The sequence below is a fragment of the Microbulbifer mixtoriginis (SeqCode) genome, from assembly GCF_052467515.1.
Map to the genome: position 1 here is coordinate 4,473,871 of NZ_CP174314.1, position 115,343 is coordinate 4,589,213.

Annotated in this window: 103 protein-coding genes (1 of these 103 running past the window's edge); 52 read left to right on the forward strand and 51 right to left on the reverse strand. The window is 51.0% G+C overall.

All coding sequences use genetic code 11. The features are described 5' to 3' along the window. The 3 genes in view from ACJJIT_RS19290 to ACJJIT_RS19300 are tightly spaced (each overlapping or abutting the next) and all read right to left on the reverse strand, a layout consistent with a single transcriptional unit that may run on beyond the window. Positions 1 to 94, reverse strand: the start of a protein-coding gene (locus ACJJIT_RS19290) for a phosphopantetheine-binding protein (RefSeq protein ID WP_444883316.1). Its footprint begins 164 nt before the window's first position; 94 of the gene's 258 nt are visible here — the first part of the coding sequence; it begins with the start codon at positions 92 to 94; its stop codon lies beyond the left edge, outside the window. Continuing rightward, on the reverse strand, positions 91 to 876 hold the full coding sequence (locus tag ACJJIT_RS19295) for a lysophospholipid acyltransferase family protein (RefSeq protein WP_444887663.1): 786 nt from the start codon (positions 874 to 876) through the stop codon (positions 91 to 93). Before ACJJIT_RS19295 ends, ACJJIT_RS19290 begins: the two co-directional genes overlap by 4 nt. Then, on the reverse strand, positions 866 to 1,636 hold the full coding sequence (locus ACJJIT_RS19300; RefSeq protein ID WP_444899386.1) for a beta-ketoacyl synthase chain length factor: 771 nt from the start codon (positions 1,634 to 1,636) through the stop codon (positions 866 to 868). Before ACJJIT_RS19300 ends, ACJJIT_RS19295 begins: the two co-directional genes overlap by 11 nt. 482 nt (positions 1,637 to 2,118) lie before the next feature. Between ACJJIT_RS19300 and ACJJIT_RS19305 the strand changes: the two genes are divergently transcribed. Beyond that, a complete protein-coding gene (locus ACJJIT_RS19305; protein WP_444887661.1) occupies positions 2,119 to 2,826 on the forward strand; it encodes a 4'-phosphopantetheinyl transferase family protein in 708 nt (235 codons plus the stop codon). Between the two features lie 68 nt (positions 2,827 to 2,894). Here ACJJIT_RS19305 and ACJJIT_RS19310 read toward each other — a convergent pair whose 3' ends face one another. The 9 genes from ACJJIT_RS19310 to ACJJIT_RS19350 form a co-directional block, all read right to left on the reverse strand. Further along, positions 2,895 to 4,514 (reverse strand): M28 family metallopeptidase, encoded by a 1,620-nt coding sequence (locus tag ACJJIT_RS19310; RefSeq protein WP_444899387.1) that lies wholly within the window; start codon positions 4,512 to 4,514, stop codon positions 2,895 to 2,897. Positions 4,515 to 4,663: 149 nt separating this feature from the next. Next, the gene (locus ACJJIT_RS19315) at positions 4,664 to 5,407 is read right to left on the reverse strand and encodes a hypothetical protein (protein WP_444899388.1); all 744 of its coding nucleotides are present in this window, start codon (positions 5,405 to 5,407) and stop codon (positions 4,664 to 4,666) included. Between the two features lie 10 nt (positions 5,408 to 5,417). After that, complete coding sequence (locus ACJJIT_RS19320; protein WP_444899389.1) at positions 5,418 to 5,828, reverse strand: ACT domain-containing protein; 411 nt, start codon at positions 5,826 to 5,828, stop codon at positions 5,418 to 5,420. 183 nt (positions 5,829 to 6,011) lie between these two features. Next, positions 6,012 to 6,737, reverse strand: coding sequence for a hypothetical protein (locus tag ACJJIT_RS19325; protein ID WP_444899390.1), 726 nt, complete (start codon positions 6,735 to 6,737; stop codon positions 6,012 to 6,014). 76 nt (positions 6,738 to 6,813) lie between these two features. After that, the gene (locus tag ACJJIT_RS19330; protein WP_252084027.1) at positions 6,814 to 7,299 is read right to left on the reverse strand and encodes a hypothetical protein; all 486 of its coding nucleotides are present in this window, start codon (positions 7,297 to 7,299) and stop codon (positions 6,814 to 6,816) included. Between the two features lie 276 nt (positions 7,300 to 7,575). After that, positions 7,576 to 8,040: an ecotin family protein gene (locus ACJJIT_RS19335; protein ID WP_444887656.1), complete on the reverse strand. Its 465-nt coding sequence runs from the start codon at positions 8,038 to 8,040 to the stop codon at positions 7,576 to 7,578. A gap of 45 nt (positions 8,041 to 8,085) precedes the next feature. Continuing rightward, the gene (locus ACJJIT_RS19340; RefSeq protein WP_444899391.1) at positions 8,086 to 9,279 is read right to left on the reverse strand and encodes a c-type cytochrome; all 1,194 of its coding nucleotides are present in this window, start codon (positions 9,277 to 9,279) and stop codon (positions 8,086 to 8,088) included. Positions 9,280 to 9,391: 112 nt separating this feature from the next. Further along, a complete protein-coding gene (locus ACJJIT_RS19345; RefSeq protein WP_252084024.1) occupies positions 9,392 to 10,078 on the reverse strand; it encodes a thiol:disulfide interchange protein DsbA/DsbL in 687 nt (228 codons plus the stop codon). A gap of 229 nt (positions 10,079 to 10,307) precedes the next feature. Beyond that, a complete protein-coding gene (locus ACJJIT_RS19350; protein WP_444883307.1) occupies positions 10,308 to 10,967 on the reverse strand; it encodes a c-type cytochrome in 660 nt (219 codons plus the stop codon). A gap of 124 nt (positions 10,968 to 11,091) precedes the next feature. Here ACJJIT_RS19350 and yihA point away from each other — a divergent pair, with 124 nt between their 5' ends. Further along, the gene (gene yihA, locus ACJJIT_RS19355; RefSeq protein ID WP_444899392.1) at positions 11,092 to 11,760 is read left to right on the forward strand and encodes a ribosome biogenesis GTP-binding protein YihA/YsxC; all 669 of its coding nucleotides are present in this window, start codon (positions 11,092 to 11,094) and stop codon (positions 11,758 to 11,760) included. Between the two features lie 341 nt (positions 11,761 to 12,101). Here yihA and ACJJIT_RS19360 read toward each other — a convergent pair whose 3' ends face one another. The 4 genes from ACJJIT_RS19360 to polA form a co-directional block, all read right to left on the reverse strand. After that, positions 12,102 to 12,560 (reverse strand): hypothetical protein, encoded by a 459-nt coding sequence (locus tag ACJJIT_RS19360; RefSeq protein ID WP_444899393.1) that lies wholly within the window; start codon positions 12,558 to 12,560, stop codon positions 12,102 to 12,104. Between the two features lie 693 nt (positions 12,561 to 13,253). Then, positions 13,254 to 14,222: a ribose-phosphate diphosphokinase gene (locus ACJJIT_RS19365; RefSeq protein ID WP_444899394.1), complete on the reverse strand. Its 969-nt coding sequence runs from the start codon at positions 14,220 to 14,222 to the stop codon at positions 13,254 to 13,256. Further along, positions 14,219 to 14,863 carry a dienelactone hydrolase family protein gene (locus ACJJIT_RS19370; protein WP_444883305.1) on the reverse strand — a complete coding sequence of 215 codons (645 nt, stop codon included), beginning with the start codon at positions 14,861 to 14,863 and terminating at the stop codon, positions 14,219 to 14,221. Before ACJJIT_RS19370 ends, ACJJIT_RS19365 begins: the two co-directional genes overlap by 4 nt. 461 nt (positions 14,864 to 15,324) lie before the next feature. Continuing rightward, the gene (gene polA / locus ACJJIT_RS19375; protein WP_444899395.1) at positions 15,325 to 18,063 is read right to left on the reverse strand and encodes a DNA polymerase I; all 2,739 of its coding nucleotides are present in this window, start codon (positions 18,061 to 18,063) and stop codon (positions 15,325 to 15,327) included. A gap of 339 nt (positions 18,064 to 18,402) precedes the next feature. Here polA and ACJJIT_RS19380 point away from each other — a divergent pair, with 339 nt between their 5' ends. Then, positions 18,403 to 18,699: a hypothetical protein gene (locus ACJJIT_RS19380; RefSeq protein ID WP_444891684.1), complete on the forward strand. Its 297-nt coding sequence runs from the start codon at positions 18,403 to 18,405 to the stop codon at positions 18,697 to 18,699. Between the two features lie 83 nt (positions 18,700 to 18,782). On the opposite strand, the gene ACJJIT_RS19385 is transcribed toward ACJJIT_RS19380, so the two are convergent. Then, positions 18,783 to 19,673, reverse strand: coding sequence for a metal ABC transporter substrate-binding protein (locus ACJJIT_RS19385; RefSeq protein ID WP_444899396.1), 891 nt, complete (start codon positions 19,671 to 19,673; stop codon positions 18,783 to 18,785). A gap of 144 nt (positions 19,674 to 19,817) precedes the next feature. Between ACJJIT_RS19385 and znuC the strand changes: the two genes are divergently transcribed. From znuC to ACJJIT_RS19400, 3 genes are all read left to right on the forward strand, one after another. Then, the gene (gene znuC, locus ACJJIT_RS19390; RefSeq protein WP_444891713.1) at positions 19,818 to 20,603 is read left to right on the forward strand and encodes a zinc ABC transporter ATP-binding protein ZnuC; all 786 of its coding nucleotides are present in this window, start codon (positions 19,818 to 19,820) and stop codon (positions 20,601 to 20,603) included. Continuing rightward, positions 20,604 to 21,413 (forward strand): zinc ABC transporter permease subunit ZnuB, encoded by an 810-nt coding sequence (gene znuB / locus ACJJIT_RS19395; RefSeq protein ID WP_444899397.1) that lies wholly within the window; start codon positions 20,604 to 20,606, stop codon positions 21,411 to 21,413. A gap of 231 nt (positions 21,414 to 21,644) precedes the next feature. Continuing rightward, a complete protein-coding gene (locus tag ACJJIT_RS19400) occupies positions 21,645 to 24,278 on the forward strand; it encodes a TonB-dependent receptor (RefSeq protein WP_444899398.1) in 2,634 nt (877 codons plus the stop codon). Between the two features lie 411 nt (positions 24,279 to 24,689). On the opposite strand, the gene ACJJIT_RS19405 is transcribed toward ACJJIT_RS19400, so the two are convergent. The 8 genes from ACJJIT_RS19405 to ACJJIT_RS19440 all read right to left on the reverse strand — a co-directional run bounded on the left by ACJJIT_RS19405 (position 24,690) and on the right by ACJJIT_RS19440 (position 31,280). Next, on the reverse strand, positions 24,690 to 24,899 hold the full coding sequence (locus tag ACJJIT_RS19405) for a hypothetical protein (protein WP_444899399.1): 210 nt from the start codon (positions 24,897 to 24,899) through the stop codon (positions 24,690 to 24,692). Between the two features lie 98 nt (positions 24,900 to 24,997). Beyond that, positions 24,998 to 26,194: a dipeptidase gene (locus ACJJIT_RS19410; protein ID WP_444899400.1), complete on the reverse strand. Its 1,197-nt coding sequence runs from the start codon at positions 26,192 to 26,194 to the stop codon at positions 24,998 to 25,000. 110 nt (positions 26,195 to 26,304) lie between these two features. Further along, entirely contained in the window at positions 26,305 to 27,084 is a 780-nt protein-coding gene (locus ACJJIT_RS19415; RefSeq protein ID WP_444899401.1) for a lysostaphin resistance A-like protein, read from the reverse strand. Positions 27,085 to 27,151: 67 nt separating this feature from the next. Beyond that, positions 27,152 to 27,835, reverse strand: coding sequence for an SCO family protein (locus tag ACJJIT_RS19420; protein ID WP_444899402.1), 684 nt, complete (start codon positions 27,833 to 27,835; stop codon positions 27,152 to 27,154). A 3-nt stretch (positions 27,836 to 27,838) separates the two neighbouring features. Further along, positions 27,839 to 28,732 (reverse strand): heme o synthase, encoded by an 894-nt coding sequence (cyoE, locus tag ACJJIT_RS19425; protein WP_444899403.1) that lies wholly within the window; start codon positions 28,730 to 28,732, stop codon positions 27,839 to 27,841. Positions 28,733 to 28,775: 43 nt separating this feature from the next. Next, positions 28,776 to 29,882, reverse strand: coding sequence for a COX15/CtaA family protein (locus tag ACJJIT_RS19430; RefSeq protein ID WP_444899404.1), 1,107 nt, complete (start codon positions 29,880 to 29,882; stop codon positions 28,776 to 28,778). Positions 29,883 to 29,893: 11 nt separating this feature from the next. Next, positions 29,894 to 30,535 (reverse strand): hypothetical protein, encoded by a 642-nt coding sequence (locus ACJJIT_RS19435; protein WP_444899405.1) that lies wholly within the window; start codon positions 30,533 to 30,535, stop codon positions 29,894 to 29,896. A gap of 10 nt (positions 30,536 to 30,545) precedes the next feature. Beyond that, positions 30,546 to 31,280 carry an SURF1 family protein gene (locus tag ACJJIT_RS19440; RefSeq protein ID WP_444899406.1) on the reverse strand — a complete coding sequence of 245 codons (735 nt, stop codon included), beginning with the start codon at positions 31,278 to 31,280 and terminating at the stop codon, positions 30,546 to 30,548. Positions 31,281 to 31,313: 33 nt separating this feature from the next. On the opposite strand from ACJJIT_RS19440, the gene ACJJIT_RS19445 reads away from it, so the two are divergent. Next, entirely contained in the window at positions 31,314 to 31,538 is a 225-nt protein-coding gene (locus tag ACJJIT_RS19445; RefSeq protein WP_252086046.1) for a DUF2909 domain-containing protein, read from the forward strand. A 53-nt stretch (positions 31,539 to 31,591) separates the two neighbouring features. On the opposite strand, the gene ACJJIT_RS19450 is transcribed toward ACJJIT_RS19445, so the two are convergent. The 4 genes from ACJJIT_RS19450 to coxB are packed head-to-tail and all read right to left on the reverse strand — an operon-like array spanning position 31,592 to position 35,790. Further along, positions 31,592 to 32,482 carry a cytochrome c oxidase subunit 3 gene (locus ACJJIT_RS19450; RefSeq protein ID WP_252084005.1) on the reverse strand — a complete coding sequence of 297 codons (891 nt, stop codon included), beginning with the start codon at positions 32,480 to 32,482 and terminating at the stop codon, positions 31,592 to 31,594. Between the two features lie 5 nt (positions 32,483 to 32,487). Next, positions 32,488 to 33,057 carry a cytochrome c oxidase assembly protein gene (locus ACJJIT_RS19455; RefSeq protein WP_444883291.1) on the reverse strand — a complete coding sequence of 190 codons (570 nt, stop codon included), beginning with the start codon at positions 33,055 to 33,057 and terminating at the stop codon, positions 32,488 to 32,490. An 18-nt stretch (positions 33,058 to 33,075) separates the two neighbouring features. Beyond that, a complete protein-coding gene (ctaD, locus tag ACJJIT_RS19460; RefSeq protein ID WP_444883290.1) occupies positions 33,076 to 34,626 on the reverse strand; it encodes a cytochrome c oxidase subunit I in 1,551 nt (516 codons plus the stop codon). Between the two features lie 18 nt (positions 34,627 to 34,644). Next, a complete protein-coding gene (coxB, locus tag ACJJIT_RS19465) occupies positions 34,645 to 35,790 on the reverse strand; it encodes a cytochrome c oxidase subunit II (protein WP_252084002.1) in 1,146 nt (381 codons plus the stop codon). Between the two features lie 739 nt (positions 35,791 to 36,529). Between coxB and ACJJIT_RS19470 the strand changes: the two genes are divergently transcribed. Continuing rightward, entirely contained in the window at positions 36,530 to 37,870 is a 1,341-nt protein-coding gene (locus tag ACJJIT_RS19470; RefSeq protein WP_444883288.1) for an MATE family efflux transporter, read from the forward strand. 278 nt (positions 37,871 to 38,148) lie between these two features. Here the strand turns inward: ACJJIT_RS19470 and ACJJIT_RS19475 are convergent, their stop codons facing one another. Genes ACJJIT_RS19475 through ACJJIT_RS19485 form a run of 3 tightly spaced genes read right to left on the reverse strand, consistent with a single transcriptional unit; the run spans position 38,149 to position 41,338 of the window. Further along, positions 38,149 to 38,979: a hypothetical protein gene (locus tag ACJJIT_RS19475; protein ID WP_444899407.1), complete on the reverse strand. Its 831-nt coding sequence runs from the start codon at positions 38,977 to 38,979 to the stop codon at positions 38,149 to 38,151. Further along, the gene (locus ACJJIT_RS19480) at positions 38,979 to 39,254 is read right to left on the reverse strand and encodes a YheV family putative zinc ribbon protein (RefSeq protein ID WP_444883286.1); all 276 of its coding nucleotides are present in this window, start codon (positions 39,252 to 39,254) and stop codon (positions 38,979 to 38,981) included. Before ACJJIT_RS19480 ends, ACJJIT_RS19475 begins: the two co-directional genes overlap by 1 nt. A 35-nt stretch (positions 39,255 to 39,289) precedes the next feature. After that, entirely contained in the window at positions 39,290 to 41,338 is a 2,049-nt protein-coding gene (locus ACJJIT_RS19485) for a M3 family metallopeptidase (RefSeq protein ID WP_444899408.1), read from the reverse strand. Between the two features lie 65 nt (positions 41,339 to 41,403). Here ACJJIT_RS19485 and ACJJIT_RS19490 point away from each other — a divergent pair, with 65 nt between their 5' ends. From ACJJIT_RS19490 to ACJJIT_RS19500, 3 genes are all read left to right on the forward strand, one after another. Beyond that, positions 41,404 to 41,958, forward strand: a complete 555-nt coding sequence (locus ACJJIT_RS19490) for a gamma carbonic anhydrase family protein (protein WP_444887638.1) — start codon at positions 41,404 to 41,406, stop codon at positions 41,956 to 41,958. Between the two features lie 25 nt (positions 41,959 to 41,983). Next, entirely contained in the window at positions 41,984 to 42,898 is a 915-nt protein-coding gene (locus tag ACJJIT_RS19495; RefSeq protein WP_444883283.1) for a LysR family transcriptional regulator, read from the forward strand. Positions 42,899 to 42,984: 86 nt separating this feature from the next. Further along, positions 42,985 to 43,503, forward strand: a complete 519-nt coding sequence (locus ACJJIT_RS19500) for a hypothetical protein (RefSeq protein WP_252083995.1) — start codon at positions 42,985 to 42,987, stop codon at positions 43,501 to 43,503. Positions 43,504 to 43,556: 53 nt separating this feature from the next. Here the strand turns inward: ACJJIT_RS19500 and ACJJIT_RS19505 are convergent, their stop codons facing one another. The 9 genes from ACJJIT_RS19505 to ACJJIT_RS19545 form a co-directional block, all read right to left on the reverse strand. Continuing rightward, a complete protein-coding gene (locus ACJJIT_RS19505) occupies positions 43,557 to 43,967 on the reverse strand; it encodes a hypothetical protein (RefSeq protein WP_252083994.1) in 411 nt (136 codons plus the stop codon). A 38-nt stretch (positions 43,968 to 44,005) separates the two neighbouring features. After that, positions 44,006 to 44,827, reverse strand: a complete 822-nt coding sequence (aroE, locus tag ACJJIT_RS19510) for a shikimate dehydrogenase (RefSeq protein WP_444899409.1) — start codon at positions 44,825 to 44,827, stop codon at positions 44,006 to 44,008. After that, positions 44,824 to 45,276 (reverse strand): hypothetical protein, encoded by a 453-nt coding sequence (locus ACJJIT_RS19515; protein ID WP_444888969.1) that lies wholly within the window; start codon positions 45,274 to 45,276, stop codon positions 44,824 to 44,826. The genes aroE and ACJJIT_RS19515 overlap by 4 nt, the downstream gene beginning before the upstream one ends. 29 nt (positions 45,277 to 45,305) lie before the next feature. Continuing rightward, a complete protein-coding gene (gene hemF, locus ACJJIT_RS19520; protein ID WP_444899410.1) occupies positions 45,306 to 46,211 on the reverse strand; it encodes an oxygen-dependent coproporphyrinogen oxidase in 906 nt (301 codons plus the stop codon). Positions 46,212 to 46,239: 28 nt separating this feature from the next. Then, entirely contained in the window at positions 46,240 to 46,806 is a 567-nt protein-coding gene (locus tag ACJJIT_RS19525; protein WP_444899411.1) for an L-threonylcarbamoyladenylate synthase, read from the reverse strand. Between the two features lie 278 nt (positions 46,807 to 47,084). After that, a complete protein-coding gene (locus ACJJIT_RS19530; protein WP_444899412.1) occupies positions 47,085 to 48,308 on the reverse strand; it encodes a transglutaminase domain-containing protein in 1,224 nt (407 codons plus the stop codon). A gap of 87 nt (positions 48,309 to 48,395) precedes the next feature. Further along, positions 48,396 to 49,838 (reverse strand): catalase, encoded by a 1,443-nt coding sequence (locus ACJJIT_RS19535; RefSeq protein ID WP_444899413.1) that lies wholly within the window; start codon positions 49,836 to 49,838, stop codon positions 48,396 to 48,398. An 89-nt stretch (positions 49,839 to 49,927) separates the two neighbouring features. Beyond that, the gene (gene dprA / locus ACJJIT_RS19540; protein ID WP_444899414.1) at positions 49,928 to 51,073 is read right to left on the reverse strand and encodes a DNA-processing protein DprA; all 1,146 of its coding nucleotides are present in this window, start codon (positions 51,071 to 51,073) and stop codon (positions 49,928 to 49,930) included. Between the two features lie 95 nt (positions 51,074 to 51,168). Continuing rightward, positions 51,169 to 52,239: a LysM peptidoglycan-binding domain-containing protein gene (locus ACJJIT_RS19545; RefSeq protein ID WP_444899415.1), complete on the reverse strand. Its 1,071-nt coding sequence runs from the start codon at positions 52,237 to 52,239 to the stop codon at positions 51,169 to 51,171. 183 nt (positions 52,240 to 52,422) lie between these two features. On the opposite strand from ACJJIT_RS19545, the gene def reads away from it, so the two are divergent. From def to ACJJIT_RS19590, 9 genes are all read left to right on the forward strand, one after another. Continuing rightward, positions 52,423 to 52,929, forward strand: coding sequence for a peptide deformylase (def, locus tag ACJJIT_RS19550; protein WP_444887632.1), 507 nt, complete (start codon positions 52,423 to 52,425; stop codon positions 52,927 to 52,929). A gap of 64 nt (positions 52,930 to 52,993) precedes the next feature. Next, the gene (gene fmt, locus ACJJIT_RS19555; protein ID WP_444899416.1) at positions 52,994 to 53,947 is read left to right on the forward strand and encodes a methionyl-tRNA formyltransferase; all 954 of its coding nucleotides are present in this window, start codon (positions 52,994 to 52,996) and stop codon (positions 53,945 to 53,947) included. Continuing rightward, positions 53,944 to 55,251 (forward strand): 16S rRNA (cytosine(967)-C(5))-methyltransferase RsmB, encoded by a 1,308-nt coding sequence (gene rsmB, locus ACJJIT_RS19560; protein ID WP_444899417.1) that lies wholly within the window; start codon positions 53,944 to 53,946, stop codon positions 55,249 to 55,251. Before fmt ends, rsmB begins: the two co-directional genes overlap by 4 nt. A gap of 30 nt (positions 55,252 to 55,281) precedes the next feature. Beyond that, the gene (gene trkA / locus ACJJIT_RS19565; protein WP_252083983.1) at positions 55,282 to 56,667 is read left to right on the forward strand and encodes a Trk system potassium transporter TrkA; all 1,386 of its coding nucleotides are present in this window, start codon (positions 55,282 to 55,284) and stop codon (positions 56,665 to 56,667) included. An 89-nt stretch (positions 56,668 to 56,756) separates the two neighbouring features. Next, positions 56,757 to 58,208, forward strand: coding sequence for a TrkH family potassium uptake protein (locus ACJJIT_RS19570; protein WP_252083982.1), 1,452 nt, complete (start codon positions 56,757 to 56,759; stop codon positions 58,206 to 58,208). Between the two features lie 102 nt (positions 58,209 to 58,310). After that, on the forward strand, positions 58,311 to 59,345 hold the full coding sequence (locus tag ACJJIT_RS19575; protein WP_444899418.1) for an efflux RND transporter periplasmic adaptor subunit: 1,035 nt from the start codon (positions 58,311 to 58,313) through the stop codon (positions 59,343 to 59,345). A 47-nt stretch (positions 59,346 to 59,392) separates the two neighbouring features. Further along, positions 59,393 to 60,088 (forward strand): ABC transporter ATP-binding protein, encoded by a 696-nt coding sequence (locus ACJJIT_RS19580; protein WP_444883271.1) that lies wholly within the window; start codon positions 59,393 to 59,395, stop codon positions 60,086 to 60,088. Next, entirely contained in the window at positions 60,085 to 61,245 is a 1,161-nt protein-coding gene (locus ACJJIT_RS19585) for an ABC transporter permease (RefSeq protein ID WP_444888978.1), read from the forward strand. The genes ACJJIT_RS19580 and ACJJIT_RS19585 overlap by 4 nt, the downstream gene beginning before the upstream one ends. Before the next feature lie 66 nt (positions 61,246 to 61,311). Next, positions 61,312 to 62,499, forward strand: coding sequence for an ABC transporter permease (locus ACJJIT_RS19590; protein WP_444899419.1), 1,188 nt, complete (start codon positions 61,312 to 61,314; stop codon positions 62,497 to 62,499). Positions 62,500 to 62,541: 42 nt separating this feature from the next. Here the strand turns inward: ACJJIT_RS19590 and ACJJIT_RS19595 are convergent, their stop codons facing one another. After that, positions 62,542 to 63,429: a lysophospholipid acyltransferase family protein gene (locus tag ACJJIT_RS19595; protein ID WP_444899420.1), complete on the reverse strand. Its 888-nt coding sequence runs from the start codon at positions 63,427 to 63,429 to the stop codon at positions 62,542 to 62,544. A 157-nt stretch (positions 63,430 to 63,586) separates the two neighbouring features. On the opposite strand from ACJJIT_RS19595, the gene glyQ reads away from it, so the two are divergent. The 4 genes from glyQ (at position 63,587) to ACJJIT_RS19615 (ending at position 70,565) form a co-directional block, all read left to right on the forward strand. Beyond that, the gene (glyQ, locus tag ACJJIT_RS19600; RefSeq protein WP_444883267.1) at positions 63,587 to 64,543 is read left to right on the forward strand and encodes a glycine--tRNA ligase subunit alpha; all 957 of its coding nucleotides are present in this window, start codon (positions 63,587 to 63,589) and stop codon (positions 64,541 to 64,543) included. Further along, positions 64,543 to 66,624 (forward strand): glycine--tRNA ligase subunit beta, encoded by a 2,082-nt coding sequence (gene glyS, locus ACJJIT_RS19605; protein ID WP_444899421.1) that lies wholly within the window; start codon positions 64,543 to 64,545, stop codon positions 66,622 to 66,624. Before glyQ ends, glyS begins: the two co-directional genes overlap by 1 nt. A 54-nt stretch (positions 66,625 to 66,678) precedes the next feature. Beyond that, positions 66,679 to 67,230 carry a D-glycero-beta-D-manno-heptose 1,7-bisphosphate 7-phosphatase gene (gene gmhB, locus ACJJIT_RS19610; RefSeq protein ID WP_444899422.1) on the forward strand — a complete coding sequence of 184 codons (552 nt, stop codon included), beginning with the start codon at positions 66,679 to 66,681 and terminating at the stop codon, positions 67,228 to 67,230. A gap of 353 nt (positions 67,231 to 67,583) precedes the next feature. Further along, a complete protein-coding gene (locus tag ACJJIT_RS19615; protein WP_444899423.1) occupies positions 67,584 to 70,565 on the forward strand; it encodes a S8 family serine peptidase in 2,982 nt (993 codons plus the stop codon). 79 nt (positions 70,566 to 70,644) lie between these two features. Here the strand turns inward: ACJJIT_RS19615 and ACJJIT_RS19620 are convergent, their stop codons facing one another. Then, positions 70,645 to 71,919 (reverse strand): serine hydrolase domain-containing protein, encoded by a 1,275-nt coding sequence (locus tag ACJJIT_RS19620; protein ID WP_444899424.1) that lies wholly within the window; start codon positions 71,917 to 71,919, stop codon positions 70,645 to 70,647. Positions 71,920 to 72,249: 330 nt separating this feature from the next. Beyond that, on the reverse strand, positions 72,250 to 73,236 hold the full coding sequence (locus ACJJIT_RS19625; RefSeq protein WP_444899425.1) for a GlxA family transcriptional regulator: 987 nt from the start codon (positions 73,234 to 73,236) through the stop codon (positions 72,250 to 72,252). A gap of 379 nt (positions 73,237 to 73,615) precedes the next feature. On the opposite strand from ACJJIT_RS19625, the gene ACJJIT_RS19630 reads away from it, so the two are divergent. Further along, positions 73,616 to 74,803, forward strand: coding sequence for a class I SAM-dependent rRNA methyltransferase (locus tag ACJJIT_RS19630; protein WP_444899426.1), 1,188 nt, complete (start codon positions 73,616 to 73,618; stop codon positions 74,801 to 74,803). 76 nt (positions 74,804 to 74,879) lie between these two features. Here ACJJIT_RS19630 and ACJJIT_RS19635 read toward each other — a convergent pair whose 3' ends face one another. Beyond that, positions 74,880 to 77,048 (reverse strand): TonB-dependent receptor family protein, encoded by a 2,169-nt coding sequence (locus ACJJIT_RS19635; protein ID WP_444899427.1) that lies wholly within the window; start codon positions 77,046 to 77,048, stop codon positions 74,880 to 74,882. Between the two features lie 229 nt (positions 77,049 to 77,277). On the opposite strand from ACJJIT_RS19635, the gene ACJJIT_RS19640 reads away from it, so the two are divergent. Together ACJJIT_RS19640 and ACJJIT_RS19645 are read left to right on the forward strand one after the other, a co-directional pair. Then, positions 77,278 to 77,721 (forward strand): GNAT family N-acetyltransferase, encoded by a 444-nt coding sequence (locus ACJJIT_RS19640; protein WP_444899428.1) that lies wholly within the window; start codon positions 77,278 to 77,280, stop codon positions 77,719 to 77,721. Positions 77,722 to 77,858: 137 nt separating this feature from the next. Continuing rightward, complete coding sequence (locus ACJJIT_RS19645) at positions 77,859 to 78,539, forward strand: phosphoadenosine phosphosulfate reductase domain-containing protein (RefSeq protein WP_444899429.1); 681 nt, start codon at positions 77,859 to 77,861, stop codon at positions 78,537 to 78,539. Between the two features lie 260 nt (positions 78,540 to 78,799). On the opposite strand, the gene ACJJIT_RS19650 is transcribed toward ACJJIT_RS19645, so the two are convergent. Next, positions 78,800 to 79,306 carry an SRPBCC family protein gene (locus ACJJIT_RS19650; protein WP_252083966.1) on the reverse strand — a complete coding sequence of 169 codons (507 nt, stop codon included), beginning with the start codon at positions 79,304 to 79,306 and terminating at the stop codon, positions 78,800 to 78,802. A gap of 96 nt (positions 79,307 to 79,402) precedes the next feature. On the opposite strand from ACJJIT_RS19650, the gene ACJJIT_RS19655 reads away from it, so the two are divergent. Next, positions 79,403 to 80,299, forward strand: a complete 897-nt coding sequence (locus tag ACJJIT_RS19655; protein WP_444899430.1) for a LysR family transcriptional regulator — start codon at positions 79,403 to 79,405, stop codon at positions 80,297 to 80,299. An 82-nt stretch (positions 80,300 to 80,381) separates the two neighbouring features. Here the strand turns inward: ACJJIT_RS19655 and gyrB are convergent, their stop codons facing one another. From gyrB to dnaA, 4 genes are all read right to left on the reverse strand, one after another. Then, entirely contained in the window at positions 80,382 to 82,802 is a 2,421-nt protein-coding gene (gene gyrB, locus ACJJIT_RS19660) for a DNA topoisomerase (ATP-hydrolyzing) subunit B (RefSeq protein WP_444899431.1), read from the reverse strand. A gap of 21 nt (positions 82,803 to 82,823) precedes the next feature. Further along, positions 82,824 to 83,927 carry a DNA replication/repair protein RecF gene (gene recF, locus ACJJIT_RS19665; protein WP_444899432.1) on the reverse strand — a complete coding sequence of 368 codons (1,104 nt, stop codon included), beginning with the start codon at positions 83,925 to 83,927 and terminating at the stop codon, positions 82,824 to 82,826. A 125-nt stretch (positions 83,928 to 84,052) separates the two neighbouring features. Continuing rightward, the gene (gene dnaN / locus ACJJIT_RS19670; RefSeq protein ID WP_252083962.1) at positions 84,053 to 85,159 is read right to left on the reverse strand and encodes a DNA polymerase III subunit beta; all 1,107 of its coding nucleotides are present in this window, start codon (positions 85,157 to 85,159) and stop codon (positions 84,053 to 84,055) included. Positions 85,160 to 85,191: 32 nt separating this feature from the next. Then, a complete protein-coding gene (dnaA, locus tag ACJJIT_RS19675; protein ID WP_444899433.1) occupies positions 85,192 to 86,898 on the reverse strand; it encodes a chromosomal replication initiator protein DnaA in 1,707 nt (568 codons plus the stop codon). 507 nt (positions 86,899 to 87,405) lie between these two features. Between dnaA and rpmH the strand changes: the two genes are divergently transcribed. The 23 genes from rpmH to ACJJIT_RS19790 all read left to right on the forward strand — a co-directional run bounded on the left by rpmH (position 87,406) and on the right by ACJJIT_RS19790 (position 110,231). Continuing rightward, complete coding sequence (gene rpmH, locus ACJJIT_RS19680) at positions 87,406 to 87,540, forward strand: 50S ribosomal protein L34 (protein WP_020413885.1); 135 nt, start codon at positions 87,406 to 87,408, stop codon at positions 87,538 to 87,540. Positions 87,541 to 87,567: 27 nt separating this feature from the next. Then, complete coding sequence (gene rnpA / locus ACJJIT_RS19685) at positions 87,568 to 87,954, forward strand: ribonuclease P protein component (RefSeq protein WP_444899434.1); 387 nt, start codon at positions 87,568 to 87,570, stop codon at positions 87,952 to 87,954. Continuing rightward, positions 87,951 to 88,184 carry a membrane protein insertion efficiency factor YidD gene (gene yidD / locus ACJJIT_RS19690; RefSeq protein ID WP_083922742.1) on the forward strand — a complete coding sequence of 78 codons (234 nt, stop codon included), beginning with the start codon at positions 87,951 to 87,953 and terminating at the stop codon, positions 88,182 to 88,184. Before rnpA ends, yidD begins: the two co-directional genes overlap by 4 nt. A gap of 8 nt (positions 88,185 to 88,192) precedes the next feature. After that, positions 88,193 to 89,860 (forward strand): membrane protein insertase YidC, encoded by a 1,668-nt coding sequence (gene yidC / locus ACJJIT_RS19695; protein WP_444899435.1) that lies wholly within the window; start codon positions 88,193 to 88,195, stop codon positions 89,858 to 89,860. Between the two features lie 75 nt (positions 89,861 to 89,935). Continuing rightward, on the forward strand, positions 89,936 to 91,312 hold the full coding sequence (mnmE, locus tag ACJJIT_RS19700) for a tRNA uridine-5-carboxymethylaminomethyl(34) synthesis GTPase MnmE (protein WP_252083958.1): 1,377 nt from the start codon (positions 89,936 to 89,938) through the stop codon (positions 91,310 to 91,312). An 892-nt stretch (positions 91,313 to 92,204) separates the two neighbouring features. Further along, positions 92,205 to 94,094: a tRNA uridine-5-carboxymethylaminomethyl(34) synthesis enzyme MnmG gene (mnmG, locus tag ACJJIT_RS19705; protein ID WP_444899436.1), complete on the forward strand. Its 1,890-nt coding sequence runs from the start codon at positions 92,205 to 92,207 to the stop codon at positions 94,092 to 94,094. A gap of 85 nt (positions 94,095 to 94,179) precedes the next feature. Then, positions 94,180 to 94,809 carry a 16S rRNA (guanine(527)-N(7))-methyltransferase RsmG gene (gene rsmG / locus ACJJIT_RS19710; RefSeq protein WP_444899437.1) on the forward strand — a complete coding sequence of 210 codons (630 nt, stop codon included), beginning with the start codon at positions 94,180 to 94,182 and terminating at the stop codon, positions 94,807 to 94,809. A gap of 126 nt (positions 94,810 to 94,935) precedes the next feature. Further along, positions 94,936 to 95,745: a ParA family protein gene (locus ACJJIT_RS19715; RefSeq protein ID WP_444887615.1), complete on the forward strand. Its 810-nt coding sequence runs from the start codon at positions 94,936 to 94,938 to the stop codon at positions 95,743 to 95,745. Positions 95,746 to 95,757: 12 nt separating this feature from the next. Further along, entirely contained in the window at positions 95,758 to 96,654 is an 897-nt protein-coding gene (locus ACJJIT_RS19720; protein ID WP_444899438.1) for a ParB/RepB/Spo0J family partition protein, read from the forward strand. 201 nt (positions 96,655 to 96,855) lie between these two features. After that, on the forward strand, positions 96,856 to 97,218 hold the full coding sequence (locus tag ACJJIT_RS19725) for an ATP synthase subunit I (protein WP_252083953.1): 363 nt from the start codon (positions 96,856 to 96,858) through the stop codon (positions 97,216 to 97,218). Positions 97,219 to 97,268: 50 nt separating this feature from the next. Then, positions 97,269 to 98,195 (forward strand): F0F1 ATP synthase subunit A, encoded by a 927-nt coding sequence (gene atpB, locus ACJJIT_RS19730; protein WP_444899439.1) that lies wholly within the window; start codon positions 97,269 to 97,271, stop codon positions 98,193 to 98,195. A gap of 59 nt (positions 98,196 to 98,254) precedes the next feature. After that, positions 98,255 to 98,500, forward strand: coding sequence for a F0F1 ATP synthase subunit C (atpE, locus tag ACJJIT_RS19735; protein WP_020413895.1), 246 nt, complete (start codon positions 98,255 to 98,257; stop codon positions 98,498 to 98,500). A gap of 52 nt (positions 98,501 to 98,552) precedes the next feature. Then, positions 98,553 to 99,023 carry a F0F1 ATP synthase subunit B gene (locus ACJJIT_RS19740; RefSeq protein WP_252083951.1) on the forward strand — a complete coding sequence of 157 codons (471 nt, stop codon included), beginning with the start codon at positions 98,553 to 98,555 and terminating at the stop codon, positions 99,021 to 99,023. A 12-nt stretch (positions 99,024 to 99,035) separates the two neighbouring features. Beyond that, entirely contained in the window at positions 99,036 to 99,572 is a 537-nt protein-coding gene (locus ACJJIT_RS19745; RefSeq protein ID WP_444899440.1) for a F0F1 ATP synthase subunit delta, read from the forward strand. A gap of 49 nt (positions 99,573 to 99,621) precedes the next feature. Beyond that, a complete protein-coding gene (gene atpA / locus ACJJIT_RS19750; protein WP_152455988.1) occupies positions 99,622 to 101,166 on the forward strand; it encodes a F0F1 ATP synthase subunit alpha in 1,545 nt (514 codons plus the stop codon). 77 nt (positions 101,167 to 101,243) lie between these two features. After that, complete coding sequence (gene atpG, locus ACJJIT_RS19755; protein WP_252083949.1) at positions 101,244 to 102,104, forward strand: F0F1 ATP synthase subunit gamma; 861 nt, start codon at positions 101,244 to 101,246, stop codon at positions 102,102 to 102,104. Between the two features lie 59 nt (positions 102,105 to 102,163). Further along, positions 102,164 to 103,567: a F0F1 ATP synthase subunit beta gene (gene atpD, locus ACJJIT_RS19760; protein WP_252083948.1), complete on the forward strand. Its 1,404-nt coding sequence runs from the start codon at positions 102,164 to 102,166 to the stop codon at positions 103,565 to 103,567. Positions 103,568 to 103,585: 18 nt separating this feature from the next. After that, positions 103,586 to 104,005 (forward strand): F0F1 ATP synthase subunit epsilon, encoded by a 420-nt coding sequence (locus tag ACJJIT_RS19765; protein WP_020413901.1) that lies wholly within the window; start codon positions 103,586 to 103,588, stop codon positions 104,003 to 104,005. A gap of 167 nt (positions 104,006 to 104,172) precedes the next feature. After that, positions 104,173 to 106,302 carry a hypothetical protein gene (locus tag ACJJIT_RS19770; protein WP_444899441.1) on the forward strand — a complete coding sequence of 710 codons (2,130 nt, stop codon included), beginning with the start codon at positions 104,173 to 104,175 and terminating at the stop codon, positions 106,300 to 106,302. Positions 106,303 to 106,903: 601 nt separating this feature from the next. Next, positions 106,904 to 107,893, forward strand: a complete 990-nt coding sequence (locus ACJJIT_RS19775; RefSeq protein WP_444899442.1) for a hypothetical protein — start codon at positions 106,904 to 106,906, stop codon at positions 107,891 to 107,893. 20 nt (positions 107,894 to 107,913) lie between these two features. Continuing rightward, entirely contained in the window at positions 107,914 to 108,348 is a 435-nt protein-coding gene (locus tag ACJJIT_RS19780; protein WP_444899443.1) for a VOC family protein, read from the forward strand. Positions 108,349 to 108,499: 151 nt separating this feature from the next. Beyond that, a complete protein-coding gene (locus ACJJIT_RS19785; RefSeq protein ID WP_444899444.1) occupies positions 108,500 to 109,132 on the forward strand; it encodes a glutathione S-transferase family protein in 633 nt (210 codons plus the stop codon). Between the two features lie 319 nt (positions 109,133 to 109,451). Further along, a complete protein-coding gene (locus ACJJIT_RS19790; RefSeq protein WP_444899445.1) occupies positions 109,452 to 110,231 on the forward strand; it encodes a formate/nitrite transporter family protein in 780 nt (259 codons plus the stop codon). Between the two features lie 79 nt (positions 110,232 to 110,310). Here ACJJIT_RS19790 and ACJJIT_RS19795 read toward each other — a convergent pair whose 3' ends face one another. Then, positions 110,311 to 113,652, reverse strand: a complete 3,342-nt coding sequence (locus tag ACJJIT_RS19795) for an amidohydrolase family protein (protein ID WP_444899446.1) — start codon at positions 113,650 to 113,652, stop codon at positions 110,311 to 110,313. A gap of 214 nt (positions 113,653 to 113,866) precedes the next feature. On the opposite strand from ACJJIT_RS19795, the gene glmU reads away from it, so the two are divergent. Beyond that, complete coding sequence (gene glmU, locus ACJJIT_RS19800) at positions 113,867 to 115,228, forward strand: bifunctional UDP-N-acetylglucosamine diphosphorylase/glucosamine-1-phosphate N-acetyltransferase GlmU (RefSeq protein WP_444888889.1); 1,362 nt, start codon at positions 113,867 to 113,869, stop codon at positions 115,226 to 115,228. Positions 115,229 to 115,343: the final 115 nt, after the last annotated feature.

Sequence of the window (115,343 nt, forward strand, 5' to 3'; positions counted from 1 at the left end):
AAGGCTCATCTGCGATGATTTCCTCTGGTGTAATATCCTCTAGGTTTAGAACCTCAATAATCAGTGTCTTTAGCTCTTCAACCAAATCATTCACGCAGCACACTCCTCAGTATAAAATGCTTTTAATTCTTGGGTAACTTGCCTGGCTACCAATGGGCTTTCGCTTTTTTCTTTCATCTTGAGAATCTCCCAAGATTCAGAGACATCAAATTCAAAATGTGGCCGTGATAACGGAATGCTGTACCACGGGATATTTTTCATCAGCATTGGCGGGTTGCAGTGAATGGTAACCAGAGTCGGACTAATACCAGAACGAAGTGCCATATAGGCAGCCCCCCGCTGGAACTTGAATGGTTTCCCTGGCACAGAGCGGGTTCCTTCCGGAAATAAAACCACTGACTCCCCTTTTTTCAAAGATTTTGAGGCAAGCTCAATTATTTTTTCCGGGTCATCATTGGGAATATAACCCGCAGTCATTACAGCTCCACGCATAAAGGGATTTCGAAATAGACTCGCCTTTACAATACAGTTTGCATTAGGTATTCGAGATATAAGAAAAACGACATCAATAAGAGTGGGATGATTAGCCAGTATTAATTGGCCGGGCTCTTGCAGTTTAATCTCACCCTTGAAATCATAAGTATATATCCCTGTTTTGTGCATAAACCCAATAAACAAACGGAAGGCATAATGTATGATTAACCTCGCCTTACGCATACGTACATTTGCATTAGGGTATAAAATTCTGAGAGGTGGAAATAAAATAAATCGAAGGATCAGACCACCAAAACCAAATAGACTAAACGCAACGGCAGTGGCTATCAGCCTAAACCAATACCGATCATACCTCTTGCCAGACTCCAAATTAGTTTGCATTGATTAGTAACTCCCACCCTTTGGCAACAGGTACTTTTCCTGAATTTTTAATAAGTGCGCTTATCAGAGGTAGCTGATAATCTGCCTCTTCAAATGCCGTTTTTAGTCTGACGCTCGAAGAATTTACCAAAGTCACTCCAGTACCCTTACTTCCCTCAACTGGTAAGGTTAAGAGTAAAGCTGTAGCACAAACACCTGAGGGACTTTGGCTGCTAGGGTGATACATTTCTGGCAGGGGTTCCTCACAAAATATCAGCAGTATTTCTTTTGCACCTTCCCGCAAAATACCGTTAGCTTCCATTAAACCTGCCAGTAATGGATAGTCACCACCCGCTAAAGCAAGAGCTGGAGATCGTACTTTATTCGCTATAGACAATTGGCCGGCGATCGCATTGTGTACTGATAAACCAAACGCCGTAGGGGATAAATCTTCTTCCGCAGCAACCCCCTGTAGAAGAGAGTAAGTTCTCATCGCCTCTCCGTGCACAGAGCAACACAGCAGGGGGATATCTCTCTGCTGCAGAAGTGGGTAAGCACTATTAAATACGGCTTTAGACAATGGGCTCAGGCGGCGCCTGAGCATCGCCGGAAGAAAGGAGACATCAGCCAGGGTATCTTCCTGCAGTTCTAACTCGCCACTGTGCCATCGATGCCAGTCCGCAGGTTCCGAAACCCCCGCATACCAAGCTCGCCAATCGGAAATTAAAAATTCAATAGACAAACTACTCTTATGGAGCTTGACTCCAACCCTCAATATCAAGCCTTAGTATCCAGCCAGCTCTACCATTGTTTTTAGGTGGCTTTTTGAGCTTTTCGTGACCGGCAACAGGGCGGGAATGGTACACAAAATGATCAATTCCCGCTAGCAAAAGAACCTTCAATTGGGACTGGTGAGTTTCTTTATTACACCTAAATACACGAGAACTATTCCTTTGGACAGTTCTCGTATACTAGCACCCTTAATTTCACTGGCATAAGGTCAACTTAAGCCTTCGTGGGCCTCTAAAAATGATAAAGCTCTCACCAAGAATAAAATTCCCTTAAGGTGACAACTTAAAGGAAAAAGCTCTAAACTTAAGAATGATCCTTAATTGCCCAATCCGGCATTTATGGTCTATTTCTGAGGCATTTCTGAAGATGCATGTACCCCATCTTTTCCTCAACCATTTACCATGAGAGCCGTTCTGCTATTCAGCTTTGTTAGTGATTACAATCTAAGTCTGAATCGATAGATAAGACTTTATGCTTTATTTTACTTGCTCTTCATTCAAAAATTGGCCTGAGGATTGGCAGGCAAACTCATCTTTCTTATTGAGTGACACGGAACATTTACGTTTAAAAAACATTCGCAACCCGAATCGGAAAATGCAATTTTTAGCCGGGCGCCTACTCGCGAAAACCCTTATTGCTGAACGGTTCGGATGCCACCCTTCTGATCTGGAAGTTGACCCTAAGAACCCTACAGTTGCCAATTTCTCAGGAACCCCTATTGTCAACCTCTCAATCAGCCATACGGCAGACTACCTTGCAGTCTCCATTGGAAAAATTCCGGTTGGTATTGACTGTGAAAGAGACCATCCCAAAAGAGATTGGCTGGCAATAGCCCAGAATTACTTTAGCTCCTATGAGGTGTCCTGGTTACAAAGCTTACCGATAGCCCTCTTAAAGCAAGAGTTTATAAAATCTTGGACCATAAAGGAGGCGCTTGCCAAGTGCAGTGGTGATCCACTCGGTAAGCTGCTTAAAGTCTCTTCACTGGTCGGCCAAGTAGAAAATTGGCCTGAACCCTATTCTGAATACCGATGTTGGAGTGGGCAGCCTGAAGAAGATATCTACCTTTCACTTGTAGTTAGGCCTAGGCCCAATTTTACTTCTAAAGAGGTAATAGGTACTTACCGCAATAGTTTTAAAGGCCCTGCAACTCGAGAAATTCGACTGAAAGCTTCATGACCTGGAGATTCCCTGCTCAAATTAGCCAGGTATCAAGGGAATCTCCAATAACCACTAGTGCACGCTAACTACTGGCTAAACAGGTCCCCAAAGAAATCTCCCTCATACCATGAAGGCTTATCCGCAGCATCCGCCACTTCCCTGGCAATTAGATAATTAACTTCGGTAAATTGCTTAGCAGCTGCATAGCTCACCCCAGCATCAGGCGCATCTCCGGGTTTGTGATAGCTCTCTTTCAGGAATGCCACTTGTTTAGCGGTACCATCAATATTCGGGTCCTGAGCTTCGCGCCCAGTAATTAGGTAAATAGAGGGCACACCGCGGCGAACGAAATTATAGTGATCACTACGAACAAAGATCACTTCTTCAGGCATGGGATCAGGGCTCAATTTTAAACCGCTGAGTTTTGCCGCATGTTCCGCAATCTGGCCAAGGGACGAATGCTCGGCACCAAAGGCAATAATATCGCGGAATGGGTAGAGCAGCATGGGCATATCCAGATTGATATTGGCCACGATGGACTGCAGAGGTACGGTAGGGTATTCGGCAAAGTAGTCCGAGCCGAGTAATCCTTTCTCTTCCCCGGTCACCGCAACAAACAATAGAGAGCGTCGCGGTGCTTGGCCAGACTCCGCAAACAACCGTGCGGTTTCCAGCATTACTGCGATACCTGCAGCGTTATCTTGAGCGCCATAATAAATCTGGCCATCTTCTTTTTTACCGATATGGTCCAGGTGTGCAGAGAAGACCACATATTCATTTTTAAGCACCGGGTCGCTACCCGGTAATACGGCCACAACATTGGGGCTACGCACTTCCTGATGCTTAGAGCTTGTACTCAGGGCAGCACGGTAAGGGAGCGAAAATCCACGGGGATTTTGACCTTTTTCCATAATGCTGAAGATAGCTGCGAGGCTCTGTTGGGCATCGTCGAAGAGTTTGCTCGCCGCATCGATATCGAGCAATACACCAGGATACAAACCGGGGATAGCGCTGCCCGGCTCGCCTTTTCGGTTTACCCAGTCGAAAGTCTCATCGTGACGATGCTCCGCATAGCGCACAAAGGGGCGGCGCTTCTCACGTTCGGGGGTATAAATGGTGATATAACCCACCGCACCATGACGAGCAGCGGTCTCACCCTTGTTGCGACTTGATGCATAGTGAGCCCCCACTTCACTGGGCAGACTCTTCGGGCGACCACTCAATATCACTGCAATCTTACCCTTCACATCCAATCCGGCATAATCATCTAGGCCATAGTCCGGCGCTTCAATTCCGTAGCCAACAAACACCAGCTCGGCCTCCAAGCGTGCCTGCTCACTGGACGCAGAAGGCGAGGTGATAAAGTCCTCCCCGAAGGCAAAGCCGACCTCACCTTTGCCCCCCTTTAAAACAAAAGTCGGCTCAGTGCCATTCCAGCTGGCACTACGGAAAGGTACATCCTGAAAATACCCCTGCTCACCAGCCGGAGCGAGCCCCATGGATTGGAACTGCGCGGCCACATATTGCGCCGCCTTGAGGTAGCCTTCGCTGCCTGTGTCTCTTCCCGCCAGCTCTGCAGAAGCCAGGTAATTCACATCCCGACTGATATTGTCGATATTCGCGCTTGGGGCTGTGCTGGTGGAAACTGGCATACAGGCCACCAGCAGCAACGACAGCAGGCCGCTGAGCAGAACTTTTCTTTTCATCGGATTACTACTTCTCGAATAAATCTTTGCGGTCTGCCAGACAGAACCAACACCGCACCAAAAAGGAGCGCAATCTTACCACGTTCAGACTTAGCGCAGAGCACCAAGATGTGAGTGATCACTTACTTGAAAGGATTAATATATAGAATTCAGGCGGCCTTGTAGAGCCCAGGAAAGGCTCGGCTTATTGCTGCGGTCACTTCCTCATGGGCCCGATCCGCACAAAACTCTCCATGGGCTGCCAGAAAGTGTAGGAAGGGCAGCTGTAGGAGGCGCTCAAAATCCTCCTGCAGCCAACAGCGTTGGTCCCGGCCTTCAGGAGTCATCCGTGTTCGCCAGGCAGGCGGTACCTGCATCCCCGAGCGTATACCGGACAGTCGCAGCAGATTTCGGCCAAACCAGCTACAACCGCTCCACTTCCCCCAATACTGCAGAGCATCACAGCCCAGCAACAGGCCGTCATTGAAGGGCAACCACCAGAATGCCTCTGGGTAACGGCTGTAACGCAGTTCCACGAAGCGACTGCCGGGTATTGGACAAATTCCACCATCCCTCACCAATCTATCGGCACTGGGTGGATAAAAGTTCGAACCGGTCTGCCGCCAAAAAGTCAGATCAAAATGGTCACGGTAATAAAGATCATCCTGGCCGTGATGGTAGCCAAGACGCACTGCATGAGCTATTCGGCCGAGATCCTGCAACTTCTCTTCTTGCGCTGGGCGCAGGCGTATCGGGTTCACCAGTATCAGCTCTTCCTGCCAACGCACAATGGCCATGTTGCGGTTAATGGTAACCGCCGGAGCCAGTTTTACGGTCCCAGGGACGAAGAACAGGTCTGGTAGTAGTTGGCGAATCTCGCCGTGGGGCTGGGGTTCAGGGTAATTAATACGCACTGGCAAGCGCTCAGGTGTAATACACCCGATTACTGAGCCCGCGTAAAAGCTGTAAGGCTCGCTGCGCGCTCTCTTCAGGGACAAAGACATGATCGTGACGCAGGGCATTTACCATATTCGCCACTATGCCCGCATCAGCCAGCTCCCTGGCGACTGTAGCGGTAAGGCCCACCGCACTGAGACCGGAAAAGACCTGCAGGGTAATTTGTCTGAAGGGCCCGCTGGAAGCAATCCCATACTGCTGTGCCAAGTATCTGGGTAAGATCGCGCTCATCCCCTCGCCTTCGCGGAAGATACACAGGCTTTGAGTCAAGACTTCTTCGAGCCGAGCATCCGACACCTGGCAAAACACGTAGGTTTCCTCATGTAACTTTGGGCACATATTTCTCAGGATATTTGCGAGGGAAACTTCTGCAGTCATATCCGGTTTGCCGTTGAAAAAACCTGCTGTGAAAATACTCAGCGAATGGTTACCAGTCAGAAACCACCTAGTGTAATTATCCAGAGGGATTTCCCACAGGTAAAACTACATGGCCATAAGACCTGCTTGATCATCACGTTCTATTAATGGATGACAACACCACTGTCTCAGAGGTTTTTTATTTTAATTTCGCTGACGGGTTTTCACCCTCTTTTTATTGGTTTTTTTCAGCTCCTCTCCTTCTAGCTCTGGCTCGCCCGGATCTGGTGCAGTATTCACCTCTAAATCGGGGGAATCTTTCTTTTCCCAGCGTTGCAACATTCTATCAATCGCTTTTTCCAGACGCACACGAGGGAACTCGGGACAGGGAGCACCCTTGCCAGGATCATGCCAGGCAGATAGTGGTGCAACAAAAACAATCAGAGATTTATGCAGGCGATCCCGACCGATACTCACTTCCGTCCAGGTAGTCTGCCAGGCAAATTTACCTCGCACTGAATAATCGCTCTCATAGGATTTCAAGGTGAGAAAATAGGGATATATTTTTCCTCTGCGGCAAATGATTCTACGACCGGTTTTTATATTGGCCATTTGGGTGAAAGGATCAAAATACCAGTGGATATCGTAACCAAAAGCAAATTGCATTTTTCCGTCATGTGGGAGAAAAGCGTAGGAGCGGCCAGTACCACCGGGTTTGAGACTCCATACATGGCGGGCCTCCCCATCTCTGGAGATTAGCCAGGCACCCACCCACTGGCTGGCATTCAGCTTGGATTGAGCGTGCCAGCCTGCATTGCGCTGCTGTGTCTGTTCACTCTGTTTTTCTTTTTTTTTCTGCTCCTCCTTGGCAAAAGCTGAAAATGCTGTGAGCAAAAATACCAGAGTCAAAACCAAGGACTTTTGCATCACAGCTCTACTCCAATGTTCGGCGCTCCCCTCCCTGAGTGGAAAATTCCTGTTTTTGTTTCTTACTCGGACCCAAAAATCAGCTGGCAATGTTGGGGCAGTTACTACCCGCTTTAGGCGTACTCCAGTCACTCAATCGGCGCTGGAAACTCAGTAACCCACCGCCAGCCTGCAGCCAGTGCCGCCCGTCTATTACGGCAAATAACAGAGTGGAGCGGCTCCAACCACGAAACGCCACCGAGACCACACCGCCCTTACAGCTAACGGAAGCACCGGTGCGGACCCGCACACGATCACCATCCAGTTGCCAGTTAATGGCAAAGCCATGGGTCAATCTGCCACCGGAGTTAAAGCCATAGGCATAACCGGAGCCATCGGCATTGAGTTGCCAAACCAGTTGGTCGTCACCTTCACTCACTACCAACCAGTTGCCCGCCCACCTTTGTTGAGCTGATTCCGCCGTTGCCATCGAGGGCAATAACAGGAACAGCATTAAGGCAATGGCACAACTCTGTCGTATGGAGACAAACACAAAATTCGAAGGGGGATTACGCAAATACTTCATGCGCTGCTCTACCGTAAGTGCTCCACGGTAAGAACCGCGGAAAGGGGTTGCTGTAAACGGCGGCTGGCGTCACCGCCAATTTTCCTGGCCGGTTACGGCCACAGGCCAAAAAAACCGGCGTGAAAAATAGCACAGGCGCTATTTTTCACATCCCTTGCTTAGTAAGGCTAGACGCTAAATCCCACAGTGGCATTAGAAGCATTAAAAATATTTATTGAGGCGCCACTATGGGGGAGTGGAATTAGAAAGGCTGTTAGATAGGGCTACGAGCAATCATTATTTTGAGTGAGCATCAGACAGGTTTTTATCCGCACGCCACACACGGTATTTCAATTGGACGCCCTCCGGCAAATACACCACCAGGGGCTGGCTACTTGAATAAGGCAGTATCAGGCCGTTACCGCGCACGCGGATAAAACGGCGCGATTCGGAGTCGGACCCGCAAACTTTACTGGTACCTTTGGAGGGCTTTGGTTCTGCCAGCACATAATAGGGGTAACCCCAACCCGGTAGAACCTGGCGCTGTAAGGGCGCGCTATAACTGCGCAGGTTGCAATCGGCCAATGCATTCTTGCCTGGCACTAACTCAACCATAAAGCGGCTCTCATCGACCACCTTGGGCAACTCAATAACATGGCGCCGCTTACCCTCAACTTCTGCAGGAAAGGCATCTAGCGGTTCAGCCGCCTGAAGCGGCACCACACAACAGAGAATAAGAGCGGAGAATAAGGATCTTGCCACGGCGACTTCCTCACGGCTGATCAGCTGATTTGGCGCACAAACCCTTTAAAGTCTAGACCGCTTTCTCCAGCGCAGTCCCCACCAAAGTGACACCCCCAGTGCCAGTGCCAATGCAAAGAGCAATGCCGCCCATAAATAGCTGATGTGTCCCCCCGGCATTGGTTCCAAGCGTGCTCTGGCTCTTCCCAGCAAGGTGCCTAAATTTTGAATTGAAGCGATCACATCAGTATTGGGCGCGCTTGAGAGCACTTCTCGGCGCAATGTTTGCCATTGGGCTTGTAACTTGCTGTACAAAACCCGGTCGCTCATTTCAATGGATTGCTGTAACGGCTTATAGCCCTCTCGATAGGCGAGCATCAATTTGTGATAAGCACCGGCATTGTCACCGCCTCGATAAGCGGTTTCCGCCAGGCTTAGTAACCCCTCTGCGCGAGTAAGGGGGTGTTCGAGGGAGCGGATCAGGTGCGGGTGGCCCCGCCACCACAATAAGGCACTCCTGGCATCAGTGGGCAACTCAATCGGTCGGGTTACCGCCATACCCGGCAGACTGATCAGTGCTGGATAGCGCTCGGCAAGATCGGCGGAGGGTGGCAGCTGATTTTTTACGGCAAAAGCGGCCACCGTCACCGCGAGAGCCCAGCGCTGGCGACTATTTAAGTCGCCATCAACCCGCTCGCTATGCACGCTATCCACGTTAGGGTCGAGAGTATTGTAGAGGTCATAAAGACTGAAACTCGCCATCCGCCTAGCATCGCGTAGATCGGGCAGGGCTCCATCACCCTGGCCCCATCTACCGTGGCAGCTGGCGCAGCGCTGTTGGAAAAGGGGAGCAGCCAAGCTGGCTGAAGGCAGTGAGTGGGCTGGTGAACGCTGCATTTGATAGAGAGCCGCCAATCGGTCGGCTATCTCATTGGCGCGCCTTCGCACTTTTTCAGCATCCTCGCGTCGGCTCAAAGCCGCCTGTAACCCTGCCATGCTGTTTTCCAGGGCTGAACGGCCCGGTTTATCTGGCAACTTCCGCACCAGATCCAGCGCCTCGGCAGCATGGTCTTGCTGGAGTTGATAGAGACCTGTATCGATAATTTGGCCTTTATCGATGGCATCCCCGTAACCCACAGCGATATAGGAAAGCAGGTTGCTCGCGCGCGCGGCAAGCTTGTCATTTTCCGCGACCTGCTGCGCCCAAAGAGATTGAACTGAGAGGGCCAGCAAGAGTAGTAAAGTCCATGAATTTCGCAAAAATGACTTCCTGTTACTGGCAGATAACGAAAGGGGTGGTAGTCGTTAATTGTGGCAAACGCCTAGATACAAAAAACCCCGCACTGGGCGGGGTTTGTTTTCAGATGGGCTATTAGCCTCGATCGGCGCGCTCCTTGGCGATCAAGTAATCCGCTACTTGCAGCATCAATTCCTGACCATTGCTTTTGCCCTTGTAACCCGGCAGAGAGGAGCTGATACGGTACTTACCAGCCACAACCACTTCAGGTGTACCAGTCATTTTATAGGCGCGCTGATTGGCAACACCCTGCTTGACCTTGCTGTTAATGGCGAAGGAGTTCATCAGCTTGGCCGCTTTAGCACCATCGGCGCCATGCTTGTTAAATAAGGCTTCAATAGCAGCCAGGTCGGGCTTAAAGTTGCGACCTTCACGAATCGCCAGCATTTGGCGCTGGTTGTAGATGGTGTTGAACAGCGGAGTGTGCATTTTTTCCAGAACACCCATGGCATCAGCCACGTAGAACAAGCGGGCGTGAACATCCATCACTGGCTGCCAGATAGCCGGCAGCTTCACCAAGGAGACATCACTGGGCATTTTTTCTTTCCAGCGCTCCAGGGTCGGTTCGAAATGAAAGCAGTGGGCGCAGCCATACCAGAACATCTCGGTCACTTCGATTTTATTGGCGTTTTTTTGCGCTACCGCCTGTGGCAGCACTTGATAGTGTTGGCCCGCCTTGAATTCACCGCCTTCTTGGGCGCAGGCGACTAGGCTGAACAACACAGCCAAAACCATCGTTATAGGGGCGAGAACTGCTCTCATAAGTCTTCTCCAGCTTGTACATTCGTGGTTCGAGCGCCTGATTTGGCGGCGTACTGTCGGGCCACTGAGGACACAATAGACAGCGCAGATTATTTAAGTTCCCAGCGCCAGGCGCAAGGAAAGGTCGCAAAAGTGGCAATACTTTACCCAATTCCCGCCCACTTGAGCGAGCGTCGGGCACAAAAAAGGCCGGTGTGTGACCGGCCTCTCGTTACTGTGGCTAACCCTTTTAGTCGGTCAGACCAGCGATATAGTTGGCAACCGCCTTGATCTCTGCATCGGAGAGCTGCTTGGCAACGGTGCGCATGGTGCGGATCTCACCATCATTGGCACGAGTACCCGCACGGAAGGCTTTCAGCTGCGCTTCAATATACTCCGGATACTGACCGGACAGGCGCGGATAACCCGCCGGGGCATTGCCCTGACCGGTGGGAGAGTGACAGCCCATGCAAGCCGGTACGCCAGTTTCTTTATTGCCTGCGCGGAACAGCTTGCGGCCAAGGATGAGGCTATCGACACTGTCGCCGCTATTAAGCATCACCGGGAAGGCTGTGGAGCCAGTCAGCTGCATTGGCTGGGAGGCGAAGTAGGCGGCGATATCCTGCAGGTCTTGGTCGTTAAAGTTATCCAGCTGACCGATCATCTGCGGTATGTCGCGAGTTTTGCTCTGGATGTCTTGGAGCTGCTTATAGAGGTACTTTTCACCGAGGCCAGCGATTTTGGGGAAAGCCGGTGACAGGCTGTTGCCATCAGCACCGTGACAGGCGGCGCACTGGGCGGCCTTAGCCTTGCCCGCAGCAGCATCGCCAGAAGCCATTGCAAAAGGTACGGCCCCCAAGCCGAAAACCAAACCGAGTGCCAGAGCAGTGTTCTTGATAATGCTGTTCATACGTCGTCCCGTTGCGCGCTGAAATATGGCGTTTCGTGTCGCCCCCGATAGTCCTGCGACGCGAAAACCGCGGCATTATATACTTGCGCGCCAAGCGAGTGTACTGAATCAGCAGACTTAAACGATGCCAATTAACAAATTTGAAGCCCAACCACAGAAACTGAACTATCGTTCCATACGATTTCTCACCAGCGCCCCCACTCTGGCACAGTGTCCTGAAGACATTGGCGCCGAGGTGGCCTTTGCCGGCCGCTCCAATGCGGGCAAGTCCAGCGCCATCAATGCCCTGACCAGCAACAACAAGCTGGCGCGCACCTCTAAAACCCCCGGGCGCACCCAGCTGATCAACTTTTTCAGCCTGTCAGAAGACCAGCGCCTAGTAGATTTGCCAGGCTATGGCTACGCCAAGGTAGCCCGTGCTATGAAAGACGAGTGGCAGCGCCATCTGGCCGAGTACCTGGAGCAGCGCACCTGCCTGCGCGGCCTGGTGTTATTAATGGACATACGCCAGCCTCTCAAGGAGTTCGATCTGCATATGCTCACCTGGGCGGTAGAGGCCGGACTGCCCGTGCATATCCTGCTTACCAAGGCCGATAAAATGAAAAATGGCCCGGCCAACAACGCCCTATTCGCCGTGGAGAAATCCCTCAAGGAGCAGGGGTTGAGTCGCGGCGTAACCCTACAGACCTTTTCTTCACTGAAAAAAACCGGCCTCGACAAGCTGGAGCGCAAGCTAAACACCTGGCTGGCGCCCCAGACCGATGCTGAAATGCCAACCGAGACTGAAAGCTAAAGCAAACTCTGGGGGAGACGGGATCCAGTTACGCCTTGGCACGCGTTTCTGCTCAGTGAACATCTAGGCCAAAGCCACCGGTCTGCAAGCCAAAGCGATGTTCAAGGAGGTCGGGGGCTCCGAGATCACCCTGTCAGTTCCCGCCCGGCGAAATGTTCTCTCCCCCGGGCAACAGCGAACGCAGTAGTAACTCGCGCAGACGACGTCGCGCTTGGGGGGTCGCACAGTGCAGCGCCTCTGCGCAAAGGGCACGCTGTGCTAACAGATCCACCAGGGTATCCTCGCAAATAGCAACGGTGAGCAGATGCGAGGATTTTTCGACCTCTGCTGCCGCCTCCCCTTTAGTGCAACTGCAGGTTCGCCCCGCCATGGGATACGAGCTTTCCCCCGGCAAGTAAGGGTGCCGGCTCGTCGTCCCCATCCGTATAGAGTGCGCTGATGCAGTCAGCGGCAAGCCGCTGTTTATCGCGATCTCCCAGTTGGCGGGCGAGAACAGAACTGGCTCCAACAAGGAGGTAGTGGTGGTGTTTTTCATCTCCCTGCTTCCGGTAAGCCGCCATTAATTGAGCGGCACATTCACTAAAACGTGTTGCAGATATGGCATAGCTGGGCCACTCGCTTGTGAGCAGCATTCCCGCCACATCAAACGCGCAACCCAGATAGGGAATCGCCTCACTATGATTTCCCTCTTCGCACAGCATCCTGCCGCGCTCCATCCAATCCAACCACGCCTGTTCCGCACGATCGTTATTCTCAATCAGCCACTGGCGGTGATTAGCACATAGGTAACGTAAATTCACGGTAACCCCCCTGTTAGGTTCAAATTAAAGATAATGAGAAACATTATCATTTGCAAGTGCATTTAACTGAAAGAGACAAATGAAAAGACTTTTGGGGAGGTATTGAGAACAAGGCATAAAAAAAGCCGGCAGATGGGGGCTGCCGGCTAGGGGTCAGTGCCCTTGGGGTGGGGCACTTGCCAGACGCACCCAGGGGGACGGGTACGTCTGAGGGTTCCTCTACATATGCAAACACCTTACATATTGAAAGGTTAGGCTGGCTCAGATTCGTTTCCCAGCCAGTAAACACCACGATCAGAGGTGCGCGAATACTATTCCCTTTAATCACTAATTTCCGGAAATAGGTTCCAAAGACACCAATAAATCAGCGGCTAATAAGAAAGGTCCAGAGAGGCGGAAAACAAATCCTCCTGCGCGCAGACAAAAAAAACCCCGGGTTTGGGGAATTCCGGGGTTAAAAAGCTGAACGCTTTGGGGTTAGGGAGCAACAATGATCTGTTTTATTCGATAGGACATTTGCCCCGTTTGTTCCCATTGCTTAAGTAAATAAATGTAAATGCGGCTCAGGGGCGGAAAAAATAACGCGTGATAGGGATGGAACGGATTTCAGAAGAATATTTATGCGCCAACATTGCGTAAGACAGATGTGAAGCAGAGAGTTACTTTGTCGATAAGACTAATTTGCTGAAAAAATTAAAGTGTAAGCTCACTCACCGGACCACAATCATGCAGGCGCCGAATCGCTTCCGCCATCAATGGGGCGCAGTCGAGTAGATGGAAACTCTGTGGCAAATTTAACTGGGGTAAAGAGTTGGTCACTGCCACCGCCTCCAGGGGTAGTTGTGACAAGTTTGAGAAAGCATCGCCACTAAATTGGCCGTGGCTGGCCAGTGCCAGGATACGCTGCGCCCCGCCTCCATGGGCAGCTTCCACCGCCCGGCAGAGTGTTGCACCACTGGCGATAAGATCATCCACAACCAACACGACCGCCCCCTGTACTTCACCCACCAAGGTGCCCCCGCTGATTTTTTCTCCACTGCGATACTTCTCGACGAAAGCGCAACCTACTGGGCGCCCCAGACGCTCACTCAACGCCTCGCGTAAGGCCTCCGCACGCTTTATACCGCCCTCATCTGGCGATAATACCGACAGTGGTCGCGGTTCCGCCAACAGCTGACTCAGCGCAAATTCCAGTAACAGAGATTCCGACAGTAAATGTAAGGTGCGGCAGCGAAAAGCATTCTCGAACGCAGCCAGGTTATGGGCATCGAGAGTCACGACCACCTGAGTCCCCACGGCCTCAAACAAGCTGGCCAGATAGCGAGTCGGCAGTGGATCGTGTAATTTGGTGCGCCGGTCTTTGCGTCCGTAGCAAAGGTAGGGCATTACTGCGGTAATACGTGCCGCCCCTGCATCGCGCAGGGCGCCAATGAAGAACAAACAACGCAGCAGTTTTTCATCGACACTACTGCAATGGTCCTTGTATAGGGATTGCACCAGGAAGACATCCGCCCCCTCGACATCATCCAATGGACGCACTTTATGCTCACCATCGGCAAAGCATCGCTCTTCGTGGCGAGCTAGTGGTTCACCCAAGGCTGCAGCCACACGACCAGCAAAATCGGCGCCGGCATCCAGGCTAAATAGTTTCAGTCTACTCATAGTAAACTCGCACGAAACCAGCGCTCGGTCATGCGCACTACTTCATCCATGGCACCGGGTTCCTCAAATAAATGACCGGCGTGGGGTATCAAGTGCAAGCGGGGCTCATTGACCATATGATTTAGGGCCTCTTTATTTAATTCCAGCACCTGCTTGTCATCACCGCCTACCAACAACAGCGTGGGCGCCTTAACCAGGGGTAGATCGGAACCGGCCAGGTCCGGTCTGCCGCCCCGTGAAACCACCGCACCCACCAGGGACGGACGCTCGGCGGCGGCAATCAACGCTGCCGCAGCCCCAGTGCTGGCGCCGAATAGTCCGATGTGCAGAGTCCGTGTAGTTTCCCCATGTGCGGCCCAATCGATCACTTCCACCAGGCGCCGGGCACTCAGGTCGATATCAAAGCGGTATTCGCTGGTAGCCTCATCTGCACGGGTTTCCTCTTTGCTGAGCAGATCAAATAAAAGTGTGGCAAATCCATCATCGTTCAGACGTCGCGCCACGGCGATATTGCGCGGACTGTTGCGGTTACTACCGCTGCCATGGGCAAAGATCACCAGCGCACGCGCTTCCTGGGGCAGCGTGAGAGAAGCCTGTAGAGTTTTGTGCTCGGCAGCCAACGCTATAGTTTTGTTCTGCATTGATGGCCCTCTCGGTAACCAGGGGACAGGGGCAGTTAATAATCCTAGCCGCCCAGACGTTGTGGCAAACGAATGAAATCTTTGTAGTGCTCAGACTAGACCAGATGAACGCCAGCGGGCCTACGGGAATTACTTGTGTCGCTTAATCCATGAAAAAGCGAGAGCTGTAGAAGGGTTTAATTTGAAGGCAAAAAAAATGCCCCGGACTTGGGGGAGTTCCGGGGCAAACATCTGACTTCCTTGGGGGATGATGACGCATTCCAACGATCTTGCCTTTTTAGAGGGGATGTCGCCGGAACAGTTCCACGATTTCGCGCAAAGAATGCAAAAACGCCGACTAAAACACACTTATTGGCACTTTTTTCATCAAAAAGACGCCTATTAAGCCATCTTGTACCGGCGTATCTCATTGAACTGGCTCTTTTACTTAATGGATGAACCAGTCGCTTAAATTGAGAAACTCAATGCGCTTCATCCCAGCTCTTGCCGCGCCCCAGATCCACAATCAGAGGCACATGCAATTGGGCAGCGCCCTGCATAATCTCCTGTACACCACTGGCCACTGTCTCAACCTCATTCTTAGGCACTTCGAGTACCAGTTCATCGTGTACCTGCATAATCAGTTTTGTCGACAGCTGCTGCTCTTTCAGCCAGGCATCCACGGCTATCATGGCGCGCTTGATAATATCTGCGGCGGTGCCCTGCATTGGCGCGTTGATCGCGGTACGCTCGGCCGCCTGGCGTTGCATGCCGTTGCGCGAGTTGATCTCCGGCAGATACAAGCGGCGACCAAACAGGGTCTCTACGTAGCCCTTTTCCGCCGCCTGCTTGCGGGTATCCTCCATATAGCGCAACACACCGGGATAGCGTTCGAAATAGCGGTCGATATAAGTCTGCGCATCGGCGCGTGGGATATCCAATTGCTTGGCCAAGCCAAATGCTGACATACCGTAGATCAGGCCAAAGTTGATGGCTTTGGCACGGCGGCGCTGTTCATCACTGACAGCATCCAGCGCCACTTCAAAGACCTCTGCAGCAGTGGCGCGGTGAATGTCGGCTCCGTGGGCGAAGGCATCCACTAAACCCTTGTCCCCAGACAGGTGCGCCATGATGCGCAGCTCAATTTGTGAATAGTCCGCTGCAATAATTTCACTACCGCCATTAATGCGCGGGTCCGCAGTAAAGGCACGGCGGATACGACGCCCTTCCTCAGTGCGGATGGGAATGTTCTGTAAGTTGGGGTCACTGGAGGACAGCCGACCGGTAGCCGCCACCGCCTGGTGGTAAGAGGTATGCACCCGCCCGCTGCTGGGGTCGATCATTTTCGGCAGCTTGTCGGTATAGGTATTCTTCAATTTGGCCAGACCGCGATACTGCATGATCAGCGCTGGCAGCTCGTGATTGTGGGCCAGTTCCTGCAGTACCGCTTCCGCAGTGGATGGCGCCCCCTTGGGGGTTTTCTTGATCACCGGGATCTGCAATTTCTCAAACAGAATGACTCCCAGCTGCTTGGTGGAACCCAGGTTGAATTCCTCACCGGCCACTTCGTAAGCCTTTTGCTCCAACGCGCGCATCTTCTGCTCGAGTTCGGCACTCTGCTCGGCGAGCATTTTCGCATCGATATAGGCGCCGTTGCGCTCCATACGTGCGAGCACCGGTAGCAGTGGCATCTCGATTTCATCGAGTATCTTTTGCAGCGTCGGCTCCCTCTGTAGGCGTGCGCTCAACTCATTGTGCAGACGCAAAGTGATATCCGCATCTTCAGCAGCATAAGGACCGGCTTTATCCAGCTCGATCTGGTTGAAAGTAAGCTGTTTGGCGCCTTTACCGGCGATATCCTCAAAATGTACCGTGTGCTCGCCCAGGTATTTTAGTGCCAGGCTGTCCATATCGTGGCGGCTGCCGGTGCTGTCCAGTACATAGGACTCCAACATCGTATCCCGTGCGATACCACGCAGCTCGATGCCGTAGTTGGCCAGGATATGACTGTCGTATTTGAGGTTTTGCCCCACCTTTTTCTGTTTTTCGTCTTCCAACAGAGGTTTCAGCTTGGCGAGAATCTCATCGAAGGGCAGTTGCTCAGGTGCGCCCATATAGTCGTGGGCCAGAGGCACATAAGCGGCTCGATAGGGCTCGACTGCGAAAGAGACCCCCACCAGTTTTGCCTGCATATAGTTAAGGCTGGTGGTCTCGGTATCGAAAGCAAAGATCTCAGATGCCTTGAGCTGTTCAAGCCAGGCGTCGAATTCAGTCATCTCGGTAACGATGACATAATCCCGCTCAACCGCCTCAGCCATGGCCTCTTCAGACTCTTCACTGGTCAGCTCTTCCAGCCAGCCGCGAAATTCATTCTCAGTGAACAGCTCTATCAAGACATCGGTATTGGGATCCGCATTATGCAGATCCTGTGGGTGATAAGGCATCTCCACATCGGTCTTGATGGTGGCCAGTTTGTAGGAGAGTTCTGCCGCCTCGCGGTGTTCGGCCATTTTCTTACCGAGGGTCTTGGCGCCGCGGAATCCCAGCGGTGCAATGGCGTCCAGGTCTGCGTAGATATTTTCGAGGCTGCCGAGATTTTGCAGCAACGCCAGCGCCGTCTTTTCCCCCACTCCGGGGACACCGGGAATATTGTCGGATTTATCCCCCATCAAGGCGAGGAAGTCGATAATCAACTCCGGCCCCACGCCGAACTTCTTCACAACCCCTTCGCTATCCATCTCCGTGTTGGACATGGTATTGACCAGAGTGACACCGGGGCGCACCAATTGCGCCATGTCTTTATCACCGGTGGAGATAATCACTTCCTGGCCCTTACGCTGGGCTTCCAGGGCCAGGGTGCCGATCACATCGTCCGCCTCGACCCCATCTACCACCAGGCGCGGTAGCCCCATGGCATCGATAATGTCGTGGATCGGCTGAATTTGCTCGCGCAGGTCGTCCGGCATGGGAGGGCGATGGGACTTGTATTCGGCAAACATCTCATCGCGGAAGGTTTTTCCCTTCGCATCAAACACCACTACCACTGGGCTTTGCGGATGCTCCTTCAAGTGGCGGCGCAGCATGCTGATCACACCACGCACGGCGCCGGTGGGTTTGCCCTGGCTGGTGGTCAACGGCGGAAGAGCGTGAAAGGCGCGGTACAGATAGGAGGAGCCATCCACCAGGATCAGCGGGGCGGCAGGGGTGCTTTGTTTACTCATAAATCTCGGGATTCTGTTATTTGTCCTGTCGGGCGCTCGCGGCGCTGGATTGGCCGATAGGATACCCCCCTTTGCACAGTTTTTCCGCTCGCTAGCACCAGGCAGAACATTTACCGCCACCACAGCCCCTGCGGCAAAGCCAACTCATCTCGACGCTGGGTTACTAACAATCGACGCAGCAATCTCACCAAATGCTCAGGCTTGTCTAGTCTTGCCGGTAGCGACTTTCATTAATCGCCAACTCCCCGGAAACAAATGCCAATGGCCGCCCACAGGCGGCACGGGGCCTTTTATTTCCGCAAAAAAGTTACCCACAGATGTACAGGAAGGATTCTTATTATGAGAGGAGTGATGTACGCCGCACTGCTATTTACCGCCTCATTTCTAGCAACGCCAGTAGCCGCGGTATCTGCCTGCCAAACGGAAAAGTCCCAGCAAACGGTCTCTGCTACAGCAGATTATCCACAGATACCAAGTCACGAGCTGATGCTGGAAGAAGCCACCAGGGAACAGAGTGAAGCGTTATTTCAACGCCAGATGCGTCAACTGGAAAAGATGCAGCGCAAGGCTGAGAGAGATTCAGCGCGCGCAGAAAAACTTCTGCAATTCAAAAATAAATCCGGTAATGCCGGTTAAACGGCTCTTATAAGGTATGGCCCGCGCCTCAACTGTCGGGCCATTTTTTTCCCAAGTCGACATCAAATTGCCTGGGGCCCAGTTTACTCCTCTGCTTCATCTACACCGCTGTCGGGTATCTCACTAAGACAGCTGCGCGCCTGTACCAACAGTGACTCGATCAAGTCGCGATAGCTGGCATCGGGCCCCAGCTGTTCGCCGAGGGGGTCCAGAGCGACATATTCCAGCCCCAAATGCTCTGCCACTTGCCGGTCCCGAGTATTTTCTGGGACTTCTCCAAACAGGCAACCTCGCCCCATCCCACTGAGGCCTAACATGGCGCGTGCACCGCGGCCGCCACCGCTACCATTGCTTAGAGCACGGGTATTCACCCCAGCGGAGCCAAAGAAATGTCCATAAGCATCATGGGTCACCACTATGGGTATATCGCGGTAGGCCCACAGGGCCCTGTCCAGCACTTTCTGAAGGCTGGCCATAGATTGGGAAAAGTCGCGGGCGCGACTGCGATACAGCTCAGCCTGTTGCGGCTGCAATTGTGCCAGGCGCTCAGCGATCAGGGCCCCAGCCAATGCCGCATTGCGCGGACGCAGCCACAGGTGGGGATCGGCTGCATTGGCCCCCTGGTACTCAAATTCAGTTGCGCCCAATAATTGCAATTGCCTTTCCTCGGGTAGCGAATTCACCTGCCCGGCCAGCAGCCCCTCCATCTGCGGCCCCAGCCAAATCATCAATAAGGCGCGCTCCAGACGTGCCCGCTCCGCAACACTGGGGGCGTAATGGTGGGGATCGACCCCCTGGATTAATATTTTCACCGGCAGGTTATCACCGGCAATTTCCCGTGCGATCAGTGCCAGCGGGCGCACGCTCACCACCAGCTCTGTGCGCTCAATGGGCTGAGATTTACCACAGGCCAGCAGGCTGAGGCAGAACAACATCAGGGCAGAAAAGGAGAAAACACGCGAAGAGGGAGACATCGGAGACATTTGGCGAAGAAAAACTGCGATATAATCACAACCGGCTTCACGCCGCCAGCCCAACTGGCAACAGGCTCTCTTTTTGAGTCCTCGCTTGAAAGCCACAAACATACAGTTTTTCACACCCGCCCCGGAGATTTTGTCCTGAACCCTTCCCCGCCGCTAATTACCGCCGATCGCGTCGCGCTACAACTCGCCGGCCGGCAATTACTCCGGGACATCTCCGTGGAGTTGACTCGGGGGGAGATTGTCACCCTGATCGGCCCCAATGGCGCCGGCAAGACCACCCTGCTGCGACTACTACTGGGGCTGACCAAACCCACATCTGGCACCGTCTGGCGCCAACCGGGCTTGCGAATCGGTTATATGCCCCAGCGTTTACACATAGACAACTCTATGCCCATGTCCGTGCAGCGTTTCCTACAAATAGGCCAACCGGGAATAAAGACCACTCAAGCGCAGGCCGCACTGGATAGGGTGGGTGCCGAGCAACTGTTACAAGCCAGCCTGGCAAACCTCTCTGGCGGGGAGATGCAGAGAGTACTACTCGCACGCGCCGCCTCCCGCAAACCGCAATTACTGGTGCTGGATGAGCCCACCCAGGGCGTCGATGTTGGCGGGCAGAGTGAGTTGTATCAATTGATAGCCACCCTTCGCGATGAGCTGGGCTGCGGGGTGTTGCTGGTGTCGCACGATTTACATCTGGTGATGGCCGCCACCGACAGGGTGCTGTGTCTCAATCAACACATCTGCTGTCACGGACACCCGGAACAGGTGAGCAAAGATCCCGCCTACCTGGCGCTCTTTGGCGATACCGTGGCTCCCTATACCCACCAGCATAACCATCAGCACAAACTGAGTGGCGATATTGCCGGAGAGTGCAATCACTCTGGTACAAAGTCGAACGGCAAAAATAGAGAGCAATATTAAGTGGTCGAATTCGGCGAATTACTGCACAGCCAATTTCTCTGGTATGCCCTGGGTGCCGGTCTGCTAGTCGCATTAGTTAGCGGCCCACTGGGCTGTTTTGCCGTCTGGCGGCGCATGGCTTACTTCGGTGACACACTGGCACACTCAGCCTTGCTCGGTGTCACCCTCGGCTTTGTACTACACATCATGCCCACCCTCGCCGTTGGCGCAACCTGCTGTTTGCTGGCAATTCTACTGGTGTACCTGCAGCGCAGGCAGAAGTTAGCCGTGGATACTCTATTGGGGATTCTCTCCCACTCGATGCTCGCTCTCGGAATCGTGACCGTCAGCCTGTTCGAAATTAAGGTGGACCTACTCTCCCTGTTACTCGGCGACTTACTCGCCGTAGGCAGCCAAGATTTGGTGCTGATGTCTGTTACTGCCGTGGGCATCCTCGCTCTGCTTTATTGGCTATGGGAAAAATTATTAGCCTTCACTCTGCACGAGGAGCTGGCCTCGGTGGAAGGTGTGCCGGTAGAGAGAATACGTATGGCGCTAATGCTGATGCTAGCCCTGCTAATTGCCATTGCCATGAAAGTGGTTGGTGTGTTGCTGATCACCGCCTTGCTGATTATTCCCGCTGCTGCAGCACGCAGGCTCTCCCGCACTCCAGAGCAAATGGCGCTGCTGGCATCCCTGATCGGCTGCCTCGCCGTAGTGCTCGGCTTGCTCGCCTCTATTTTATGGGACACGCCAGCCGGGCCCTCTATTGTCCTGGCAGCGGCTGTGTTTTTTCTCTGTAGCCAACTACGTCCACTTCAAAATTACTAGCGTTCCTTTTGACAGTCTTTAAGCGCTGCCACAGCTTCTAATACACTGCCTTTAGTAGTTTTGGCGTTTATTTCATCCAAAAAAAGCGACTTACTTCACCCATTTATCCACAGGGTCTTTGCCCAGCTCTGAGCTAATTGTTTCAGTTTTCCGCCATTGCTAGTGTTGCTCGACGACCAGCCAATTTGGGCCAGTCATGGACTATGACAATAAAAAAGTTGAGCAATAAACATGGAAAAATTCACTCTCCGTCGCAATGTGTTGGCCTCTGCCATTTTGGCCGCGGCCGCTTCAACAACTCCACAGGCTCTCTTCGCCGCCGAGGAAGGTGCTATTGAAGAGGTCACCGTTGTCGGCTCCCGCATCAGCCGCAACTCTGAATTTGAAAATGCTACCCCGATCCAGGTAATGGACCGCGAAAGCATCGAGAAATCCGGTTATACCAACCTACAGCAACTGTTTGAGAAAAACCCCGCCGCCGGTAACGGCACTTTCTCCACCCGCGGCAACAACCAGGATTCCACCGCCAACGGTGCTGCTGCGGTGAGTTTGCGTGGTATGGGTGCCGATGCCACGCTGGTATTGGTTAATGGCCGCCGTGTTGCTATCAGCGCCTTTGCTGAGGGAATTACCACTAACTTCGTCGATATCAACAGCATTCCATTGGCTGCAGTTGAGCGTGTAGAGGTTCTTAAAGATGGCGCCTCCGCCATTTACGGCTCCGATGCGGTAGCCGGTGTGGTCAATCTGGTACTGCGCAAGGATTTCGAAGGCACTGAAGTATCTATGGACTACGGCAGTGCAGATGGCTATGACGAGCAGTCCTTCTCGGCTGTTTGGGGCATCAATGGGGAGAACTCCAATTTCACCGTTATTTTTGATCACCACAAAAACAGTCGCCTCTCCAGTACAGAGCGCAGCGGCCTGGATACCGCCAACCAAACCAGCCGAGGTGGTGAAAACTTCCGCTCAGCTCGGGGCTTCCCTGGCACTTTCATCTTACCAATGGCAACAAAAACAACACCAGATTCCAGTTGCCCTGAAGACCGTATAGCAGTCCTCAGTGTTGGTCCTGTGTGTAGCTATGATTACGGCCCCTGGACCCTGATCACACCCGAAGCAGAACGCACTGGATTATTAATGCTGGGTCATAAACAATTAACTGAAGACGTTGAATTCTTTAGTGAAATTGCCATTCAGCACAACACCTCCGTAGCGCAGGGCGCTCCTACGCCTCTGGATACAGACGCGGGCCTCTATGTGCCAGCAGACCACCCGAATAACCCCTTTGGCGAAGAAGTCGATATCGCCTTTTACCGCACAGTAGATGCTGGAGCACGTCAATGGAGCATTGAAACCGATAACCTTCGTGGTGTTTTTGGCCTGCGAGGTTCTATAGCCGATTGGGACTGGGAGGCATCTGTACAGCGCTCTCGCAGCGAGTCTAAACAGACAGGAAATAAGTCCCAAGGATGGGTGCGCACCGATCTGCTGCAAGAACAGATTAATGCCGGTAATTACAATCCCTTTGGCGGAGTACAAAATCCGGATTCAGTGATTGATGCCATCACCACCAATCTAGTCCGCCAGGGCAAGTCTGAACTGACTAGCTACGATTTCTCAGTTAACGGAGATTTAATCGATACTTCTTATGGCACTATTGCCATGGCTACTGGCTTGGAGTATCGCGAGGAAAAAGCTTCCGATTCTCCGGATGACCAATTCCAGCGCGGGTTAATATTTGGCACTGAGTCCGTATCCGCCAGCGCCAGCCGTGATATCTCCTCGGCTTATGTCGAAGTAGCCATCCCCCTTCCCGCTAGGTTCGACCTCACATTGGCCACTCGCTACGACGATTACAGTGACTTTGGTAGTACCACCAATCCCATGGCCAAGCTATTGTGGACTGCCACTGAGCAATTGTCTCTGCGTGCATCCTGGGGCACCGGCTTCCGTGCCCCTTCTCTTGCACAGATAGGTCTTGGTGACTCACAAGAATCCGTATTCTTTGCAGATACCTATGGCTGTGAAGCCAATGGCATTGAAGATTGTGGCAAGCTCGATTACACAATTATCTATTCCGCAAACCCGGACTTAGAAGCCGAGGAATCTGAGTCCTTCAATATTGGCGCTGTATACGAACCTATTGAGGGCCTTCAACTGTCTTTAGACTATTGGAATATTACCCAAGAAGGCAAAATTGATGACGTTCCATATGGCTATGTCTACAACCTTCATTGTAACGATCAGAACAGCACTATCTGCCTTCGTGATACACCACTCGAAGGTCAATCTTTAGGATCATTGCAATCCCTTCGAAACGGTTTTACCAATATAGGCGAACAAGAAGTATCCGGAGTAGATCTAACTATTGTTTACGATGGCTTAGATCTAGCCGGTGGTGAGATTGGCTTACGTCTGGATTATTCTTACCTGGCAGAATTTGAGCGTGTTGAACTGGATTCCACTGGTGAAACATTTATTACCCGTGACCAAGCTGGAGAATACGAGTATCCACAACACCGCTGGAACGCTACTGCCGACTGGACCTTTGACACCTTCAGCTTTAGTGCAGGACTCAGCTATATCGGAGAGTTTGAAGATACACCGGATATAGACTTCGATGGTAATCTCGACTATGAAAGCCACAGCACTCGCACTGTTGACTCTTTCTTGACCATGAATATGCAAGCACGCTATACCGGATTCGAAAATATGGTTTTAAGTCTCGGCGCGGATAATGTCTTTGATGAAGAACCACCCTTCGCTATTGGTGATGGCGATACAGATCTTTATGGTTATGTAGAATCACAGCATGATCCACGCGGACGCTTTATTTACGGAAAAATGACTTATAGCTTCTAATCAAAGGGCTTTCGCAAACAAAAAGGGAAGCCATTGGCTTCCCTTTTTATCTTATAAGTTTCTCGAAATTATTTAATAGACTTATTCTTCTTCGATCGATCTCCAACTGGCTCATAACCCGCCTTATGGAATTCATAGATAGTCAGCCCTACCCCTATTAATATACAGATAGATACGCCAATTCCTATTATCAAAATTAATGTATCAGACATAGCCTTTATCTTCTTGCCAGAAGGGCTGATACTTTAAAGTAGATGCCAAAACTTAAAATACTGGGCACCCATAAGGCAGTAAAAATACCCTGTTCCTTATAGCCGTTAAACCATAAGTACCCAGATAAAAAAAATGAGATCAGAACAGCCAATAAAATAAAGAAATCAGATGCCTTCAACATTGATTTAACCGCCAAATTTAATCATAGTCCCAAAACCCTATCGCAGCTAATAACAACCCTGATATTGTAATCATCGCGGGAATACCTATCCCTTGAATCCCAAAATATTGAATCATTGATGGAACAATATTTAGTACACTTGCCAATCCCCAAAGAAAAAATGGCATAGCAATTAAAAGACCAAACCAACCAAGAAAAAGCCTTGCTTTCCTCAGCCGAGGAAACATACAAATTAATCTCTTCAAAAGACCTGTGTTCAGGTTCGACAGTAAAATTTATAAAATTGCTAAAAGCATAGCTCACCAATTTGAGGCCAATGTCTAAATCAGTGCCTTTGTGAAGTCGCATACTCTTCATTACTTTGCCAGATTCTCAGTAGATTACCCCCGAGGATCTTTTTGATGTCTTCTTCACTATAACCTCGCTCAAGTAAACCAAAGACAAGGTTTGGATATTCTGAAACGTCTTTCAACCCAACAGGTAAACTGTCACCAACACCATCAAAATCTGAGCCTATTCCAATATGGTCAACACCAACTAAATCGCGAATATGATCAAAGTGATCAAGTACATCACTTAAATCGGCATAGACAAACATATCCTGATGTAACGTTTCCGTATATTTTTCAACTTCCGGACTATGTATATCTAAGTTATTTTCTTTAATATATTTTTCAGTCAGCCGACTAATTGAGTTATAGGAATCTCTAGATTTAGCACTAATAAATGTTGAGCCAAAATTGACCATAATCAACCCGCCCTGCTTTGCAAGTGCAGTTATCATTGCATCACTCATATTGCGCTCAAAACCTGGGGTGAAATGTCTCGCTGAGGAATGTGAGGCGATTACAGGAACGGATGAAATTTCCATTACCTGCCAAAAGGCCTCATCAGAAATATGGGACACATCAATCATAATACCTAGTGCATTCATCCCTCTCACTAGATCCTTACCAAACTCACTCAATCCTTTCCACGGCCTTGACTCATCATAGGAAGAATCCGAGATATGATTACTCTTAGAGTGGGTTAGGGTAATATAGCGAACCCCGCGGTTATAAAAATGCCTTAAATTATCTAAGCTTCCGTCAACACCTGCACCATTTTCCATGCCCAGAGGTAGTGAAATTTTACCCTGCTCAACTTGAGCTTTTAATTCTTTTAAAGATTTAGGAATCGCAAATTTTTCGGGATGCATTTCTACCAATGTCTCGACATTAGTAATCAGCTGGTCTGCATAATACTTAGCAGTTCCATCAATTTCCTTTTCAGCAGGTATGTAGATCGACATAAAAGGAGCGTTTAAACCACCTTTAATGGCCCTATGATAATCAAAGTCTCCCCCTTCTACGCTGGAACCAACATCAACATTTTCTTTCGACAACCTATATGGAACATCTATATGACCATCCACTAACATATTTTCCAGTACAAGTTTGGTCGCAAGTGCATGGTGATTTTCAACATTCCATTCATCACAAGCCGACAAGAATATCAAAATAAAAGCCAAGCATTTTTTCATAAGAATCTCCCAATCAAATGGTAAACGTGAATAAGATCTGCGGTAAAAACTTGAACATTATCAGTACGCTTCAACGAATATCTTGGTTAGATTATTATCACTTTTCAGTTTTAAGCCGGAAGAGGATAAGGGAGTAATAACATATGAAATACATTGACCGCCCAGTGAGCCATCACACAAAGCCAAAAATTTCTACGTAAATACCAGAGAATTGCATAACAAAAAGAGGCTAAACCGAGTAGAATAACTGCTGAAGTATCTGCAGACCACCCAACATGAAGCATGGTAAAAATAACTGTGACTATTGGAACAGAAAGCCATCGCCACTCAGCAAGGGTTTCTTCTAATCCTCTTTGTAACACCCAGCGAAAAAAGCCTTCCTCACTAATACATACGACTAAAAGATTGATAACTGCTGCTATTAATATTGTATTAGATATTTTTACCGAAGGGCCATACAAAACCAACCCAATAGCGATTGGAATAGCAATAGTAATTATTAAAAAAAATAAATCGATAGGTCGTACGGTTTGTTTTAGACGAAGCATAAAAGCGAGTAAGCCAATAGCAACTAATGCTTTACCACTATTGAGGCTGGCATATATCAAATTCCCTGCACTATCTGAGTAGGGAGTTAAAATTTGAATTCGCTCACTACCAGGAATGATATTAAAGCCGGCCAACAGCATAAGGGCAATACAAACAAAATATAAAGCCGCACGCCTCCACCCTCGGCATATTTCAAGTGTGGTTAAAGCGATCCAGGTAAGAGGTGCAAGAAAGCCAGCCCAGCCAAAAGGAATAATACATATGGATAAGATAAGTGGTGCACTCCAAGGGACTTTAGAAACATCCGTTGAGTGAACCTTGTCAAGGCTTTTCAACTGCACTTTACTTCCTTACATCTAAGCATACACAGGTCAAAGAGTAATTTATGAGAATACTCCAATAAGTAAATTAACCATTAAAAGTGGCACGAATTGAACGATAGGTTAATTTCATTTTTGCCGGATCCAGTGGGGCTCTAAAGAAAGCATGGTAATGTCCAAGGGGATTTATTAATACAACTTGAGAACCATGATCCATCGTATAATCATTATTTTCTAGAATAACTTTATTAAAAGGAACATTAAGTTGACTAGCAAAACGCTTTATTTCTATGAAATTCCCCGTAACACCGCGAAAATCATTATTAAAATATCGAACATAATCATGTAAAATTAGTGGTTTATCTCTGGCAGGATCAACCGAAACTAAAATAACATCGGTATCTGCACGAATATCTTCATCAAGGATTTTATAGAAACTATTGAGACTCGACAGAGTTGTAGGGCAAACATCGGGACAATGGGTAAATCCAAAGAATATGAAAGTCCATTGGCCTTTCATATTTTTTGTTTCAAATGCACTGCCTGTATCAGCGATTAACTGAAAATTATCTAAAATTCTTGCTCGCTGTAATTTCACGGCACCATTTATGCGAAGCTCAGAATCACTTAATATCCTTGGTTGACTTAACTTATGAACAAAGCCAACCAAAACTGCCACAATAAACATCAGTAAAACGGTAATCGTTATACGAACACCACGCTTTTGGCGTTGCATGAATTTAGGCTCAGCCATCTTATGAATATTAGTCATTTTTTACACCGATATTAAATAGTGATCCAATAACATAATGCAAAATAAAGCCATCAGATAAATAATAGAGTACTTAAAGGTTTCAATTCCCGCATTGGGGTCTCGACCCCGTAGCATTACCAAACTCCAATATATAAACCCAAGACCTAGCACCACCGCCCCAAGAAGATATAACCAACCTAACATTGCAGTCGCAAAAGGAAGTAAGCTAACTGCAAATAAAATAAATGTATAAAGTAAAATATGCAGATTTGTGTATGGAACACCGTGAGTAACTGGAAGCATAGGAACTTTTGCTCTGGCGTAATCCTCTTTCCTATGCACTGCTAGTGCCCAAAAGTGCGGAGGTGTCCAGGCAAATATGATCAGTACCAGTAACAGGGCATGTGGATGAATTTCATTAGTTACCGCTGTCCAGCCGAGTAGTGGCGGTGCTGCACCAGCGAGTCCGCCAATGACAATATTCTGAGGTGTGGCATGCTTTAAAAACATAGTGTAAATAACAGCGTAACCAATCAGAGATATCAGTGTTAACCAAGCAGTTAAGACATTCACAAATACCATTAACACTGCCATACCAAGAATACCCAGAAACAGAGAAAATAGTATGGCCTTGCGTGGCTCAACCCTTCCTCTTGCAACTGGGCGATTGCTAGTACGCGCCATTTTTGTATCAATGTAACGATCAACCAGATGATTAATCGCTGCAGCGCTACCAGCGCAAAGGGCAATACCTAAATTACCCAATATTAAAATTTCTAACGGAACCATTCCTGGAACAGCTAACAACATACCAATCAGAGATGTAAGAATCATCAGCATGACTACTCTGGGTTTGGTCAGTTCATAATAATCACGCCAGTTAGTGAAGCTCAATTTAGCAGTTTGTATAGCCATAATATTCTTCTTCTCTAATTCTTCCTTGACAAGACATAGATCATTACAACTCGGCAGCCAATCCTGAATCTTTTATAATTCTATTTTTTTTAGAATTATTTTCTCGCAATTCAATTGAGCCAGCTGAGTAAATACGATAACAGAGAGTTAAAACACCTAATAATAGAAATGCGGCACCGGCATTATGAGCAACAGCAATTGATAGTGGTAAAAACATAATTACATTTGCGACACCCAAACTTACCTGCACCCCTATCAAAGCAATCAATATAAGGGCCCAACGATACTCACCAGCTTTCCAGGAAAAAAATGAAAGGCTAAGGACTAGTCCAGTCACGATTAAAGCGCCGATACGATGAATAAAGTGAATAGCCGTACGTGCATCACTTTCCAAAGCACCACCTAAATAATTTGGCCCAATTTGTTGGAGGATATTAAACCCTTCCTTAAAATCAGCTTTAGGAAGCCACTCTCCATGACACGTGGGGAAGTCTGGACAGGCAAGTGCAGCATAATTTGAACTCGTCCAGCCTCCCAAGGCTATCTGAACAACTACTGCTATAGCAGTCAAAACGGCAAGGGGTAATAAATTATGAAGTTTACGGTAATTTTTAAATTGATCTGATAATTTGTCATATCTCATTCTTTCTACGAGTAACCACAGCATAGATAATGTTGCCATTCCTCCTAGTAAGTGCGCAGTGACAACCTGAGGCCATAACTTCAAGGTGACAGTCCACATACCGAAAGCCGCTTGCAAAGTAATCAGGGCCATCAAAAAATGTATCTGTTTAAAAGTGCGTTGTTTAGGATTACGCCAGGATATGTAAACAAGTGAAGCGACTAATAAAAGCAGGATGCCTGCAAAGTATCTATGCACCATTTCAGGCCAAGTTTTGCTAGTATCTACAGGCGTATCTGGAAATGCATAGTTAGCCGCTTGAATTTCATGATTTTTATCTGGCCAAGTAAGATGGCCGTAACAACCAGGCCAATCGGGGCAGCCCAACCCAGCATCAACAAGCCTAGTAAATGCTCCTAAAGTAACAACAATTATGGCTAAGACACATCCAGCCAATGTTAACTTCAAACGCCAACCAAATTGCTCTTTTATAGGTTGCTTTATTTTCTTTTTTTCTGACGATTCCATGTCACTCTCCATTATTTTTCATAGGAGTACTTCAACAGGCGTTTGATATCTTTCAATAGTTGATTACCACTATGTTGGTTGTCATAGATCATCATTGCGAATCCTTCCTGATCTATTAATATTGCTTTAACATCATCAATTTTTTTATGGTCGGTCAGTTCATGTAGCGTATTTACGCTATTGTCATTCAATCTGAAAATCTTTAGACGAGGATGTTCTAACTGTAGTTTTTCTTTTTTTTCTTCAGTCATGGAATGATGAGTTGCAAGAAGCCTCTCAACTCGGCTGGCTTTCTCACCCAATCGAATATGTACTTGGCGACTGGTATATAATAGTTTTTCACAGTCCTCACCACAGTCTGAAGGACTTATAATGAGATATCTCCACTTTTGGTGATCCCCCCCAATTAACTGTGTCTCCTCTTCAAGTGAAGATATTTTTAAATCATTAAAATTAATCGGTGGTTGAAGTAACTCACCTTGATTAGTTGTTCCATCAGGTATTCCCACTCCCGTATAAAACACTATATAAGCTGCAACAATCGGTAGAAATACCGATGCTGCAATAGAAAATATCTGTATTTTTTTTGAAGAAGAATTTGTTTTTATTTCCCCATTTTCTTGCAGAGTGGAGGACCCTTCTCTTCCTTCCATTATCATACCCCTAATTATTTATTTTATTTACTTTTATAAAATTGGTAGCAGTAAAAAGCCAAAGAAAAAATAAAGCTGTAGCCATAGCAAACCATTGAATCGCATAAGCGATATGTCGATCCACGCTGCTATTTACTAATTGCCAATCCGTTATGAATGCTGATTCTGAGTCAGCACTTAACCTAACGATCCAGTTGTTATTACTGAGCGTCATATTCTGAACAATTTCTTTATTAACAATCTGTATTCTACGATTTATTATTTTTTCTTTAGTCTCTATAGATTTTAAGTTTTCAACCGGGTATAAAAACCCATTGATTTTTATCTTATTTTTAGGGTAATTAACTTCAGGCATTACATCCCGGCTAGCTGAAAATGGAATCCAGCCTCGATTTATTAGCCATCTCTGTTCACCAGATATAAAGACTTGAAGAACCTCATACCCTACTTTTCCAGTGCGAGTTCGATTATCCAATAAGAAATATTCATCAGAATAATTTCCATCTAATTTTACAGGCAGGAATCTTTTTAAATTCGTAACTAAATGTAGATTTTCTGGTTGGGATGACAATCTTGAATTGATTTCTAAATCTATGATTCTCTTATCATCAGCTCTACCGAGCTGCCAAAATCCCAACAACACAAAAACTGGAATAAACCCAAAAGAAAACAGGGTGATCGACCAGTTACGAATCAATGATACACTGGTATTATCTGAAGAAACTGATGGTATCTCTACTGTCATGTGCTACTACATAAAATAATGGAAAATAATTATATGTGGCTCAAAATCGTTATAGTCGTTCTTTTTCTCGCGATACTGGTGAGTCTATCCAGTGCTTTATTTTTTCTACTGCGAGATATGGGTGCTCCCCAGTCTAAACGTACTCTTTATGCTTTAGGTATACGGATTTCCCTTGCCGCACTTCTTTTATTAGCCATCTGGTATGGCTTCGAAAGCGGCATTTTGGCTAATACTGCCCCCTGGACAGATAAATATTAGTTTATATCGCCTCAAGTTAATTCAACCTGAGGCGAATCCTATGTACTTATAAATTATGCACCTAGCACATATACAAAAATAAATAAGCCAACCCAGACAACATCTACAAAATGCCAGTACCAGCTTGCTGCTTCAAAGCCAAAATGATCATTAGGTTTGAAATGATGTGCGATTACAGAACGTAACAACATTATGAGCAGCATTATCGTTCCCAGAGTTACATGAGCTCCATGGAAACCCGTCAACATGAAAAAAGTTGTGCCATAAATGCCTGACTCTAAAGTGAGTCCAAGATGTTGATAGGCTTCATAGTATTCTTGCGCCTGAAGATATAAAAATATGAAACCTAGTAGAACAGTTCCTCCCAACCACAGATTAAATTTCCCACGCTCACCTTTTTTAAGAAACACATGAGCGAAATGTACGGTAACGCTGGAAGATAAAAGAATTATTGTATTCCAAAGAGGTAAATGCCATGGATCAATAACATCTTTAGGTCCTATAAATTGTGCCGTATCGCCATGAGCTGCTGCATCCGGAGTCACATAGAGAGGCCAAGTATTCTCAAACCCCTCCCACAACATGTTGGATATTCCATTATCGCCTTCTCCAGCTAACCAAGGAACAGAGAAATTTCTTATGTAGTATAGGGCCCCAAAAAATGCAGCAAAAAACATAACCTCAGAGAAAATAAACCATCCCATTCCCCAGACATAAGATCTCTTTAACTGTTCACTGTTCAGACCAGCCATATTTTCTCTGATTACCGCTGCAAACCAGAACCATAAGACTGCTGCTAAAGCCAGCGCACCGGTAAAGAAAATATAGGAGCTACCACCATTGATCCAATTCGCAGCACCAAAGGCAATTAAAAACAAACCTATAGTGGCAAATATCGGCAGCTTGGATTGTTCTGGAACATAATAACTGCTTTCACTAGCCATGAATTTTATCCCTCTCGCTCGGGCTCGTTATTTTTTTCGATATTTTTAGAAATTCTTTCCGTAACATCGAACAGCGTGTAGGAAAGGGTTATGGTATTTACACTGTTAGGAATCTCAGGATCAACGATAAATCGCAATGGTAACTCTGCCTGTTCACCCGCTTTTAAAATTTGCTGATTGAAGCAAAAACATTCAGTTTTATGAAAGTATTCCGCGGCTTTAAAAGGAACCAAGCTGGGAATGGCCTGACCGATCATATCCCTTCCAGTAGGATTAAAAGCGATAAAAACGGTATCCATAACCTCACCTGGATGGACTTCCACCGACATTACACTGGGAGAAAACTTCCAAGGCATATTGTCGTTATTACTCGCAATAAACTGAACGGTGATAGACCTGCTGGTATCGATAGCAGCAGGGACCGCTTCGTAACGCCCGCCAGTTTTACCATTCAAACCAGTAATCTCGCAAAAAGCATCATAAAGTGGTGGCATCACGAATATGGCGAACACCAGCATGCTGGCGGCAAGCGCCAGCAATTTCGCAGAAACTTTCGTATTTTCGCTAAATTTCATCGGCACAAGAACCAGAAATTAACGAATAACCGGAGGGGTACTAAAGGTGTGATAGGGAGCCGGTGATGGCACCGTCCATTCCAACCCCTCCGGGTTATCCCATACTTTATCAGTGGCTTTTTTACCACCCATGACTGTACGTACCACATTAAAGAGGAATACCACCTGAGCCGCACCGAAAAGAAATGCCCCCATACTGGCCATCTGATTAAAGTCAGCGAATTGTAGTGCGTAGTCTGGAATTCTTCTGGGCATACCCGCCAGACCGACAAAATGCATCGGGAAAAAGGTTAAATTCAATCCGATGAAAGCTAACCAGAAATGCACTTTCCCCATAGTTTCGTTGTACATATTCCCTGTCCACTTGGGCAACCAGTAATAAACCCCTGCCGTAATGGAAAAAATAGCCCCAGGAACCAGTACGTAATGGAAATGGGCAACTACAAAGTAGGTATCATGATACTGGAAATCCGCTGGAGCAATGGCCAACATCAATCCTGAGAATCCGCCAATGGCAAACAGAATAATAAAAGCTATAGCGAACAACATGGGGGTTTCAAATGTCATGGAGCCTCTAAACATGGTAGAAACCCAATTAAAAATTTTCACACCCGTGGGTACTGAAATCAGCATGGTGGCATACATAAAGAACAGCTCGCCGGCTATAGGCATACCCACTGTAAACATATGGTGAGCCCACACAATCATGCTGAGGAATGCAATGGCAGCTGTGGCATAAACCATAGAACTATATCCAAATAGTGGTTTACGCGTAAAAGTGGGAATGATCGCCGAAATAATACCGAAAGCAGGCAAGATCATGATGTATACCTCTGGGTGCCCAAAGAACCAGAAAACATGCTGGAATAGAACTGGGTCACCACCACCTGCAGCACTGAAGAAACTGGTACCAAAGTGGATATCCATCAGCATCATCGTCACTACACCAGCTAGTACTGGCATCACTGCGATTAGAAGATAAGCAGTGATCAACCAGGTCCAGACGAAAAGTGGCATTTTCATTAAAGTCATGCCTGGAGCACGCATATTCAGAATGGTCGCTATGATATTAATGGCTCCCATAATGGAAGATGCACCCAGAATATGAATGGAAAATATAAAAAACGTGACGCTCGGTGGTGCATATTCTGTCGACAAGGGGGCATAGAATGTCCAACCAAAGTTAGGTGCTCCCCCCTCCATAAATAAGGTCGATGCCAACATTGCAAAACCGAAAGGTAAAATCCAAAAGCTCCAATTATTCATCCGTGGTAATGCCATATCCGGAGCGCCGATCATCATCGGTACCATCCAGTTTGCTAGCCCGACAAATGCCGGCATTACCGCTCCAAAGACCATGATTAACCCATGCATGGTCGTCATTTGATTAAAGAATTCTGGCTGTACGATTTGTAGCCCAGGCTCGAAAAGCTCAGCTCGTATAATGAGTGCCATACAGCCACCCAGGAAAAACATTGCAAAGCTGAACCAAAGATACAAAGTACCAATATCTTTGTGATTTGTGGTATATAGCCAGCGTTTCAAGCCAGATTGAGGTCCGTGTGCCATGTTAAAATCCCCTAGCGCTTACTGCTTATTCTTAAAATTAAGGATATCAACGGGCTGAACCGTATCGCCCATTTCATTACCAAAGGCATTGCGTTGATAAGTTATCACTGCGGCTATATCCACCTCAGATAACTGTTCTCCAAATGCTTGCATGGCAGGGTTTACCTGTGATCCATCAATGACTATGTCAAGATGGGTATTCAGGGGACCTGTCGCAATTTTTGATCCGGCAATCGCTGGAAATACGCCGGGAACCCCTTTTCCATTTGGCTGATGACAAGCTGCACACATGCTGTTGTAGACTTTTTCCCCTTGTGCAAAAAGCTCATCAAAAGTAAAAGTTTTTCCCGTAAGCTCGCGCATTTTTACTGCAGAAGCAACTCGCCCATCCAGCCAAGCGTTGTACTCTTCTTGGGGAACAGCCTTTACCACGATCGGCATAAATCCATGATCTTTGCCACAGAGTTCTGCACATTGCCCACGATAAATTCCAGGCTCTTCAATACGTGTCCAGGATTCATTAATGAAACCTGGAATAGCATCTTTTTTTACAGCTAAGTCAGGTACCCACCAAGCATGAATCACATCATTGGCAGTAATTAAGAATCGAATTTTTTTCTTAATAGGAACAACCAAGGGTTCATCAACTTCCAATAGGTAGTTTGGGCTTTTTGGCTGTTCGTTATTAATTTGGCTGCGTGGGGTTGAGAGATTTGAGAAAAAAGTAACATCCGAACCAATGTAGTCGTATTTCCACTTCCACTGATACCCCGTAATCATGATATCTAGATCCGCTTTATCGGTATCATAGATCTCATAGAGGGTTTTGGTCGCAGGAATAGCCATGAGAATCAAAATGACAGTGGGAATTATTGTCCACACCAGCTCCACAGCTGTACTTTCATGAAACTGTGCAGCCTTGTATCCCTTACTCTTACGATGACGCCACATACTGTAAAACATGACACCAAATACAAGAGCACCAATGGCTACACAAATCCAGAAAATCAGCATGTGTAATTCATAGGTCGTTTGGGCAACTTCTGTCACCCCTTTGGGCATATTGACCCCCCAGCGCTCAACAGCCTGCTCTTCCGCCAGTACGGATTGGACAGATAGCGAAGCGGCCAGCAAGGCGAACAGCCGATCAAAGCCTCTCAACATCGCCTACAGATCTCCGTGGTTGCGGGTTTCCTTCGAAAACCCGAATTTTATTTTTGGCCGCCGGCCTTCACGGATAGCTGAAATAGCCCTGTCTATATACTGTTACAGGGTTAAATCCACTCAATAATTTTTGACATACTGTAGTAACACAAGACTACATACACTGGGCGAGGTGACATCCCCGCATTACTGCCGTCAGTGCAACTTGTTATTTTAGTAAAAAAATTTTTACTTCAGATGTCGTCGCCCGGAAGGTACAACCAACAACCTGTGTTTCTTTATTTGTCGCAACTACTGCAGGTACAACAGGAACATATTGTCAATGAAAAGTCAATCAGGCCTTATAGCGATAAATTATGCTCAAACCAGCTTCCTGCATAGGAAATTTCAAATAAATTTAATCATTATTTGATGATATAACTCCTATTTTGCAATAAGCTCAAGTTCTGTTGTCCCGGGACGATTAATTTGTATTAAAAAGATTATTTGCGTGTGCATTCACACAGACTATCCACTTCAGTACCACTTTATTGCTTGTATAAAATTGCTCTCCTTTATTGCTCCCTTCTGTCCAATCCTGCCTTCAACAATCATCAAATTGAACAATAAGGTATAATCGACAGCTTAGTAACAGATGATTTATGTGCCAAAACGATACTAATCCCTCTTAAAATACATCAGACAAAACTCCAAACTGATACGTTTTTTTTCTTACAGTTATTAATCATAAGTAGCCCCTATGAAGTACCTAACAATTGATTCAAGAAGCATGAGTCGGGTTTGGAATCTTGCCTGGCCTATGATTCTTAGTAATATTTCAGTTCCTTTACTTGGGGCAGTAGATACCGCAATTCTCGGTCACCTTTCTTCGGCCGTTTACCTCTCTGGAGTAGCCATTGGCGCAAGTGTTATGACAATGCTGCTTTGGGCCTTCGGTTTTCTTCGCATGGGCACCACTGGTGTCGTTGCACGCAGTCAAGATGGTGGTGTTGAATGGTTGCTAAGAGCAATACTATTGGCAATGGCATTAGGGATACTACTTCAGATTATTACCTATCCTTTGCTAGACAATATTGTTGGTTGGATGAATGCCAGTAGTGCAGCCAGCCCGCATGCAGTGGCTTATTTACAGATTCGTCTGATAAGTGCTCCTCTTGCACTAGTTAACTTTGCCATACTGGGTTTCTTTATAGGCCGACAGGATAGCCGGGCTCCACTATATATTTTGCTAGCAGCAAATATACTCAATATACTTTTGGATTTTCTTTTTATTCTCGGTCTTGGTTTAGGGGCAAAAGGCGCTGCGATAGCCACAGTTTGTGCTGATACTTTCGCCTTATTGATGGGATTGTTTTTACTTAAGCGTGTTAATCCTAAAATTTGGAAAGCATTAAAAAAGTGTCTTCAAACCCCTCAATTTCAGCCATGGATAGAGTGGAAGCCTTGGCTTGAGTTACTGCAAATCAATACAGATTTATTTATTCGAACCTGCTTGCTGTTATTAACATTTACATTCTTTACTGCTCAAGGGGCCGCCCAAGGAGACTCCACCCTTGCAGCCAATGCAATATTATTACAACTATTAATGATGACTTCTTACGCGCTGGATGGCTTTGCCCATGCAACTGAGGCATTAGTAGGTGAATCAATAGGAAAAAAATCAAAAAAACTATTTCAGGAAATAGTTAATGCCGCAGGCATTTGGGCTTTAGGAAGTGCACTCTTTATTACTCTATTGTTGATATTTTGTCAGCCAATAATAATAAAGTTGTTTACAGATCTCTCTAGTGTGATACAGCAAGTAAATAACGTTTATTGGTGGCTTTGCGCTCTGCCGCTATTAGCTGTATGGAGTTACCAACTTGATGGTGTTTTTATTGGCGCCGGAAAAAGCCGACAAATGCGCAATACTATGTTTATAGCTACTATTCTAATTTTTTTCCCAAGCTGGTGGTTAACTCGAGATTGGGGAAACCATGGCATATGGTTTAGTCTTTTTTTGTGGATTGGCGCACGATCTTTAGGGCTTGTTGCTTACTTTCGATACTACACTGTAACCGACACATGGATTAAGAAATAATTTAATACTTTTATAAATTAAGTTTTAGAGGGTTTCTGGCTTGTAATAAGCTAAATTATTCAGCTGAATACAGAATAGAGTAGTATGATACTGAATTTATATCGGAGATGATGTACAAAAATTGATTAGATTGAAAACCATTAGAAATCAATGTCTAAAAATTTTTCCGAAGTTTTGTTGATCTATGAAACTCATGGTTTCAGGAAATAAAAACAATAATCTCAGGATGGCAAATATTGAGCGGGAACAATAATGCATTAATACCCGCTCACAATTTTTTAAAACCCCAAAGCTCTTATCTGCTTACTGACCAAAATCTGAGTGTAGTTGGAAAAGAACTCGCTTTCTCCTTGTAAAATTGCTCGATTCAAAATATCAATTTTGCTTCTTAGAGAGCGATCATAAAAATAAAGACTGCCACTACGCACAGTGTAAGCTTTCGGATTTTCGGCCATCAACTTATAAAAGGTTGATAATCTTTCAAGATATACATTGGCATTATTAAGTGAAAAATCTCCTTTCTGATAATAGTCCAGAACTTCTGTGTTTATTTGTTTTTGAATAAATTCTTTTTCTTCATCAGAAAATCTATAAACTTTCATCTGAGTACTTATATCACTGCGTAAATCTTTCAGGTATCTATCCGCTGCCTGTGCTGACTCTCTCAGTGCACCAATAGTTTTCTTACGTTTTCTCAGTGACTTTCTACTTTTAAACGTAGCAGCATCTGACATTTCAAATGAAGCGAGGTCGGCAAGCGGTCTGAAAATAGTAATATGTTGTAAATTGCTATTTCTTGTTAATTTATTACAGATATCGACAGCATACTCCCATTCCTTAAAGGATTTTCCCTCTAAAATCTTTTCCGGTAGGCCTTCGACACTCTCATTAAGTGATCGCTGCTGTTGCAGAACAAAGCCTGGATTCTTGTGCCAATCATTTGCCTGTAAACGAAATAGGCTGAGAAGTCCTTGGTTGACGCAACTGGCCAATAGATGTGAGGTCTGCTCCAGTTGCTGTTTCTGAATTTTTCGATAATGATTTAGGCCGTACAAGCCAGCAATAATTGCAATGGCAAGCACGGCTATAACTACAATTGCCTTTTTCACTACTTATTTTTTTTGGTAGGTTGAATAAATTTTACCGGTTCTTCACTCGCCTCTTTTCTCTGCCCAGTACTAACCCGGGTTAATAGCTCAGAAGGCGCGGACTGCAGGCGTATTTCATCTTTAAATCCGCAGGAAACACACTCACGAAAATTTTTTCCATCCTCCTGGTAATTGACTATACGATCCATCTCGCTACAGCGTGGGCAAACAGCGCCAGCAATAAATCGTTTTTTGGATTTTTTGGAATGCCCACCGGAATTTTCCTGATCGACCATAGTTACTGCTCAACATGCATGACTTAACGGCCTTTTCAGGCCGGGCTGATATTTAATTCAAGCTGCTCAATACCTGAGTGACGCAATAGTGCATCAACATCGGGTTTTCTACCTCGAAATTCTACAAACAGGTCTAAAGCATCCCGGCTGCCACCCTGTTCGAGGATAGAATGCAAAAAACTCTCGCCAGTAGCACTGTCAAAAATACCCTTTTCTTCAAATAGTGAAAAGGCATCTGCTGAGAGCACCTCTGCCCACTTATAGCTGTAATATCCTGCAGCGTAGCCACCGGCAAAAATATGGCTAAAACCATGCTGGAAGCGATTTTCCTTAGCCACGGGAACTACAGCCACCTCGGTGCGTACCTCTGACATTAGCTGCTGAATTTTCTGCGTATCCATCACTTCTTCACTGGCGTGAAGTCGAAAATCAAAAATTGCAAACTCCAGTTGTCGCACAGTGAACATAGCGGACTGGAAATTCTTTGCCGCAAGCATTTTTTCTAGTAATTCTGCAGGCAACGGCTCTCCAGTTTGGTAATGAGAAGAGATCATGGCGATCGCCTCAGGTTGCCAACACCAATTTTCCAGGAACTGGCTGGGCATTTCTACCGCATCCCAGGCCACACCATTGATACCCGAAACCGCCGCTATAGCAATTTGCGTTAGCATGTGATGCAGGCCATGGCCAAACTCGTGAAACAAGGTAGTGACTTCGTAATGTGTTAGCAGAGAAGGCATATCTCTCACTGCGGGGCTAAAGTTACACACCAAATAAGCGATGGGCAGCTGCAAGCCTTCTTCACCTTGGCGGCGTGTGGCAACAGTATCCATCCAGGCACCCCCACGCTTTTTCTCTCGCGCGAAGGCATCCAAATAAAAGCCCGCAATACGTTCACCATTGCGATGAAGCCAGAAAAACTGTACATCTTTATGCCAGGTTTCCACAGTAGTGTCTTCCTGCACAGCAACTCCAAAGAGCTTTTCCACTACGGCGAATAAACCTTCCAGAACCTTGGCATAAGGGAAGTAAGGGCGCAGCTCTTCCTGGCTAATGGCATAACGCTGCTGCTTGAGTTTTTCCGCAACCCAAGCAATATCCCAAGGTTGAAGCTCTTCTAACTTATACTCTTCGCTGGCAAATAAGCGTAATTCAGCCATTTCCCGCTCGGCTGCGGGCTTGGCTCTCTTCGCCAGGTCATTGAGAAACTCCAATACGCCTTCGCAATCTGGCGCCATTTTACTGGCCAGAGATAACTCGGCGTAATTAGCCATTCCCAATAGCTGGGCCTGCTCTGCGCGAAGTGCCAAGATAGATTCCATCACTTCTGAATTGTCGAACTCTCCAGCGTTGGGCCCAACCTCAGAGGCACGGCTCACAAATGCGGTATGCACCAACCGGCGCAACTCTCGGTTCTCCGCATGAGTCATTACCGCCAAATAGCTCGGACCCTCTAGGGTGATCAACCAACCACTTTTGCCTTTTGTGTTTGCTGCACTTTTCGCCGCCGCTATAGCGGTTTCCGGCAAGCCAGTTAAATCTGCCTCATCTTCCGTATGCCAGGTCCAGGCATTGGTAGCATCCAAAACATTGTTGGCGAACTGGCTGGAAAGTTCAGCCAGGCGCTTGCTATTGGCTGCAAAGCGCTCCCGAGCTTCACCCTCCAGGCCGACCCCACTTAATTCGAAATCCCGTAAACCCAACTCTACAGATTTCTTTTGCGGCTGCGGCCAGCTCACAAATTCCGGCGAGGCCGCCAGCTGTTGATACACCTCGTACAATTCGCGGTTTTGCCCCTGCTCAGTCCAATAGGCAGTTACCTGAGCAAGCGCCGCTTCATAGGGCGCTCTCCATTCACCACTCAGTACACTGTTGAGATGACTGATCGGAGAGAAGGCCCGTTTGAGTTGATCCTGAACCTGTTCAAGTGGCTGCAAGGTGCTCTCCCAGCCAGGGTTCTCTAAGCCTCTTTGTAACTGCCCTTGGCAGTCTCCGATGAGTTTTGCAATTGCAGGCTCAACCTGCTCGGGCTGCAGCTGGGTGAACGGTGGCAGAAGAGGGATATTCAACAATGGATTGGACATACGGGACCCTGTGCTCGAAATAGGATACAGCTATGATAGAGGATTCATTGTACAGGAGCTTCTTTATGTCCCCACTGCGCAGCCACAACGATTCTGCGAGCGAGAAATCCCCGCAACTTGGCCATCGTGTTTTTGTTGACCCACAGTCAGCTGTGATTGGCGATGTCACTCTGGGTGATGATTGCTCCGTATGGCCAATGGCGGTGGTACGCGGGGATATGCATCGGATTCAGATAGGTGCCCGCACCAGTGTCCAAGACGGTGCAGTATTACATATCACCCATGCGGGGCCGTTTAATCCCGAGGGGTGGCCACTGACAATCGGCGAAGACGTCACAATTGGCCACAAGGCCTGCCTGCATGGCTGCAGCATCGGTAACCGGATTTTGATCGGTATCGGCGCCATAGTACTCGACGGTGCGGTTATAGAAGACGAGGTCGTTTTAGCAGCCGGCGCGTTGGTACCACCAGGCAAAACCTTGGAGAGCGGTTATCTCTATGTGGGTTCCCCCTGCCGCAAAGCCCGCCCGTTATCCGACAAGGAAAAAGCGTTTTTTAGCTACTCTGCGCAAAATTATGTGAATCTGAAGGATCAATATCTCCGCCAGGATATTGAATAACTCATCGCCGGGCGATTCGACACTCATGCTCAATCTGAATACTGATCAATTGCATACTTTTGTACGCGCCTGCGAGCTGGACTCTTTCTCCGCTGTTGCCCGCGAACAGGGGCGTGCTCAATCCTCGGTAAGTGCCTGTATTCAGAATCTTGAGCTGGACCTGGGACTCGCCCTTTTCGACCGTAGCGGAAAATTCCCACACCCCACAGCTGCGGCCATGGCCCTGTTGCCGCTTGCCCGCCAAGCGCTGGGGCAGCTGCAGCGTTTTCAGCAGGCCGCGGACTCCTACCAGCGCGGCGAGGAACCCGTGCTGCGTATCCTGTTTGAGGAGTTGGTGATGCCTGATCGCCTCAACGATGTACTGGCAAGCTTCAGCCAGCGTTTTGCCCACACCCAGCTGCAACTGCGCAGTTCCAGTCATCATCAGGCAGTGCAAAGTATCGCCAAAGGCGAAGCCGATTTTGCGTTTGTGACAAGCGGCGGCAGCTACCCGGGCGCACTAGAGTTCAACACACTCGGACGCCAACAAATTCTCTGCCTGGCCACACCGGACCATCCACTGGCGCATCAGCAGCCTAGCTCTCTGCGTGAGGCCGCGCGCCACCGGCAAATAATCGCAGCCATGGAGGAGGGCCAACAACGCTGGCAGCTCTCGTCGCAGGTCTGGGTCTGCGATTCCCTGCTACAGGCCCTGGATCTGGCCTGCAAAGGCATAGGCTGGGTCAACGCGCCTTATGAGCTGGCTCGCCCTTTCCTGAAGAGTGGAAAACTGGTGGAGCTGAAACTCACCAGCGCACTGAGCGCCTGGAGCCTGGATGTCGACCTGTTGTGGTCGGCAAAAACAGCTCAAGGCAAAGCCGGCCTTTGGTTCGCCCGGGAAGCTCGGCGTCTGTACGGTAATTATTACAGCCCACCTATCGATAAGTCCGATGGTTATTAATTTTTATCTAACATCAATACCGATAAAACTTGGCTGCAGGACCGAGGAGGTCCGACTTTCTATCACCGGCAATAGGAGCCATAGAGATGACAGAACAGCAGCAGCTGCAAGAAATGGATGCCTTCTCCAAGAAATATCGCTACGACATGGAGTATCTAAAAGAGTTTTTACGCTCGTCTCCAGAGGGCTTTGAAAAATTTGTACAGTTCCAGCCCCTGTCGATGCACCGGGAATTCTTACCGCTGGAGGTTTTTTGGGTGAGCAAACTGGCCGCCATGCAGGTGGCGGACTGCGGTGCCTGCCTGCAATTGAATGTGCGCATGGCGTTGGAAGCCAATGTCGCTCCGCAACTGGTAAAGGCCTGCATTCAGGGCGGCAGTAATTTACCGGAGCCTCTCAAGGATATTTTTGACTTTGCCACTGCGCTGGCCAGTTACAAAAACATTGATCCGTTGTTGGACCAGCGTATCTCTGAGCAGCTGGATAAAAAACAGCGAATCGAGCTGGGCGTCAGCGTCGCCACCGCCTCTGTATATCCCACCATCAAGAGAGCTATGGGCCACACCCAGAGCTGTAGCCTTATCGAAATTGAGTTTGAGGCCTGATCGGAGCAGCCGCCGCAGTCACTTGCGGCGGCGCCTAACTGGCCTCAGTTACTTTACTTACCCTGTAGTCGCAGCAGCGCGGATGCGGCAATACCGCCAATAGCACAGGCGAGAACGATCACTAGCGGAGTCATAGTTCCCAGCACAAAAGCGCCATAGTCATAGCCACGCTGGGGCAGGAGGTAGAACAGCAGGAATGCGGCAGGTAGCAGTGATAATAAAGCACCGCGCAATAGCCAAGCATTGCGCCAGGGGAGCAAGAACAACAGACCGCAGAGCCCGCCCCAAACGATACGCTGGTATAGATAAGCGTTACTGAGGTGCGGTGCCAAGTCTACCCCCAACCAGCGGGTAAACCCGTAGCTGCCCATAGCCCATAGACCCAGGGCATAACAAAGGCCGCCGAAACAACCCACCGCAAAGCACATAGAAAGATTACGCAACCACTCGCGCACAGCCAGCATCCTCTTAATTTTTGTTGTTATAACTTCAGCCGCATTAATCAGGCTGTTAGTGTTCGCCGCAACTGCGCCAGCACCGGCTCAACACGGGGCTTCACCCCGCGCCATAAATAGAAGGCTTCCGCGGCCTGCCCCACCAGCATGCCGAGACCATCGGCTGCTTCAACCCCCAGTTCACGGGCCCAGTGTACAAAAGGCGTCGGCTTTGCACCGTAGACCATGTCATAGGCCCGACCAGTGCTTGTAAAAAGGTGTTCAGGCAGGGGGGGCAACTGGTTACCCAGGCTCGCCGAACTGGCATTGATAACCAGATCAAAACCTCCACACAGCTGATCCAGTCCGCCTGCAGTCATAGCCCCATAGTGGGAAAACTCATCTGCCAACTGACAGGCTTTAGCGGCGGTGCGGTTAGCGATATGTAGCTGTGAGGGATGCTCAGCCAGCAGCGGCAATAGGGCTCCGCGGGCGGCGCCACCGGCCCCCAGAAGTAACACCCGCTTATCCTGAATTGTCCAACCCAGATTGTTGCGGATATCTGAAACCAAGCCGGCGCCATCGGTATTGTCGCCCAGCAGATTTCCACTCTCTCCGTATACCAGGGTGTTCACCGCACCGGCAGCGGCCGCGCGCTCGGTAAGCGCATCAGCCAGCTCGCAAGCTTCAAGCTTAAATGGCACTGTCACATTGAGGCCGCGCCCACCCTCGGCAAAAAAGGTTTGTACCGACTCAGTAAAACGATCGAGAGGGGCAAGTATCTTTTCGTATACCAGGTCCTCGCCGGACTGGGCGGCAAAGGCGGCGTGAATTTGTGGAGACAGGGAGTGGTCGACGGGATTGCCTACCACTGCATAGTGGTCACTCACGACTGGGCCCTCTTGCGCGCCCTGACCGCCTCGCGGATCTTGGCACTTTCATCGACCAGTACTAAAGCGTCGACTTTAAGGCCCTGCTCGGTATCAGTGAGCAGGTAACGTGTGTGTGAACTGTAGAGTTCGAGGGTCTTATCGTCCTCTTCTCTGTGATGTAACAGGGTCCAGCGTACACTGGCCAAGCTGCTGTAATCATTCAATTCGATGATTTCAGTGACAGTGCCGAGTATCTGGCATACCTCCAGGCGCTTATAAGCGTTGAGCAGCTTCTCAACCTGCTGCACGAAGGCGCCGCGATCTACCGCCAGTTTGTTGCCATCTTCACGGTAATAATGCAGAGGAAAACGGTAATAGTCCGCTATCTGTTCCGCATCCCCGGTCTCAAAGTGACGCCTGTAATCCAAAAATAGCGAGTTGATGGCTTCCAATCGCGTTTGTTGCACAGCGAACCTCCGTAGTGCGTGACCTGGGGTTATACCCAGTCCCTATGCGGCAGAAAATCCGTGTAGAGTTTTTCCTCCGCCGAACCTGCTTCTGGGTGCCAGTCGTATTTCCAACTCACCAGCGAGGGCAATGACATAAGGATAGATTCGGTGCGCCCACCGCTCTGCAGGCCAAACAAGGTGCCGCGATCAAATACCAGGTTAAATTCCACATAACGGCCGCGGCGGTAAAGCTGGAAATCCCGCTCGCGTTCGCCATAAGACGAATCCTTGCGCTTTTGAATAATGGGCAGGTAAGCATCCAAATAACTATCACCCACGGTGCGAGTTAGGGCAAAGGCGTTTTCAAAACCACCTTCGTTAAAGTCATCGAAGAAAAGGCCGCCTACTCCGCGGGCCTCATCGCGATGCTTCAGGTAAAAATACTTGTCACACCACTGCTTGAAGCGCGGATAGATCTCTTCACCAAAGGGCGCACAGGCGCTCTTTGCAGTATTGTGCCAATGCACCACATCCTCTTCGAAACCGTAGTAAGGAGTGAGGTCATAGCCCCCACCAAACCACCAGATCGGCTCGGCGCCAGGCTTTTTAGCAACGAACAGGCGCACGTTGGCGTGACTTGTGGGTACATAGGGGTTGCGCGGGTGGATCACCAAAGAAACCCCCATCGCTTCGAAAGAGCAGCCAGCCAACTCTGGGCGGCTAGCCGTAGCAGAGGGCGGCAGGCCGTCACCATAGACGTGCGAGAAATTGACCCCACCTTTCTCGATTAAATTTCCCTCTTCCAGCACACGGGTCCTACCGCCCCCGCCGCCGGGCCTCTCCCAGGCGTCTTCGTGAAACTCCAGGCCGTCCTCGCTACCCAGCGCGCTGCAGATTCTATCCTGTAGATCCAGCAGGTAGCCCTTTACTTCCTTGGTATCAATATCACTCATTGGGAAACACTAACTCGTTTTAAAGAATTCATCCGCCCGCCCGCAACTGCTCTCCGCTGAGCAGGTCGCGAATCTCACTGGGGGAATTTCGGCCCCCAGTGGAACCACCGCCGACAAAGTCGAGGGCATCACCAAAATAGCGAAGTACCTGGTACTTGTGTCGGGCAGGTTGACACCCCGCCGGATTGGCAGAAGTGGATACGATAGCACCGCCAAAAGCCCTTGTTAACGCAGCGGTGAAAGAGTGTTCGGTATGACGCAGGGCCACTGCGGGATGGGCGCCACAGACCCAATAGGGTATGCGGTCGCGATGGGGCACCAGCCAGGTCACGGGTCCGGGCCAGGTTTCCCGCATCTTTTCGCGCTGCTCGGCGCTGAGTGGGTCGAGCAGCTGACTAAAACTTTCCTCCTCACCGGAAACCAGGATCAGGCCCTTTTCCAGTGGGCGGTTCTTCAGGCGCAGCAGACGCCTTACGGCCTGCAGATTATTTGGATCACAGGCGAGGCCCCACACGGACTCGGTGGGGTGCGCGATAACACCACCCGCCGCAAGAGCACGGGCAGCCTTCTGTACAGCAAGCGGAGAGTACCTCATGACAGTATCGCTGCTACTTCGCTTCGCACTGCTGGATGTCTAACTTCTCTAGTACACCGAAGGCGGCTTTCATAACTGGCAGATCGGGGCCGGCCCCCATCAGGATCGCTACAAAAGGCTTGCTCATTTCAACTCTCTCAACTGTCAAAGTAGGGACAAGCGCCAAAATCTAGCGGATTGCGCAACCATGCACAAGGTGTGCCTACAGCAATTGAAAACAGAGGCAACTTTGTGCTCATGATACAAATAGCATCATATTTTGTTATATGATGTCTTATTTAAGTATCTAGATACCACCAGTCCCATAGAGAGAATGGGTGTCTATATTCTTTATTTCGAATTACTGGCTCAATATTTTGTATTCCCAGAGCATCAAACTTTTTCTTATAACGCGTTTGATCATACTTTGTCTCCGACAGAATTAAAGCCTCCTGAAAATTCTTACGATAACCTCGACTCCCAGACTTGAATCGCGCAAGCCCCAGCAGGTAATGAAAGCGATGGTCATTTTTTTCTAGAGAAATTGCATCCTTGATGTTTCGGATTGCTGAAGCGTAATCTTTTTTTGAGTAAGCTGCCTGAGCACTGGCATACCAGTAGTAAGGGTTTTGTTCACGGTAATTTTGTAACTGTTTAGAGAGAATCTGGGCGGACTCCAAATCTCCCCTCTCCCTGAGCGCCCTTTCCATATTATTCAATGCAACCATATTATGGCTGTCCAGTTCTAGAGAGACTCTATAAGTGCTGATTGCCAGATTTCGGTAGCCTGCAGATCGATAAATTGCACCTAGATTACTCCATAGATTTGAGGAATCAGGCGACAATAATAATGCCTTACGAATATAGAGAAAGGCCTGTTTGAAGTTCCTCTCTGAAAGGAAATCTACTGATAAATTACTATAGAATTTAGAAAATGCTTCCGAGTCATCTAACACCTCCCCATGATAATCTGATTCGTAGTCAATAAAATTAAAATCCAAAACCTGTTTTTTACTTCCTAGGTCTGAAATAGTATTGATGTGTTGATAAACATAGGTCTGCTGATCCTCCAAGTATCGAGTTTCTGGAACAAATACCTGATTAAAGTTTATTTCTATTCCGAGTTCCCTAACCATGGCAACCATAAAAGCACTAAAGGCCATACAGTTACCCCTCTTTTCCAAAAACACTTCAGAGGCATTTAAAGTGGCATTAGCTTCATAAAAAAGAGAGAAATTAATTTCCTGCAACTTTAGCAAAAAATTATTTAACCGGTCAGTATCGTCTTTACCTTTTATTTCATCTAAAAACATTTCCATTTCGGAATTTATTGCCAAAATATCAACTTCTGGCAGATCATTAATTTTTACAGGCTCTCCAATTAAAATAGAACCAGATAAAAGCTGCTTTTTAGAAAACTCTGAAGGTGGTAACAAATCGACAATAGATGGTTGAACTGAACAAGCTGACAGCCAAACAGTGAAAAATGAAAGGGCAGTTATTTTTTTTATCATCCAATCCATAAGCTTATCTTCTTTTTTTAAAAAGTAAGAAATACATTTTTACCATAATTGTCAGGTAATTAAAGCTTTACGAAATAGAAAGTATTTTTATTTTTTTCCTAAAGATAACTCTACGCCCTCAGCATAACTAGAGTCGACCTGGGAAAAAAGTACCAATTGTCGCTGTACTATCTCATCCGGAACTCCGGCCATAGCTCTGGCAATATTGCCAAAGAGTCTCTGTTTTTCGGCGTCATCAAAAAGATTGAAAAGCGCCCGCACTTGGCCGTAATCATCGTCGCCCTCGCGATGATCGTAGCGATCGGCAGCACCGGAAAGCTTTAGTGGCGGCTCCTTGGCACTGGAGTCTTGCTGCGGGCCGTTGAAACTGTTGGGTTCGTAATAAGCATCGGGATTGCCTGTGCGAATCCCGCTGGTATTCATCTCGCCGTCTCGATAGTAGTTATGCACTGGGCATTGAGGTGCATTTACCGGAAGACTCTCATAGTGAGTACCCAAACGGTGGCGATGGGCATCGGCATAGGAAAACACTCGCGCCTGTAGCATTTTATCCGGGGAGAAACTAATGCCCGGTACTACGTTTGAGGGAGAGAAGGCTGCCTGTTCCAGTTCGGCAAAATAATCATCGGGATTGCGATTCAACTCCATTTCGCCAATCTCAATCAGCGGGTAATCCCCATGTGGCCACACTTTGGTGAGATCGAAAGGGTTGTAATTTGTCTTGGCAGCATCGGCCTCGGGCATTACTTGTAACTGTAAACTCCACTTGGGATAGTCACCTTTCTCAATCGCACCAAACAGGGCTTCCTGATAACTTTCGCGAGTGCGGCCAATCACTGACTCCGCTTCGGCATCGGTATGAAATTTGTGCCCCTGGCGGGTCTTGAAATGGAACTTCACCCAGAAGCGCTCGCCGGCACTGTTCCACAGAGAGTAGGTGTGGGAGCCGTAACCATTCATATGCATAGGTGAAATTGGCAGGCCGCGATCTGAAAACAGGATCGTAACTTGGTGCAGGCTCTCTGGAGATAGCGACCAAAAATCCCACATGGCTGTAGGGGAGCGTAAATGCGTGCGGGGATGACGTTTTTGCGTGTGGATAAAATCGGGAAACTTATAGGGGTCGCGTACAAAGAAGACCGGGGTGTTATTGCCCACCAGATCCCAGTTGCCGTCTTCTGTATAAAACTTGAGGGCAAAGCCGCGCACATCGCGCTCGGCATCCGCCGCCCCCAACTCTCCGGCTACAGTGGAGAAGCGGGCTATCATTGGTGTTTCAGCACCGGGCTGCAATACCTTGGCGCAGGTGTACTTGGCAATATCTCCGCTAATCCGCAGAGTACCGTAAGCTCCCCAGCCCTTGGCATGTACCGTGCGTTCGGGAATCCGCTCACGGTTTTGATGAGCGAGCTTCTCCAGCAGTTGATAATCCTGCATCAATAGGGGACCACGCGGTCCGGCGCTAAGGCTGTTTTGGTTATCCGCGATGGGTGCGCCAGCATCCGTGGTGAGCTTGGAATTATTCGCCATGACTTGCCTCCTGTGTTCGAGTCCACAGAGTATTAACGCAGCGCTTTGACTTCGCGAATCGCTCGGCGGCTGGTCCTTCAGGGGAGGATTCAGGTGGCCACGCCTTCTTTCTGGAGACAACAGGCAGCTCCCTGAGCCGTCAATTGATACCCACCGGGCAGCTGCTCCAATAGCTCTAGCAACTCCATTTGCAATAGCAGCGCCATCAGTTCACCCGCCGGCTCCCCAGTATCCACGACCAACTGCTCGATACTGCGAGGCCCTCCCTGCAGGGCTAATAACACTGACAGCTGCTGATTATCCAGCCGGGTATTGCTTAGGGGCTCACTATCCGCGGGCTCCGCTAACAGCCCCCCCAATTGCCCAGCCATATCTGCGCTGGTCTCCACCAATGTTGCCCCCTCGCGAATCAGGTGGTGACAACCCCTGGCCATCGGGTTGTGGATGGAGCCGGGGATAGCGAAAACCTCTCGATTTTGCTCCAACGCCAGCCGCGCAGTGATCAGCGACCCCGATCGCATCGCAGCCTCCACTAGCAGCACCCCCATAGAGAGCCCACTGATAATCCGGTTGCGACGCGGGAAGTTTTTCGCCTCAGCGCCACTGCCGAGTGGAAGCTCACTGACAATGGCGCCACCCGCGCCCAGGATTTCTTCCGCCAGGGCGCGGTTCTGACGCGGATATACAGAATCGACACCGCTGCCCAGCACCGCAACTGTGGCTCCCTCTCCCCGCAAAGCACCCTGGTGCGCGGCCGCATCCACCCCCAGTGCTAACCCCGAAGTGATGGCAAAACCGGATCCGGCGAGCTCCATGGCAAAACTGCGGGCGTTATCCAGGCCAGAAGTCGTGGCGCGACGCGCACCGACAATGGCGATTTGGGGCAAGCTGAGAGCAGCAGCTTCGCCCCGTACATAGAGTATTGGCGGTGGTCGCGAGATCTCTGCGAGCAAATTCGGGAAACCTGCATCACCGTGGTACAGCAGCTGCACGCCGATTTGTACACAGCGGGCGCGCTCGGCTGCCACCCACTCCAACAATTCGCTCTGCAGGCCAAGACGACAACAGTCACGCCACTGGGATTGGGCCCGCGGCGGTAGTTTGCTCAACAAAGTTGGGGGGAATTGCAGTAGGGCCCGATCGGGGCTGCCAAAATGCTCTAGCAGCTGCCAGTAGCGGGCGGGCCCCAGGCCCTCTAAACGCAGCAGGGCCATGCTGGCGGTCAACGCATCCATGCGGGCTCACCATTTTGTCTGTTTTACAGGAAGGGTTGTATTCAGATTTACGGCGCTCCAAACAGCAAGAGGCGCCGCTCGATTTCAACACTTATTTAGGGGTTGCGCACCGAGTCCATCACCGCCAAGGGGCGATCCGCTTCGAGAATAAGCGCCAGGCTCATCTTTTCAAAAGTGCGGAAAACCATCATCTCACCAGCGCGCTCATCGGGCAGCTTCACGCTGTCTCCGGCGATACGATCGCGCACTAAAGAACCGCGCTTATAAACTGCCATCACATTGCCAGGCACTATGCCATCGCGCTCACCCAGGTTGAGGATAACTACGTCGAATTTACCAATCTGAGTCACACCCTCATCGACACCAACAATCAAGCCATTCACTGTCACGGCCGGGGCACTGGGGTGAAAGAGTGCATCGATAGAGCGCTCTTCCACCGGCATCAAATGATCCTCGAGACGGATCTCGCGGGCGGTGCTGGCCACGCCCAGGGTGGCGACGGAAAATCCAGGGCGGTTATCCGGGTCCAGCTGTAGCAAATCCACTTCACCTATCCCAAGAGCCTGGCGTCCCAGAGTCTCATTGCTAACGGGGTCCACATACACCGGGCCCGGGCGGTAGAGACCGTAGGAGGCCAGGGGCACTTCAAAATCACCGCGTGCGTAGATGGTATCGCCGGCCCCCATCAAAATGTGGTTATCGGAACCGGACACAATATAAGGCGCACCCTCGAAGGCATTGGGCTCGACGATACGGGTGCGCGAGAGGAAGGCATTGATGGCATCGAGGGGAATCGCTGGAATCGCATCCTCCACGGCTTGGCGACGGATCTGCGGCGTTAAGCGGTTACCATTAACACCGGGGGACAATTGATAAGCCCGCGGGCCGCGCTGCAGCTGGAGTTGCGGCTGGCCATCCACATACACCAGGCGCAGGCTGTCGCCGGGGTAAATCAAGTGAGGGTTTTCAACCTGGGGGTTTACTTGCCAGATCTCCGGCCAATACCAGGGCTGTACCAGAAATTCACTGGAGATATCCCAGAGGGTATCGCCCTTTTGCACAACATAGGCATCCGGATGGCTGGGGTTCAGGCGCACCTGATCCTGCGCTTGGGTGCCAAGGGCGACCGCCAACATCGAGACGGCGGCCAGGATTATTTTTTTCATGGAAGCATTCCTATGCTCTTTATCGCTATAATTCTCAGCGCCGAACCACCCTTCTACAGGAAATGTGGCCGGCCCCGGGCGCAAGGCGCCAGCGAAAATCGGGGTCCACTCGGTAAATATTGAGCGCGATCATAATGTTATCAGCGCACGTTCAACGAATACTAGAAGTTTGTCACAGGTGTTATGGCTAAACTCGAGATACTGGAATTTCCCGATCCGCGCCTGCGTGAGATCGCCAAACCCGTCGCAGAAGTTACCGACGCGCACCGTCAACTGCTGGACGACATGTTCGAAACCATGTACGCCGCACCTGGCATAGGCCTCGCCGCCACCCAGGTCAATGTGCACGAGCGCGTCGTGGTGGTGGATATTTCCGAAGACAGCAGCGAGCCGTACGGATTTATCAACCCGGAGATCGAAGTACTGGACCCGGAGATCCACCAGTACGACGAGGGTTGCCTGTCGGTACCCGGTTTCTACGAGACGGTAGAACGCCCGCGCAGGGTGCGCGTCAAGGCGCTGGATCGCAACGGCGAACCTTTTGCCATAGAGGCAGAGGGGCTGCTGGCAGTGTGTATCCAGCACGAAGTTGACCACCTGGATGGCAAACTGTTCGTGGATTACATCTCCCCACTCAAGCGCAACCGCATTCGCTCCAAGCTGGAAAAGTCCCAGCGCCGACGCGCCTGATCTATAAAAACTGGCCGCCGGCAGGCCCGGCGCCATCTCCATCCCTCGATCTGAGAATCCGCCAGTGAATATCATTTTTGCCGGCACGCCGGACTTTGCCGCCGTGCATCTGCAGGCGCTGCTCGACAGCGACCACACTGTCATCGCCGTTTACACCCAACCGGACAGGCCGGCGGGGCGCGGTAAGAAACTGCTGGCCAGCCCAGTCAAGCAGCTGGCCCTCTCCCACGATATCCCCGTGTATCAACCGCAGAGCCTGCGCGACCAGGCAGCGCAGGAAGAGCTGACGGCACTCGGCGCCGATATCATGGTGGTGGTGGCCTATGGACTGATCCTGCCGCAAGCAGTGCTAGACACCCCGCGACTGGGCTGTATCAACGTACACGCCTCCCTGCTGCCGCGCTGGCGCGGCGCCGCTCCCATTCAGCGCGCCGTCGAGGCGGGTGACAGCCACAGCGGTGTGGCAATCATGCAAATGGAAGCCGGGCTTGATACGGGTCCGGTACTGGTGGAGCGCCGCTGTGACATTACTGAGCAAGATACGGGAGGCAGCCTGCACGACAAGCTCGCCGAACTCGGCGGCCCGGCTCTGATTGAAGCCCTAGCGCAGCTGGCCTCAGGCGTCGCCAAGCCGGTGACTCAAGATGATGCTACAGCCAATTACGCTAATAAAATCAGCAAAGAGGAGGCGCGCATCGACTGGCAGCGCCCGGCGCAAGAACTGCAGCGCCAGATCCGCGCCTTCAATCCCTTCCCGGTGTGTTGGACTACCTATAGCGAAAGTAAAGGCGAACAACGCCTGCGTATCTACAGCGCCAGCCTGGAACGCGGCTGTCACAGCGATACGCCCGGCACCATTCTAGCCAGCGATGACGAGGGTATTCTGGTGGCCTGTGGTCGCGAAGCCCTGCGTCTGCAAGTACTTCAGCTACCCGGTAAAAAAGCGCTGCCCACAGCGGAAATTTTGAAAGGCTACCGGGCGCTGTTCACTCCCGGCACACAATTGGGATCACTATGAGTAGAGATGTACGCGCCGAAGCAGCCCGAGTGGTGGCCGCACTACTGGAAGCGCAAGGTTCACTGGCACGCCTGTTACCTAAAGCCGAAGACAAGGTTGAGGAGCGCGACCGCGCCCTGCTGCGCGAGCTGTGCTACGGCAGTGCCCGCACCGCCCCGCGCCTGCAACTGATCGCTACCAAGCTACTGCGCAAAACCCCCAGCGATAGCCTGGTGAGCGCACTGATCCTGCTGGGCCTGTATCAACTGGAATACACCCGCATCCCCGATCACGCTGCTATCTCTGCCACGGTCAATGCCGCCCGCAGTCTCAAGTTGGATCGCGCCACTGGCCTGATCAACGGCGTACTGCGCAACGCTTTACGCGAACGCGAGCGTTTGCAGCGAAAATTGTCCGGCAACCCCCAGTTCAGCTCTATGCACCCCGCCTGGATGCAACAGGCGATCAAAGCCGCCTGGCCAGTGCAAGCGTCGGAGATTTTTCGCGCTAACAATACCAATCCCCCCATGACCTTGAGGGTCAACAGCGCGCGCATTTCCCGCGAGGATTACCTGCAGCAGCTCGACGAGACCGGCCTGTCCGCCGAGGCCTGTACCCTCTCTCCGGTTGGCATCACCCTGCTCGAAGCAGTACCTGTGGGAATTCTGCCCGGTTTTGCCGAGGGCCTGGTGAGTGTGCAAGATGAATCCGCCCAGCTGGCAGCGCAACTGCTGGCACCCTGTGAAGGCGAGCGGGTGCTGGATGCCTGTGCCGCGCCGGGAGGCAAAAGCTGCCATCTATTGGAGCAGCAGCCCGCTATAGAATTGAGTGCCCTGGATATCGAGGAGGAGCGACTCGATCGGGTGCAGGAAAACCTCGAACGTTGCGGCCTCTCCGCACAGTTAATTTGCGCCGATGCGGCTGCGCCGGATGCCTGGTGGGATGGACAGCAGTACGACCGTATTCTGCTCGATGCACCCTGCTCTGCCACCGGGGTGATTCGCCGCAACCCGGATATCAAACTGCTGCGCCGTGCCGAGGATATCGCCGAGTTGGCCAGGCTGCAGGCGGAAATTCTGCGCGCCACCTGGGCAATGCTCAAACCCGGTGGCAGTCTGCTATACGCCACCTGTTCAGTGTTACCGGCCGAAAATAGTGAAGTTGTCGCCGCCTTCGTTGCGGAGACCGACGATGCGAGCGACAATACTCCGCAACTGCTGCACGGTAAGTCCTGGGGTGAAAAACAAGTTGCTGGAATGCAACTGTTACCCCATAACGGTGGCGGCGACGGTTTCTACTACGCTCTGCTCAGCAAGGCCGAATAACAGCAGCGCTAGCCGCGAGTCTCATCCGATATGAAAATTGTCATTCTCGGCGCCGGCCAGGTGGGCGGCTCACTGGCGGAGGCTCTGGCCTCCGAGCGCAATGATATTGTGCTGGTGGACAGCGACGAAAAAACTCTGCGCGAGTTGCGTGATCGCATTGACATTGGCGTGGTTAACGGCCACGCCTCCCATCCCGACGTGCTGATGAATGCCGGCATTGAGGATGCCGATATTCTGGTGGCGGTCACCAATAACGATGAAACCAATATGGCAGCCTGCCAGATTGCCCATTCATTGTTCCGTGTGCCCACCAAGATCGCACGCGTGCGCGCCTCTTCTTATCTGCAGTACCCCGAGTTATTCGACAACCAGGCGATTCCCATCGACGTTTTGATCAGCCCCGAGCAGCTGGTCTCCGAATATATCGCACGCCTGATGGAACACCCCGGCGCGCTGCAGGTGCTGGATTTCGCCGGCGGTCGCGTGCAGCTGGTCACTGTATTGGCAGTTCAGGGCGGTCCTCTGGTAGGCCATCAGCTGCGCTATCTGCGCGAGCACATGCCCAAGGTGGATACCCGTGTGGCGGCCATCTACCGACGCAACCGGCCGATCATTCCCCAGGGAGACACGGTGCTCGAGGCCGGCGACGAGGTATTTTTTATCGCCGCACGCGCCGATATCCGTGCGGTAATGAGTGAGTTGCGCCGCCTGGAACACGGTTATAAGCGCGTGGTAATTGCCGGTGGTGGCAATATTGGCCTGCGGCTCGCAACCAAATTGGAAAACCGCTACTCGGTTAAAATTATTGAGCGCAGCCATGAACGCTGCGTATTTTTATCCGAGGAGCTGTCCCACACCATTATCTTGCACGGCAGCGCCTCGGACCAAGAGCTGTTGCTGGAAGAAAATATTGAGGACACCGATGTTTTCCTCGCACTCACCAACGATGACGAAGCTAACATCATGTCATCGCTACTGGCCAAACGCCTGGGCGCGCGCAAGGTGATGACCCTGATCAACAACCGCGCCTACGTGGACCTGGTGCAAGGCGGGGAAATCGATATTGCCATTTCGCCCCAGCAAAATACTATCGGCAGCCTGCTCACCCATGTGCGCCGCGGCGATATGGTTAATGTGCACTCCCTGCGTCGCGGTGCCGCCGAGGCGATCGAAGTTGTCGCCCACGGCGACGAGCGCACCTCCAAGGTGGTGGGAAAGAAAATCGAGGATATCGATCTGCCCGAGGGCGCCTCCATCGGTGCCATAGTGCGCGAAACAGAAAATGGCAGCGAAGTTTTGATGGCGCACGACGATGTAATTGTGCAAAGCGACGATCACGTGATTGTATTCCTGGTGGATCGCCGCCAGACACGCCATGTGGAGCAGTTGTTCCAGGTTGGCTTCGGCTTTTTCTAAATCATATTTTTTATTGAATAGTCCGGCGATTACAAACACCGCCGTCCATATATATAAAGTAACAACAGATAACAGGCTGACAGGCGCCAATGCGAATTGCGGTAATTGCGCGAGTTTTCGGAATTCTCCTCACTGTGTTCAGCCTGACACTGCTGCCACCGATCGCCGTGTCCCTGTGGTATGAGGACCATACCCACAACGCCTTCGTTATTGCCTTTGTGATCACTCTGGTGACCGGCTTGTTTATGTGGCTGCCGGTGCACGACCTGCGCCAAGACCTGCGCACCCGCGACGGCTTTGTGGTGACTTCGCTATTCTGGCTAATCCTCGGCAGCTTCGGCTCCCTGCCGTTTATTATCAGTCCGCAGCCGGATCTAAGTATTACCGATTCGATTTTTGAGTCGATTTCCGGGCTCACCACCACCGGCGCCACCGTAATTACCGGCCTGGACTCCCTGCCTCCAGCCATCCTCTACTACCGCCAGCAGCTGCAGTGGTTTGGTGGTATCGGTGTAATTGTTATTGCACTAGCAATCCTGCCCATGCTCGGCATCGGTGGTATGCAGCTGTACAAAGCGGAAATACCCGGCCCAGTGAAAGATACCAAGCTGACACCGCGCATCGCCGAGACGGCGCGGGCACTGATCGTAATTTATGTAATCCTGACCATTCTGTGCGGCATCGGTTACTGGTGGGCGGGCATGACCGTGTTCGATGCCGTGGGACACGCTTTCTCCACCGTGGCTAACGGCGGCTTTTCCACCCACGATGCCAGTATGGGCTTCTACGCTCACAACCGGGCCATTATGGTGATCTGCATTATTTTCATGTTCACCGCGGCAATTAACTTTGGCCTGCATTTTTATGCCTTCCGCAATAAAACCCTCAAGCACTACTGGCGCGATTCCGAATTTCGATTCTACGTAATGCTAATTTTGGGAGCCGGCCTGTTGATCAGCTGTTATCTGTGGATTCTGAATATCTTCTCACCAGGCAACAGCCTGCTACACGGTTTCTTCCAGGTGGTTTCTATTAGTACCACTGCCGGCTTTGCCTCTGAAAACTTTTCCGCCTGGCCGGTATTCCTTCCCTACGCATTGCTTCTTCTGGGTATTCTCGGCGCTTGTGCCGGCTCTACCTCCGGTGGTATCAAGGCGGTGCGCGGCATGTTGATTATGAAATCCGGTATGCGCGAATTGAATCGACTGGTGCACTCCAATGCGGTGATACCCATTAAGATCAACCGCAAGATCGTACCCGATCGGGTAACCGATGCTGTGTGGGGCTTTTTTGCCGTCTATGTGCTGTCGTTTTTTATTCTCTCGATTATTGTGATTGCCACCGGCGAAGATTTCGTCACCTCTGTGACAACGGTGGCCTCCTGCCTGAGCAATATCGGCCCGGCTCTGGGTGAGGCAGCATCTCACTACGGTTCAGTCAATGAGGTGGCCAAGTGGTTTCTGATCCTCGCCATGCTGATGGGACGCCTGGAAATTTTCACCCTGCTGGTGCTCTTAACTCCCGCCTTTTGGCGCCACTAATTTGGCGCCAACGCCGCAAGTCAGATCGAATCGAATAGCAATATTTTTTAGTTTCTGCCACAGTTGTTCTTTACAGGAAGTAATCAATAAGAACATGGCTGTATGAGCAGAAACACCAGTGAGCTGCTCGGTCAGTTGAAAATTGACCGGGATACGGCTCCCAATGATTTACCGTCATCGCCCCGAAAAACCCTGCTGGCGGCTTCCTCCGGTGCAGTCGCCGGCCTGCTAGTTGGTTTTTTTGGCGCCTCCCTCTTGGCCGAAGACCCACCCGCAAGCCCTAACACAAACCCAACTCCCACCAACACACACACTACGCCATCTGCCCCCTCCAGCGCACACCTGGAGACGGTGTTGAATGCCTCCGGATATATCACCGCGCGACGCATGGCTACGGTGTCAGCAGAGGTGATGGGACTGATCAGCAGTGTAGATGTCGAGGAGGGTATGCAGGTACAGGAAGGTCAAGTGCTAGCCCGCCTCGACGACGTCAAAGCGCGCGTCAGCCTGGCATTTGCCCGTGCGCAGATTCAGGTACTGCAAGCCCAGGAAGCCAGTATTCTCGCCAAGCTAAAAGAAGCAGAGCGTCAGTACCGGCGTTTCGCTGGCTTGCGTGAAAAAAACTACTCCAGCAAAGCACAACTCACCCAGAGTGAGGCCACTGTTGAAGGCTTGAGAGCCGATTTAAACAGCGCTCGGGCAAATATTGAGGTGGCTAAACTGGAGGCCGAGCGACAGCGGGAGCGCTTGGAGGACCACACGATACGCGCGCCCTTTGCGGGAATCGTTACACAAAAAAATGCTCAGCCCGGCGAAATTGTCGCACCCAGCTCCGCCGGAGGCGGTTTCACCCGCACCGGTATCTGTACCATTGTGGATATGAACTCCCTGGAAATTGAAGTGGATGTCAATGAGGCATTTATCGGCCGGGTCTCCACTGGTCAAAGGGTAAACGCGAATCTTGACGCCTACCCGGAGTGGGATATTCCCGCCACGGTGGTGGCAATTATTCCAACCGCCGATCGCGCCAAAGCTACGGTGCGTGTGCGTATCGGTATCGATCAAAAAGACGCCCGTATCCTACCGGATATGGGGGTGAAGGTCGGCTTCCTGGCCGGGGAGGAAGTCGCTCTTTAACGGCACAAACTACGGCTCTAATTATTCATTAAAAAAGGAAATTACAGATGTCTGAAGATGTGTTGTTTCAGTTAAAAAATGTCGGCAAGAGTTTTATCAAAGGTAAAGAGAAAATCTCTATTTTTGACGATCTCAATATGAGTATTGAGCGAGGAGATTTTGTCGCCATTATGGGGCCTTCCGGCTCCGGAAAAACCACTCTGTTAAATATGCTCGGCGGTGTCGATCAACCCACCAGCGGGGAAATTTGGTTTGATGGTACCCGCATAGACTCCCTCAATGAGAGCGCCCTAACCCGTTGGCGCGCGCAGAATATTGGTTTTATTTTCCAGTTCTACAACCTGATGCCGATGCTCAATGCCCAACGCAATGTAGAACTGCCGCTACTGTTGACCAAGCTCTCCAAAGCACAGCGCCGCAAAAATGTCGAAACCGCCCTCGCTTTGGTGGGCTTGAGCGATCGCGCCAAACATATGTCCAGTGAAATGTCCGGCGGCCAGCAACAGCGGGTGGCCATCGCCCGCGCAATTGTTTCAGATCCTAAACTCATTCTGTGTGACGAGCCCACCGGTGATCTCGACCGCGCCACCGCCGATGAAATCCTGGAGATGCTGCAACTACTCAACCGCGATCACGGCAAGACTATCGTTATGGTTACCCACGACCCGGCCGCAGCCAAATACGCCAAACGCACCCTGCATCTCGACAAGGGACAATTTGTGCAGAGGGAAATAGTGGCATGAACGATCTCTATTTAATTTATAAAAACATGACGAGGAAACCTCTGCGGTTATTTCTCACCTGCTTTGCAATTTTTATCGCTTTTTTAATTTTTGGCGCAGTGACCAGTTTGAAATCTGCACTCAATTCCAGTGTGGAGTTATCCGCTGATAATCGCTTGGTAGTTTTTAACCGGATTAATTTCACCCAATCGCTACCCATCTCTTATTTCCAAAAAGTCGCTGCGGTCGAGGGAGTAAAAGATGTCACTCACCTGAACTGGTTTGGCGGTTATTATCAGGAACAAAGTAGACAAATTGTCTCGCTAGCAGTGGACCCCGAATCCTATTTACGCGTTTACGAAGAAATAGTGATTCCGGATGAGCAAAAACAGGCTTGGTTTAACAATCGTCAGGGCGCACTGATAGGTGAGAAACTCGCGCAAATATATGGCTGGAAAATTGGTGACCGGATCCCTATCTCCTCAAATATATTTACCCATAAAGATGGTGGCTATACCTGGGAGTTTGTAGTCTCAGGTATTTTTAAAGGGGATACCGAGCAGTACGATACTCGCCAAATGTTATTCCATTATAAATACTTCATGGAAACTCAGACATTTGGCAATGATTGGATAGGGTGGATGGCACTCACTACTGACGATCCCTCTCTCAATGAGAAAGTAGCCAAAACCATTGATGACAGTTTTGCCAATTCGCAAAGTGAAACCGATACCAGTACGGAAAAATCCTTTAATAAAGCTTTTATCGAGCAAATTGGCAATATCGGTTTGATTATTTTCTCGGTGGTTTTTACCGCGTTTTTCACCATTCTGATTGTGGTTGGCAATACCATGGCCTTGGCAATTCGCGAGCGCACCGGCGAGATAGCTGTACTCAAAACCCTGGGCTTTTCCAGCGCACGTATTTTTCGCATGGTGCTATCAGAATCCCTGTTGGTCGCATTTATCGGCGGTCTCTCCGGACTCGCTGCGGCCTGGCTGTTAGTTGAAGGAATAAAAACCTTTCTCGCCCGTTTCCTGCCCAACTTGATTCTCGATGGCGATATCGCTCTGCAGGCGCTGTTTTTTATGCTGCTGCTGGGAATTATTACCGGCTTGCTACCGGCTTTTAACGCGCTGCGACTGAATATTGTCTCAGCATTTAATCGTCAGCCCTAAATACATCAGATCGAGTTCCTAACACTATAGGTGCCCGATTGATCAAGCCCAACCGGAGGAAAGCCAATGGGCTCTCTAATTGCACAAATTATTTCAGTGACCCTAATGAATCTGGGCAGCCTGCGCCGGCGCCTGTGGATGTCACTGGCGATGGTACTGGCCTCGGCGGTGGTGGTGGCAATACTGCTGGCATTTCTCGCCATGGCCAAAGGCTTCGAAGAAACTATGCGCGGCGCCGGCTCCAACCAGATCGCCATCCTGATGCGCGAGGGTTCCTCCACCGAGCTCAACTCGGTGATCCTGCAGGATCAGGTCAACCTGATTAGCGAATCTGCAGGAGTCGCCCGCGACGCCAACGGCCCACAGGTTTCACCGGAACTCTATGTCATTGTGGATGGTATCAAAAAGTCCAGTGGTACCGAGGCCAATATCCCCCTGCGCGGACTCAACCAAACCGGTATGGCCATGCGCACCAACATGCACTTAACCGAAGGCCGTATGTTTGTTCCCGGAACCAATGAAATGATTGTCGGCGAGGGTGTCCTGCGGGAATTCAGTGGTTTCGAGATTGGCAAGGAAGTGCGCTTTGGTAAAAACCTGTGGACAGTTGTCGGAGTTTTTTCCACAGGGGGCAATATTTTTGAAAGTGAGCTGTGGGCAGATATCAAAACAATCCAGAGCCATTACAACCGTGGCAGCAGTTATCAGTCCATTCGCTTGCAACTGGACAATGACGACGGCCTGGCATCGGTCAAGGAAACCATTGCGCGGGAACCGCGCCTTAATCTCGAAGCGCAGACCGAGCGAGAATACTTCGCCAGTCAGGGTAAACAACTGCAGTACATCGCCACCTTTGGCTGGATTATCAGTGCGGTGATGGCCCTCGGTGCCCTGGCTGGAGCACTCAATACCATGTACACCTCAGTGGCGGACCGTGCCAAGGAAATTGCCACCCTGCGCGCCCTCGGCTTCAGTAATTTTTCCGCTTTCTGCGGCACGATTGCTGAAGCGATGGTACTGGCGGTGGCTGGTGGACTACTGGGGTCTTTGGCCGCCTACTTGTTCTTCGACGGCCTAAATACCTCAACCCTGGGCGGCAGTTTTACCCAGGTGGTGTTCAGTTTTGAGATGTCCCCAGACCTATTCTTGCAGGGCGCCGTGTTGGCGCTGGTAATCGGCTTTGTCAGTGGTTTTTTCCCCGCCTGGCGCGCCGCGCGTATGCCGGTAATTGTGGCATTTCGCCACGCGACGTAAATTTTACCTAGATGCCGATAGACAAAGGGGCCGCTCAGGCCCCTATGTTTGTTTGCGGTAAATTTTACTCTTGCCTTCCGGCTGTCTGCGAAAGCGCTTGTATTCCCACTGATACTGCTCCGGCGCCTGGGCGATGCAGGCCTCCACACCGCGGTTCATCGCCGCCAGGGATACTTTTTGCTCTTCACTGTAAATCGCTTTTTCTGCGGGGACAAAAACCAGCTCAAAACCGCCTTCTACACGCTTGCCAAACCCAAAAACCACATGGCACTTGGTGCGCTGTATCAGATTGTGCACCAGGGTCATAGTCAGGGCCGGGCGCCCAAAAAACGGGGCAAAGTCACCGCCCATATCCGGTTCCTGGTCGGGAAGAATCAGGGCTAAATCTCCAGCCTTCAATGATTTAAGCAGCGCGCGTACACCGTGCACATTGGTGGGCACCATCTTGCCGCCGGTTACTTCGCGCCCGCTGCGAATCACCGGGTCCAGGGCTTCTATTTTTGGAGGCTGGTAAAGTACAGCACAGGGGGACAAGGTACCCACATACAGGCCGAATATTTCCCAGTTGCCAGTATGCGGCATTAACACAATGGTGCCGCGCCCATCGGTCTCACCGGCGTTGAGTAACTGCTGATTTCGCACACGAACAATGGCATTTTCATTTTTTGCCCAGGGCGTATTCCACAGTGACGCCATCTCAAAACCCGCCATGGCCGTGTTGATCACACTCTCCCTTGCCAGCTTTTCGCGCTGTTTGGGGTCCATTGCCGGATAGCAGAGTTTGAGATTAATACGGCTCAGGCGCAGGCCTTCGGAACGAGTCCACACAACCATTTTGCCAGCAAACCAACCCAATCGCCGCGACCAGTGCAACGGCAATTTACCGATGATTTTCAGTGCCGCTACAGCAAGGCGCCCCTTAATATCCACTCACTACTTCCTATACAAAAACCACTTTAAAGTGGTCGTGTTGCCCAAGTATGGCCATTGAAACCTCTTGACGCGGCTATAGCGCTTTAAGCGCAGCAGTCGCTGCCGCTATAATTGCGTCCCTTTGCCCACAGCAGATACTGATCCGGAGATAGCGGTGTCCAAGCAATACGATCTCAGTACCTTCCAGGGACTTATTTTTGCCCTACAGGATTATTGGGCGCGCCAAGGGTGCGTCATTCTACAGCCTCTGGATATGGAAGTGGGCGCCGGCACCTTTCATCCGGCCACTTTCCTGCGCGCCATAGGCCCGGAAAACTGGAATGCGGCTTATGTACAGCCCTGCCGCCGCCCCACCGATGGCCGCTACGGCGAGAATCCCAACCGCCTTCAGCACTACTACCAATACCAGGTAGTGATGAAGCCATCCCCGGACAATATCCAGGAATTGTACCTCGATAGCCTACGCGCCATGGGCGTAGACCCGGCTATCCACGATATCCGCTTTGTGGAAGATAACTGGGAATCCCCAACCCTGGGCGCCTGGGGCCTCGGCTGGGAAGTTTGGCTGAACGGTATGGAAGTCACCCAGTTTACCTACTTCCAGCAGGTGGGCGGCCTCGAGTGCTACCCGGTTACCGGCGAAATCACCTACGGTCTCGAGCGTATCGCCATGTACTTGCAGGGGGTCGAGTCTATCTACGATTTAGTGTGGACCCGCAACCCGGACGGCAGTCCCGTCACTTACGGCGACGTTTTCCATCAGAACGAAGTGGAAATGTCCCACTACAACTTTGAACACGCCGATGTGGAGTTCCTGTTCGCCACCTTCGATCACTGCGAGCGCGAGAGCACACGCCTGATTGAGCTGGGCCTGCCGCTGCCCGCTTACGAGCAAGTTATGAAGGCCTCCCACGCCTTCAATCTGCTGGATGCGCGCCACGCCATCTCAGTGACCGAGCGCCAGCGCTATATCCTGCGCGTACGCACCCTGGCCCGCGCCGTGGCACAGGCTTACTACGATGCGCGCCGCGCCTTAGGCTTCCCCATGGCAGATGAAGCACTGCGAGCAGATATTTTGGCGGAAGACATCGAGCAAGAGGAGAAGCAGTAATGGCTCAGGATTTTCTGGTAGAACTGGGCACCGAAGAGCTGCCACCCAAGGCGTTACACAAATTGATGAGCGCTTTCGCCGATGGTATTACCCAAGGCCTCAAAGGCGCCGAGTTATCTTTTGGCGAAGTGAAAGCCTACGCAGCCCCCCGCCGCCTGGCTGTAGCGGTATTCGGTTTGGCAGATAAGCAGCAAGACAAACAAATTGAAAAGCTGGGCCCGGCCGTCAAAGCCGCCTTCGATAAAGAAGGCAAGCCCAGCAAGGCCGCAGAGGGTTTCGCCCGCAGCAACGGCGTAACCGTTGAAGAGCTGGGACGCAAATTGACCGACAAAGGCGAGCGCCTGGCCTTTATCAGTGAACAGAAAGGCGCTGAAACTGAATCCCTGTTGGCTGGTATTGTCGAAAAGGCACTGGCTCAGCTTCCTATTCCCAAGCGCATGCGCTGGGGTGCGCGCCGCGAAGAGTTTGTGCGCCCGGTGCACTGGCTCGTCATGCTGTTTGGCAACAAGGTCGTAGATGGTGAAGTACTCGGCTTGAAAGCCGGAAAAACCAGCCGTGGTCATCGCTTCCACTGCAATCGGGAACTGGAGATCCACTCCGCCCACGACTATGCACAAGTTCTGCGCGAACCCGGCTACGTCATGGCAGATTTCGCCGAGCGCCGCGAAGCCATTCGCGCTCAAGTTATTGCCGAAGCCAATAACGTCAATGGTGAAGCGGTCATCGACGACGACCTGCTCGACGAAGTCACTGCGCTGGTGGAGTGGCCTGTCGCCCTTACCGGCCGCTTCGAAGAGCGCTTCCTGGAAGTGCCCGCTGAAGCCCTGATCTCCTCCATGAAGGAGCACCAGAAGTATTTCCACGTAGTCGATGAAGATGGCCAATTGCTGCCGTTCTTTATCACTGTGTCCAATATCGAGAGCCAGGATGCCGCCCAGGTTATCCACGGCAATGAGCGCGTAATCCGGCCGCGCCTGGCGGATGCTGCCTTCTTCTTTGAGACCGACAAGAAGACCAGCCTGGAATCACGCCGTGAGAAACTGCGCCAAATCGTATTCCAGCAGCACTTAGGTAGCGTCTACGACAAGACTGAACGGGTAGCTGCCCTAGCCCGCACCATCGCTGAGAAAACCGGAAGCAACGGCGACTGGGCCGAGCGCGCCGGCCGCCTGTGTAAATCGGACCTGGTTACCGAGATGGTGTTCGAGTTTGCCGATATGCAGGGCATCGCCGGCTACTACTACGCCGAAAACGACGGCGAGCCGTTGGATGTGGCCAAGGCCATGTACGAGCAGTATATGCCCAAGTTTGCCGGTGACGAGCTGCCCGCCAGCGACACCGGTACTGTAATTGCCCTGGCAGATCGCCTGGATACTTTGGTCGGCATCTTCGGCATAGGCCAACCCCCCAGCGGCTCCCGCGACCCCTTCGCCCTGCGCCGCGCCAGCCTGGGCATCATCCGCATCCTCGTTGAAAAGCGCCTCGATCTGGACCTGCGAGAATTGCTGGAATTGGCCCGCGACAACTACCCGCGCACCGCCCTGGGTGAATACGACAAGGTGGTAGAGCAGACCCTGCAATACGTACTGGAGCGCTTCCGCGCCCGCTACGAGGATCAGGGCATTGCCGCCGAGGTATTTATGTCGGTTGCCGCGCGCAAGCTGTCGCGCCCGCTGGATATCGACAACCGTGTGCACGCGGTTAACGCCTTCAGCCAACTACCGGAGTCCGGCGCCCTGGCAGCAGCGAACAAACGCGTTTCCAATATCCTCGCCAAGCTGGATGGCACAGTGCCCAGCAGTGTCGATGAAGCACTATTGCAGGAGGAAGCGGAGAAAGCCCTGTTCGCCGCTGTACAGGTTGCCCGCACAGAAGTTGAACCGCTGTATAGCGATGCGCTTTTCGCCGAAGGGCTCGCCGGCCTGGCGGGCCTGCGTGAAACCGTGGACAACTTCTTCGACCATGTGATGGTAATGAGTGACGACGAGCAACTGCGCAACAACCGCCTGGCCCTACTGGCCCAGCTGCGTGCACTGTTCCTCGAAGTTGCCGACATCTCCCTGTTGGTTCCAGCCAAGTAATAGCGACTTGAAGCGGGGCTCTGCGCCCCGCCTCAACGAAACAGGCGAATCGACATGGCAATAATTCTTCTTGGCCGCGATGGGGTCATTAATCAAAACCCCAACCAGTTCGTAAAATCCGCAGACGAATGGCAGCCCCTGCCCGGCAGTATTGAAGCACTGGCTGCGCTCAGTCAGGCTGGCCACCAACTGGTGATTGCCACCAACCAGAGCGGCCTGGCCCTGGGCCAGTTTGACTTGGATGACTTGGAGGCGATACACGCCAAGATGCGTTCCCTGGTAGAGGATGCAGGCGGTGAAATTGCCGCGATTTTCTACTGCCCCCATGGGCCTGAAGACAACTGCCGTTGCCGCAAACCCCAGGCGGGCCTGCTGGATGCCATCGAAGCGGAATTCGACACCAGCTTGCATGGCTGCTATCTGCTCGGTGATAAACTGGCCGATTTACAGCTGGCCTTGGCCAAGGGGTGTAAGCCGGTCCTACTAAAAACCGGTGCAGGCGCAGAAACCCTGCAACAGCTAGTAGAGAGCCCCGATCCGCGTCTGGCGGAAACCGCTGTGTTTGCCGACTTAGCCAGTTTCAGCCTGTTTCTAGTGGGCCCCTGAGCCCACTGATATCTCTTTTACAGCCCTCTAAATTTAATGAGCTTTTCCAATCTCGCGGAAAAGCGTCATCAGAAACCCTCTCCACTACTGCGCCACCTCGCATTTGTGACTTACTTTTTTTTCTTTCTCGCCAGTTAGCAAAAATAGTACAAAACAATGACTATGACGCCAGTTTATTGAGTCCTGCGACACATTACTTTAAAAGCGAGTCACAGGTCGGGTGGCTTTATCCCAGTGAAAGCGCGCTCTGCCAGACCAAGGATGGCTTGTTGGGTGTCAGTGACATTGGATAAACAGCGCACTTTCTCTCCCACCTCTACCCGCCTGTTAAAATAAAAAAATGGGACAACTCAATGAAAAGAAAAATAATTTCCTCGCTTATTGCGGGCCTGCTGTGCTCTGGCAGTAGTTTCGCAGCCTCAGTAGCAGACACGCTCACCCCCGAAATCCAAAAGAATAAAAAGGTCTATATCGTACAGCTCGATGGCGAGCCACTCTCCACCTACAGCGGCACAGTCGCGGGCCTCTCCAGCGCTAAGTCCAATGTACGTCGCAAGGCTGACCCGCGCAGTAGTAGCTATCGCCACTACTCCGATTTTCTCAAAACACGTCGTCAACAGGTGCTTTCTGCGGTGCCCGGCGCACGCAAAGTGCATGAATACAAGGCGGCCTTCAACGGCTTTGCCGCAGTTATGAGTGAAAAGGATGCCGAAGCACTGCGTAGCCATAAAGATGTGAAAGGCGTCTGGGAAGATCGCCTGCTGAAAATGCATACCGATTCCACTGCAGACTTCCTCGGCCTGACAAATACACCCAGTCCCTGGCTCTGGGGAATCACCGGTGAGGATGTGGTCGTGGGTGTAATCGACTCGGGTATTCATCCAGAACACCCGAGCCTGATGGATGTTCCAACGCCACGGCAGGGCAATCGTGGCGTCAATATTTCCTATGGTCCGGTGCCTGAATCCTTTATCGGTGAGGGCTGTGAGTTTGGTAACACAGACTTTAACCCCGGTGACGCCGCCTTTACCTGCAATAACAAACTGATCAAGGCCAAGTCTTTTTCAGACGCCTTCCTCTCCAACAAGACTCTGGCGGATTACGAGTTTCTCTCTGCACGGGATGCGGACGGACACGGCACCCACACCGCCACCACTGCCGCAGGGAACTACGGTGTAGTGACCCCAGATGGGAAAACCCTGACCGGTATGGCGCCGCGTGCCCGTATCGCGGCCTATAAGGTGTGCTGGGATGCCCCAGACCCGGACGATAGCGGCTGCTCCTCGGCAGACTCCATGGCTGCTATTGACGAAGCCGTGGCCGACGGTGTGGATGTCATCAACTTCTCAGTGGGTGGCTCCAGTACCGTTTTTACCGGTGCCGATGAGATCGCCTTCCTGTTTGCCGCCGATGCGGGCGTTTTTGTTGCCACTTCTGCTGGCAATAATGGCCCAGGCCCACAAACAATGGGCACGCCTTCTGGTGTCCCCTGGATTACCGCAGTGGCGGCCGCCGAAGACGACCAGAGCTTTGGCACGGCCCTGCAGGTGGATGCCCCTGAAGCGGTTGTGGGCACCTACGATGCTCGTGAAGGCAACGGCCCGATCACTATGGAAGATGCAGGTCTACTATCGGCACCTGTTGTTGTGGGTGCCCCTCTGGAGGCCTGCTCCGCACTCACCAACTCCGAGGCCATTGAAGGCAAAATCGCGCTGGTGAAGCGTGGGGGATGCTCCTTCAGTACTAAATACAACAATGCTGCAGACGCCGGCGCAGTGGCCATTGTTGTCTATAACGACGGCAGTGCTGTAGACCGTATGGATCCGATCGTTATGTCGGCACCGGATACTACGATCCCAGGTGTGATGATTCGCCATGCGGATGGCGCCATGCTGGTTGAGAATTCGGGGGTCACGGGCACCCTGGATCCAGAGCTGAAGATTTCCCGCGAAGACCGCATCGCCAGCTTTTCTTCCCGCGGCCACAACGTGGGTGCGACGGATATTATCAAGCCGGATGTGGCAGCACCGGGCGTAGGCATTCTCGCCGGTACTTCACCGGTACTGAGTGGCGGCAACCTATTCGCCGCCAAAAATGGCACCTCCATGGCCAGCCCCCATGTCGCCGGTATTATGGCCCTGTTAAAACAGGCTCATCCGGACTGGAGCCCGGCTATGGCCAAATCCGCACTGATGAGTACGGCGCGCACCAACCTGCAAAAGTCCTTCGGACCCGAAGCCGCTGATCCCTTCGATATTGGTGCTGGCGCTATAGTGCCCGCCGCGGCTTTCGACCCCGGTCTAGTCTACGATGCCGGTTTCAACGACTATCTAGCCTTCCTCTGTGGCGCAGAAAATCAGCCGCAGATTATCGAGGCCAGTACCTGTGAGGGACTGGTTTCCGCTGGCTATTCTTTGGATTCCAGTGATCTCAACCTGCCATCAATCGGCATCGGTGAATTGGTTGGCACCCAAACCATCAAGCGCCGTGTCACCAGCGTCGGCCGCGGTCAGAGATGGTATTGGGCTTCTGTAGAGGCACCCGCAGGTGTCGAGGTCAGTGTTAACCCTAAAACCCTACGCCTTAGAGAGGGAGATAGCGCCGAGTTTGAAGTTACCTTTACGGTTACCGAAGAAGCGGCCATGAACGAGTGGGTATTTGGCGAATTAAGCTGGAAATCTGTTGGTTTACGCCAGGAAGTACGCAGTCCTATCGCTGTACGCCCGGTTCCACTATCCACAACTCAGAAGATCAGTGTCGATGGCAGCGATGGTGCAGTAAACCTGCCCGTACAATTTGGTTATAACGGCAACTATCAAGTGGATATCAACGGCTTGGCGGAAGGCGTACCTTTCCCTGGTAGCGTTGAGGATGGAGAAAACCAGCTGATTTTCTTCGATATTCCGGAGGGTACAAAGCTTGCCCGCGTAGCCTTATTTGATGCGGATGTGGGCGATGGTAGTGGCAGCGACGACTTGGATTTACAAGTCTACGGCCCCGGCCCCGATTTCCCAGAGGTGGGCACCAGTGGCTCACCGACTTCCGCTGAATCTGTCGATTTGGTCAATCCCGCCGCAGGTCAGTATGCGGTATTCGTAGTGGACTACGCCTCTGCGGAGGGCCCTACGCCATTTACCCTATTTAACTTTAACCTGAGTGGAGACAACGGCAATACCCAGCTCATAGCTCCGCCGCAGGCACAAATAAATAGTAGTGGCACTATCAATCTGGAGTGGCTGGATCTCTCCCCTGGTACCCGAGCCTTGGGAATTCTCAGCCACGGTAACGGTGAGACCGTATTTGCCGAAACCGAAGTTATGGTGAATACCCAATAGAAAGCCATTCCCTCCAATGATTGACAGAGAGGGGGGTATTTTTAGAAACCGGCCGAGCTATTGGTCTTGGCCGGTTTTTTTATTTACAACGTAATTTACCCTGTTGCCGAATAAAAGCTTCAGCAATATCCATTGAGATACGACCAAAATCCCAAAAAGCTTTTGTTTTACGGTTGATATTTACTGCCACTGACAGGTTGTGATCCGGCATAATCATCAACCAGCTTTGACTGCCGCGGCTGACACCACCATGATTAGCATGACGCACTATTCCCACAGATGGAATTTCTTGTTCTCGGTACCGCCAACCCAACGCATAGTGCTGCTTATTGACCTCTCCATTAGCAAGCTTTTGTGGGGACCAAAAAACTTCCCGGGTTTCAGCAGCTAAAAAGTTGTCGTCGAGATAGTGTGCACCAAGCTTTACCAGGTCAGTGGGTGTGGAAATAAAACCACCTCCCGGCAGACGATGACTTAAATCCACCGGTCGCCATTCACGCAGGCGAAGTTCATCCCCGCTTAAACCATTACTTTTATAGAAACGGGCAATATTTCTTTCCATATTGCCATTTAATGGAGAGACCTCAGTATTTTTCATTCCGGCAGGAATAAAGACTTCGTCTTCCATCACATTCAAATAGCTTTTTTGCTCTGAACCAGCCAGAACTGCTCCCAGAAGAACAGTCCCCAAGGTGCTGTAATAAAAATTTGTGCCTGGTTGGAATAACAATTCACTATTGTCAAAAATTTCCAGGGCCTGGTACATACTATCGTAATGAGTGTCCAGTGCCAGTGTCTTATACAAACCAAGCCAATCAGAATTCTTCTTATAATGTGGTAAACCCGACATATGAGAGGCCAACTGGCGTGGAGTTATCTCTGCCCATTCCGGGTTGGGCAATGCTTCTAGGTAGTTTGATATTGAACTGTCAAGGTCAACACTTCCCTTCTGTGCCAAGCGCGCCAGAGCTGTTCCAGTCAGAGCCTTAGAGGTACTGCCGATACGAAAACGTGTCTCAGTGGTAACAGGTATTTGCTCTTCCAAATCTGCCCATCCAGATGCGCCAGCCCAAACAAGCTTGCCACAAGTCGAGACTGCAGCAGAAATTGCAGGAGAACCAATCTTCTGGCGATGCTTTTCAATGGCTTTAAGCGACTGATCTGCTGCCGGTTGCAGCTCTTTTTGGTAAAGCTTTTGTGTCGATGGTGCCTCGGTGGCTAACGCTTGCCAACCAAATGGACTAAGTGGTAACGAATCCAGAGACCAGGCATAAAATTGATAAACCGGCCAGAGCAAATAGCCAATACAAGACAGCAGGGCAAAGATACCCAACACAAACTTTTTATTTTTCATTTGATCTATCTATTTAGCCCCTAAGCCATATCTGTGAGATCTAACGGTTAACACGTACCCAAAAATTTTGAACCTAGAATTATTACATTGCAGCTATTGGAACAAGAGACACACTTACGACGAATTCTGACATTTTAATTGGGAAGCAATCTAAGAAAGTGTTTTTCCCATACTGTAACTATTCATCTTTTTTAGTTGAAAAAGCAGTCATTCAGGAGAATTAAAAAATTATCAAAAGGCCAATAATTCATTTAATTCTCAATTGAACACAGCCGAACACAAAATAATATTATTTCACGATGGATTATGAGTTTGCCTTTGTAGTTTTATTTAATGAAATCGCCGGCGAAACTCACTGGGAAGTATGCCTTTATGTCTTCGAAACGTGCGTCTCAATTGCTCCTGGGATTGAAAGCCACATAGACAGGCTATTTTTTCCTGCGACAGGTTTTGTTCAGACAACAATTGGCAGGCTTTTTCCACACGGATATTTTCGACAAAGCGCGCTGGGGTCACTCCCAGCTCCTTGAGAAAGCAGCGGGAAAAATTACGGGGACTCATAGCAGATTCCTGCGCCAATTTTTCTACTGTGAGAGACTGATTTAAATTTTGGTAAATCCACTCGACAAGTCTGGCAAAGCGATCACTCTGTTGCTGATTCATCAAGTGGCTGCTGTATTGCCGCTGGCCGCCATCTCGCTTGAGATAGAGGACCATTAGCTTGGCGATTGCCAGTGCCAAACTACGCCCATGATCTTCCTCGACTAACGCCAGAGCGAGATCAATACCCGCGGTAATACCGGCCGAGGTATAAATATGATCATTACATACATAAATCGCATCAGGATCTACTTCAATATCGGCAAACTGCCGTAGCTCATCCACATTTGCCCAATGGGTAGTTGCTTTATGACCAGACAGCACCCCAGCCTTAGCCAAAATCAAAGCACCATTACAAATTGAGCCCATCCGTTTAACCACCTGTTTTTGTTCACACAGCCAGTCGAGAATATCTGTTTGGGAATAGAGGGCTTTATAACTTCCAGGCGGCCCACCACTCATCAACAGGGTGTGGATATCTTTCACCTCACGATATCCACAATCCGCATACAGCTTTACACCCGTGCCCATCTGTACCAGCCCGGATTCTTCAGCCAATAACTGGATTTTGTAAAAGTCAGAAGGGTAACGCCCCTCCTCACGGAGGAGATGATTGGCCAGAGCAAAAACCTCCAGTGGCCCAGTCACATCCAAGCTGGAAGCGCCCGGATAGATAAACATGGCAATTTGAATAGACTGGTCCTGAGTCAATTTCATTGATAGAGTTTTCCACAACGCCAACAAGGCACAATTTTATCTTGGCGGTAAATTCTGCCGATTAATTCGCACTTTACCAACCATTTCTGCTAAATACCCCTTCTCCTGCAGAGGTTGTGACTACATTTATTGTCGAGAATACATTATGTTTGTAAGTGCTCACATCTTTAGTGAGCTACTCTGCTTACTTAATATCTGAATTCCTGTGGGTTATCCACAAGATGACCCAGTAGCTAGTTATTCACACTTTTACTCGCACTTTGCTCTTTGATCACTGCACATCGATCCTGTTTATCCACAAAGACTCGAAATCCTTGACCTATCCCCCGAGCCAAGCACAATTGCCTCCGCGAATCACCCCAGCTTACGGAGACCCCAATTGGCGGAATTAATATTGAATCGCGGCGCAGAGCGCCGTTTAAAGCGCGGCCACCTGTGGATATACAGTAATGAGGTGGACACCAAGCGCTCCCCGCTGAAAGGCTTGGAAGCGGGGAGCCAGTGCCAGGTTCTGGATAGTCAGGGTAAACTTCTGGGCACAGCCTGGGTCAACCCCAGTCAATTAATCTGCGCCCGCCTATTGAGCCGCAAGGACAATTTTTCCGAAGACGACATTAGTGAGCGCTTGCAAACTGCATTGCTACAGCGGCAACGCTACTTCGACCACCCCAGCTACCGTATGGTTTACGGAGATTCCGATGCCCTACCGGGGCTGGTCGTTGATCGCTTTAACGATCATATAGTCGTACAAGTCAGCAACTGGGGCATGGATCGCTACCAACAGGTGGTTGTGGATAAGTTAATCGAGCTGACTCAACCTACAGGAATTTTACTGCGCAATGATCACCAGGGCCGTGCAGTTGAGGATATGCCCCTCATTAACCAGATTGCTTACGGAGAAGTGCCAGAACTAGTGCCCTTTGAGGAAAATGGCGTTCCGCTTTTGGCGCCAGTTCACCAGGGGCAAAAAACCGGTTGGTTCTACGATCACCGCGAAAACCGCCGCCTGTTAAACCGCTGGGTACGAGGGAAGCGTGTGTTGGACCTTTTCTCCTATGCGGGCGGCTGGGGAATCCAGGCTCTGGCCAACGACGCCAGTCACGCAGTTTGTGTAGATGCCTCGCAGCAGGCCCTGGACTGGTGTCAATTGAATGCACAGCACAACGGTTTTGCCGACAGACTGGATACCGTGCAAGGTAAGGCGCTAGAGGTTCTGAAGGCCATGGTGGCCGAGGGCGAGAAGTTTGATGTCATAGTGCTCGACCCCCCCGCGTTTATTAAAAGACGCAAAGATCACAAGGCCGGCCTTGCCGCTTACCGCCACATTAACGAACTGGCTATGCGTTTACTGTCACAGGATGGCTTGTTAGTAAGTGCTTCCTGCTCTATGCATTTACAATCGGATGAACTGCTCGACTGTGTACGCGGTGCGGCGCACCGATTGGGCCGTAGAGCTTCAATACTCGCCAGCGGTGGCCAGGGCGCAGACCATCCAATACATCCGGCAATTCCTGAGACCAACTACCTTAAGGCTCACTTTGCCCATCTGGGCGGCAGCCGCTGGTAGCGTGCATCTATTCGCTATAAAAGAAACCCCGGCGAAAGCCGGGGTTTCTAATTGAGTGCTCTGTCACTCTGTGGGATTAGAAAACGTATTTCATACCCAGTGTGGCGGTGCGCGGCCGGTTGGCGCGGGCACCATCGGGACTGCGGCTGATAATCACCTGCTCATCAAACAGGTTATCCACTTTCAGGTAACCGGTCAGGTCTCCGCTGAAATCGTAGTGCGCAGCGGCATCCACAACCCACAGAGACTCTGTGTAATCGAATTTATCGGTATTCCCCCGGTTACAACCGGTATTCACACACATCTCGTCCTGGTAAGCCGCGGTCAGGTTTAAACGCCAGGCTGCACCGCTATCGAGGCCGGCGGATACGGCAAAAACATTTTCCGGCAGATATTCTAGATTATCGCCGGCAAGCAGGTCATTGCCGTCACTATCTTCACTGATTTCTGCATCAGTAAAGGTATAGGTTGCCCGCACTGGTAGTATCCAACCATTTGTGAGCACCCACTCACTTCCAAACGTAGCTTCCAGCCCTTTGATTTCTGCTTCACCCAACTGGTAGGTTCCACTCTCAGCACCATTGGGGCATTTCACCGCCACCGAGCAGTTTTGCACAGCATTTTCATAGTCACTATAGAAGGCGATCAATTCGGCATTCAGGCTGCCGTTATCGAAGCGAGCACCCCATTCATAGTTTGTGGATAACTCCGGCCCCTGGCCATCGGCTGCACCTGCACCGGGAGGGGCAAAACCACGGTGCACACCTGCCAGCAGGCTCCACTGTTCGCTTGCCTGGTAAACAAGCCCCAAACCTGGCAGCCATTCATCCACCTGATTGGTGCGGTAACTGCCCTTCTCGGTACGCTCTGCGTCGTTATAGCGCTGCTGCTCGGTCTCAATATCCTCGTAGCGAAGAACAGCAGTGAGAGTCAGCTTATCGTTCAGCTGGATATCGTCGTAGATAAAGAACGAAGTTGCATCCGCTTCTTCAACACGGTTATTGCTTGAACTTGGCAGCTCAACACGTTCGTATACCAGCTGGCCATCGGTCTGATTAAAAACTTCTACGGGCTGATATCTGTCGACTTCATCCTGATGTTGACGTATACCGAAGGCTAATTCATGGGCGACGGTGCCAGTGCTAAAGCGCCAATCGGCACTGATCTGCAGGCCCTTGGCTTCGTACTCACGGTTGTTGTGCTTAACACCGAAGGTGTAATCCTCGGTGCCATCCAATACCGCCTGTGGGTCTAGAACTCCATCAACACTGCCGCCGGTATTAACAGCATCTATCAAGTCCCCCTCGCTGACCTTGAACCAGTCGCGCTTAAACTTGTTGTAGTAAGCCTGGGTATGCAGGGTAAAACTGTCACTCAGTTCTATGCTGTGGTTCAGCTGGATAGTGCTGTGGCGATTCTGCATTTCATCCAGGGCGCTGATACCGTATCGACGGTTCGGATCTTTCTTAAAGTCGGCATCCGTTAGGCCCAGATAACTCATGCCAGACTCCTCTTCGGAGTACTGCAGCTTGATATCCAACTGCTGGCGGTAGGTCGCATCCGCATTGGATTGGAGGCGACCTTTCAGCAGATAGTCTTCTTTGGCGATATCTGCACTGCCAGATCGATCAATTTCGCGGAAACCGTCAGCATACTGTTGCTGGGTCTCCAGTAGCCAGCCGGTATTTTCTGTGCTGGTGCCATAGTGTGCGTGCACACGGGTCTCACCGTATTCACCGGCTTCCAGCTGCACCATCCCCTGGCTGGAAGTGGGAATAGGGGTACTCAACATATTTACCGCACCACCCACGGTGAATGGGCCGTATTGCAACGCAGCGGGGCCCTTCACTACTTCAATGGCATCCATGCGGCCGGCACTCGGGAAATAATACGCTTCCGGTGCCGAGTAAGGTGCTGGAGCCACCAGGACTCCATCTTCCATCAGGGAAATTTTGGCGGAGCGCCCACCCTGGGCACCGCGAATTCCAATATTCGGGCGCAGACCGTAGCCATCCTCTTCAAGGATGTAGACCCCCGGAACCGAGCGCATCATACGGTTGATATCCACAAACTCGAATTTTGCCAGCTCTTCGGCATCAACCAGGTGCGCGGAGCCCGGCAGCTTGGAGACAGAATCGGAGTTACCAATAACGGATACGCTCTCTAAACGTTCCTCAGCGAGGCTGGGAGCTGCGACAGCAACCGCCAGGGCAAAAGCCATTGGCGACAGGAAAAATCTCTTCATGAACCCTCCAATGAATCTAAGTAATTTGTAATTGTTTTTGTTAATAAGAATGATTGTATTTTACCACTTAGAAGGGTGGGATATGACAGAACATTTTTTTGTTTTTTGGCGCCTTTACGAGGAAAAAACCTCTTTGTTTTTAGTTTCTATCCTAATAACTGGATGTTTCCTAGGATCTACTCTTTGAGCTGACTAGCATTGGGCCCATGTATCCACTTTGGGAATGCCCATGATACGAATGGCAGAACTCAAAGAGTTGGATAGGCTGGAACAGCTCTGGCTACACGCTGTAACAAATTCACACCCTTCGCTGCCCCGTCAGTTCTGGTTGCAGCGCCGTAGTGAATTTCGTAGAGACTGCCGCCGATCTAACCAATGCCTGGTCTTTACCGGCCGCCACAGCGCCGTTGCAGAGGCTTTTATTACCCTGGTGGACAGGGATAACATCGCCCACCTCTGTGTTAGCCCACTGTTCACCGGCTGTGGTATTGGCGCCACCTTACTTCAGGCTGTCGCCGGGGGATGTAAACAACTCCAAGCTCAAGTATTTCGTGAAAACCTGCGCACGCGTTATTTCCTGCAAAAACATGGGTTTGTGGAAACACAGCGTGGATACAATGCCGAATATGGCCAGCATCAGATTTTTATGTCCTGTGGAGGTCTTCGCCCCTGAATTCATAACCTAAAATCCGAGGTTCAACCCATTACTTATAACCGAAGCTTATTGATTCACTCCTTTTTATTGTTTCTACGCGACAAGCTATCCGGGTAGCATGACTTCCATTCTAGTTTTCCAATGCGCTGATTTTTATGGGATACAACGCTTCCAGTAATGCCCTGCAGCCTTCGAGAGGCCGCTTCTTTCATCACAATGCCAACCTGGCAGTATTGAATCAGACTTTTGCTGAGGCTAAACCCAGCGAAATCATGCAATTCACCATGGAAAAGGCCCTGAACCCGGTAGTCTTTACCAACTTCCGCCCCCTTGCTGTGGCCTTTCTGCATCTTGTGAGCAGAGCCAAGCCGGATATTCCGGTGATCTGGGTGGATCACGGTTACAACACTCCTGAGACCTATCGCCATATTGAAAATGTGGTAAAACAGCTGGGCCTCAATCTGCGTACCTACTCTCCAAAGATGTCCGCGGCCCACTACAACGCTGTATACGGTGGTATTCCAGCCCTGGATACTCCCGAGCACGACTTCTTTTCGCGTACGGTCAAGCTCGAGCCGTTTAACCGCGCCATGCAGGAATTGAAACCGGATGTGTGGTTAAACGGCATTCGTCACGATCAGAATGCACATCGTAAAAACCTGGATGTTTTTACCCAGGGGAATCACGGCACCATTCGCGTAGCGCCAATGTTTCATTTGAAAGAGATTGATGTAGAAGAGTACGTTTACGAAAACGAACTGCCGGACAATGATGTGTATTTCGATCCGACCAAGGGTGAAGAACATCGCGAGTGCGGGTTATTACTGGAGAAATAAATTCATAGATCGGCGGGGGAATTTTTTCTCCGCCTTTTTTCTAAAAACTTTCTTTTTCCCTTAGTTTTTCTTCCAAGATACCCAATCTTCCGCGATCAAATAGTTCTTATTTATGCAGATCTAGTAATTCATAATTTTGGCTTTTGTCAGATTTCTCTGCAAAAAATATTTTTTTATCTTTGCTTTTTTCCCATTCCCTTCTGCTAGCTGACAGCAGAAACAGAAGGGCTTATAAAACTATATTCTTAATATTCAGCCAACTAAGCAGCGGCCTCACCGGTAAGATGCCGGCCTTTTTCCAAATGATTTTTTAGGTCCTCCAACATTTTACCAAACTGTGTGCCCGTCATTTTTTTCACTACCGGGCTCAGTACGCCACCAATGGCACCCAGCTCCATGTTCGCAGTGAAGCTCACCCTTGTCCCATTTTCGGATAAAGCCTCTAATTTAAACTGCGATAAACTTTTCTTCACCGGAAATCCTGGCGGTGTGTTCTTGGTTTCTACAGACACATCCAGTTCATGCTTTTTATCATCAAATCTTGTGATGGTTTCATCAGCGACAAGACCATTGGGGCCTTTATTTGTCAGTACACAGACACGCCCTTTTACACTGGCATTGCCAACCGGTGTACCCTCTTTGGCAAAGGAATGCGGTATCAGCGTCATCCATTGGTAAGCGGTATCAAAATCCACAGCAAGCACTTTCCAGACCTCCTCAATCGGGCGGTCTATGGCAACTTCTCTCTTAACTTGAACGATTTTCATTGGATTCTCCCAGGATGTTCGGTGCAATAAACATTGACGGGAGACAGATTAACTGGACACTATTTGCAACGGAATATAACAAAATAGGACACTGTGTTGCATAAAGGATCCATTGAATGGACTGATATTCAGTTCTTTATTGCGGTTGCCAGGAGTCATAGTGCCCGCAGCGTTGCCGAAGACCTTGGAGTGAGCCACTCCACTGTATCCCGCCGTATTGACGCTCTTGAAGAGAGGCTTCAAGCCAGGCTGTTTTACCGTAACTCCAAAGGTTATCAACTAACCGAAGATGGAGAAGCCATGCTCGGTTATGCCAAATCCGCAGAGCAGTACCTCGACGCGGCACAGAAGCACCTGCAGGGTGGTAGCCATCGGCTCTCTGGGGAAATACGCGTTACCATGCCTGATGTCGTGGCCTCCCATCTTGTGATTCCGCACCTCAATGAGTTCACCAATGACTACCCACAGATAAACGTTCAGCTCCTAGTGACCAGCCAGGTGCTCAGCCTCGAGAAACACAAGGCGGATGTGGCTTTGAGAATCCTGCCCAAAGGTGCAGAGGTACCCGAAAGGTTTATTGCCCGTAAGCTTACCAACCTACCTAGCTGCTGTTACGGCTCGCCAGCCTATATTGCAGAATCACTACCAGAACACGGCCGCTGGCTCGGCTGGAGCAGTGAGGATGGCAGGGTGAACTGGGCCCAAAACACCCCTTATCCGGATTTGCCCTATCAACATCAGATCAGCCATGGCCTGATACAGCTAGAAGCCGTCAGAAGCGGACTGGGCTTAGCCAGGCTTCCCTGCTTTCTCGCCGATGGGATTAATGGAGTAATTCGCTTACCCGGCGCGGAGCCTTCCAGCCTGCACGATCTGTGGCTGGTCTCTACACCGGAACACCGCAATGTGCTGCGCTTTAAAGTCTTTCGAGAGTTTGTTGTGAGTCTATTCAGGCGCCTTGAGGATAAGTTGAAAGGCAAGCTGGCGGGGTGATTTCGATCGATATTTGCCTGGAGCGGTATAAAACCGCCCCAGGTAATCCATCTATTTTTAAGCGCAAGAGCGTCTGGAAGACTTAAACATCCAGGTTTTCTACCGCCAAGGCATTGGTCTCGATAAAGTCACGGCGTGGCTCTACCTGATCCCCCATTAGGGTGGTAAAGATCTGATCTGCTGCGATAGCATCTTCAACAGTTACCTGCAGCATACGACGGCTCTCTGGGTCCATGGTAGTTTCCCAAAGCTGCTCCGGGTTCATCTCACCTAGCCCCTTATAGCGCTGGATACCGTAGCCTCTGCGGCTCTCGCCCATCAGCCAGTCCATCACTTCAGGGAAGCTGCCAACAGGGTGCTGCTTCTCGCCGCGTTGGATAAAGGCACCCTCTTCCAACAGCCCCACCATTTTCTCACCCAGAGCGCAGATAGACGCATACTCGGCGGAATCGAAGAACTCGTGGTTAATCAGGTAGTCACTGCCGACACCGTGGGCCACGATATGGATATGGGGCAGGAATAGGCCGCGCTCGGTGTTTTCCTGAACCGTCACTTCGTGACGACGGGTTCCACCACTCTCTTCATCGCCGAGTTTCTCCTGGAGCTTCTCACTCCAAGCCGCGACTTTGTCCTGGGACTGCAGGTCTTCCTGAGACAAGCTGGGCAGGTAGATCATGCTGCGCAGCACCTCTTCTGGATACAGGCGGGACAGACGATCAATAGTAGCCAGCACACTGCGATACTCGCCCACCAGGCTTTCCAGGGAAGCGCCAGATAGTCCAGGGGCATCCGGGTTCACAAATAATGTGGCGCCTTCTAGGGCGGCGTTGGTGAGGAACTGAGTCAGAGCACCCTCATCTTTTAAGTACTGCTCCTGCTTACCCTTGGAAATCTTATACAGTGGCGGCTGGGCGATATAGATATGGCCACGCTCAATCAACTCCGGCATCTGGCGGAAGAAGAATGTCAGCAGCAATGTGCGGATATGGGCTCCATCCACATCCGCATCGGTCATGATGATGATGCTGTGGTAACGCAGCTTATCGGGGTTGAATTCGCTCTTACCGATGCCACAGCCCAGTGCGGTGATCAAGGTGCCCACTTCGGCACTGGAGAGCATTTTGTCGAAGCGCGCTTTTTCCACATTGAGGATTTTGCCCTTCAGCGGTAGGATCGCCTGGGTACGACGATCGCGGCCCTGCTTAGCAGAACCACCGGCAGAGTCACCCTCCACCAGGTAGATTTCCGACAAGGCTGGGTCTTTCTGCTGGCAGTCTGCCAGTTTTCCGGGCAGACCAGCGATATCCAAGGCACCTTTACGACGGGTCATCTCACGCGCCTTACGCGCCGCCTCACGGGCTTTCGCCGCATCGATCATTTTAGTAACGACGGACTTGGCTTCCTGGGGGTTCTCCAACAGGTAGTCGTTGAAATGGTGTCCCATCTCCTGCTCAACAGCGGGCTTCACCTCAGAGGAAACCAGCTTGTCTTTGGTCTGCGAGGAGAATTTCGGGTCTGGTACCTTCACAGAGATAATCGCGGTGAGGCCTTCTCGGGCATCGTCACCGGTGGTGTTGACCTTATCTTTTTTGCCCAGGCCCTCGCGCTCAATATAGGTGTTCAAACCGCGAGTCAGCGCCGCGCGGAAACCTGCCAGGTGGGTGCCACCATCGCGCTGAGGGATATTGTTGGTGTAGCAGAAAATGCTTTCCTGGAAACTGTCATTCCACTGTAGCGCCACTTCTACGGCGATGCCGTCATCGCGCTGGCTCTGGAAGTGCAACACCTTGTTGATGGGAGTTTTGTTTTGGTTAAGAAACTCCACAAAGGCACTCAAGCCGCCCTCGTATTCATAGACCTCTTCCTTACCACTACGCTCGTCCTTCAAGACAATGCGTACACCGGAATTGAGGAAGGACAGCTCGCGCAAGCGCTTGGCCAGTACATCGAAATGGAATTCGATATTGCTGAAGGTATCTGCAGAGGGCTTGAAGTGCACGGTGGTGCCGGTGGTATCACTATCTCCCACCACCTCCAGTGGAGCCTGGGGCACACCGTGATGATAGGTTTGCTCGTGGATCTTACCCCCACGGCGAATAGTCAGCTTCAACTCTTTTGACAGCGCATTTACTACCGACACACCCACGCCATGCAGACCACCGGATACCTTATAGGTATTGTCATCGAACTTACCACCGGCGTGCAGCACGGTCATAATTACTTCTGCTGCAGAAACCCCCTCTTCTGGGTGGATTTCTGTTGGAATACCACGGCCGTTATCTGAGACGGAAATCGATTCATCCGGATGGATGGTTACGCGAATCTCATCGCAATGGCCTGCTAGTGCTTCATCGATGGAGTTGTCGACCACCTCGAACACCATGTGGTGCAGGCCGGTGCCATCGTCGGTATCACCGATATACATTCCGGGGCGCTTGCGCACCGCATCCAGGCCTTTGAGTACCTTGATACTGCTCGAGTCATAGCTTTGCTGCTCTGACATTTATTCGCTCCATTCAACTTATTATGCAGCCGATGCATCGGCGCTGATATTCCCATGTTCCACGTGGAACACTTTTGGGCAATTCCAAGGGGCTTCCAATTGTCGCCAGGGGCGGCTTGTAGTGCCCTCATCTATTCCGGTTACCAGTACCTGGCTGGCACAACGACCAACCCACTGGGCAAAAACTTGCTGATTGTGATCATCCAGCTCTGCTGGAAGGTCGTCCACAAGAAATACCGGTTTCTCTCGGTGACGACAAACCAACTGCGCCATAGCCGTGCGTACGGCGCATACCAGCATTTTCTGCTGGCCACGGGATAAAACATTGTGTGCAGGCTCACCTGCAACGGTAAAACGGAGATCTGCTCTGTGAGGCCCAGTGCGGGTATGTCCCTGACTGAGATCACTATCCCGAGACTCTCTAAGCGCTTCGGCCAGTTCAACCTCTTTTCGCCAACCGCGTCGATAACTCATATCCACCCGATTTAGCAGGCTGGGAGGTAACTCTTCCAGTAGCGTTGTTACGGCCGCACGCAATTGCTCGAATTGGCTGCGACGCAGGGTATCCACCTGTTCGCCACTTTGGGACAACTGATGCTCCCAAATCCCGATCGCGTCCGGATCGATTTTACCACGTCGCAACAAGGCATTTCGCTGCTTCAGTGCGATTTGATAGTTTTTCCATTGCTGAGCAAAGAGATGTTCCACGTGGAACACTGTCCAATCCAGAAGTCGCCTGCGCACTCCAGGGCCACCATCCAGGGCGGAGAAACTATCGCTGTTAATCAGTTGTAATGGGAGACAGTTAGCAAGCTGTGAACTGGACTCAGCCGCAGCCTGGTTGATACGCACACGGCCTCCGCCATCAGCTAGGCGCTCGACCCCAAGATTGAAGCCCGTATCCAGCTGGGTAAAAACCGTGAGCCCTGAATGATCATGGCGGATAACCGATTTGTGCTGGCGAGACCGAAAAGAGCGGCCTGTAGCCAACATATGAACAGCTTCAAGAATGGAAGTCTTGCCACTGCCATTGACGCCACAGAACAGGTTAACCCCAGTGTCCAAAAGCAGATCGGCATGAGAGATATTTCGAAAATTAGAAATCAGAAGGCGGGTCAGCGCCATAGACCCCTCGCCCCGCTGGCTGGGAAAATTTCAGCGGCAATATTCAGAAAAAATAAAGGGACCGCCTGTTGATAATACAGTGCGGTCCCTTCTCGATTGTGGGCCAAATGCTTACTAACCAGGGCTTACAGACGCATCGGCATAATCACGTAGAGGGCATCTCCGTCCTCAGGTTGCTGCAGTAAAGCACTGCTGTTGGCATCCGCCAGACTGATGCGAATCTGGTCGCTGTGAATAGCACCAGTAACATCGAGCAAATAGGAAACGTTAAAGCCTATTTCCATGGGCTCCCCCACGTAATCCACCATCATTTGCTCTTCGGCCTCCTCCTGCTCGGGGTTATTGGCCACAATCTGCAGCAAACCCTCGGAGACCTGCAAACGTACCCCACGATATTTTTCATTGGAAAGAATCGCTGCTCGGGAGAAAGCCTGACGCAGGCCCTGACGGTCGGCATAGACCACGTTGCCGGCACCACGTGGCAGAACGCGCTCATAATCCGGGAACTTGCCATCCACCAGCTTAGAGGTAAAGGTGAACTGGCCACTCATCACACGGATATGGTTATTGCCCAATACTACCTGCGCCTGCACGTCGCTATCTTCCAGCAAACGCCCCAATTCCAACACGCCCTTGCGCGGTACAATCGCCTGAATGGGTGCCGATACATTCAAGCCCGGAGCATCGCGGTCGCACAGTGCCAGGCGGTGACCGTCAGTGGCGACTGCGCGCAGCTGCTGTGGGCGGCACTCCAGCAGTAGGCCATTCAGGTAATAGCGCACGTCCTGCTGGGCCATGGCAAAGCTGGTTGCCTCGATCAGACGGCGAATCTCGCGCTGAGAAATATCGAATCGAGTCTGGGCACTGGCTTCCTCCTGATTGGGGAAGTCCGCTGCGGGTAAAGTGGATAACTGAAAACGGCTGCGGCCACTGCGCAATACCAGGCGCTCGCCATCGCGCTCAAATTTTAATTCAGCGCCATCCGGTAATGAGCGACAGATATCCAGCAGCTTACGTGCTGGAACAGTTACTTCACCTTCCATTTCCACGCCATCCACCGGCAAGCGGCCGACAATTTCCACTTCGAGATCAGTACCAGTCAGGGACAACTCCTGACCTTGTAATTGCATCAATACATTGGCCAGGACCGGCAGGGTCTGGCGTTTCTCAACGACACCGGCTACCAGTTGTAGGGGCTTCAGCAGGGCGTCCCGGCTCACATTGAATTTCATCGGTAGTTTCGCCTTGTTTGTCAGTTATTCGATTAAGTGGTCAACGACCGTGTCAGTAACTTTACGTCCTCGCGGATATCCGCATCAGACTCCTGCAATTCGCGAATTTTGCGGCAGGCATGCAAGACCGTAGTGTGGTCACGCCCGCCAAAGGCATCGCCAATCTCTGGCAAACTGTGGTTGGTCAACTCTTTAGCCAGAGACATAGCCACCTGACGCGGACGCGCGACAGAGCGGCTGCGGCGCTTGGACAACAGGTCGGCCACCTTGATCTTGTAGTACTCGGCCACCACGCGTTGAATATTGTCCACACTCACCAAACGATCCTGCAAGGCGAGTAGATCCTTGAGGGCCTCGCGCACCAATACATCGTCAATGGCACGGCCGGTAAATTGGGAGTTGGCTATCACACGGCGCAGGGCGCCTTCTAGCTCGCGCACATTAGAGCGGATACGCTGCGCGATAAAGAAAGCGGAATCGTGGGGTAACTCTACACCGAACTGCTCCGCTTTCTTCATTAATATGGCTACCCGCGTCTCCAGTTCAGGCGGTTCCACAGCCACAGTCAGGCCCCAACCAAAGCGGGACTTGAGGCGCTCTTCAAGGCCGTCGATCTCCTTGGGATAGCGGTCGCAGGTCAGGATAATCTGTTGGCCACCCTCGAGAAGCGCATTAAAAGTGTGGAAAAACTCCTCCTGAGAGCGCTCCTTACCAGCAAAGAACTGAATATCGTCAATCAGCAGCGCATCCACAGAACGGTAATAGCGCTTAAAATCGCTGATGGCGTTGAGCTGTAGAGCCTTCACCATATCCGCGACAAAACGTTCAGAGTGCAGGTAGACCACTTTGGCATTGGGATTGCGCTCTAACAACGCATTGCCCACCGCATGCATAAGGTGCGTTTTACCCAGGCCCACACCACCATAAATAAAGAGCGGGTTGTAGGCGCCACCAGGGTTGTCGGAGATTTGCTGCGCAGCAGCCAAGCCCAATTGGTTGGACTTACCTTCAACAAAAGATTTAAAGGTGAAGTTTCGATTGAGGGAGCTGCCGTGCTTAATGGCGCCCTCAACCTCAACCTGCCGCGCGGGTTGTTCCGGGATAGAACGCACCATGTCGCTCATTACCGCAGGACGAATATCGGATACCGCCTGCTCCCCCTTGCTGACCTGTCTGGAGTTGGTCTCCTCTTCCAGTATTGAATGAGGATTTACACCAGGGCCACCACCAAAGCCGCCACCATTCAGCGGCTGATTGGAAACTGGAGCCTGTGGCTCCGCATGGCTCATAAACCCCTGAGAGACAGAGGGAGAAACCACACCAGGTGTTGTGGAAAAATCCACCGAACCCGATGAAACAGAAGGTGCTGGGGAAGTTGTAGGTGCTATCGGCGGCGGCATAGCACTGGCAACCGGAGCCGTAGGGGGCACGGGAGCCGGTACAGGAGCCGCTTCCATTGCTGCGCGACTACGCTGAAAACGCGCGGGGCGACGAGCAGTGATCTCCAGCCCTACTTGAAGTGGCTGTCCAGGAGAGAACTGGTGGACCAGCTCGCGGATACGATGAAGGAATTTACCGCCAACCCAGTCCAGTACAAAGCGATTTGGTGCAACCAGTCGCAACTCGCCCTCTGCACACGCGGGATTGACGCGCAGCGGTCTGATCCAGGTATTGAACTGCTGAGATGGCAGCTCATCCTGCAAACAGCTCGCGCACTGCTTCCAAACGGATTCAGTCAAGAAACCCCCCAAAACCCCAAAATGGTAAGACCACGGAGACAACGGCATGAAAGGACTGGAGTGCCCTAGCCGTCAAATAAGATCGGCGCAGTATACCTTTCCATCGATGGGTTATCCACAAGAAAGCGTGGCGCTGTTGAAAAAATTGCGCAAAAATGTCCATGCAATCAGGTATTTGCGTAACAATTAGACAATTGAAGCCTACGCCTTTGGAACTTTATCCACAACTACCTGTGCATATCTTGGGGTCAATCGGTGGGCATCACGAAATACATCAGGTAGCTCAAGGGCTTGTCTGGTAGCCGTTATTTGGCATCAGTGATTTAGTGGTAAACAAGCCGAATATCTCCCGTCTGTGCGTTGCTTTCACTGCTGCCTTTCTATACAATCCGCGGCCTTCGCAGCGCGTAGCTCCGTCTGCGCCGGCTCTGTGCCGGACCGGAGCCCAGGCCGCGGCCGGGGATGGTCCCGAGAAATCTTGAACACAAAGTCTCAGGTAGCAAGACTATGAAACGCACATTTCAACCCAGCAACTTGAAGCGCAAACGCACTCACGGTTTCCGCGCTCGTATGGCAACTAAAAACGGCCGTAAAATCCTGGCCCGCCGCCGCGCTAAAGGCCGCAAAGTACTGTCTGCATAATATCTCTTCTTTTTAGAGATTCTCCCTATGCAGCAGGTGCGCAGCAGCTTTGGATTTGCCAAGACTCTGCGCCTGCTTAATGCGGCGCAGTATCGCAAGGTTTTCAATGAAAACGTTGTGCGCGCCGCGCATCCCCACCTCCTGATCCTCGCATGCCCCAGTGATTCTGAGCATCCGCGCCTCGGCTTGGTAATTGCCAAGAAGCATGTGCGCAACGCCTCCGACCGCAATCGAATCAAGCGAATTACCCGAGAAACCTTCCGCTTGCAGCAACACCAGTTGCCGCCGCTGGATGCTGTAGTATTGGCTCGCCCGGGGGTTGCAGATCTGGATAAGGCCTCACTGGCGAAGACACTAAACAAGCTCTGGCGCAAGCTGGCCAAGCGCGCGCAACAGCCACAATCGAAGTCATGAAGTGGCTACTGATCAAGCTGATACACGTCTACCGCTATCTGGCCAGCCCATGGGTAGGTAACCAGTGCCGCTTTTACCCGACCTGCTCGCGATACTCCGAAGAGGCGATTGAAACTCACGGAGCCTTAAAGGGGGGTTATTTAACTGCGCGCCGCCTTATAAAATGCCACCCCTGGCACCCTGGTGGACTGGACCCGGTTCCCCCCACCAAACACAAGAACACGCTCTAGGTATTAAGATGGATTGGCAACGCTATACGCTGCTAGGTGGAATTCTCGCGGTTCTCCTCGCACTTATCTTCCAGTGGAATGCATTTCAAGAGCAGCACACTCCTGAACTCGACCGCGAAACCATAGTTCACAACGATATACAGAGCGGCAGCCAAATCCCGGCGCAGACCAGCGAAAACGGCAATGGCGATGTACCCCAACTGGAGTCCCAAGCGCCAGCAGAGACAGGCACCGATAGCGGCCAACGCACGCTCATCAATGTCACCACCGACGTCTTTGATCTGCTCATTGATCCTCGTGGCGGTGATATCGTAAAAGTGGCCCTGCGACAGTTCCAGGAAAAGCTGGATACGCCTGACCAGCCCTTAATCCTGTTAAACCAGACTCGCTATCACACCTATATCGCCCAGAGTGGTCTGATCGGTAACAACGGTACCGATAGCGCCGCTGGCCGCCCCCTATTTAAGGTTGAAAAGACCAACTACGCCATGGTGGAAGGGCAGGATCAGCTGATTGTGGACCTGACCCTGCAGCAAGAAGGTGCAAATATCACCAAACGCTACACCTTCAAGCGTGGGGACTACCTCGTTCAGGTGGCCTACCTGGTAGATAACACCAGCGCCAAGCCCTGGTCCGCCGCCATGTTTGGCCAGATCAAGCGCGATGCCAGTGAACCGGTGACTGATACCGGTTTTGGTATGTCACCCTTCCTCGGTGCCGCTCTTCACACCAACGAAGAAAATTACTTCAAGCAGGATTTTGAGGAAATCGCCGAGAAACCCACCCGCACCACAGTCGAAGGCGGTTGGGTAGCCATGGTGCAGCACTATTTCCTTAGCGCCTGGATTCCCCCACAGGATGAACGCAACACTTTTGAGCTGCGCGAATTGTCCAACGGACTCTTCCGTATGGGCTTCACCGCCCAGCCGGTACAAATCCCCGCCGCGACTCAGGGCGAGCTGAGCGCTTCCTTCTATGCCGGCCCCAAGGATGTCTACCGCCTAGAGGAGATCTCACCCTACCTAGACCTGACCGTGGATTACGGCTGGCTGTGGTGGATTGCCAAGCCGCTGTTCCGCGTACTGCACTTTATCCAGGAGCATATTGTCAGTAACTGGGGCTGGGCGATTATCCTGCTCACCGTCTTTATCAAGACACTGCTGCTGCCGCTGTCCGCCGCAGGCACCAAGTCTATGGCGCGCATGCGCAAGTTTGCTCCACAGATGAAAAAACTGCAGGAGCAGTACAAGGACAATCGTCAGAAGTTGGCGGAAGAGACCATGAAGCTCTACCGCCGCGAGAAGATCAATCCCATGGGGGGCTGCCTGCCGATCCTACTGCAGATGCCGGTGTTTATCGCCCTCTACTGGATGCTCACCGAAACCGTAGAGCTGCGCCACGCGCCCTGGATCTTCTGGATTCACGACCTGTCGGCAAAGGACCCTTATTTCATCCTGCCAGTACTGATGGGCCTGTCCATGTGGTTTATGCAGAAGCTAAACCCGGCCCCCACCGACCCGACCCAGGCCCGTATCATGCAGTTGATGCCGGTGATGATGACGGTATTCTTCCTGTGGTTCCCGGCTGGCCTAGTACTGTACTGGATCGCCAACAACCTGATCACCATCGGTCAAACTTGGTATATCAACAAGCAGGTGGATGCCGGAAAATACTGATCAAGTATCCACAGATCACAAACAACAAGGGCCGCTACTGCGGCCCTTTTCCGTTATGTCGAGTACACTCAGCCGATGACACAACAAAGCCTTAATCGTGACACCATCGCCGCCGTCGCCACCGCACCAGGGCGCGGTGGTATCGGTGTAATCCGCCTCTCTGGCCCCAAAGCCCTGTCCATTGCCCAGCAAATCTGCGGGGATAAACCGCTCAAAGCGCGCTATGCCCATTACCGAAATTTTTTCCACAGTGAGCAACTGATCGACCAGGGACTCGCCCTATTCTTCCCAGGCCCCAACTCATTTACCGGAGAAGACGTGGTGGAACTGCAGGGCCACGGTGGCCCGGTCATTCTCGATCAACTGCTGAAGGCAACGATCGAACTGGGAGCCCGCCAGGCACGTCCCGGGGAGTTTTCTGAACGCGCCTTCCTCAACGACAAAATGGATCTCACCCAAGCCGAAGCGATCGCCGATCTGATTGATGCCGGTAGTGCCCAAGCGGCGCGCAACGCCATGCGTTCACTACAGGGCGCTTTTTCCGACAAGATCGAAGACCTTGTAGAAAGCCTTACCCACCTGCGTATCTATGTGGAAGCCGCCATCGATTTTCCCGAAGAGGAGATCGACTTTCTCGCCGATGGCAAGGTGGCTGCGGATATCCAGGCCCTACTGGCACAAATGGCTGGCGTAGAAGCCCAAGCGCGCCAGGGCGCCATTATGCGAGAGGGTATGCGGGTGGCCATTGCCGGGCGTCCGAATGCCGGCAAGTCGAGCCTGCTCAATGCCCTCGCGGGTCGCAATACTGCCATCGTCACCGATATCGCCGGCACCACCCGCGATATCTTGCGGGAAGATATCCACATTGACGGCATGCCCCTGCAGTTCGCCGATACCGCCGGCCTGCGGGATGCGCCAGATAAAGTAGAGCAAATAGGCATCGAGCGCGCCTGGGAGGAGATTCACCAGGCGGATCGCGTGCTCCTGGTAATGGATGCAGAGCAACTTCACTCACTGGACCCGGCAGAGGCCTGGCCGGAATTTACCAACCAGCTTCAGGACTTAGACAAGCTCACACTGGTACTGAACAAAATTGATCTCAGCGATTACAGTGCCGGCCTCCAAGCTCACACTCAAGGAGTGCCGGTTATAGCCATAAGCGCCAAGACCGGTGCGGGCCTCGAAGCACTGAAGGAGCATTTGAAACAGTCTATCGGCTTCAGTGGTGCTGCCGAAGGCACTTTTAGTGCGCGTAGACGTCATTTAGAGGCTCTTGAGCGCGCCCGTGCCTTTATTGAGCAAGGTTCCCAGCAGCTCCACAGCCATGGTGCAGGTGAGTTACTCGCGGAAGACTTACGCCAAGCCCAACAGGCGCTAGGGGAGATCACAGGTGCAATGAGTGCGGACGAGCTGCTCGGGAAAATTTTCGGCAGCTTTTGTATCGGAAAATAAGAAGGTGAGGAGTTCCACGCACTTATCCAATTGGGGGCGCTAGCTAATAGCGTCCTCTTCTCTTCCCTATAGTACCTCCCCACTCTCCTTCTTCTTATTCTCCTTCTGGCACAAGTTCCACACCTCTTGCTCACAGGAAGAGCCCAGATCTATCCTAGGTTGTTAAAAAAGTTCTATTTAATCCCCAGCTTTCCCGCATATTTTCCACGAAATAGGTGAGAAATAAGCTTGAGATAGCTGTTTAAATGGCTCTTAAGGGAAAGAAGTTATACATGTCCACGGGGATTTCCCGTGGATAAGCTTATTGGCAGTTATCTCACCATTAACCCACACCCATTCAATGGGTATATGCACAGATTTATACATTGCCTTCGACTACTCACAGGTATCCCCCAGAAAGTCTGGGTAAAGCACCACAGACACTAGTCAAAAAAAACTGACTGTGGGCAAAAGAGGGGATAAGCACCTGCAAAATAGAATAATCGTATGATGATAACTTCCTAATAAGAGTAGGTAGGGCAAAGTTGTCCCAAGTTTTCACAGCCTCATACCCCGGTTACCCCTGTGTCCACCAAGGGTTTGTCGGCAGGGTTTTCATCTTTGTAACCTATTGTTTTTAAAGGTTTTTTTGTGCTTATACCGAGTTGCCGCAGGTCTAATAAAAACAATAAATATAAAAAAATACTCTTTAAGATATACATATATTCATTAGTAAGAGTATTTAAGAAAGCAAGACAGAGTTTTGAAATTCATTCGATCAGAAGTTGATATTCAGGAAGGAGAGAGAAAGACAAAGGCAGAGCTTTCCTAAACGGCTTGAATAAAGCCAATTGCTGAGGACACTTACTGACTATAAAATGTGCGCCCCAAGTTGTAACCAGTAACAGCCATTATGGAATTCCCTAAGACCTATGATGTGATCGTGATCGGCGGAGGCCATGCAGGTACCGAAGCCTCACTGGCAGCGGCACGTATGGGAGCTTCCACTCTGCTACTGACCCACAATATCGAGACCCTCGGGCAAATGTCCTGCAACCCGGCCATTGGCGGTATTGGCAAGAGTCATCTCGTGAAGGAGGTCGATGCCCTCGGTGGCGCTATGGCAACGGCAACAGACCTGGGCGGAATTCAGTTCCGGGTCCTCAATGCCCGCAAAGGTCCCGCAGTAAGGGCAACGCGTGCCCAGGCCGATAGAGCCCTATATCGCGCCGCGATCCGTTCGATCCTGGAAGCACAGGAAAACCTGGAGATCTTCCAACAAGCGGCAGATGACCTGATTGTCGAAGGTGAACGCGTTGTGGGCGTTGTCACCAACGCAGGAGTACGCTTTCGAGCCAAGACAGTGGTACTGACCGCCGGGACTTTCCTCGGTGGGCGTATCCACATCGGCTTGGATAACCACGCCGGCGGCCGCGCCGGAGACCCACCCTCGATTGCCTTGGCGGATCGTCTGCGCGAACTGCCTTTCCGTGTCGACCGCCTCAAAACCGGCACCCCTCCTCGTATTGATGCCCGCTCAGTAGATTTCAGTGAGTTGGAGGAGCAGTGGGGAGACAGTCCCACACCGGTGATGTCTTACTTGGGCAGCCGCGATCAGCACCCGCGCCAGGTCTGCTGCTGGATTACCCACACCAATGCCCGCACTCATGAAATTATCCAAGGGGGGCTCGATCGCTCGCCCATGTATTCCGGTGTGATTGAGGGGATCGGCCCGCGCTATTGCCCCTCCATTGAGGACAAGGTGCACCGCTTTGCGGACAAAGACAGCCACCAGGTGTTTATCGAGCCCGAGGGGCTGACTACCAACGAGCTATACCCCAATGGTATTTCCACCAGTCTGCCTTTCGATGTGCAGATTGAGCTGGTGCACTCCATCAAGGGCTTTGAAAAGGCGCATATCACCCGCCCGGGCTATGCGATTGAGTACGATTTTTTCGATCCGCGGGATCTATTGCCCTCCCTGCAGACCAAATTTATCCAGGGGCTCTACTTTGCCGGCCAGATCAATGGCACTACCGGCTACGAAGAAGCGGCCGCCCAGGGACTCCTGGCTGGCACCAATGCCGCACTACAGGCGCAGGAGCGCGAAGCCTGGTCCCCGCGTCGGGATGAAGCCTACCTGGGCGTGCTTGTAGATGATTTGATCACCAGTGGCACCAAAGAGCCCTACCGCATGTTTACCAGCCGCGCGGAATATCGCTTGCTGCTCCGTGAGGACAATGCTGACCTGCGCCTGACCGAAAAAGGTCGCGAATTGGGCCTTGTCGACGATACCCGCTGGGCAGCGTTCAGTGAAAAGCGCGAGGCGATCGCTAAGGAAACCCAGCGACTGCAAGAGACCTGGGTGCACCCAAAGACATCCCAGGCCGCCTCCGTAGAAACCAAACTGCCGCAGCCATTGGCGCGGGAATACAGCCTGATGGACCTGCTGCGCCGTCCGGAACTGGGCTATCAAGATGTGGCGGGCCTCAAAGGGGAAGCGGTAACCGACGAGCAGGTTGCCGAACAGGTGGAAATTTCGGCCAAGTACGCCGGTTATATCGATCGCCAGCGCGAGGAAATTGAGCGCTTGCAGGCCTACGAAGATACCCCGATCCCGGCGGACTTCGACTACAGCGATATTTCCGGTCTGTCCAATGAGGTCAAGCAAAAGCTGGGAGAGACCCGCCCGGATACCCTGGCGCGGGCCTCGCGGATACCGGGCGTGACGCCCGCATCCATATCCCTGCTGCTGATCCAGTTGAAAAAGCGCGGGCTGCTGAAGCGCAAAAAAGCGGTATAAATCGGTTTTCCACAGGGTATCCCGCGAGGCCCTGCGGGGTTTGAGTTTCGCGGGACTACTGGGGGATAGACCCATTTCTCACTCAATGGAACAGTTTCGTCCGCGCCTGTTAGAGGCGGCGGCACAGATGTCGGTGGCACTCAGTGACCGGCAGCAGGATCAGCTACTGGAATACCTGGCGCTTTTTGCCCGCTGGAACAGTGCCTACAACCTGTCCGCCATACGCGACCCGGAGCAGATGCTGGAGCGCCATATTATCGACAGCCTCAGTGTGGTAAATCTCTGTGGCGAAGGCTCTTTGATCGATGTGGGTAGCGGTGGCGGCCTGCCAGGGATTCCTCTGGCAATTGTGCATCCGGAGCGCGCCATCACCCTGCTCGACAGCAATGGCAAGAAGACCCGCTTCCTGTTCCAAGTGGCCAGCACCCTGCCCCTGCCCAATATCACGGTAGTCAATGAGCGGGTAGAAGCCTTTGTGCCAGAACAGCCTTTTGCCGGTGTGGTGTCCCGCGCCTTTGCCTCCATCGAAGATATGGTCAATGGCAGTGAGCATATGTTGGCACCCAGGGGTCGTTTTTATGCCATGAAGGGCAAGCTGCCTGAGGATGAGTTGAGCGCTCTGCCAAAAGGCATTAAGGTCGAGCAGGTGCACCGGTTGTCGGTGCCCGGCTGCGACGGTGAGCGACATATGATTCAGCTCTGTCGCACAGAATAAGATGATAGTTTGGCGGGTTTGTCGCCCGCCCAATCCTGCTCCCCTTTCGTGGGACACAATAGCCGCTGCCCGAAGCTGAGTCAGCGTGGGGGCAAACGCACCCGGAAACAACAAAGGACAAGAATCTTGAGCAAGATATTTGCTGTGGCCAACCAGAAAGGCGGGGTCGGTAAGACCACTACCTGCGTCAACCTGGCCGCATCTTTGGTTGCCAACAAGCGGCGCGTATTGCTGATCGACCTGGACCCCCAGGGCAATGCCACCATGGGTAGTGGTGTGGATAAAAGCGACCTGGAGGTGTCCGGTTACGATGTGCTGGCCGCTGAATTACCCGTAGAGCAGGCCATTGTATCCACAGAAAGCGGTTTTGATTTGATCCCTGGCAACGGTGACTTGTCTGCGGCAGAGGTGGAGTTGCTGAATTTGGAGGGGCGCGAATCTCGTCTGAGCCGCGCTCTGGCAACGGTGAGCAATCGTTACGATTACGTGATTATCGACTGCCCGCCGTCGCTAAATATGCTGACGGTAAACGCACTCTGTGCAGCTCACGGCGTGTTGATCCCTATGCAGTGCGAATATTATGCCCTGGAGGGACTGTCAGCCTTGGTGGATACGATCACCCAGATCCAGCAGACTGCTAATCCGGATCTGAAAATCGAAGGCATCTTGCGTACCATGTACGATCCGCGCAACAGTCTTACCAGCGAAGTGTCGGCGCAGTTGCAGGAGTATTTTGGCGATAGCCTGTATCGAACTTGTATTCCGCGCAATGTGCGCTTGGCGGAAGCGCCCAGTTTTGGCAAACCGGCGTTGGATTACGATCGCCACTCCAAGGGCGCTATCGCCTACCTGGCATTGGCTTGTGAAATCAATCGCCGCCATCCCGCCAATCAATCTACTAAAAAGAAAAACCGCCCTATGGCGGAAGCGGTATAAGGGGTAATAACTATGGCCGCCAAACGCAAAGGACTGGGCCGGGGTTTATCCCACCTGATCAGCAATAAAAACAGCACCGCGATCGCCGAGGCTACCGGTGAAGCTGAAACCGCCGTGGTCGACGGTGAGTTGAAAGAATTGCCGATCGAGTTTTTGCAGCGCGGTCGCTACCAGCCGCGCCGGGATTTTCCACAGGAGTCCCTGCAGGAACTGGCGGACTCGATTCGCGCCCAGGGTATTATGCAGCCGATTGTCGTACGTGGTATCGGCGAGCAAAGCTACGAGATTATTGCCGGTGAGCGGCGTTGGCGAGCCGCCCAACTGGCGGGATTGGAGAAAGTGCCAGCGCTGGTGCGCAGCGTTTCCGATGAAGCCGCCATCGCCATGGCATTGATCGAGAATATCCAGCGTGAAGATCTGAATCCGGTCGAAGAGGCTGTGGCCCTTAAGCGACTGCAGGATGAATTCAAGCTGACTCAGCAGGAAGTGGCCGATGCGGTGGGTAAATCCCGAACTGCCGTGACCAACTTACTGCGCTTATTGAGCCTCAGTGAAGAGGTGCGCACTTTCCTTGAGCGCGGTGACCTGGAGCTGGGCCACGCCAAGGCCTTGCTCGGTCTCTCCGGTGCCACCCAGCGTTCCGCAGCACGTCAGGTTGTCGAGCGCAGCCTCACCGTGCGCCAGACGGAAGCGCTGGTGCGTCGCCTGCAACAGCCGGCCACGCCGAAGCAGGAAAAGCCCCAGCCCGACCCCAATATCCGCCGCCTTACCGAGCGTCTGGCGGAAAAGGTCGGAGTGCCCGTTTCTATCGATCACAACGAAAAGGGCAATGGTCGCTTGGTGCTGAAATTTACCACCTTGGAAGAGCTGGACGGAATCCTTGCCCACCTCGGTTACGCCGAGGATTAAAGCCGTGGCGAAATGCGCGTCCTAGTGGCGCGCGCAATAACTGTTGGCAATTACTCACTGCGCCGAGTAATTCCGCGCAAAACCTCCCGAAAATCAAATAAGTTGGCGACATTTGCCGGTTGAATCGGCGATGCTGTTGCAGCATAATTCGCACGCCCAAATTTTGGGCGGACAGCGCACAGAAGTCGGCTTATCCCGTCTATGAGAAAACCCCCGGTATTACGAATTGCCGCGGTACAGCTTCTGCTGATATCGGTGGCCAGTGCGGTACTGCACTTGAGTGGCAAACCGGTGACGGCGCTTTCCGTATTTATCGGCGGTGCCCTATGTGCACTGCCCGGAGCATATTTCGGCAGGCGCGCCTTTCGCGATAGCGGTGCGCGCGCGGCCCATCGCGTGGTAGGCAATTTCTACCGCGCGGAAACCGGCAAATTTATATTGACCATGGCGGGTTTTGCGGCAGTTTTTGCCACCGTCAAGCCGCTGAATGCGGCAGCGCTTTTTATCAGCTACGTCCTCTGTGTGATCGTGCAGTGGATTATGGTGGCGCGAATGGTCCGCTAGCCGGTGGATAAGAAAAAAAGAATTCTTACTTTTACGATTGTTGAGGAACTATGGCGGGCGAAGCTCTAACTGCGACGGGGTATATCCAACACCACCTGCAAAATATGACTTACGGCAAGCTGCCGGCCGGGTACACCCGCGCCGATGGTTCTGTGCTTAGTGAGTCCACCTGGACTATGGCGCATTCCTCTCAGGAAGCCGCGGATATGGGCTTTTGGGCCCTACATGTGGATACCCTGGGTTGGTCTATCGGCCTCGGCTTGATTTTCTGTTTCCTGTTTGCCCGCGCTGCCAAAAAGGCCTGTGTGGACAAGCCCACCGGTTTCCAGAGTTTTGTGGAGCTGGTCACCGAGTTTATCGACAAGCTGGTTAAGGAAACCTTCCCCCACCGCAACACCATGGTTGCCCCGATGGCGCTGACCATTTTTGTGTGGGTGTTCCTGATGAACCTGATGGACCTGGTGCCGGTGGACTGGTTGCCAATGGCTGCCGCCAAGATCTCCGGCAACGATCACCTCTTCTTTAAAGTGGTTCCGACTACCGACCCGAACGCCACTCTGGGTATGGCCCTGGCGGTGTTTGCGCTGATGATTTTCTTCAGTATTCGCGAAAAAGGTGCCATCGGCTTCCTGAAAGAGCTGACTCTGCACCCTTTCCATACCGGCAAGCTGTTCTTTGACATCCTGCTGATCCCGGTCAACTTCCTGCTGGAAGCAGTATCCCTGATCGCCAAGCCGATCTCCCTGGGCCTGCGTTTGTTCGGAAACCTCTACGCCGGTGAAATGATCTTTATCCTGATTGCGATTGTCTTTGGCGTTGGCGTTCTCGGCTTTATTGGTGCGGGTCTCCTGCACATGGGCTGGGCGATCTTCCACGTACTGGTAATCGTGCTGCAGGCGTTCGTATTTATGGTATTGAGCACCGTGTACATGGCGATGGCACACCATCGCGACGATGAGCACGAGCACGATCAATAAGTTTTTAACCCTTTTTTCGACCTTTACAACAACTCTTTAACTTTGATTTGGAGAACACAATGGAAGCATTAGGTCTGGTTTACATCGCAAGTGCACTGCTGATCGGTCTGGGCGCCCTGGGCACCGCTATCGGTTTCGGTACTCTGGGTGGCAAGCTGCTGGAAGGTTCCGCTCGTCAGCCTGAACAGGCTCCGGCTCTGCAGGGCAAAATGTTCCTGATGGCTGGTCTGCTTGACGCGGTTCCGATGATCGGTGTTGGTATCGCTATGTACCTGATCTTCGCCGTAGCTCCTGGTCTGGTTTAATTACGCCGTTCCAATTGCCCTTAACCCTATTTAAAGAGCAAGAGGTGTCGGTGTGAATATCAACCTGACTCTAATCGGCCAGTCGATTACTTTCCTGTTTTTCGTCTGGTTTTGCTGGAAGTTTGTTTGGCCGCCGCTTTTGGGCGTGATGAAAGAGCGTGAGCAGAAGATCGCAGATGGTCTCGCTGACGCCGAGCACGCGCAGAAAGATCTGGAACTGGCCAAGCGCAAAGCTGCCGAGCAGCTGAAAGAAGCCAAAGATCAGGCGAGCGAGATTATCGATGGCGCCAACAAGCGCGCTAATCAGATTATCGATGAAGCAAAGCAGGCTGCGCATGCCGAGGGCGATCGCCTGAAAGCTGCAGCTAAAGCTGAGATCGACCAGGAAGTGAATCGCGCTAAAGAGCAACTGCGCAGCCGTGTGGCAGACCTGTCTGTCCTGGGTGCGGAGAAGATTCTCGCGGTCAATATCGACGCTAAGGCGCACGACGACCTGATCGACAAACTGGCAGCCGAGCTGTAAGCGAGGAACCCCATGGCGGAACTCAGCACACTGGCCCGGCCCTACGCTAAAGCTGCATTTGCCTATGCGCAGCAAGCCTCCAACCTCAGTGGTTGGAGCACTGCGCTGGAAACTGCGGCGGCGGTCAGCCAGAACGAAAAAGTGCGTGAGCTGCTGGATAACCCACAGCTCACCAGTGAAGAGCGCGCAGATAAATTCCTGTTGATCTGTTCAGACGAGCTCGGCGAGCACGGAAAAAATTTCATCCGGTTGCTGGCGGAAAACCACCGCCTGCAGCTGCTGCCGGAAATTTCCGAGCTGTTCGAAGAGCTGAAAGCGCAGGCGGAAGCCACCCTTGAGGTGGAAGTTGTTTCCGCGCACGCCCTGAGCGATGCACAGGCGCAAGCACTGGGCCAAAAACTCAGAGCGAAGTTTGAACGCGAAATACATCTGCACAGCTCGGTGGACGAGAGCCTGCTGGGCGGCGCGATCATCCGCGCCGGTGATACAGTCATCGACGGTTCCGTACGCGGCCGTCTGGCCAAGCTCGCCGAGGCGATGAACTCCTAAATTACTCTCCCCGTCGGCGTCAGCCGGCGGGGGACTTGAGGAACAGAGCATGCAGCAACTGAATCCCTCTGAGATCAGTGAAATCATCAAGAGCCGCATCGAAAATCTCGATGTGAGCACTGAAGCCCAAAATGAGGGCACCATTGTTTCCGTATCCGACGGCATCATCCGCATCCACGGCCTGGCCGACGTGATGTACGGTGAGATGATCGAGTTCGAAGGCGGCGTTTACGGTATGGCGCTGAACCTGGAGCGCGACTCCGTTGGTGCTGTAATCCTGGGCGACTACAAATCTCTGGCCGAAGGTCAGAAGTGTCGTTGTACCGGCCGTATCCTGGAAACCCCGGTTGGTCCGGAACTGCTCGGCCGCGTTGTAGACGCGCTGGGTAACCCGATCGACGGCAAGGGTCCACTGAACAACAAGCTGACCGACGCGGTAGAAAAGGTAGCGCCTGGCGTTATCGCCCGTCAGTCCGTTGACCAGCCTGTACAAACCGGCTTGAAAGCGGTTGATACCATGATCCCGATTGGCCGTGGTCAGCGTGAGCTGATCATCGGTGACCGTCAGATCGGTAAGACTGCTGTGGCGATCGACGCCATCATCAACCAGAAAGGCACCGGCGTTAAGTGTATCTACGTTGCCGTGGGCCAGAAGCAGTCCTCTATTGCCAACGTAGTGCGCAAGCTCGAAGAGCACGGCGCTATGGACCACACCATCGTAGTGGCCGCTGGTGCCGCCGATCCGGCAGCGATGCAGTTCCTGGCTCCTTACGTCGGCTGTACCATGGGTGAGTACTTCCGCGACCGCGGTGAAGATGCCCTGATCGTATACGATGACCTGACCAAGCAGGCTTGGGCCTACCGTCAGATCTCCCTGCTGCTGAAGCGTCCGCCTGGACGTGAAGCCTACCCCGGTGACGTTTTCTACTTGCACTCCCGTCTGCTGGAGCGCGCCGCGCGTGTAAATGCCGACTACGTAGAGAAATTCACCAATGGTGAAGTGAAAGGCAAGACCGGCTCTCTGACCGCCCTGCCGATCATCGAAACCCAGGCCGGTGACGTATCCGCGTTCGTACCGACCAACGTGATTTCCATTACCGACGGCCAGATCTTCCTCGAGACCGATCTGTTCAACTCCGGTATCCGCCCTGCGATCAACCCGGGTATCTCCGTATCCCGTGTAGGTGGTGCAGCGCAGACCAAGGTGATCAAGAAATTGTCCGGTGGTATCCGTACCGCTCTAGCTCAGTACCGCGAATTGGCGGCATTCTCCCAGTTTGCCTCTGATCTGGACGAAGCTACCAAGGCCCAGCTGGATCACGGTGAGCGTGTAACCGAGCTGATGAAGCAGAAACAGTACTCTCCGCTGTCTATCGCGGACATGGCTGTTTCCGTTTACGCCGCCGACAAGGGTTACCTGAAAGAAGTAGAAGTTGCCAAGGTTCTCGATTTCGAAGCTGCCCTGCTCGCTTACATGAACAGCGAACACGCAGAGCTGATGGAGAAAGTGAACGCGACTGGTAACTACAACGACGAAATCGACGCAGCTTTCAAAGCCGCTATCGAGAAGTTCGTCGCTACTAGCAGCTGGTAAGAACTCCCTGGAGAGCGCGAAAGAGCGGCACTGCCGCTCTTTCGGAATCTAACTTCCAGCGAACAAGGTAAATCACTATGGCAGGCGGAAAAGAAGTACGCACAAAAATTGCCAGCATCAAGAGCACGCAGAAGATTACTGCCGCAATGGAAATGGTTGCAGCCAGTAAGATGCGTAGAGCTCAGGATCGCATGGCACTGGGGCGTCCCTACGCCCAGCGCATACGCGCAGTGATCGGCCACGTCGCCAACGCTTCGGCCGAGTACCAGCATATTTACCTGCAGGAGCGCGAGGCCAAGCGGGTCGGTTTTATCCTGGTATCCACTGACCGCGGACTCTGTGGTGGCCTGAACATCAACATGTTCAAGGCGGCTATTCGCGAGATGCAGGCGTGGTCCGAAAAAGGCGTTGACGTAGAAGTCTGCGCGGTAGGTAACAAGGCGGCCAGTTTCTTTAACGCCATCGGCAGCAAGGTTGTCGCAGCAGTTCGCGACCTGGGCGATGCGCCCCAGGCCAACAAGCTGATTGGCTCAGTTAAGGTAATGCTGGACCGTTACGCAGAAGGCGATATCGATCGCCTGTTCCTGGTATCCAACGAGTTTATCAACACCATGTCACAGAAGCCGCGGGTTGAGCAATTGCTGCCGCTGCCGAAAGACGAAGATGAAAAACTCATGCACGAGTGGGACTACCTCTACGAGCCGGATCCGGTTGAATTGCTGGATGGATTGCTGGCTCGCTATATCGAGTCTCAGGTATACCAGGCAGTAGTTGAAAACAAAGCCTGTGAGCAGGCAGCGCGTATGATCGCGATGAAGAGCGCCACCGATAACGCCGGTGAGCTGATCGATCAGTTGCAGCTTGTCTACAACAAGGCGCGCCAGGCGGCCATTACCCAGGAACTGTCCGAAATTGTCGGCGGTGCGGCGGCGGTTTAATCCGCTGCCCCTAGCAGTAATGGTCAGCCTAGAAAGAATTTAAAGCTGAGGATCCGGAAATGAGTAACGGGCAAATTGTGCAAGTGATCGGAGCGGTCATCGACGTGGAATTCCCACGCGATTCTGTTCCGAATGTATACGACGCACTGGTGGTTGAGGACAAGAACCTCACCATGGAAGTGCAGCAGCAGTTGGGTGACGGCGTGGTACGCGCTATTGCCATGGGTTCATCCGAAGGTATCAGCCGCGGTCTGCCCGTGCGCAATACCGGCGCTCCGGTTTCTGTACCGGTAGGCCTGGAAACCCTCGGTCGCATCATGGACGTGCTCGGCAACCCGATTGACGAGTGTGGCCCCATCGGTGAGAAAGAGCGCTCCTCTATCCACCGCGCTGCACCGACCTACGAAGAGCAGTCCAGCTCTACCGAACTGCTGGAAACCGGCATCAAGGTAATCGACCTGGTTTGCCCGTTCGCCAAGGGTGGTAAGGTTGGTCTGTTCGGTGGTGCCGGTGTAGGTAAAACCGTAAACATGATGGAACTGATCAACAACATCGCTACCGAGCACTCCGGTCTGTCCGTGTTCGCAGGTGTTGGTGAGCGTACCCGTGAAGGTAACGACTTCTACTACGAGATGGCTGAATCCGGCGTTGTTGACCTGGAAAACAAAGCCAACTCCAAAGTGGCGATGGTTTACGGCCAGATGAATGAGCCGCCCGGCAACCGTCTGCGCGTAGCCCTGACCGGCCTGACCATGGCGGAAAAATTCCGTGATGAAGGCAAAGACGTACTGTTGTTCGTCGACAACATCTACCGTTACACCCTGGCCGGTACCGAAGTATCCGCACTGCTGGGCCGTATGCCTTCTGCGGTAGGTTACCAGCCGACTCTGGCGGAAGAGATGGGCGTTCTGCAGGAGCGTATTACCTCCACCAAGACTGGCTCTATCACCTCTATCCAGGCGGTATACGTACCGGCGGATGACTTGACTGACCCGTCTCCGGCGACCACCTTCGCGCACTTGGACTCCACTGTAGTACTGAGTCGTGACATTGCCGCTAAAGGTATCTACCCGGCTGTTGACCCGCTGGATTCAACCTCTCGTCAGCTGGACCCGCAGGTAATCGGTCAGGAGCACTACGAAGTGGCTCGTGGCGTACAGTCCGTATTGCAGCGCTACAAAGAGCTGAAGGACATCATCGCGATCCTGGGTATGGACGAACTGTCTGAAGAAGACAAGCAGATCGTAGCCCGCGCCCGTAAGATCGAGCGTTTCCTGTCCCAGCCTTTCCACGTTGCGGAAATCTTCACTGGTGCACCAGGTAAATATGTTTCCCTGAAAGAAACCATCCGTGGCTTCCAGGGCATCCTGAACGGTGAGTATGACCACATGCCTGAACAGGCCTTCTACATGGTGGGAACCATCGACGAAGCCGTGGAAAAAGCCAACAAAACCAAAGGCTAAGCCAGAGAGGCATATACTATGGCCATGACAGTACATTGTGACATTGTCAGCGCCGAGCAGTCTCTCTTCTCCGGATTGGTGCAGATGGTGATTGTGAGTGGTATCGAAGGTGAGCTGGGTCTCTCCTACGGCCATGCGCAACTGCTTACTGCCCTGAAGCCCGGTCCGGTACGCATCATCAAGCCCGGTGGTGAAGAGGAAGTACTGTTCGTCAGCGGTGGCTACGCCGAAGTGCAGCCGAACATGGTTACCATCCTCGCGGATGTAGCCGAGCGTGAAATTGACGAGGAAGCCGCGCAGAAGGCCCGCGAAGAAGCGGAACACGCCCTGCACAAAGCGCCTTCTGAAGTTGATTATGCGCGTATCTCAGCCCAGCTGGCCGAAGCCGAGGCGCGTCTGCGCACTCTGCAGGCAATCCGCAAGGCGGCCGGCAAGTAAGCAGCGCTTGCATTCGTGTAAAGCGCCTACTTCAAGGCGATAAAAAAGCAGCTTCGGCTGCTTTTTTTGTATTCTTGGTTCTCACTTTACCTTCCCCCTGTTTTTGAAAGTCACTCCCTACTCTATGTGCCCATAGGGGTAGATCTAAGTTGTACGAGGTATCTACATTGAAGCCCACCTTTAAAAAACTCTTCACAATATCAACTTTAATTTACCTACTGGCCGGATGTGGTGGCGGCTCATCCGGCGGAGGCGATGATAATCGTGAACAGAAAACAGATAACGAAAACCCAAGCGCCAGTATCCTGTTTCCATCTGCCAACGGATTGTGGAGTGATCGGGAAACATTGATCGTCCGCGGGAGTGCGACAGACAATGTTGGGGTGGAAAATGTGCTGGTAAACGGGATAGAAGCTGATTCCGATGATGGCTTTAAAACTTGGCAAGTAGAAATACCGTTGACTGCAGGTGAAACCACGGGCATCAATGTAGAGGTCACTGATGTTAATGGAAATAGAACCCCGGAAGCTGCTTTTTTAACTGTAAACGCCTATGACAATTTTGACAGTTATAGGTTTTGCAGCCCTTTGGCATACGATGATGATAGAAATGTAGCCTATACGTTTAACCCTGTTAGGGAAATTAGTCTGGAAAAGATGCAAGAGAGATTTATCTCCTCAAGTCTTACTGATGTCGTCGGTGCGAAATACGATGCGATTACAGGAAATTTTTTAGTTATTGAAAAAGACAGGTTGTTGTTGGTTGATAGGGATTTTAATGTAGTAAACAGCATTTCAGAAACTGATGATGAATCACTATCTTTTGGCAAGAGGCCCCAGATTTCAATTGATGATAGTAGTGGAGATATTTATGTTCAAAATTATTGGCCGAGCTCCTTAATAAAAGTTGATCCTGCCACAGGTGAGAGAGAAAAAATATCAGAGTTTCAGTATGTAGATGGAAGTTCCGTAGGCTACCTAAACCAGGGACTTGGAATTAAAGGTGGCAGATTTTTTGTACTCGAAGAGAAGGCATTACTGGAATTAAATCCATTTACATGGGCGGCAAGTGAAATTTCAGGGAAAAATATAGGTGCAGGAGAGTCTTTTTACAGTATAAAAGGTCTATCTGTCGATTTAGAGAATAACAAAGCCTACGTGGGCGACCACCATAGTAGATTGTTTGAAATTGATTTAACAACAGGTGATCGAGAGGTAATTTCTTCTGAACTGGATGCCGGTGAAGAAAATCTCAATTTCGACTCAGCTAGAAATGGCTTTTTGGATGTAGGGCCTTTTATTCTAATTAATTCCTGCCTGACTGGGCATACTTTCTCAATCAATAAGGAAAGTGGAGAGAGGAGTCGCTTATCCAGAAAAATTAGAGGGGATGGGCCCTTAATTTCTGTAAGTGAAGATCCTATCTTTGACCAAGATAATAACCGTATTATCGTTCTGAATGATAGTTATGGTAACTCTGATTTATTTTCTGATTTCGATAAGATTCAGCAAGTTATTTCTGTAGATCTACAAACTGGGCACAGATCCATTCTATCAGGACCAAACTATGGCGAAGGTATCATTAAAGGCTATTTTAATAATCTGGCTGTAGACGATAGAAATGGAAATATTTACACAACGGAATCTGTATCCAATAGTATCGTCAAAATAGACCCTAATAACGGGAATCGAACCATAATTTCAGGAGTGGAAATAGGAGTTGGTGAAAACCTTATGGGGTCGAGAGCTCTAGCTGTAGATTCGACACAAAATCGAATATTAACTATATCTGGATCTTCATTGATTGCTGTTGATATAGAGACAGGAAATCGAAATGTAATAACAGATTTTACGTATATGGATATGTGGCATCCACAATATATATCCTTGAACTCGAATTCTTCGCACGTCTACATTTCGGATGTTCATGGAACTATCAACAAAATTGACCTGAATAGTCAGGAAATAACCACAGTATCAGGTAAGGATATTGGCAGTGGACCAAGTATGAATGAACTTGGCTTTATGGTGTTTGATGAGTTAAATAATCAAATAATTATTGAGGATTATAATCATACTGAAGGAGATGAATTCCCAATTGATATTGAGCTTCTGGCTGTAGATCTGGAAACTGGAGATAGAACTTTGTTGCTGAATCTTCAGGAGAAGAATAATGAGGATATGCTGATTTCACCTGTGATTGATACTAAAGAGAATAAAGTATATCTGGCTATGCCTAATAGAAGTATCGCTGTTTTTGATATGCAAACAAAGCAGTATTTAACTGTAACACAATAGTTTTTAATTGTTCTTGCGCCAGCAATATTTTTTCTGGCGCTTATGAGCCTCCTAGCTTAGTTTTCAAGGGGGCCGGGTATATATTGTTGAATTGAAACGCTGCTGACAGATTTTCGTAGAGAGAGAATCTATTTATACAGACATACTAATGTCTTTATTAGTGATTTAATCGATTTTCTCACAAAATTTCGCTCCAATGTTGTATGCCAAAAATCTAGTTGTTTCAGGTTAATAAATAGTTTTATTAATTTTTTATGAGATTTTGGTTTTATTTAAAAGTTATCTTTATTTTAGAAAAAATTTTATGTCAACTGTCCATGCTTCTGGGTGAAAGTACGACCTCTGTGTACATTTAATCATGTCACTCTTGCTTTCACATTTCTCTATATTAGTTTGTTGTATGCGTGATACCTTTCCAAAGGTGGTTGGTGTTAGTAGATAATTAAATTATACATTCTGTCTTTATTTGAGCTCATTTCGTAAACCTGTGTAAATAAGTGCCTTGCGTACAAAATCATAATATCTTTCTGTCACATTCTCTATACTAGTTATTGGCTGCCTAAGCTAAGTTTATGTTTTAAATTTAAAGTGGCGCTGATTTATGGTTCTCAATAAGTTGTATCAGGCCTCATTTCGAAAAGTTTCGATTTTTCTGACATTTTTTTTGTTGTTCTTGGGTGTAAATAGCCACTCTCAATTCTATGACGCCCCCACTCCTGCCGAATATCTCAGTAACACCAAGCATTTTTATATTCCCGGTAATATTTTTGTCACAGGAATCACTCCTGAGAAAAATAGGGTGCCAAGCCACCTAAAAGAATTTGGGTTTTATCACTCCGGTTGGGATGAAGATGATATCCCTGAAGTCGCAAGATTCTCTACTTTCGTTGATATTTGGTACTTCGATAAAGACCTAATGGCAATTGCCAGGAAGCATGGGTTAAAGATCTGGGTGGCTTTGGCCCCTATTTTTTTTAAGGATTTTGGGAAAAGTAAGCAGGAGGATTATCTGGATAGATGGGAAAAAGCCAGGCAAGAGTTGCTGCCTTTTAAAGATATTATTTACGCTTTTGATCCGCTAGATGAACCCTTCCAAAGATCTCTGTTACCGGATAAAGATTTGAAAAATTACCTTGAGGAGATTGGAGAATTGATAAGGAGAGATTTTCCTAAGGCAAAACTTGCTATTACATTTACACACAACACTGTGAGTCAGGCTAGATTCCAGCTAATCGTACCAGAGAACTACAATTTATTCGGTGTTGATCACTATGTTGGGGTGAACTTTCAGGACGAAATTGTTGAAAAATTGATGCATAAAACTCAGCATATGGATGCTAAATATTATTTAATTCCGAGAGGGTTCAAGACCACTAATCGAGATTATGGAATTTTATCAGAGGCACAACTTATTTCTCGAGCTCGACAAGCTTATAACTTTGCTATTTCAAATTCCAAGGTGGAAGTGATGTTTCCTTTTCATTGGAAAGGATTTGCCGAAAATTCAAAAGAATATATTGGCGCCGAGAGTATGCCCAACTTACTCCAACAGTACGAGAGAATTGGTAGAGCAATTTCCAGGAATCGATAGAGAAAGTGGAGGATTAGTCGATGATAAAGAATCCTGATCATGTAACCATCGCTGTCACCAATTTGGGAAAAAGCCAAAAATTCTTTGAATTATTAGATTTTGAATTGGAGATTACTGATGTTATTTCAGGAAATAAAATCTCTAAATATCTGGAGGTCCCCAATGTTCAGGCAGACCATTTAACAATGGTTTTGAAGAATGCTGAGCCAAGATTTGAAATTCAGTTGTTACACTTCCGTACACCAAGGATATTTTCTGATTCCAATTTATTAAATCTGGCAAGACCTGGCTATAACCATCTTTGCTTGAGGGTTGATGATATCGAGTTTTCTGTGGACTACTTGAAGAAAAATGGAGTTCATATTCGTGGTCAGATTATAGAGTATTTGAGCAGAAAGTTGGTATACATTGAGGGTCCTGAATACATCACGATAGAGTTGGCTGAATGGCTGTGATGAAAAAATAAGCCTTATAACCTTTTTACAAGATTAATTTTTTACAAGTTTATTCTAATCCCACAGCAAGAACTTCCCTACTGGCGTAAAAATCTCTCGAAAAATAATAGTATTAAAATAAACTATTCTCTCCGTTTTCAGGGAGAGAATCATGTCAGATCATTTGATTTTATATACTAACCCCCAGTCCCGCGGATGCATAGTACGCTGGATGCTAGAAGAATTGGGCTTATCTTATCGTACAGAGGTACTTGAGTACGGTGAACCTATGAAGACCACCGAATATCTTGCTATCAATCCAATGGGTAAGGTACCTACTCTGGTTCATGGTGGGAGAATTATTACAGAAGCTTCAGCTATATGTGTTTACTTGGCGGAAGTGTTCCCTGAGTCAGAATTGGCGCCAATGAATGATGATGAGAGAGCGAGCTTTTATCGCTGGATGTTTTTTGCGGCTGGCCCTATGGAATCTGCCATTGTGAATAAATATATCTTTGGGGAAGAGGTAGGTGCAGACAAGCAGCTAATGCTCGGTTACGGTTCCTATCAGTTGGCATTAGACACACTTTCTAAGGTGATTAAGTCCGGCCCCTATATTCTCGGTGAGCGTTTTACTGCAGCGGATGTTTATATAGGCGCCCAGTTAGAATGGGGGCTGCAGTTTGGCACTATAGAGAAGAGAATAGAGTTTCAGGAGTATGTTGAGCGCTTATCTAAACGTGAAGCTTTCCAGCGAGCGCATGCATTGGATAAAGCTCTAATAGAAGAGGTTAATGAAGTTTAGTTATCACTTTTTGAGATTACTATGTAAAGCCTCGCTATGCGAGGCTTTTTAATGGATGAGTGTTAAAGTCTGGAGAAAAGTATTGGATGCATTTGAACTTCACCGGTAATTATGTAGAGTGAATAATTACCTCATATTTTTTATGAATTTTTTAATTTAATGGCGAGGCTAGTTAGAGCCTTGTTCAAGTCCAAAGCAGCTATCCTGAATGCTGTGTCGCATCTTCCCATGATGTAATTTTTTTCATCTCCCATTCTGATTTTCTATGAGTATCAATAGCGATAGACCCAAGAGTGAGCGGGTGGTTTTGTGTGAACAGATGGATGCCAGCCTGCATGAATATGAACGTGAGAGTCGCTCTCTGTTGTGGTCATCTATTGCTGCGGGATTGGAAATTGGTTTTAGTTTTTTCTTGATGATGGTGCTGTTTAGCAGTTTTCATGAAGAGCTGGATAAATCGGCGTTACACCTTGTGTTGTCGATGAGTTACCCGGTTGGCTTTATTTTGGTCATTATAGGGCGCACAGATCTTTTTACCGAACATACGACATTGGCAATTTTACCAGTTGCCGATAGAAGGCAGCGTTTGCGTGATCTGGGGCGTATCTGGGGATTCATTTATCTCGGCAATATGATTGGCACTTTTTTATTTGCGTTGATACTGGTGGGTTATGCCTCAGTCAGTCAAAACATTGTCTCAGCAGGTTTTGATTACTATGGTCAAAAGCTGATTAGTGCGAATAATAGTGCGTTATGTCTTGGTGCAATTTTGGCTGGATGGCTAATGGGTTTACTCGGTTGGCTGGTTTCATCCAGTACTGACACCATTAGTCGAATAATGTTTATTGCAATAGTGACCTTTGTAATCGGTCTGGGCAGTCTGCCGCATTGCGTAGCAGGGGCCGTAGCAATATTTAGTGCCTGGATAGGTGGTGATGGCTCGGTAGGTTTGATGGAAGTACTGCGCTTTCAAATCTTAGCCACGTTGGGTAATACCTTTGGTGGGGCCGTATTTGTGGGTCTTTTGAAATATGGCTACATCACCAATAATTTGCCCTCGCCGAAAACTCTCTTTAGTAGGGTTATAAGAGATAGGTAATTGGGCGCTTTGATAGTTCTCCGCGCCCTAGAAGTTGTATCCGGCGGAAACCACCGGATACAAACTAAGACTCTGGTAATTAATGTACCCAGTGGTGGCGTTCCATCTTCTCCTGTACTGCTTCTGCCGTAGGAGCGGGCATAGCGCTGATAGGCAGGCGTTCGTGGAAGAATGCCAAGCGTTCGCCGGCACCGACTTCGTTCATGGTCTCTGCCTCAAACACACGGCCATTAATTACCGTGTAGGTAATGTTCTCTGACAGGCGCAGGTTATCCAAGGGGTTGCCGTCAACCACGATCAGGTCAGCCAGCTTACCAGCTTCAATGCTGCCGATATCACCGTCCATACCCAGGTAGCGGGCACCATCGATGGTACCGGCACGGAAGGCTTCCCAGGGGGTAAAGCCGCCCTGCTCCATCATCCACATCTCCCAGTGGGCTCCAAGTCCTTCGCGCTGGCCGTGGGCGCCAATATGTACGGTGACACCTTGGTCACGCAGCTGCTTGGCCTGACGGGCCACATTAAAGTGGTTGTAGTGGGCATCCGGCGCAGTGGGGCGACGGATAGAGCGGGGGTTAACGATAAAATCGGGGGTAAAGCGGGTCAGGCGCTCGTTCTTCCATACCTCGGTGCGGTCATACCAGTACTCCTCACCCCAGAGGCCGCCGTAGGCTACGACGAAGGTCGGTGTATAACCCACTTGGGTTTGCCTCCACAGTTGCTCCACATCGCCGTAGACATTGGCGATCGGCAGTGAGTGCTCGATACCGGTGTGCCCGTCCACAATCATGTTCATATTGTGCTGGTACTTACCGCCGCCCTCGGGCACTACCATAATGCCGGCTTCGCGGGCTGCCTGCAGCACTTGCTGGCGCTGGTCACGGCGGGGCTGGTTGTAGCTCTTCACCGAGATGGCGCCCATTTCCTTGAGGCGGTTGACGTGGAACTGAGCGTCCTCCAGGGAATTGATCTTGGCTTTGTAGCCTGGACCTTTGGCGCCATATAGGATGGTGCCAGTAGAGAAAATACGCGGTCCGGTAATCAGGCCGGCCTTTTGCATTTCTGCGGCGGAGAATATCTCGCTGCTGTCATTGGAGGGGTCGTGAATCGTGGTCACGCCAAATGCCAGACTGGAGAACAGGTTCCAGTTTTGTTGCGGGATAATTTCTTCGCGACCCTGAGCGCCGTGGGCATGAGCGTCAATCAGCCCTGGCAATACAGTTTTGCCGGTGATATCGATACGCTTCGCCTCGGCGGGAATTTCCACTTCTGCAGCTGGGCCCACCGCGACAATGCGGTTGCCCCGGAACAGAACCACGCCATCCTCGATAATTTCGCGGGTGTTCTCCGCATCGCGCATAGTGACGACTTTGCCACCGGTGAGGGCAACGAGGCCAGCGCGATTGTCGAAGGACCGCTCAAAGCTCAGGTCGATGCCTTCAGAAACCGGCTCTGGTAGTTCCTCCGGGGCACCGGCGACAAATTCGAAGGCGTCTTTCAGTTCGCGCTCGAACAGCTTGGGCCCGTGTGCCCAGCCAAGGGTGTCACTATCGGCGGACCAGTGCAGGTTTTCACCGGCGCGCTTGGATACCTGGGTGACTTTGACCGCTTTGCTATCGGGGCCGATCACCTCGGACTTGCCGGTGTGCATAAAGGGCGCGACGAAAGCTTTGAAGTCTTGGGTAAAGGCGACCCACTTGCTGTCCGGAGACAGGCGGAAGGAAGTAATCTCAGCGCCGTGCAGGTGCTCACGCTCATCTTTGCCTTCCAGGTTGGTGCTCTTCAATACGCGCTTGCCGCCGCCGGCGTGTTGGTACTCGGAGAAATAGATACGGTCCTCGCTAGCGCCGAAGTGTGGCTCGTAGCCGGACTTCACGACCCGGCGTTGCCAGTCGCCGTCGACGTCTGCCAGATAGATACCCGGTTCTAAAGAGTACTCGGGGCTGAGCAGGTAACCGCCGGTAAAGCGGCGGTAGGCCACGGTGTCACCACTGGGGGAGAAGCTCGGCTCTACGTAGAGGCCGGGCTGTTTGGTGATGTTCTTGCCGCGACCGCTGCGGGCGGATACTACACGCACATGACCGAGTTTTTGGTCGTCCCAGGTGACATAGGTGATCTCGCGACCATCGCGGGACCAGCTGGGATAGAATTCAAAGTGGTCGTCCTGGCGGGTCAGCCGGCGGCGCTCACCACTAGCGATATCCTGAATGTAAATCTTGCCCAATGCCTGGAAAGCGACCTGCTTGCCGTTGGGGGATTTTTGCGCCCAGCGAATCATTTTCACATCGAAGGTGTCCGGGGCTACTTCCACAGGGAAGCGCACCGCATCCGCGACCTGTTTCTCGACCTTCACATGGGCTTCAATCGGCGCAACGCTGTCGCCGTTGATGGAGATGCGCAGGAATTTACCGCCAGTCCAAACGACCAATGACTCACCATCGGGCATCCAGTCGTATTGAACGTAGTTACCATGAGGGCCGAAAATTTCCTGTAGGTCTCGCTCAAGGCCGGCGTAAACAGGGGTTTCCAGCCCAGTATCCAAATCTTTCAGGAACAGGGAGGTCTGGTTGTCCTGGCGGCGAATAAAGGCCAGTTTGCTGCCATCCGGAGAGGGCACTGGCGCCACCGCGCCACCGGGACCAGAGATAAAGGTTTCCTCTTCACCGTCCTGTAGGTCGTAGCGCTTGATGGCAAATATTTCTTTGGTCGAGTTCTTGTTGTACTCCCATACGGTACCGGGTGTGGTATCGATGGAGTAATAGACGTAGCGTCCATCTGGAGAGAAGGCCGGATCGGCAATATTCTTCTGGGCGATATCGCCACCGATACGCTCTTTCAATTGGCGACCTTCACCCCCACCGTAGTGGTACATCCAGATTTCACCGGCGGGAATACTGCGGCCGGACATAAAACCTTTACGTGCTACCAGATACTGGCCATCGGGGCTCCAGTTGGGCGAGTGCAGCAGGTTTTCCTTCTCTGTGGTGAGCTGGCGAAGGTTGTCGCCATTGCGATCCATCAACCAAATGTTGTCGGCGCCGTCGCGGTCACTGATAAATACGATGTTCTTGCCATCCGGGCTAAAGCGCGGCTGCATATTCCAGGCGATTTCATTGGTCAGGGCTACTGCCTCGCCGCCTGCTACCGGCACTGTGTAGATATCGCCAAGCATATCGAACAGGATGGTTTTGCCATCTGGGCTGATATCCAGGTTGCTCCAGGTGGTCTCGCGGGTGTCCAACTGGATCAGTTTAAATTCGTAGGGCGGCTTGTTGATATCCCAGGATTGGGCTTCCGCCTTATCTCCTTCTTTTTCTTCAGCGCTTTCTGCTTCTGCTACGGCTCCCAGAGGCAGGGACAGCATAAGCGCTGCCAGAGCCAATAAATGGCGCCGTGGTTTTTTTTGCTCGATTGTATTCATGGACAATTTCCCTCCACCGCATTGTCTGCGTTGGCTCTGACTGTACTGTTGTAATGGGCAACGTATTGATCTTCAGGAGGCTAAATTACCGGGATTGCCGTCCGGCGGCAATCACGATGAGTTAAGCGACAAGCTGTTACATCGGGTTGAGTTACAGCTGACTAGTAGCCACAATGCTGACAAATTTAAGGAGTTAGTGAGATTTCAGACCATTATGACTATTGACGTAGTAATTTTGGCTGCGGGCAAAGGTTCCCGTATGCGATCGGACCTGCCCAAAGTGCTGCACCCGATTGGCGGAATTCCCATGTTGGGACATGTCATTGAGACGGCGCGACAGTTGCAGGGGGTTGAAATTACCGTGGTTGTCGGACACGGCGCAGACCAGGTACGTCAGCGCTTTGCCGATAGTGGTGTGAAGTTTGTTGAGCAGACGGAACAGCTGGGCACCGGCCACGCTGTGGCACAGGCTATCCCTCAGTTCCGCGAGGGTGCCACCGTGTTGGTACTTTATGGTGATGTGCCATTGGTCAGGGCGGGAACTCTACAGTCCCTGCTGTCGGCTGCGGATCATGGCCCAGCCCTGCTCTCGGTAGAAATGGCCAATCCGGCCGGTTATGGGCGCATAGTACGCGATACGTCGGGTCGGGTGCGGGCGATTGTAGAAGAGAAAGATGCGGATGCCGATACACTGGCTATTAGTGAGGTGAACACCGGTATCCTGGCGGCGCCGGCAGATCTGCTGGCTCGTTGGTTACCTGAGTTGTCTTGTGAGAATGCCCAGGGCGAGTATTACCTGACCGATGTCATCGCACGTTCTGTGAGTGAGGAGATCGCGGTGACGGGCGAGCGTGCCAGTGACACGCTGGAAGTCGCCGGTGTCAACAGCCGCGCCCAGCAGGCTCAGATGGAGCGGGCCTTACAACATACCCGCGCAGTGGCACTGATGAATGCCGGTGTCACTTTGCTCGATCCAGCCCGGATCGACATCCGTGGCAGCCTCGAATGCGATACCGATGTATCCATTGATATCAACTGTATCTTCGAAGGTGATGTCTCACTGGGCAAGGGAGTACAGATTGGCCCCAATTGCCTGCTAAAAGATTGCCGTCTGGCGGATGGTACCTGTGTAGAGGCCAATTCTGTCATTGAAGGTGCCCATGTGGGTGAAGCTTGTACCATCGGTCCTTTTGCTCGCCTGCGCCCTGGCACCGAGCTGGCTGACGGAGCCAAGGTGGGTAACTTTGTAGAGACTAAAAAGGCCAAGGTGGGAGTCGGTAGCAAGATTAATCACCTCTCCTATGTGGGGGATTCAGTTGTGGGTGAGTCTGTGAATATCGGTGCCGGCACCATCACCTGTAATTACGATGGTGTGAATAAGTCCCTCACTGAAATTGGTGACGGCGCCTTTATTGGTTCCAATACCGCTCTGGTTGCTCCGGTGAAAGTTGGCAGTGGTGCCACCATAGGAGCGGGCTCGACCATTACCCGGGAGGTGGGTAGTGAAGAGCTGGCCGTGGCGCGGGGCAAGCAACGCAATATCACCGGTTGGGAACGTCCCATCAAACGAAATTAGTTTTTACCCTTCCTAAAAGGGGAAACCCGCTGGAAAATCGAATTCCGGCGGGATTTCACTCCTCCCACCCGGTGGGATACCTCCTTTCCATTAAACTTGCGCTTCGGGAACAAAA

Coding starts and splice junctions, on each gene's coding strand:
- ACJJIT_RS19640 (WP_444899428.1), top strand. CDS start 77,278: ATGATACGAATGGCAGAACTCAAAGAGTTGGATAGGCTGGAACAGCTC.
- atpE (WP_020413895.1), top strand. CDS start 98,255: ATGGAAGCATTAGGTCTGGTTTACATCGCAAGTGCACTGCTGATCGGT.
- ACJJIT_RS19385 (WP_444899396.1), bottom strand. CDS start 19,673: ATGTCTCCCTCTTCGCGTGTTTTCTCCTTTTCTGCCCTGATGTTGTTC.
- ACJJIT_RS19720 (WP_444899438.1), top strand. CDS start 95,758: ATGGCCGCCAAACGCAAAGGACTGGGCCGGGGTTTATCCCACCTGATC.
- ACJJIT_RS19295 (WP_444887663.1), bottom strand. CDS start 876: ATGCAAACTAATTTGGAGTCTGGCAAGAGGTATGATCGGTATTGGTTT.
- ACJJIT_RS19400 (WP_444899398.1), top strand. CDS start 21,645: ATGGAAAAATTCACTCTCCGTCGCAATGTGTTGGCCTCTGCCATTTTG.
- mnmE (WP_252083958.1), top strand. CDS start 89,936: ATGACACAACAAAGCCTTAATCGTGACACCATCGCCGCCGTCGCCACC.
- ACJJIT_RS19780 (WP_444899443.1), top strand. CDS start 107,914: ATGATAAAGAATCCTGATCATGTAACCATCGCTGTCACCAATTTGGGA.
- ACJJIT_RS19480 (WP_444883286.1), bottom strand. CDS start 39,254: ATGGTCGATCAGGAAAATTCCGGTGGGCATTCCAAAAAATCCAAAAAA.
- ACJJIT_RS19590 (WP_444899419.1), top strand. CDS start 61,312: ATGGGCTCTCTAATTGCACAAATTATTTCAGTGACCCTAATGAATCTG.
- rnpA (WP_444899434.1), top strand. CDS start 87,568: ATGCAGCAGGTGCGCAGCAGCTTTGGATTTGCCAAGACTCTGCGCCTG.
- atpA (WP_152455988.1), top strand. CDS start 99,622: ATGCAGCAACTGAATCCCTCTGAGATCAGTGAAATCATCAAGAGCCGC.
- ACJJIT_RS19500 (WP_252083995.1), top strand. CDS start 42,985: ATGACAGAACAGCAGCAGCTGCAAGAAATGGATGCCTTCTCCAAGAAA.
- ACJJIT_RS19485 (WP_444899408.1), bottom strand. CDS start 41,338: ATGTCCAATCCATTGTTGAATATCCCTCTTCTGCCACCGTTCACCCAG.
- ACJJIT_RS19585 (WP_444888978.1), top strand. CDS start 60,085: ATGAACGATCTCTATTTAATTTATAAAAACATGACGAGGAAACCTCTG.
- atpD (WP_252083948.1), top strand. CDS start 102,164: ATGAGTAACGGGCAAATTGTGCAAGTGATCGGAGCGGTCATCGACGTG.
- ctaD (WP_444883290.1), bottom strand. CDS start 34,626: ATGGCACACGGACCTCAATCTGGCTTGAAACGCTGGCTATATACCACA.
- ACJJIT_RS19410 (WP_444899400.1), bottom strand. CDS start 26,194: ATGAAAAAATGCTTGGCTTTTATTTTGATATTCTTGTCGGCTTGTGAT.
- gmhB (WP_444899422.1), top strand. CDS start 66,679: ATGGCAATAATTCTTCTTGGCCGCGATGGGGTCATTAATCAAAACCCC.
- ACJJIT_RS19790 (WP_444899445.1), top strand. CDS start 109,452: ATGGATGCCAGCCTGCATGAATATGAACGTGAGAGTCGCTCTCTGTTG.
- ACJJIT_RS19330 (WP_252084027.1), bottom strand. CDS start 7,299: ATGAAGTATTTGCGTAATCCCCCTTCGAATTTTGTGTTTGTCTCCATA.
- rpmH (WP_020413885.1), top strand. CDS start 87,406: ATGAAACGCACATTTCAACCCAGCAACTTGAAGCGCAAACGCACTCAC.
- ACJJIT_RS19450 (WP_252084005.1), bottom strand. CDS start 32,482: ATGGCTAGTGAAAGCAGTTATTATGTTCCAGAACAATCCAAGCTGCCG.
- atpB (WP_444899439.1), top strand. CDS start 97,269: ATGGCGGGCGAAGCTCTAACTGCGACGGGGTATATCCAACACCACCTG.
- ACJJIT_RS19525 (WP_444899411.1), bottom strand. CDS start 46,806: ATGAGGTACTCTCCGCTTGCTGTACAGAAGGCTGCCCGTGCTCTTGCG.
- rsmB (WP_444899417.1), top strand. CDS start 53,944: ATGAGTAGAGATGTACGCGCCGAAGCAGCCCGAGTGGTGGCCGCACTA.
- ACJJIT_RS19775 (WP_444899442.1), top strand. CDS start 106,904: ATGGTTCTCAATAAGTTGTATCAGGCCTCATTTCGAAAAGTTTCGATT.
- glyS (WP_444899421.1), top strand. CDS start 64,543: ATGGCTCAGGATTTTCTGGTAGAACTGGGCACCGAAGAGCTGCCACCC.
- ACJJIT_RS19305 (WP_444887661.1), top strand. CDS start 2,119: ATGCTTTATTTTACTTGCTCTTCATTCAAAAATTGGCCTGAGGATTGG.
- ACJJIT_RS19405 (WP_444899399.1), bottom strand. CDS start 24,899: ATGTTTCCTCGGCTGAGGAAAGCAAGGCTTTTTCTTGGTTGGTTTGGT.
- def (WP_444887632.1), top strand. CDS start 52,423: ATGGCTAAACTCGAGATACTGGAATTTCCCGATCCGCGCCTGCGTGAG.
- ACJJIT_RS19320 (WP_444899389.1), bottom strand. CDS start 5,828: ATGACTGCAGAAGTTTCCCTCGCAAATATCCTGAGAAATATGTGCCCA.
- ACJJIT_RS19345 (WP_252084024.1), bottom strand. CDS start 10,078: ATGAGAGCAGTTCTCGCCCCTATAACGATGGTTTTGGCTGTGTTGTTC.
- atpG (WP_252083949.1), top strand. CDS start 101,244: ATGGCAGGCGGAAAAGAAGTACGCACAAAAATTGCCAGCATCAAGAGC.
- recF (WP_444899432.1), bottom strand. CDS start 83,927: ATGGCGCTGACCCGCCTTCTGATTTCTAATTTTCGAAATATCTCTCAT.
- coxB (WP_252084002.1), bottom strand. CDS start 35,790: ATGTTGAGAGGCTTTGATCGGCTGTTCGCCTTGCTGGCCGCTTCGCTA.
- ACJJIT_RS19310 (WP_444899387.1), bottom strand. CDS start 4,514: ATGAAAAGAAAAGTTCTGCTCAGCGGCCTGCTGTCGTTGCTGCTGGTG.
- ACJJIT_RS19615 (WP_444899423.1), top strand. CDS start 67,584: ATGAAAAGAAAAATAATTTCCTCGCTTATTGCGGGCCTGCTGTGCTCT.
- ACJJIT_RS19530 (WP_444899412.1), bottom strand. CDS start 48,308: ATGGATTGGATGATAAAAAAAATAACTGCCCTTTCATTTTTCACTGTT.
- yidC (WP_444899435.1), top strand. CDS start 88,193: ATGGATTGGCAACGCTATACGCTGCTAGGTGGAATTCTCGCGGTTCTC.
- yidD (WP_083922742.1), top strand. CDS start 87,951: ATGAAGTGGCTACTGATCAAGCTGATACACGTCTACCGCTATCTGGCC.
- ACJJIT_RS19350 (WP_444883307.1), bottom strand. CDS start 10,967: ATGAACAGCATTATCAAGAACACTGCTCTGGCACTCGGTTTGGTTTTC.
- gyrB (WP_444899431.1), bottom strand. CDS start 82,802: ATGTCAGAGCAGCAAAGCTATGACTCGAGCAGTATCAAGGTACTCAAA.
- ACJJIT_RS19765 (WP_020413901.1), top strand. CDS start 103,586: ATGGCCATGACAGTACATTGTGACATTGTCAGCGCCGAGCAGTCTCTC.
- dnaN (WP_252083962.1), bottom strand. CDS start 85,159: ATGAAATTCAATGTGAGCCGGGACGCCCTGCTGAAGCCCCTACAACTG.
- trkA (WP_252083983.1), top strand. CDS start 55,282: ATGAAAATTGTCATTCTCGGCGCCGGCCAGGTGGGCGGCTCACTGGCG.
- ACJJIT_RS19365 (WP_444899394.1), bottom strand. CDS start 14,222: ATGAGTAGACTGAAACTATTTAGCCTGGATGCCGGCGCCGATTTTGCT.
- ACJJIT_RS19435 (WP_444899405.1), bottom strand. CDS start 30,535: ATGGAAGGAAGAGAAGGGTCCTCCACTCTGCAAGAAAATGGGGAAATA.
- ACJJIT_RS19505 (WP_252083994.1), bottom strand. CDS start 43,967: ATGCTGGCTGTGCGCGAGTGGTTGCGTAATCTTTCTATGTGCTTTGCG.
- glmU (WP_444888889.1), top strand. CDS start 113,867: ATGACTATTGACGTAGTAATTTTGGCTGCGGGCAAAGGTTCCCGTATG.
- polA (WP_444899395.1), bottom strand. CDS start 18,063: ATGAGTAAACAAAGCACCCCTGCCGCCCCGCTGATCCTGGTGGATGGC.
- ACJJIT_RS19795 (WP_444899446.1), bottom strand. CDS start 113,652: ATGAATACAATCGAGCAAAAAAAACCACGGCGCCATTTATTGGCTCTG.
- ACJJIT_RS19495 (WP_444883283.1), top strand. CDS start 41,984: ATGCTCAATCTGAATACTGATCAATTGCATACTTTTGTACGCGCCTGC.
- ACJJIT_RS19470 (WP_444883288.1), top strand. CDS start 36,530: ATGAAGTACCTAACAATTGATTCAAGAAGCATGAGTCGGGTTTGGAAT.
- ACJJIT_RS19745 (WP_444899440.1), top strand. CDS start 99,036: ATGGCGGAACTCAGCACACTGGCCCGGCCCTACGCTAAAGCTGCATTT.
- ACJJIT_RS19545 (WP_444899415.1), bottom strand. CDS start 52,239: ATGAAAAAAATAATCCTGGCCGCCGTCTCGATGTTGGCGGTCGCCCTT.
- ACJJIT_RS19535 (WP_444899413.1), bottom strand. CDS start 49,838: ATGGCGAATAATTCCAAGCTCACCACGGATGCTGGCGCACCCATCGCG.
- ACJJIT_RS19635 (WP_444899427.1), bottom strand. CDS start 77,048: ATGAAGAGATTTTTCCTGTCGCCAATGGCTTTTGCCCTGGCGGTTGCT.
- yihA (WP_444899392.1), top strand. CDS start 11,092: ATGCCAATTAACAAATTTGAAGCCCAACCACAGAAACTGAACTATCGT.
- ACJJIT_RS19445 (WP_252086046.1), top strand. CDS start 31,314: ATGTGGCTCAAAATCGTTATAGTCGTTCTTTTTCTCGCGATACTGGTG.
- ACJJIT_RS19580 (WP_444883271.1), top strand. CDS start 59,393: ATGTCTGAAGATGTGTTGTTTCAGTTAAAAAATGTCGGCAAGAGTTTT.
- ACJJIT_RS19455 (WP_444883291.1), bottom strand. CDS start 33,057: ATGAAATTTAGCGAAAATACGAAAGTTTCTGCGAAATTGCTGGCGCTT.
- ACJJIT_RS19650 (WP_252083966.1), bottom strand. CDS start 79,306: ATGAAAATCGTTCAAGTTAAGAGAGAAGTTGCCATAGACCGCCCGATT.
- dprA (WP_444899414.1), bottom strand. CDS start 51,073: ATGGATGCGTTGACCGCCAGCATGGCCCTGCTGCGTTTAGAGGGCCTG.
- ACJJIT_RS19575 (WP_444899418.1), top strand. CDS start 58,311: ATGAGCAGAAACACCAGTGAGCTGCTCGGTCAGTTGAAAATTGACCGG.
- cyoE (WP_444899403.1), bottom strand. CDS start 28,732: ATGGCTATACAAACTGCTAAATTGAGCTTCACTAACTGGCGTGATTAT.
- ACJJIT_RS19440 (WP_444899406.1), bottom strand. CDS start 31,280: ATGACAGTAGAGATACCATCAGTTTCTTCAGATAATACCAGTGTATCA.
- ACJJIT_RS19570 (WP_252083982.1), top strand. CDS start 56,757: ATGCGAATTGCGGTAATTGCGCGAGTTTTCGGAATTCTCCTCACTGTG.
- mnmG (WP_444899436.1), top strand. CDS start 92,205: ATGGAATTCCCTAAGACCTATGATGTGATCGTGATCGGCGGAGGCCAT.
- ACJJIT_RS19490 (WP_444887638.1), top strand. CDS start 41,404: ATGTCCCCACTGCGCAGCCACAACGATTCTGCGAGCGAGAAATCCCCG.
- rsmG (WP_444899437.1), top strand. CDS start 94,180: ATGGAACAGTTTCGTCCGCGCCTGTTAGAGGCGGCGGCACAGATGTCG.
- ACJJIT_RS19620 (WP_444899424.1), bottom strand. CDS start 71,919: ATGAAAAATAAAAAGTTTGTGTTGGGTATCTTTGCCCTGCTGTCTTGT.
- ACJJIT_RS19420 (WP_444899402.1), bottom strand. CDS start 27,835: ATGACTAATATTCATAAGATGGCTGAGCCTAAATTCATGCAACGCCAA.
- ACJJIT_RS19625 (WP_444899425.1), bottom strand. CDS start 73,236: ATGAAATTGACTCAGGACCAGTCTATTCAAATTGCCATGTTTATCTAT.
- ACJJIT_RS19430 (WP_444899404.1), bottom strand. CDS start 29,882: ATGGAATCGTCAGAAAAAAAGAAAATAAAGCAACCTATAAAAGAGCAA.
- ACJJIT_RS19380 (WP_444891684.1), top strand. CDS start 18,403: ATGAGAGGAGTGATGTACGCCGCACTGCTATTTACCGCCTCATTTCTA.
- hemF (WP_444899410.1), bottom strand. CDS start 46,211: ATGAGTGATATTGATACCAAGGAAGTAAAGGGCTACCTGCTGGATCTA.
- ACJJIT_RS19370 (WP_444883305.1), bottom strand. CDS start 14,863: ATGCAGAACAAAACTATAGCGTTGGCTGCCGAGCACAAAACTCTACAG.
- ACJJIT_RS19785 (WP_444899444.1), top strand. CDS start 108,500: ATGTCAGATCATTTGATTTTATATACTAACCCCCAGTCCCGCGGATGC.
- ACJJIT_RS19725 (WP_252083953.1), top strand. CDS start 96,856: ATGAGAAAACCCCCGGTATTACGAATTGCCGCGGTACAGCTTCTGCTG.
- ACJJIT_RS19645 (WP_444899429.1), top strand. CDS start 77,859: ATGGGATACAACGCTTCCAGTAATGCCCTGCAGCCTTCGAGAGGCCGC.